This window comes from Hungatella sp. SL.1.14 (genome assembly GCF_024460495.1).
Taxonomy (GTDB): domain Bacteria; phylum Bacillota; class Clostridia; order Lachnospirales; family Lachnospiraceae; genus Hungatella; species Hungatella hathewayi.
On record NZ_JANFYJ010000015.1, the window covers coordinates 1 to 115,343 of the forward strand.

Annotated in this window: 96 protein-coding genes, 5 tRNA genes and 1 riboswitch (1 of these 102 running past the window's edge); of the genes, 21 read left to right on the forward strand and 80 right to left on the reverse strand. The window is 48.5% G+C overall.

Annotated features, from left to right (window positions below; genetic code table 11):
- Window positions 1–477: 477 nt before the first annotated feature.
- Together NE473_RS16395 and NE473_RS16400 are read right to left on the reverse strand one after the other, a co-directional pair.
- A complete protein-coding gene (locus NE473_RS16395) occupies window positions 478–1,428 on the reverse strand; it encodes a diguanylate cyclase domain-containing protein (protein ID WP_055652002.1) in 951 nt (316 codons plus the stop codon).
- Between the two features lie 280 nt (window positions 1,429–1,708).
- Complete coding sequence (locus NE473_RS16400; protein WP_256265344.1) at window positions 1,709–1,837, reverse strand: hypothetical protein; 129 nt, start codon at window positions 1,835–1,837, stop codon at window positions 1,709–1,711.
- Between the two features lie 489 nt (window positions 1,838–2,326).
- On the opposite strand from NE473_RS16400, the gene NE473_RS16405 reads away from it, so the two are divergent.
- From NE473_RS16405 to NE473_RS16415, 3 genes are all read left to right on the forward strand, one after another.
- The gene (locus NE473_RS16405; protein ID WP_055652001.1) at window positions 2,327–3,322 is read left to right on the forward strand and encodes a GGDEF domain-containing protein; all 996 of its coding nucleotides are present in this window, start codon (window positions 2,327–2,329) and stop codon (window positions 3,320–3,322) included.
- Between the two features lie 125 nt (window positions 3,323–3,447).
- Window positions 3,448–3,711: a helix-turn-helix domain-containing protein gene (locus NE473_RS16410; protein WP_022033444.1), complete on the forward strand. Its 264-nt coding sequence runs from the start codon at window positions 3,448–3,450 to the stop codon at window positions 3,709–3,711.
- A 66-nt stretch (window positions 3,712–3,777) separates the two neighbouring features.
- The gene (locus tag NE473_RS16415) at window positions 3,778–3,981 is read left to right on the forward strand and encodes a helix-turn-helix domain-containing protein (RefSeq protein WP_022033443.1); all 204 of its coding nucleotides are present in this window, start codon (window positions 3,778–3,780) and stop codon (window positions 3,979–3,981) included.
- An 86-nt stretch (window positions 3,982–4,067) separates the two neighbouring features.
- Here NE473_RS16415 and NE473_RS16420 read toward each other — a convergent pair whose 3' ends face one another.
- The 14 genes from NE473_RS16420 to NE473_RS16485 form a co-directional block, all read right to left on the reverse strand.
- Entirely contained in the window at window positions 4,068–6,596 is a 2,529-nt protein-coding gene (locus tag NE473_RS16420) for a carboxypeptidase regulatory-like domain-containing protein (RefSeq protein ID WP_055652000.1), read from the reverse strand.
- Window positions 6,597–7,393: 797 nt separating this feature from the next.
- Window positions 7,394–8,266: a protein NO VEIN domain-containing protein gene (locus tag NE473_RS16425; RefSeq protein ID WP_055651999.1), complete on the reverse strand. Its 873-nt coding sequence runs from the start codon at window positions 8,264–8,266 to the stop codon at window positions 7,394–7,396.
- A gap of 414 nt (window positions 8,267–8,680) precedes the next feature.
- A complete protein-coding gene (locus NE473_RS16430; protein WP_055651998.1) occupies window positions 8,681–9,106 on the reverse strand; it encodes a Hint domain-containing protein in 426 nt (141 codons plus the stop codon).
- A 58-nt stretch (window positions 9,107–9,164) separates the two neighbouring features.
- The gene (locus NE473_RS16435) at window positions 9,165–9,494 is read right to left on the reverse strand and encodes a hypothetical protein (protein ID WP_055651997.1); all 330 of its coding nucleotides are present in this window, start codon (window positions 9,492–9,494) and stop codon (window positions 9,165–9,167) included.
- A 32-nt stretch (window positions 9,495–9,526) separates the two neighbouring features.
- Window positions 9,527–10,474, reverse strand: coding sequence for an ADP-ribosylglycohydrolase family protein (locus NE473_RS16440; protein ID WP_055652007.1), 948 nt, complete (start codon window positions 10,472–10,474; stop codon window positions 9,527–9,529).
- A gap of 1,111 nt (window positions 10,475–11,585) precedes the next feature.
- Window positions 11,586–12,011: a hypothetical protein gene (locus tag NE473_RS16445; protein WP_256265345.1), complete on the reverse strand. Its 426-nt coding sequence runs from the start codon at window positions 12,009–12,011 to the stop codon at window positions 11,586–11,588.
- 655 nt (window positions 12,012–12,666) lie between these two features.
- Window positions 12,667–12,819: a hypothetical protein gene (locus tag NE473_RS32870; RefSeq protein ID WP_341465636.1), complete on the reverse strand. Its 153-nt coding sequence runs from the start codon at window positions 12,817–12,819 to the stop codon at window positions 12,667–12,669.
- Between the two features lie 396 nt (window positions 12,820–13,215).
- The gene (locus tag NE473_RS16455) at window positions 13,216–13,725 is read right to left on the reverse strand and encodes a hypothetical protein (RefSeq protein ID WP_242866247.1); all 510 of its coding nucleotides are present in this window, start codon (window positions 13,723–13,725) and stop codon (window positions 13,216–13,218) included.
- A 62-nt stretch (window positions 13,726–13,787) separates the two neighbouring features.
- Window positions 13,788–15,173 (reverse strand): MATE family efflux transporter, encoded by a 1,386-nt coding sequence (locus NE473_RS16460; protein ID WP_055651994.1) that lies wholly within the window; start codon window positions 15,171–15,173, stop codon window positions 13,788–13,790.
- A gap of 248 nt (window positions 15,174–15,421) precedes the next feature.
- Window positions 15,422–16,246 (reverse strand): response regulator transcription factor, encoded by an 825-nt coding sequence (locus NE473_RS16465; protein ID WP_022033438.1) that lies wholly within the window; start codon window positions 16,244–16,246, stop codon window positions 15,422–15,424.
- Window positions 16,247–16,322: 76 nt separating this feature from the next.
- A complete protein-coding gene (locus NE473_RS16470; RefSeq protein WP_022033437.1) occupies window positions 16,323–17,183 on the reverse strand; it encodes a carbohydrate ABC transporter permease in 861 nt (286 codons plus the stop codon).
- 13 nt (window positions 17,184–17,196) lie between these two features.
- The gene (locus NE473_RS16475) at window positions 17,197–18,084 is read right to left on the reverse strand and encodes a carbohydrate ABC transporter permease (RefSeq protein ID WP_006775841.1); all 888 of its coding nucleotides are present in this window, start codon (window positions 18,082–18,084) and stop codon (window positions 17,197–17,199) included.
- A gap of 74 nt (window positions 18,085–18,158) precedes the next feature.
- Window positions 18,159–19,565, reverse strand: a complete 1,407-nt coding sequence (locus NE473_RS16480; protein ID WP_006775842.1) for an ABC transporter substrate-binding protein — start codon at window positions 19,563–19,565, stop codon at window positions 18,159–18,161.
- 233 nt (window positions 19,566–19,798) lie between these two features.
- On the reverse strand, window positions 19,799–21,538 hold the full coding sequence (locus NE473_RS16485) for a sensor histidine kinase (RefSeq protein WP_055652005.1): 1,740 nt from the start codon (window positions 21,536–21,538) through the stop codon (window positions 19,799–19,801).
- 233 nt (window positions 21,539–21,771) lie between these two features.
- On the opposite strand from NE473_RS16485, the gene NE473_RS16490 reads away from it, so the two are divergent.
- Window positions 21,772–22,329: a hypothetical protein gene (locus NE473_RS16490; protein WP_055651993.1), complete on the forward strand. Its 558-nt coding sequence runs from the start codon at window positions 21,772–21,774 to the stop codon at window positions 22,327–22,329.
- A 260-nt stretch (window positions 22,330–22,589) separates the two neighbouring features.
- On the opposite strand, the gene NE473_RS16495 is transcribed toward NE473_RS16490, so the two are convergent.
- The 3 genes from NE473_RS16495 to NE473_RS16505 form a co-directional block, all read right to left on the reverse strand.
- Window positions 22,590–23,426, reverse strand: a complete 837-nt coding sequence (locus NE473_RS16495; protein WP_055651992.1) for a DUF6602 domain-containing protein — start codon at window positions 23,424–23,426, stop codon at window positions 22,590–22,592.
- Window positions 23,427–23,945: 519 nt separating this feature from the next.
- Window positions 23,946–24,533 carry a YHYH domain-containing protein gene (locus NE473_RS16500; protein WP_055651991.1) on the reverse strand — a complete coding sequence of 196 codons (588 nt, stop codon included), beginning with the start codon at window positions 24,531–24,533 and terminating at the stop codon, window positions 23,946–23,948.
- Between the two features lie 79 nt (window positions 24,534–24,612).
- On the reverse strand, window positions 24,613–26,073 hold the full coding sequence (locus NE473_RS16505; protein WP_006775077.1) for an SLC13 family permease: 1,461 nt from the start codon (window positions 26,071–26,073) through the stop codon (window positions 24,613–24,615).
- Window positions 26,074–26,234: 161 nt separating this feature from the next.
- On the opposite strand from NE473_RS16505, the gene NE473_RS16510 reads away from it, so the two are divergent.
- On the forward strand, window positions 26,235–26,906 hold the full coding sequence (locus NE473_RS16510) for a Crp/Fnr family transcriptional regulator (RefSeq protein WP_022033432.1): 672 nt from the start codon (window positions 26,235–26,237) through the stop codon (window positions 26,904–26,906).
- Between the two features lie 129 nt (window positions 26,907–27,035).
- On the opposite strand, the gene NE473_RS16515 is transcribed toward NE473_RS16510, so the two are convergent.
- Entirely contained in the window at window positions 27,036–28,511 is a 1,476-nt protein-coding gene (locus NE473_RS16515; RefSeq protein WP_006775079.1) for a phosphoglucomutase/phosphomannomutase family protein, read from the reverse strand.
- Window positions 28,508–30,916, reverse strand: a complete 2,409-nt coding sequence (locus NE473_RS16520; protein ID WP_256265346.1) for a glycoside hydrolase family 94 protein — start codon at window positions 30,914–30,916, stop codon at window positions 28,508–28,510. The genes NE473_RS16515 and NE473_RS16520 overlap by 4 nt, the downstream gene beginning before the upstream one ends.
- A 179-nt stretch (window positions 30,917–31,095) precedes the next feature.
- Between NE473_RS16520 and NE473_RS16525 the strand changes: the two genes are divergently transcribed.
- Window positions 31,096–32,328, forward strand: coding sequence for a 6-phosphofructokinase (locus NE473_RS16525; RefSeq protein ID WP_055651989.1), 1,233 nt, complete (start codon window positions 31,096–31,098; stop codon window positions 32,326–32,328).
- Between the two features lie 77 nt (window positions 32,329–32,405).
- On the opposite strand, the gene NE473_RS16530 is transcribed toward NE473_RS16525, so the two are convergent.
- From NE473_RS16530 to NE473_RS16540, 3 genes are all read right to left on the reverse strand, one after another.
- The gene (locus NE473_RS16530; protein ID WP_055651988.1) at window positions 32,406–32,846 is read right to left on the reverse strand and encodes an ORF6N domain-containing protein; all 441 of its coding nucleotides are present in this window, start codon (window positions 32,844–32,846) and stop codon (window positions 32,406–32,408) included.
- A 415-nt stretch (window positions 32,847–33,261) separates the two neighbouring features.
- On the reverse strand, window positions 33,262–34,188 hold the full coding sequence (locus NE473_RS16535) for a SufB/SufD family protein (protein WP_022033427.1): 927 nt from the start codon (window positions 34,186–34,188) through the stop codon (window positions 33,262–33,264).
- Window position 34,189: 1 nt separating this feature from the next.
- Window positions 34,190–34,933 (reverse strand): ABC transporter ATP-binding protein, encoded by a 744-nt coding sequence (locus NE473_RS16540; RefSeq protein ID WP_039892223.1) that lies wholly within the window; start codon window positions 34,931–34,933, stop codon window positions 34,190–34,192.
- Between the two features lie 174 nt (window positions 34,934–35,107).
- Between NE473_RS16540 and NE473_RS16545 the strand changes: the two genes are divergently transcribed.
- Window positions 35,108–36,766: a sensor domain-containing diguanylate cyclase gene (locus NE473_RS16545; protein ID WP_155560988.1), complete on the forward strand. Its 1,659-nt coding sequence runs from the start codon at window positions 35,108–35,110 to the stop codon at window positions 36,764–36,766.
- Window positions 36,767–36,845: 79 nt separating this feature from the next.
- Here the strand turns inward: NE473_RS16545 and NE473_RS16550 are convergent.
- The 8 genes from NE473_RS16550 to NE473_RS16585 all read right to left on the reverse strand — a co-directional run bounded on the left by NE473_RS16550 (window position 36,846) and on the right by NE473_RS16585 (window position 43,091).
- Window positions 36,846–36,929 (reverse strand) — tRNA-Leu (locus NE473_RS16550).
- Between the two features lie 117 nt (window positions 36,930–37,046).
- Window positions 37,047–38,357 carry a TRAP transporter large permease gene (locus tag NE473_RS16555; protein WP_006775087.1) on the reverse strand — a complete coding sequence of 437 codons (1,311 nt, stop codon included), beginning with the start codon at window positions 38,355–38,357 and terminating at the stop codon, window positions 37,047–37,049.
- Complete coding sequence (locus NE473_RS16560; RefSeq protein WP_006775088.1) at window positions 38,354–38,857, reverse strand: TRAP transporter small permease; 504 nt, start codon at window positions 38,855–38,857, stop codon at window positions 38,354–38,356. The genes NE473_RS16555 and NE473_RS16560 overlap by 4 nt, the downstream gene beginning before the upstream one ends.
- Before the next feature lie 2 nt (window positions 38,858–38,859).
- A complete protein-coding gene (locus NE473_RS16565) occupies window positions 38,860–39,873 on the reverse strand; it encodes a TRAP transporter substrate-binding protein (RefSeq protein ID WP_055651986.1) in 1,014 nt (337 codons plus the stop codon).
- Between the two features lie 308 nt (window positions 39,874–40,181).
- The gene (locus tag NE473_RS16570) at window positions 40,182–41,054 is read right to left on the reverse strand and encodes a response regulator transcription factor (RefSeq protein WP_055651985.1); all 873 of its coding nucleotides are present in this window, start codon (window positions 41,052–41,054) and stop codon (window positions 40,182–40,184) included.
- 64 nt (window positions 41,055–41,118) lie between these two features.
- A complete protein-coding gene (locus NE473_RS16575; protein WP_055652003.1) occupies window positions 41,119–42,591 on the reverse strand; it encodes a histidine kinase in 1,473 nt (490 codons plus the stop codon).
- A gap of 156 nt (window positions 42,592–42,747) precedes the next feature.
- Window positions 42,748–42,831: transfer RNA gene (locus NE473_RS16580), tRNA-Leu, on the reverse strand.
- A 176-nt stretch (window positions 42,832–43,007) separates the two neighbouring features.
- A tRNA-Leu gene (locus NE473_RS16585) sits at window positions 43,008–43,091 on the reverse strand.
- 158 nt (window positions 43,092–43,249) lie between these two features.
- Here NE473_RS16585 and NE473_RS16590 point away from each other — a divergent pair.
- Window positions 43,250–43,333, forward strand: a tRNA-Leu gene (locus NE473_RS16590).
- 81 nt (window positions 43,334–43,414) lie between these two features.
- Here NE473_RS16590 and NE473_RS16595 read toward each other — a convergent pair.
- From NE473_RS16595 to NE473_RS16620, 6 genes are all read right to left on the reverse strand, one after another.
- A complete protein-coding gene (locus tag NE473_RS16595) occupies window positions 43,415–45,343 on the reverse strand; it encodes a sialate O-acetylesterase (protein ID WP_242866246.1) in 1,929 nt (642 codons plus the stop codon).
- A gap of 5 nt (window positions 45,344–45,348) precedes the next feature.
- Window positions 45,349–46,233, reverse strand: a complete 885-nt coding sequence (locus tag NE473_RS16600; protein ID WP_006775095.1) for a carbohydrate ABC transporter permease — start codon at window positions 46,231–46,233, stop codon at window positions 45,349–45,351.
- Window positions 46,234–46,236: 3 nt separating this feature from the next.
- Window positions 46,237–47,109 (reverse strand): carbohydrate ABC transporter permease, encoded by an 873-nt coding sequence (locus NE473_RS16605; RefSeq protein WP_022033420.1) that lies wholly within the window; start codon window positions 47,107–47,109, stop codon window positions 46,237–46,239.
- Between the two features lie 79 nt (window positions 47,110–47,188).
- Complete coding sequence (locus NE473_RS16610) at window positions 47,189–48,583, reverse strand: ABC transporter substrate-binding protein (RefSeq protein WP_055651983.1); 1,395 nt, start codon at window positions 48,581–48,583, stop codon at window positions 47,189–47,191.
- Window positions 48,584–48,606: 23 nt separating this feature from the next.
- The gene (locus NE473_RS16615; protein ID WP_055651982.1) at window positions 48,607–50,571 is read right to left on the reverse strand and encodes a glycoside hydrolase family 20 zincin-like fold domain-containing protein; all 1,965 of its coding nucleotides are present in this window, start codon (window positions 50,569–50,571) and stop codon (window positions 48,607–48,609) included.
- On the reverse strand, window positions 50,559–51,713 hold the full coding sequence (locus NE473_RS16620) for a Gfo/Idh/MocA family protein (protein WP_055651981.1): 1,155 nt from the start codon (window positions 51,711–51,713) through the stop codon (window positions 50,559–50,561). The genes NE473_RS16615 and NE473_RS16620 overlap by 13 nt, the downstream gene beginning before the upstream one ends.
- A 256-nt stretch (window positions 51,714–51,969) precedes the next feature.
- Here NE473_RS16620 and NE473_RS16625 point away from each other — a divergent pair, with 256 nt between their 5' ends.
- The gene (locus tag NE473_RS16625) at window positions 51,970–52,809 is read left to right on the forward strand and encodes an AraC family transcriptional regulator (protein ID WP_055651980.1); all 840 of its coding nucleotides are present in this window, start codon (window positions 51,970–51,972) and stop codon (window positions 52,807–52,809) included.
- Window positions 52,806–53,732 (forward strand): NAD-dependent epimerase/dehydratase family protein, encoded by a 927-nt coding sequence (locus tag NE473_RS16630; RefSeq protein ID WP_022033416.1) that lies wholly within the window; start codon window positions 52,806–52,808, stop codon window positions 53,730–53,732. Before NE473_RS16625 ends, NE473_RS16630 begins: the two co-directional genes overlap by 4 nt.
- A 275-nt stretch (window positions 53,733–54,007) precedes the next feature.
- Here NE473_RS16630 and NE473_RS16635 read toward each other — a convergent pair whose 3' ends face one another.
- On the reverse strand, window positions 54,008–54,688 hold the full coding sequence (locus tag NE473_RS16635) for a potassium channel family protein (protein ID WP_006776843.1): 681 nt from the start codon (window positions 54,686–54,688) through the stop codon (window positions 54,008–54,010).
- A gap of 13 nt (window positions 54,689–54,701) precedes the next feature.
- The gene (locus tag NE473_RS16640; protein WP_022031449.1) at window positions 54,702–55,997 is read right to left on the reverse strand and encodes a TrkH family potassium uptake protein; all 1,296 of its coding nucleotides are present in this window, start codon (window positions 55,995–55,997) and stop codon (window positions 54,702–54,704) included.
- 174 nt (window positions 55,998–56,171) lie between these two features.
- Between NE473_RS16640 and NE473_RS16645 the strand changes: the two genes are divergently transcribed.
- Window positions 56,172–56,244: transfer RNA gene (locus tag NE473_RS16645), tRNA-Asn, on the forward strand.
- Between the two features lie 74 nt (window positions 56,245–56,318).
- Here the strand turns inward: NE473_RS16645 and NE473_RS16650 are convergent.
- The 3 genes from NE473_RS16650 to NE473_RS16660 form a co-directional block, all read right to left on the reverse strand.
- Window positions 56,319–57,656: a uracil-xanthine permease family protein gene (locus NE473_RS16650; protein WP_022031448.1), complete on the reverse strand. Its 1,338-nt coding sequence runs from the start codon at window positions 57,654–57,656 to the stop codon at window positions 56,319–56,321.
- Window positions 57,657–57,927: 271 nt separating this feature from the next.
- Window positions 57,928–58,028: riboswitch (purine riboswitch) on the reverse strand.
- Between the two features lie 198 nt (window positions 58,029–58,226).
- Complete coding sequence (locus tag NE473_RS16655; RefSeq protein WP_006776839.1) at window positions 58,227–58,439, reverse strand: helix-turn-helix domain-containing protein; 213 nt, start codon at window positions 58,437–58,439, stop codon at window positions 58,227–58,229.
- 11 nt (window positions 58,440–58,450) lie between these two features.
- Window positions 58,451–58,945 (reverse strand): hypothetical protein, encoded by a 495-nt coding sequence (locus NE473_RS16660; RefSeq protein ID WP_055651091.1) that lies wholly within the window; start codon window positions 58,943–58,945, stop codon window positions 58,451–58,453.
- A gap of 274 nt (window positions 58,946–59,219) precedes the next feature.
- Between NE473_RS16660 and NE473_RS16665 the strand changes: the two genes are divergently transcribed.
- A complete protein-coding gene (locus NE473_RS16665) occupies window positions 59,220–60,047 on the forward strand; it encodes a DUF4397 domain-containing protein (RefSeq protein WP_006776836.1) in 828 nt (275 codons plus the stop codon).
- Between the two features lie 66 nt (window positions 60,048–60,113).
- On the opposite strand, the gene rplT is transcribed toward NE473_RS16665, so the two are convergent.
- Genes rplT through infC form a run of 3 tightly spaced genes read right to left on the reverse strand, consistent with a single transcriptional unit; the run spans window position 60,114 to window position 61,219 of the window.
- Entirely contained in the window at window positions 60,114–60,470 is a 357-nt protein-coding gene (gene rplT / locus NE473_RS16670) for a 50S ribosomal protein L20 (RefSeq protein WP_022031446.1), read from the reverse strand.
- Window positions 60,471–60,499: 29 nt separating this feature from the next.
- Window positions 60,500–60,697 (reverse strand): 50S ribosomal protein L35, encoded by a 198-nt coding sequence (rpmI, locus tag NE473_RS16675; RefSeq protein WP_002603682.1) that lies wholly within the window; start codon window positions 60,695–60,697, stop codon window positions 60,500–60,502.
- A gap of 27 nt (window positions 60,698–60,724) precedes the next feature.
- Window positions 60,725–61,219 (reverse strand): translation initiation factor IF-3, encoded by a 495-nt coding sequence (gene infC / locus NE473_RS16680; RefSeq protein WP_006776835.1) that lies wholly within the window; start codon window positions 61,217–61,219, stop codon window positions 60,725–60,727.
- Between the two features lie 437 nt (window positions 61,220–61,656).
- Between infC and NE473_RS16685 the strand changes: the two genes are divergently transcribed.
- Window positions 61,657–62,550, forward strand: a complete 894-nt coding sequence (locus NE473_RS16685; protein ID WP_055651092.1) for a hypothetical protein — start codon at window positions 61,657–61,659, stop codon at window positions 62,548–62,550.
- Window positions 62,551–62,585: 35 nt separating this feature from the next.
- Here NE473_RS16685 and NE473_RS16690 read toward each other — a convergent pair whose 3' ends face one another.
- The 3 genes from NE473_RS16690 to NE473_RS16700 are packed head-to-tail and all read right to left on the reverse strand — an operon-like array spanning window position 62,586 to window position 68,019.
- Window positions 62,586–64,364 carry an NADH-dependent [FeFe] hydrogenase, group A6 gene (locus tag NE473_RS16690; RefSeq protein WP_055651093.1) on the reverse strand — a complete coding sequence of 593 codons (1,779 nt, stop codon included), beginning with the start codon at window positions 64,362–64,364 and terminating at the stop codon, window positions 62,586–62,588.
- Window positions 64,365–64,369: 5 nt separating this feature from the next.
- Window positions 64,370–67,447 (reverse strand): NADH-quinone oxidoreductase subunit NuoF, encoded by a 3,078-nt coding sequence (nuoF, locus tag NE473_RS16695; protein ID WP_432762482.1) that lies wholly within the window; start codon window positions 67,445–67,447, stop codon window positions 64,370–64,372.
- Window positions 67,448–67,491: 44 nt separating this feature from the next.
- Entirely contained in the window at window positions 67,492–68,019 is a 528-nt protein-coding gene (locus NE473_RS16700) for an NADH-quinone oxidoreductase subunit NuoE family protein (protein WP_055651146.1), read from the reverse strand.
- 414 nt (window positions 68,020–68,433) lie between these two features.
- Here NE473_RS16700 and NE473_RS16705 point away from each other — a divergent pair, with 414 nt between their 5' ends.
- Window positions 68,434–68,847, forward strand: a complete 414-nt coding sequence (locus NE473_RS16705) for an EamA family transporter (protein ID WP_055651147.1) — start codon at window positions 68,434–68,436, stop codon at window positions 68,845–68,847.
- Window positions 68,848–68,994: 147 nt separating this feature from the next.
- Here the strand turns inward: NE473_RS16705 and NE473_RS16710 are convergent, their stop codons facing one another.
- From NE473_RS16710 to NE473_RS16760, 11 genes are all read right to left on the reverse strand, one after another.
- A complete protein-coding gene (locus tag NE473_RS16710) occupies window positions 68,995–69,309 on the reverse strand; it encodes a DUF1540 domain-containing protein (RefSeq protein ID WP_006774784.1) in 315 nt (104 codons plus the stop codon).
- A gap of 73 nt (window positions 69,310–69,382) precedes the next feature.
- Window positions 69,383–71,332 carry a threonine--tRNA ligase gene (gene thrS, locus NE473_RS16715; RefSeq protein ID WP_039892072.1) on the reverse strand — a complete coding sequence of 650 codons (1,950 nt, stop codon included), beginning with the start codon at window positions 71,330–71,332 and terminating at the stop codon, window positions 69,383–69,385.
- 227 nt (window positions 71,333–71,559) lie between these two features.
- Entirely contained in the window at window positions 71,560–72,945 is a 1,386-nt protein-coding gene (locus NE473_RS16720; protein WP_022031438.1) for a sodium-dependent transporter, read from the reverse strand.
- 37 nt (window positions 72,946–72,982) lie between these two features.
- The gene (locus tag NE473_RS16725; RefSeq protein ID WP_022031437.1) at window positions 72,983–73,894 is read right to left on the reverse strand and encodes an AEC family transporter; all 912 of its coding nucleotides are present in this window, start codon (window positions 73,892–73,894) and stop codon (window positions 72,983–72,985) included.
- A gap of 264 nt (window positions 73,895–74,158) precedes the next feature.
- Entirely contained in the window at window positions 74,159–75,061 is a 903-nt protein-coding gene (locus NE473_RS16730) for an RpnC/YadD family protein (protein ID WP_055651095.1), read from the reverse strand.
- A gap of 404 nt (window positions 75,062–75,465) precedes the next feature.
- Window positions 75,466–76,491: a branched-chain amino acid aminotransferase gene (locus NE473_RS16735; protein WP_055651096.1), complete on the reverse strand. Its 1,026-nt coding sequence runs from the start codon at window positions 76,489–76,491 to the stop codon at window positions 75,466–75,468.
- Window positions 76,492–76,576: 85 nt separating this feature from the next.
- Complete coding sequence (locus NE473_RS16740; RefSeq protein WP_055651097.1) at window positions 76,577–77,488, reverse strand: acetamidase/formamidase family protein; 912 nt, start codon at window positions 77,486–77,488, stop codon at window positions 76,577–76,579.
- Window positions 77,489–77,529: 41 nt separating this feature from the next.
- The gene (locus NE473_RS16745; RefSeq protein WP_006774776.1) at window positions 77,530–78,906 is read right to left on the reverse strand and encodes an MATE family efflux transporter; all 1,377 of its coding nucleotides are present in this window, start codon (window positions 78,904–78,906) and stop codon (window positions 77,530–77,532) included.
- A gap of 98 nt (window positions 78,907–79,004) precedes the next feature.
- Window positions 79,005–79,424, reverse strand: a complete 420-nt coding sequence (locus NE473_RS16750; protein WP_022031431.1) for a VOC family protein — start codon at window positions 79,422–79,424, stop codon at window positions 79,005–79,007.
- Between the two features lie 59 nt (window positions 79,425–79,483).
- Window positions 79,484–79,699, reverse strand: coding sequence for a hypothetical protein (locus NE473_RS16755; RefSeq protein ID WP_055651098.1), 216 nt, complete (start codon window positions 79,697–79,699; stop codon window positions 79,484–79,486).
- Window positions 79,700–79,738: 39 nt separating this feature from the next.
- Window positions 79,739–80,755, reverse strand: a complete 1,017-nt coding sequence (locus NE473_RS16760) for a hypothetical protein (RefSeq protein ID WP_155521602.1) — start codon at window positions 80,753–80,755, stop codon at window positions 79,739–79,741.
- Window positions 80,756–80,901: 146 nt separating this feature from the next.
- Between NE473_RS16760 and NE473_RS16765 the strand changes: the two genes are divergently transcribed.
- The gene (locus NE473_RS16765; RefSeq protein WP_055651100.1) at window positions 80,902–82,191 is read left to right on the forward strand and encodes an alkyl/aryl-sulfatase; all 1,290 of its coding nucleotides are present in this window, start codon (window positions 80,902–80,904) and stop codon (window positions 82,189–82,191) included.
- A 119-nt stretch (window positions 82,192–82,310) separates the two neighbouring features.
- Here NE473_RS16765 and NE473_RS16770 read toward each other — a convergent pair whose 3' ends face one another.
- From NE473_RS16770 to NE473_RS16795, 6 genes are all read right to left on the reverse strand, one after another.
- The gene (locus NE473_RS16770; RefSeq protein ID WP_055651101.1) at window positions 82,311–83,108 is read right to left on the reverse strand and encodes a histidine phosphatase family protein; all 798 of its coding nucleotides are present in this window, start codon (window positions 83,106–83,108) and stop codon (window positions 82,311–82,313) included.
- Window positions 83,109–83,309: 201 nt separating this feature from the next.
- A complete protein-coding gene (gene uidA, locus NE473_RS16775; RefSeq protein WP_022031427.1) occupies window positions 83,310–85,127 on the reverse strand; it encodes a beta-glucuronidase in 1,818 nt (605 codons plus the stop codon).
- 109 nt (window positions 85,128–85,236) lie between these two features.
- Window positions 85,237–86,652 (reverse strand): carboxylesterase family protein, encoded by a 1,416-nt coding sequence (locus NE473_RS16780; protein WP_055651102.1) that lies wholly within the window; start codon window positions 86,650–86,652, stop codon window positions 85,237–85,239.
- Window positions 86,649–87,485 carry a creatininase family protein gene (locus NE473_RS16785; RefSeq protein ID WP_055651148.1) on the reverse strand — a complete coding sequence of 279 codons (837 nt, stop codon included), beginning with the start codon at window positions 87,483–87,485 and terminating at the stop codon, window positions 86,649–86,651. Before NE473_RS16785 ends, NE473_RS16780 begins: the two co-directional genes overlap by 4 nt.
- The gene (locus tag NE473_RS16790; RefSeq protein WP_055651149.1) at window positions 87,482–88,459 is read right to left on the reverse strand and encodes an amidohydrolase family protein; all 978 of its coding nucleotides are present in this window, start codon (window positions 88,457–88,459) and stop codon (window positions 87,482–87,484) included. Before NE473_RS16790 ends, NE473_RS16785 begins: the two co-directional genes overlap by 4 nt.
- Before the next feature lie 11 nt (window positions 88,460–88,470).
- Window positions 88,471–89,853 carry an MFS transporter gene (locus tag NE473_RS16795; protein ID WP_055651103.1) on the reverse strand — a complete coding sequence of 461 codons (1,383 nt, stop codon included), beginning with the start codon at window positions 89,851–89,853 and terminating at the stop codon, window positions 88,471–88,473.
- Window positions 89,854–90,051: 198 nt separating this feature from the next.
- Between NE473_RS16795 and NE473_RS16800 the strand changes: the two genes are divergently transcribed.
- Together NE473_RS16800 and NE473_RS16805 are read left to right on the forward strand one after the other, a co-directional pair.
- Window positions 90,052–90,915, forward strand: coding sequence for an AraC family transcriptional regulator (locus NE473_RS16800; RefSeq protein WP_055651104.1), 864 nt, complete (start codon window positions 90,052–90,054; stop codon window positions 90,913–90,915).
- 377 nt (window positions 90,916–91,292) lie between these two features.
- A complete protein-coding gene (locus NE473_RS16805) occupies window positions 91,293–92,183 on the forward strand; it encodes a hypothetical protein (protein WP_055651105.1) in 891 nt (296 codons plus the stop codon).
- A gap of 118 nt (window positions 92,184–92,301) precedes the next feature.
- Here NE473_RS16805 and fucO read toward each other — a convergent pair whose 3' ends face one another.
- Together fucO and NE473_RS16815 are read right to left on the reverse strand one after the other, a co-directional pair.
- On the reverse strand, window positions 92,302–93,450 hold the full coding sequence (fucO, locus tag NE473_RS16810) for a lactaldehyde reductase (RefSeq protein ID WP_055651106.1): 1,149 nt from the start codon (window positions 93,448–93,450) through the stop codon (window positions 92,302–92,304).
- Between the two features lie 209 nt (window positions 93,451–93,659).
- Window positions 93,660–94,229, reverse strand: coding sequence for a TetR/AcrR family transcriptional regulator C-terminal domain-containing protein (locus tag NE473_RS16815; protein ID WP_022031421.1), 570 nt, complete (start codon window positions 94,227–94,229; stop codon window positions 93,660–93,662).
- 227 nt (window positions 94,230–94,456) lie between these two features.
- Here NE473_RS16815 and NE473_RS16820 point away from each other — a divergent pair, with 227 nt between their 5' ends.
- Window positions 94,457–95,140, forward strand: a complete 684-nt coding sequence (locus NE473_RS16820) for a CatA-like O-acetyltransferase (RefSeq protein WP_055651107.1) — start codon at window positions 94,457–94,459, stop codon at window positions 95,138–95,140.
- Here NE473_RS16820 and NE473_RS16825 read toward each other — a convergent pair.
- Together NE473_RS16825 and NE473_RS16830 are read right to left on the reverse strand one after the other, a co-directional pair.
- Window positions 95,122–97,758, reverse strand: coding sequence for a cation-translocating P-type ATPase (locus NE473_RS16825; RefSeq protein WP_055651108.1), 2,637 nt, complete (start codon window positions 97,756–97,758; stop codon window positions 95,122–95,124). The genes NE473_RS16820 and NE473_RS16825 overlap by 19 nt on opposite strands.
- A 234-nt stretch (window positions 97,759–97,992) precedes the next feature.
- On the reverse strand, window positions 97,993–98,676 hold the full coding sequence (locus NE473_RS16830) for a YoaK family protein (RefSeq protein WP_055651109.1): 684 nt from the start codon (window positions 98,674–98,676) through the stop codon (window positions 97,993–97,995).
- Between the two features lie 177 nt (window positions 98,677–98,853).
- Between NE473_RS16830 and NE473_RS16835 the strand changes: the two genes are divergently transcribed.
- Both NE473_RS16835 and NE473_RS16840 read left to right on the forward strand, forming a co-directional pair.
- On the forward strand, window positions 98,854–100,302 hold the full coding sequence (locus NE473_RS16835) for an MATE family efflux transporter (RefSeq protein ID WP_055651110.1): 1,449 nt from the start codon (window positions 98,854–98,856) through the stop codon (window positions 100,300–100,302).
- A 94-nt stretch (window positions 100,303–100,396) separates the two neighbouring features.
- Window positions 100,397–101,293, forward strand: a complete 897-nt coding sequence (locus NE473_RS16840) for a DUF4261 domain-containing protein (protein WP_055651111.1) — start codon at window positions 100,397–100,399, stop codon at window positions 101,291–101,293.
- A 134-nt stretch (window positions 101,294–101,427) separates the two neighbouring features.
- Here NE473_RS16840 and dcd read toward each other — a convergent pair whose 3' ends face one another.
- The 8 genes from dcd to argS form a co-directional block, all read right to left on the reverse strand.
- Window positions 101,428–101,946: a dCTP deaminase gene (gene dcd / locus NE473_RS16845; protein WP_055651112.1), complete on the reverse strand. Its 519-nt coding sequence runs from the start codon at window positions 101,944–101,946 to the stop codon at window positions 101,428–101,430.
- Window positions 101,947–101,958: 12 nt separating this feature from the next.
- Window positions 101,959–102,192 carry a hypothetical protein gene (locus NE473_RS16850; RefSeq protein ID WP_002603638.1) on the reverse strand — a complete coding sequence of 78 codons (234 nt, stop codon included), beginning with the start codon at window positions 102,190–102,192 and terminating at the stop codon, window positions 101,959–101,961.
- Window positions 102,193–102,320: 128 nt separating this feature from the next.
- Window positions 102,321–103,028, reverse strand: a complete 708-nt coding sequence (locus NE473_RS16855) for a YkgJ family cysteine cluster protein (protein ID WP_055651113.1) — start codon at window positions 103,026–103,028, stop codon at window positions 102,321–102,323.
- A gap of 21 nt (window positions 103,029–103,049) precedes the next feature.
- Window positions 103,050–103,583, reverse strand: a complete 534-nt coding sequence (gene nrdG, locus NE473_RS16860; protein WP_055651114.1) for an anaerobic ribonucleoside-triphosphate reductase activating protein — start codon at window positions 103,581–103,583, stop codon at window positions 103,050–103,052.
- Between the two features lie 19 nt (window positions 103,584–103,602).
- A complete protein-coding gene (gene nrdD / locus NE473_RS16865) occupies window positions 103,603–105,732 on the reverse strand; it encodes an anaerobic ribonucleoside-triphosphate reductase (protein WP_022031412.1) in 2,130 nt (709 codons plus the stop codon).
- A 482-nt stretch (window positions 105,733–106,214) separates the two neighbouring features.
- Window positions 106,215–106,835 (reverse strand): flavodoxin family protein, encoded by a 621-nt coding sequence (locus NE473_RS16870; RefSeq protein WP_022031921.1) that lies wholly within the window; start codon window positions 106,833–106,835, stop codon window positions 106,215–106,217.
- A 51-nt stretch (window positions 106,836–106,886) separates the two neighbouring features.
- On the reverse strand, window positions 106,887–110,030 hold the full coding sequence (locus NE473_RS16875) for a DEAD/DEAH box helicase (protein ID WP_055651116.1): 3,144 nt from the start codon (window positions 110,028–110,030) through the stop codon (window positions 106,887–106,889).
- Window positions 110,031–110,054: 24 nt separating this feature from the next.
- Window positions 110,055–111,824, reverse strand: coding sequence for an arginine--tRNA ligase (gene argS / locus NE473_RS16880; protein ID WP_055651117.1), 1,770 nt, complete (start codon window positions 111,822–111,824; stop codon window positions 110,055–110,057).
- Between the two features lie 275 nt (window positions 111,825–112,099).
- On the opposite strand from argS, the gene NE473_RS16885 reads away from it, so the two are divergent.
- Window positions 112,100–112,936, forward strand: a complete 837-nt coding sequence (locus NE473_RS16885; protein ID WP_055651118.1) for a hypothetical protein — start codon at window positions 112,100–112,102, stop codon at window positions 112,934–112,936.
- Between the two features lie 288 nt (window positions 112,937–113,224).
- Here NE473_RS16885 and NE473_RS16890 read toward each other — a convergent pair whose 3' ends face one another.
- Together NE473_RS16890 and NE473_RS16895 are read right to left on the reverse strand one after the other, a co-directional pair.
- Window positions 113,225–113,710, reverse strand: coding sequence for a hypothetical protein (locus NE473_RS16890; RefSeq protein WP_006776705.1), 486 nt, complete (start codon window positions 113,708–113,710; stop codon window positions 113,225–113,227).
- A gap of 462 nt (window positions 113,711–114,172) precedes the next feature.
- Window positions 114,173–115,343, reverse strand: partial view of an IS110 family RNA-guided transposase gene (locus tag NE473_RS16895; protein ID WP_305148667.1) — the 3' portion only. Its footprint extends 41 nt past the window's final position; 1,171 of the gene's 1,212 nt are visible here — the last part of the coding sequence; its start codon lies beyond the right edge, outside the window; its stop codon occupies window positions 114,173–114,175.

Sequence of the window (115,343 nt, forward strand, 5' to 3'; positions counted from 1 at the left end):
GAAAAGAGTAGGTAATCCATAGTGCATATCGAACTTACGTTTCTTTTGAACCGTAGGTTTATTAAAGTTACCCTTTTCTTAGAAAATCTTTTTCATTTTCCTCTTGACATATTACCAAATTGCTTATATTTTCATTATATAGTTACATCTGCCCTCAACTTCCCTCCTTTCTCAAGATGAACGAATCTGTTCATATCCCCTTAAACGACGAAATGCGAACGGCCGAAGCCATTCGCAATTTCTGATTTTATTATATCAAGCCGCGGGGCGGTTGTCAAAATTAATTTTGGAAATGATCCTGAAGTAATAAAGAATAAGGTTGTATTTTCCAGATGGTATCCTACTATTTTACTTACTGACAGAAATTAGCCAATCATATATTTCATATTGCCCGGAATTCATACAGGAAGCTATCTACAATTAAAGGTGCTGATCAAATATCGCATCAGCACCTTCTTTTCTTTTAAACCAGATCCCCTAGAGAAGAAATTCCCAATGCACAAGCCCATCATTTTTATTTGTCTTTGCAAGATAAAGCGCCTGATCCGCCTTGTTCAATAGAACCCCGTAAGAATTATTTCCCTTTGAAGTAAACGTAACCCCCACACTAATGGAGACCGGTTCATGCATTTGCAGTAACTTTTGCCTTTCTCCCCAGTCTGTATTCAGCATTGTGAAGAAACCTTCCATCTCCCCTTTATGGTTCATACCAGGTAAAAACAGAGTAAATTCATCTCCGCCAACACGACCAGCTAAGGCATTCGGTGCAATTACCGACTTCAGGCTTTCTGAAAATGAAATCAACGTCTTATCTCCGGCAGGATGACCGTATTGATCATTAATATTTTTAAACATATCTATATCTATCATTAAAAATGCACCACTATCCCCAGCTGTCAGAAAGCGCTCACAGGTTTCTTTAAAATACAGCCGGTTTAATAATCCAGTCAGAGAATCGTGTCTCAGATTATACACAATTTGTGTATAGGTCTGTTCCACCATATGATGGGGAAAAAATTCATCACTCGCCTGATTTGGATCGGCTACAGACTGATGAATATGTACTATTTTCCAGCCACATTCCGCTTTTTCCAGCACAATTGTGAATCGAAAACACATATCATACAGGATCCCTTCATCGGCATCTTCTCTTACAGCCAGTTCTCCCATCACGAGAGAATGGGAATCAGAAAGTTCAGTTGTCTGATACCACTGATCCCGGATGATAAAACGCCCAGTCCATTCTTGACTCTCCTCTTCTATCTTAGCAATAAATTCCTGTAAATTTCTTTCAACTTCATGCGCACCCGTTCCTATAATGCTGATTTTATCGGAGATAAAATCGCTTATAAGATCATACCTGCGCTCCTCTAAATAACTTTTCCAAATAAAACGGCAAAAATCATTTGCACTTATATTCTTTTCCATGCTGCATTTACCTGTTCTTTCAAGTCTCAGATTAATCAAACATTTATACAATTATTACTGTCTTTACAAATTACAGTCCCTGTTCTCTTAACTATTACATTTTATATCATAATACCGCCTCGCCATTTCACAACAAACTGCATTTTCGACTGTAGTCATGTCAGCCTCGGAACACGAAAAAGATGTTTTGCACAGCATCAGCATTTTCATTATTTGAAATCCTCTGTTCCCGGTTTCTTTCATCACCTGTAATTCTTTATATGCTTCGCATAATTCAGAATCATTTTTCTGCTGCACGAATTCTTCCAGATTCATAGTATACCCCTTTCTCGCCCATCTCGCCTTTTATCTGCTTTATTCTTTCACCCGACATTATACAGACCCATTCACATGCCGCACCTTCGTCCAATAAAGCCTCCGCATAGCTATTATACCATACGCGGTGACCATTTTCACTATCATAAATATATTCATAAATACGCGCTGATATAAGAATGTGCATATCAAATGCCTGTATTATAGAAGGGACGGGTATCATTGCGATCATTGAGGGGGGTACTTAAAGAACTTATGCTATAACGAAGTTAGAGAGGTAAACCTTCTTTAGTAATGACAATACAAGCTATGCCCATCAAATTCTGCTTCATAATCAACATTCATCTGATCTACTTCCTCGTCCAATTTCTTACCTCCCTGCGCTTCCTCTAATAATTACTAAATTTAGATTAAATATAGCTTTATTATAATCCGAAGCATTAGGAAAAATAGCTGCCATCCTGATTATTTTTTTGCCGTTTATTCGTTTTAATTACCTTTTTAATTTATTTTTCGTCACATTCTTGACTTATCATGGGTTTTATGTGTATGATTAAAGCATAGAAACAGGAGGAATACATATATGAAACAGGATTTAGCAGCCTTAGAAGAGGAAAATAAAAAACTAAGTAAACTGGCCAACCACGACTGGTTAACCAGCATTTATAACCGTGGTGCTACAGAGACTAAGATCAATCAGCTGCTGTCCGAAAAAAAGACAGGTGTCCTTTTCGTACTGGACATGGATCACTTTAAACAGATCAACGACCGATATGGTCATATTGCCGGTGATTGTGTTCTCCAGGAGGTCGTCAGAATCCTGAACCTCATGACCTTCAAACAGGATATTTTAGGCCGGATAGGCGGAGATGAATTCGTGATCTATATGCCGCTCGAACAGAATCAGAATTTTATCGATGAGCGGTGCTATCAGATCCGAATCCGCCTTTTGGGTATCCAAATGACTAATCCGCTTATCAATGGTATCTCCGCCACTGTGTGTGGAAGTCTGTATCAGCCCGGGGATGATTATAAAAGTCTGTTTGACCGCGCTGATCAACTTCTTTTAGCGGAGAAACGGAAAAAAGACAGGAAACCGGTTGTGGCTGCGGCCGAGCAGCGCCGTTCTGCCGCCAGAAAAAGCATCGATATCGATATGGCACTGATTCGCTCCGAATTGTCAGAGCAGGAGCTTATTTCCGGCGCATACTGCCAGGATTATGAGACCTTCAAAAGAATCTACCGCTTTGTAGAACGCAGACTACGCCGAAGCAGTGAGAGCGTCTACATTATTCTCTTTACTTTGACTGATAAAAATGGTGACTTACCAAAGCTGCTAACCCGTGAGAAGCAGATAGATACCTTAAAATCTGTAATTCAGCATTCGCTTCGTCTCGGCGACGTTTTCACCCAGTACAGCAGCTGTCAATATCTCATTATGGTTTCTGACGTGAACAGTCAAAATGTGGAACTGATTGCCCAGAGAATCTACGAATCCTTTTTTTCAGCGATGACTGAGATTGAAGATAAACTTCTGCTGCATCACTGCTTCCCGCTGAAACCAGCAGGAACTTCTTAACGTCATAAAAAATAAAAACTCCGAAAACAAAGTTTAAAACCGTTTCCAGAGTTTTCTATTTCATTATTTATTTCTCGTTCCAATATAGCAATTTTAGAATGTCTATATAAGCAGGAGAAAATTGGATGAAAAACTATAATTTTGAACGGATCGTCGATTTGCGTAAAGACTGCAATTTAAATCAAAAAGAAATGGGAGAGATTCTTGGGGTGCCGCAAAGAACTTATGCTCATTACGAAGCTGGAGATGTTAATATTCCGATAGAAATTTTACACGAATTAGCAAAATTTCATAAAACATCGGTTGATTATCTAACCGGACTTACGGATACAAGAAAACCTTATCCTTTATCTCAAAAATATCATTTACTAACGAGTAAGAAATCTTAGATACCAAAAACACCTCCTAGAACAATGATCATTTTGCAAAGTATAGTAATTGTAAGAGGTACCAATATGATCAGTTACGAACCATTATGGAAAACTATGGATAAAAAGAATATTACAACCTACCAGATTATCAAGCAGGGCATTGATAAGAAGACGATTCATAATCTAAAAAATAATGCTAACATCACTATGCTCACTGCCGAAAAGCTATGTAAAATTCTTGATTGTCAAATAAATGAGATTGTTGAATTTGATAAAGTCACTCAATAAAGAGAAAGCTACAATACTTTTATTAATAGCAAAGATTGCAGCTTTCTCTTTATCGACCGTCAGCAGAAATGAATCAGTCATTTATATCATGTTATCAACAGTGACTTTCTTTGACTACCATCATATCCAGTATTGTCGTCCATCTTACCGGTTTCTTCATTATCCAAGACTTTCGGCGTTCCTTCTTCGTCTGAAAAATCCAAAGCAACCTCAAATTCTGCAATATCTGATGTCTCCTGTTCATCAAATACCACTCCATTTTCCTGAAGATCTGCCTTATCTATATTTATATCTGTTTTATCTTGCTGATTGTTGTTTGTATCAGCAGATTCTTGTTCATGCTGTGCATTACTTGGAGAGGCTGTCTGGCTATCATCCTTATTTTCTACATTATCAGGCTGATTATCAACATAATTTAGATGAGAATTAACCACCGCTTCTGACAATATCATACAAAAATCAAGACCTTTAATTTCTCCCATACCTATAGAAAATGCCTGCACAATCGTGATACAACCTGGAGCAGATATTTGAAAAATATATTCCCCCGAATTGAGTAATTTACTTTCATAATATCCATTTTCATCTGTATAAATAGTATCTACGATTGTCCCACCATGGACTATTTCAACTTTTGCCCGGTAAATTGGGATACTATCAACCATTCTTACTACATGCCCATAGAAGTTACAGCTTTCAAAATAAGTAGGTTTTAAACTAATGGACATGTTTGTTATCTGACCATCAATTATTTCAAACGTTGACTCATAGAGTTCGTATTCTTCAGACGACGCATAAATAGTATATTTGCCCGGTGGCAACTGTTTCCCCTTAAAAAATCCCATTTCATTTGTATAGACAGTTTCAACCAGAACATTATCCTGATCCACTATAGTAACAGTAATATTATTGATCGGATTCTGCGTAACTGAATCTATTATAGTTCCCTGATAAATGCGGTCTAAATGAGTTTCGCCACCTTGGCGGGTGCATTTTGGTACAATACCTGTTTCTTCAATATGTAAATTATCTATTAAAGCATTATCAACATTATAAATACTCTTCTCGTAATGATACAAGGGCAATATCTCGGGGCCGATATCTATAGATTCATCTAAAATCCAATAGTCCTTTCCGTCCATACACAAAGCCAATGGATCTCTACTTAAAATTTCCGCTTTTCCGACAAATCCAATTCCTGCTTTTGTTTCATTGGCAGCCAATCGAATTTTCAAAAAACTAACTTCCGGTGCCAACACTATACATGCACTCATAGACCCTTCTAATTTAACACTCGATATACCGCCTTCAAGTGAAAACACAGGAGTAAATCCATCAGATTTAGTGTAACTGCCTCCAGTTACATTATACATCTTAAATCCAATTTCAATATTGCCATCTGAATCAAATGTAAGAGATACTTTACCACTAACAATAAATCCGTAAGGCAATAAAACATTTATTTCGCCTAATGTTACTTCCAAATTCTTGCTCAGTGTTCCATTGTATTGTATAGTTCCGTCATAAGTATTATTGAAAACAAGACTAATCTCTTCGAGCCCTATACTTGTATCGTCTGTTACAATACGATAATCAACGCTTTCTGTTTTGAAAACACTTGACAGTGTTATACCTTCCCATTCTCCTTCAATTCTAAATGGCTCGAATAAATTTGTGGTTCCGCTGATAATTGATCTCGATCTATAGTTTTTAACAGGAGTTATAGTAACGCCTTCAGCTGGCGTAAACGAACCACTCACTGCTTGTGTTCCCTGGACATCAATAGATTTTATAACTTCTTCAAGTGCAGGTTCCTCATAATGAATGATTACGCCTTGCTCTGAATTTTCTATTGCTGTAACCCTTATAGCAATGTCATTTTCCGGGGAAGATTTATCCTTTAAGACATATACAGTTCCTTCTGTCCAGCCAGTAGTTAGGGCTGAATCAGATACAACTACCGTTTGGTTCTCCTCATCTAATACAAATTCTGTATTCTTTATTTCTAATCCTTCTATATATTCGATACCTTTATTTTCAGTTGATCCACTGGAACTTCCTCCTCCAGAGCTGCTTCCTCCTCCACTGCTATGGCTTCCTCCGCCACCGCCACCTCCGCCGGAACCACCTCCGCCTCTTGTTACGCCACCGGAAACTTTTCCACTCCCAGGCGTTGTGGCTGTTGTTATAATACCTTTCCCTTCAATAAATTGTACCACTCCATTTACTGTCCATCTTCCGTCTGCATTTACCTCATATCCGTCCGGAGTAATGCAATTTGCATACATTTTTCCATCTGCATCGAAGGAATAGCTGTAACCATCAATCCATGCCCATTGGTTGGATAATGCTCTTCCGTAATAGCCATCATGAGCAGTGTTTAAAAAGTACCATATTTGATTTTCGTGATACCATCCTGTTTGCAGCTTGCCATTTTCGTCAAAATGATACCGACCTGTTCCATCATTTATCCAGCCCGTCTGCTTTGTACCATTCTGCTCGTAGAACCAGTCTGAATTTTCCTGTTTCCAGCCTTCGGCATATGCAGTATTCTGCATTAACATAATAAAAATCAATATCCACGTCAATATGCCTTTGATTTTGCGCTTATTCACTGATTATCCCCCTCCTGAATCAATTAATTATTATATCTTATATTAAATATAGCAATATTAGATAATACAGTCAAACAAATTTTAGTAAATATTCCCAAAATTCTTGGGAATTATTTTTTGTGAAATCTATTGACTTTTTCTATAAAGTCGTTCTAATCATCATTTACTAATATGCTTTCAGCAAAATAAACCGATGTTCCCATACTATTATTAGATGGAACGTCGGTTTACCTTTATTTTCTCTGCTATAATCCCCTACACATTTACCGGAAATCCGCTAAGTTAAATGAAAAAGGGTTGAAATTAGAAACTGATTTAAAAACCATAAAAGAAGAACTTAAAGCAGCTTATAAGCAACAGATCAAATCCGAAAAAGCTACAGAAGCTAAGGCCCAAAAGAAGCCGCTATTGCTGCAAAAAAGCGCAAAAAAGTAAGGAAAAATTATTAAAAGCTATTGAATAATAAAAAACCGGGAGGCCTCTGTAATTACAAGAGACTCACCACAGCAGAGATAATACAATTGTTTTATTTTTCTAAGAATTCCATACACCATCGGTTCCAACAGTATAGAGAGTTTCAAGTTTTGTGTAAATAGGAAAACTGATATAAGATATGTCATTGGTTACTATGGGCTGAAGGCAGTTTTTTGGATACTCCCGAATTCAGAGAATTGGAAAAGACTTTTTCCTCCACGGAATTCCAAGCCGCATTAGCCGCAGCTAATATGTTACAAAATTATTATAATTCAAAAAAGAAGTAATTATAAAAAAGCAACCCAAAAGTTTCTTTTTATGTTCTAATTAATATAACATCTTGCCAATACTCTTTCTTCAATCACAAGATTATTCCCCTCTTCATCTAACCATTGTTGACGTTCATTAGAGAAAGAAAAAATACTTAGAAACGGTTTTGTACTGAGACATCGGCTTACAATACACAAGCGAAATAGTTCTCTATTGCTACGCATTTTTTCATATTCGTTTCTACTTAATTCAACAAAAATCTTATCTCCGTAAAGGCCTTTTACCTCAAGCTTGTAACAAACACTTTTGAACTTCGCTTCTAAATCCCACCCATAATTCTTATCTTCAACAGATGTTACTTGAAAACCTCTTCTTCGATATTCTCTAGCAACTAAATCTATAGCTTTTTTCTCTACTTCTTTTCTTTTTTCTATATCATAAGTACGTAATAACGCCTTTTTTTCTCTAATATTTTTTACACTTTTTTCATAATGAGTAATACACTCTATAACTTCATTTCTAAAAGATTCCATTAATGGAGAATCCGCATACCAAATACTTGATTCTCCCATACCGCCTTTGACTCCTCTAGGAATTTGTGGGAAAGTAAACCTCATATCTTCTGGTAACAAAACAGCGTTCTTATACCATCCTACAATATATGTTCCTCCGACTTTATGAGTCGCAGTGAATACCACCAGTACATCTTTTACATATTCGTCATCTCTATTCACTTCGCAATCAAGACGTTTTAGATTATTGGCACCCATCGCCTGAGCATATCCATACATTCTTCCATCAATTTCTTTAAAATTATAAATTTCCCAACCATATCCATTCTCTTTAACAAATGACCCACCCCCATATATCGGGCCACCTTGATAGTATTCCATCCAACCAGTGTTACAGAATATCATCTTTTGCATTTATCCGCCCCATCTCCATTCATCTGAAACATTTTTTAACTTAATGTCTTTTTATTTTAGTGATATAATCTATCGCATCCTTTAACTCTAATATCCCTTCCTTCTAACTCGTATTTACCTCATCTATTATATATCACTCTTTTTAGCGGGGTATTTCCTTTAATAGTAATCAGTCAGATTTATATTCCACTCATTAGCATATTTATAAATCCACTCTAAACTGTGATCACCATAAGCTTCGCCCCTACACAGTTACAATTATTCCCACCGCTCCAATTATCTTTTTCATTTTCTCCCTATTTATCCGGATCAACAAAATACAAAACCGGCCAATTCAATACATTTTCCATAAAAAAGGGCTAGTTCGCTTCGAGCATTTCTCAACATTATTGTACCTCTTAGGTTCTTACTTAATCAATTTAAACAGCTATTTTGCCTCTTAAAATCTCCTACAAGAATATTATTTGCAAAAATCCCATCGTTATCATATTCAAGTTCTAAATTATAAACTCTAACATCACCATCCACTGCTTCAATAGTGCATACTCTATAGATTCCATCAACACAACATAATTCATCACCAACTTTGACATCACCGGCACGCTTCCAAGCGTTCTTCGCTTTAATTGGATGTTCTTTAGTTAACTTAATTTCATTTCCACTATCTGTAACAATTCTTATAACCATATCTTGTCCACACCAAATATTGCTAACTCTATTGCAAGACTCTCCATCTGTACGTATTAATTCACCAATCTTAATTTCACATATACTTTTTTTACTTCCATCAAACATCAAAATCATTGTGTTTCCATCCATGCAGCCATTTATACATCTCATAATATTAATCCTCTACTTTCTCTTATTTTCACTATTTTTTCATTCCATGATTTGGAGTTCAACCTGATAAAGCCATAATAAAATCAGGTACACTCCCCGTAATTATAACATAAAGGAGTAAAATAACTACTAATATAACCATTATCAGCATATAAAATAAGATACCTAGAAAGATATATTTTACTCCCCTATATATCCAAGACTCCTTCTTATTAATGTTGTTTTTTATCTGAAAATCCACGTTTTCAGTTGTTTTTTTATCAGAAGGTTGTAATACTTCATCTAATACTTTTTCAGGAGATTTATCGATAAACTCTGCTGCCCCACAATAAGGGCATTCCGCTTTGTCATTTTCAATTTCTCGCCTGCAATATGTACATACCTTCATTGCAGCTACCTCTCTCCATATAGGATAATCTTTTATTGGAAATAACTTTCAAACTGATCACACAATTGTTTAATATATTTTCTCCTTGCAATAACCTGAATCCATTCAGCTGGTATAGTATCTACACCGTAATAAATTCCCGCCAGACCACCCGCTATAGCTCCAACTGTATCGGTGTCATAACCAAGATTTACAGCTTTCAATACACAAGATTTATACGAATTGGTGTTCATCAAACACCAAACTGCCGCTTCTAATGTGTCCACTACAAATCCACTACTTCTTATCTCATCATTTGAGAGTTTCATAAAAGCATAGAGATTCTTTAACCGACTATATTCACTAATATATTCAGCTCCCATACTTTCATAATAAGCGAACGCTTCTTGAATTCCAGCAGCAATGCATTCATTCAACGTTAAACTTGTAGATATCATTTTAATTGCAATTTTTACATATATTCCGCACCCAATCAGACTGATTGGGTGTCTGTGTGTTAAAGCTGATACATTATGAACCACTTCCATTTGGTACTTTTTTTCATCTTCTCTTAGATAACAAAGGTAATAAGCGACTGGTAAGATACGCATCAATGATCCATTGCCATTTTCATATTCCGATATTCCACCGCAATTCAAAGGACTCATTCCTCGACCATAATTCATTATTGCTCTACTGGTGGAATTTCCAACATCAAATACTTCTCCCGATGCCGTGTAGTCCCCATATAACAACCATGCTGAGAATTTGTCCATGATATCTTCATGATTTATTGTTTTACATTGTATTATGCTATCCAATAAGGCAAGTGTTAAACTGGTGTCATCTGACCAAGTGCCAATCGGTTGATTATGTGAGCCATATTCTTGCATTGATATCACAGGATTTTTTGCGATTTCCGATCTAGTTTTGAACTCTAGCGGAACGCCCAAAGCGTCCCCTATTGCCAGTCCAATTATACCATCATATAAATTCTTCATTAACATTCCACTTTCCCATTTTCTTCAATTGTTTTCCTGTTAATCACTGAATACTTATCGACATATATCTTCTATTTAAATGAGTTTCAGTCTAACAATACTTTAATTGGGTAGTCCCCGATATTATCCGTTTTTCCACCTTATACTCCTCATAAAATAGCACTTTAAACAAGTATACTCTTTTTTCTTTTCGTTTTTTTATTATTCCACCTGTAAATAATACTCTTTTTTCCTTCATCGTAAATAACAGAAAGCAGGAGCAGCTATTATATCCAGGTGACTGTTATAATCGTCATTAATATAGCATTCATTTTTCTGATCAGATAAATCATTCATACTAACGGGTTCTGAGTTCGAGGCATAGTCTGCAAAATCCCAATCATCGGGATCTTGTTGCCATAGTTAAAAGCTGACCCATGAAACTACAGAATCACTATGGCCGATTGTATGTGGTACGACTATAACCACCGGAGGAGCCTTTGAAAGAGTTTATAAATCCTCATCTTTAATTTCGATATTCCATCTGTACTTATTCATAGTCTACTACCTCGTTTTTCATATTATTCTATAAGTAAATGTCAATTTGCTCAAAATATCACTATAATGAAGTTAATTCTCTTGCTTGTTTTGTAAAACGCTTTAATAGCGGAATAAAATTAATCGCCATCGAATTTGGGGTTCTCTGCCCGTATTCATACCTGTACTCTGCAAAACCATCATTATTTACATATATTATATCTTATGAGAAGATTAATTTCCACAGAAACACAACTAAATTCACTTTCTATTTTAATAGTACCGAAAATCATTTGCTGAATTGAAATTTTAAATTCCGTATGCTAGAGTAAATTCCACCTTCCCTTTAAAAGTGTATACTATTTAAAGTTTTCGAGAGACAGATGCTGGATTTCGTGCTATAATTGGGACAAATTTCTGGGAAACTTTCTGTTTTTGGGTATGGTAAAAAGACCTCTGGAATTCTGGTGAGTAAAACTAAATTCCACAGTTCGGCTTGAAAAAAGATATTTACCGGCCTGGCGGTGGTCTCTTATGTGATTTTACTTTTTCAGCAGCTTGGGTGACAGTATCACTTCATCGGGGGCGATGAATTTTAGCTGCAAGGCCTCGAATCAAATACAAGCCGGACAGTGCCGGGAGTACAGCGGTTCATGAGATGTGCAAGAAGCAGCTCTGTATCGGGAAAATATAGGGTAAGGATACATTTAAGATAGTCTTTTGCGGATAATACCGTATCCATTTCAACAAATTCAGAGCGGGAAAGCCCTAACGCTGAGAAATCGGAATAGGCCCTTCCCAGAAAGATCTCCCGGTCTGTAATCCGTGTTTTATGGCTCTTACGCAGCTTGAATTTTGTTTTCCGCTTCAGGTCTACATTGCGTATGAGGAGATATCCCTGTTCAATGTAGTTATAGAGCGTCTTAACAGACATACCGAGTTCCGGATGATTGATGAAGATCATGTAGGGGGACTGTCCCTGTTTGATCAAAGGAGTGACAACCGCATCAATGCAGTGCATTTCGGATCTGGATTTATTAACACCAGCCTGGGAAGAGGAATGGAGTTCTTCGTAATGACGTTAGGCAGCATGAGCATTGTAATCATACTTTGTTGGTAAGGTGCACAGGTTTTTCTTTCTGGAACAGCCATTACAGACAAAGGGATCCCTGTCCAACCGTCGGCAGGATTCCTTCTCAAACCGGGAGCACACCATGTTACATTTATGGCAGGAACGGCACAAAGAATCACAGATGCTGATCTTCTCACATGCTTTTTTTAACAGCAGAACCTGTGGATACAAAAGTTATAAGGATTATTAAAGCTTCCCTTGTTCCATGTGTTCTGGATTCGATGTAGCTTGATCTCCTTGGAGACAGATATAGATGAAAAAATTAAAATATATGGTCTTAATGAAGAAGAATAAAAATTATTTTGTACGCGAAATAATTTCGACATCACAATAGCACGTCCAACAAATTATTATACTTTAGTTAAAGATAAGCCTCATTACTCCAAAGATTCTTTAAACGTCTCCTATGATATTCCTACTACTATAAGCCTATGCATTACAGAAAGAGATATTGACTTTTATGAGAGAAATAAAAATATTGAAGGGGCTGTGAAAAAATGGAGTTGATCTAATTCCATTTTTCCACACCCCCCATTTTTCACATCTATGCGCTCTGCTCTTCTACTGCCGTTACATTTGACTCCCGCATTTCTTTTAATTCTTCCATTCCGATTCCCTGTTCCGTGAGCAAACCACGAATAGACTTAAACTCTTCCAGTTCGAACTGAGACTGTAATTTTTTTTCCTTTTCCTTCAAAGTAACAAACAGCTTTCATACTGTCTGATACTCTCCTGCACCTCATTTAACTGTTTATGTAATTTCTCCATGGGTGATTTTCTTACGCCTCTTATCATAGATTATCTCCTTTATTGGTATTGTTGTAATTTATTTTCTCATAAATTATGTGACAGAAGAACTAATAATATACCTATAGCAGCTTTATACATTTTTATTTATGTTTTATCAAAATTCATCAATATTATTGAAGTCTCTTTCAATTTTGTTTCTTGGCAACACTTTTTAATACTTTTCATATATCGAAAAATGCGGAAAGCCTATAAACACTGGGGTTTTAGACTTTCCGCACTAAAAGGGGAGGATAAGTATTCACTCATCTTTGGTATACTCCTATTTTAAACAAAAAATGATTTTCTATACACTTCCCGAATCATTTATTTCCGTTTTTATTTTTTCATACCGTTTTTTATCCGTTTCTTCTAATTGTTTTAAAAGCCCCTCCAGGTAAATACGGTCAAGTTTGCGTTTTATCTTCCATTTCTGTCCATCCGGCTTCAGTGCCTTTTGCTCCAGTGCCGCCATCTCTTCCCGGCATTTAAAAATCCGGGCTTCCAGCCCCGTTATGCTCGGTCCTTTCATGATAGCCGGAAGGTCCAGCGTTCTCGTCAGAAATTCCTGCATGACGGTCTCCGCCATTTCATCGTCCTGGAAAATCCGCAGGAAAAATTCCCGGCTCCCGCGGTAAAAATCTTCCTGTTCCGACTCCCTCTCCCCTCCGCCAGTGACCAGAAAACCATGCTCAGAAGGAATCAGACACACAGCACCTTCCCTGACCGTCTCCAAGGAATAAGCCGACTCCCCTATTCCATGTTTTTCCATAATTTCGCGGACAAGATCGTATAAATACCATCTCAGTTCATCCAAATCGTTTCACCTCTGATTCAACCTTTATTCCTGTCCATGATTCTGTCTCATGGCCCAATTTCTTATGATTCCAATCCCTTATTCTTCCATTTACCAATCCTGTAGAATATTACAGTCAATACCGCGCCCAATACCCAGGAGATCAGAAGGGATACCCAGATACACTCGTATCTGCCTCCCGGAAGTTTCGGCGTCTTTGTAAAATAAGCGATGCCGTATGCCAGCGGAACACGGATAAATACAGTCGTTACAATGGAAATCCACATGGGTGTCATGGTGTCGCCCGCACCTCTCATCACACCGGAGAGACTCTGCGTCACCGCCATGGCGATATAGCCAACTGCCAGAATCTTCATCATATTGGCACTCAGCGCAACAAGCTCCGAGGTATTAGTAAAGATCCCCATCAGATACTTGCCAAAAATCAGAATCAGAGCTGTGATCACTGCTGACGTTCCAGCAGCTATCATGGTTCCCTGCTTAGCGCCTTTATGTACCCGTTCAATCTCCTTTGCACCCACATTCTGGCCGGAATATGTGGTCATTGCCGTGCCAAAGGAGAAATTGGGCATCATGGCAAATCCGTCTACACGCATAATAATAACATTGGCCGCAATCACCATTTCACCGAAGCTGTTGGTCAGCGATTGAACCACAACCATCGCCATGGAGAAAATGGCCTGTGTGATACCGGACGGAAGCCCCAGCCGCAGGATCGTCATGATATTTTCCATATCCGGCTTGAGATATTGGAACTTCAGATCAAAGACAGCCGTCATCCGTTTCAGTTTAAAGAAACAGAGGACCGCGGATACCATCTGTGCAATGACCGTAGCCAGAGCAACACCCGCCACCCCCATCTGCAGCCCCGCTACAAACCAGAGATCCAGAATGATGTTGATTACCGTTGCAATCAGCAGATAGATCAGAGCTGACAGTGAATCACCAAGACCTCTTAAGATACCGCAGAACATATTGTAATAGGCGACTCCCATGATTCCCACAATCAGAATCAGCAGATAGGAAGTACACCAGTCAATGATACTGGCCGGTGTGTTCAGCATTTTTAAAAGGGGCCGGATTGTCACCGAACCGAATACCATAATGATCAGCGAGGCCGCCGCAGTCAAGGTAATGGTGCTCCCGATCGTCTTCGACAGATGCTCCCTGTCCTTTGCTCCAAAAAACTGTGATACCATGATACTGGTTCCCATCGATATGCCAATAAAAAGCACCAGCAGCAGATTTAAAATCGGGCTGGCACTTCCAACCGCCGCAAGGGCATTATCTCCTACATACTTTCCGACCACGATACTGTCTACCGTGTTATAAAGCTGCTGTGCGATATTACCGATTAACATGGGAATCGTAAAAATAACGATCTGTTTCCATGGCTTCCCCACCGTCATATCTGTCTGCGCAAATAAAGCTTTTAACTTTCCACCCATACGTCCTACCAACTTCCTTCTCTTTCGAAATAAAAGCCTGATCCACACGACTCTGTTTTCAGGCGAATATCTTTATTATATCGAATAATAAAAGAAACTACAAGTAGTTTCCGGTTTTACAGTACAGCGGCCAAATAGTTTATACCTTTTTCACAATCACAAAACAGGCCGGCACAGAAAAATTCCCTTTCTGTACCGCCCTGTTTTCTCATACAATATTTTCATACTATAACCGGATGATCCTTCAGTTAAATTCTGCTGTTCCGATATTCGTTCGCCGATATCCCCTCCAGCTTCTTAAAAACCTTGGAAAAATGCGCCACATCCATGAATCCCACCTCTTCCGAGATATCGCCGATCCTCAGAGACGGGTCCTTTAACAGCTTCTTCGCCTCTTCGATCCGGATGTGGTTTAAAAGTTCGGAAAAGCTTTTCCCAGTATGGCCGTTCAGCAGCTTACTCAAATGCCATTGGCTGACATACGTCTTTTCCGCCACTTCAGCCAGAGTGATCTTCTGTGTATAATTCTCCTCCATGTATTTGAGCGCCGTCTTTACAATAAAGCTTCCGGCATTATGTTCTGATGAATCTTCATTACCACCGGCACCCGGCGCCGCATTCCCTTCCGGTTCTGCCGCCGTAGTACTTGAGACTTCCGCCGTGTTCTGCGTCTTTAAAGCATGTTCCTGTTCCTTTCGTTTGTTCAGCGTATCCGCCATGAACTGAAGCGCTTCCTTGATCTCATCCATATTGGATGGCTTCAGCAGGAAACGATTCACCCCCAGGCGTATGGCCTTCTGCGCATAATCAAAGTCTCGGTAACCGGTCAGGATGGCAATCATCATCTCCGGAAACTCCACACGGAGCGCCGCAATCATGGACAGCCCATCCATTCCTGGCATGGAAATATCCGTAAAGATAATATCCGGCCGCAGCTTTCGGATTATCTCCAGCCCCTCTAAGCCGCTGCAGGCGGTCGCTGTCACTTCACAGCCATAATCCGCCCACGGCACCACCTTGGAAATACCTTCTACTATAATCGGTTCATCGTCTATAATTACCACTCTATACATCTGCTTCCCACTCTTCCCCGAACGTCATTTTATAAACGCACTTTTGCTATCAGTATACCATACTTCCGAGTTTTTATCACCCCTTAACAGCTCCGGCCGTCATTCCCTTGATAATATACTTCTGAAGGAAGATATAGACAATCAGAATCGGAATAATAACCAGTGCCACGGAAGCGGCCATGAGGCCGAAGTTCGTTCCTTCATTGGAAGTCAGTTCGTTTAACAGACGCGTGATGGCACGGTGCTGCGGAAGACGCAGCAGGAACATCTGAGTAAACAGATCGTTATAACTCCAGAGGAATGAAAAGATCGCCACTGTCGCAAAGGATGGCTTTGCAAGAGGTACTACGATCTTATAAAAGATCTGGAAAGGATTGCAGCCTTCCAGGTAAGCCGACTCCTCAAGTTCTATGGGGAGACTGCGCACATAGCCTGTCAACACCACGATGGCGAAGGACATATTGCCTGCTACCTGCGGAAGAATCACGCTCGTTAAGGACAGAGCCAGACTCTCCGTATTGACCATATGAATGGAACTCAGCATGCGGTATACCGGGATGATTGTGGAGAATACCGGAAACATCATACCAGCTACTACCAGTGAATTAAGCGGTTTCCGAAGCTTGAAATCGTAGCGTACCAGACCGAATGATGCCATACCGGCCAGAACAATGACAATCACTGCCACCGAAGTAGAAATAATCATACTGTTGCGGTATGCACTGAAAATACTGAGGCGTTCAAATGCAGTCCGGTAGTTAGCCAGTGTAAACATCGCTCCTGTAGGAAGTGCAAAGGAATTCGAAAGGATCTCGCCCTTCGCCTTAAAGGAGTTGATGATGACCCAGAAAATCGGATAAATCGTGGTAAGTGCCCAGAAGCCCAGAACAATGTAGATGACTACACTTCCCAGCGATATTTTTTTCCCTCTGTTCATGATGAATCCCCTCCTAATAATCTTTTTCTTTGAAAATTGTGTTGACCACCTTCGCCGTCACAATTCCCAGAACTACGATCAGAACTGCTATGGCAGAACTGTAATCGACATTTTTGGTATTAAAGGTCTGGTAGTACATGTATGTGCCGGTCAGCCAGGTCTCACCCAGCGGAATTCCTTTCGGGAACATGGTCCATGGAAGGTCAAATACCTTTAATGCGCCGGTAACGCCAAGAACCACGCAGGTACACATAACATTGTGAAGCAGCGGAATGGAGACATATCTTACTTTCTGGAATCCCGTTGCCCCATCGATAGCGGCAGCCTCATAAAGTTCATCGGAAATATTATTGAGTCCCGTGATCAAAATCACAAAATAGAATCCCACATACTGCCACATAACAGGCAGCATCATCGTAATGAGCGCCAGTTTCTCCCCTTTCCAGTCGATGAGTTCGGTGACGCCGAAACTCTCTAACAGCTGATTCACCATGCCCTTGTCGTACAGGAAGATCAGATTGAACATCAGACCTAACGCAGTTGCCGAAATCACGATGGGGAAAAAGTAGACCGTCCGGAAGAATTTTGCTCCATGGCTGATATTGTCAACCAGAAGTGCCAGGACAATGGCGATTCCAACCTGGCCGACGATGGTGACCACCATCATGAGGATTGTGTTTCTGACTGCTACACGCATGTTTTCATCCTGGAACATGGTAACATAGTTGGTATACCATGGATCATTCCAGCCTTTGCTGGCGGCTCCCAGCTCCGTAATCTGCTTAAAACTGTTCAAGATGTTCTGTATAAATGGATAGTATAAGAAAATTGCCATAAAGGCGAACGCCGGAACCAGAAAAAGGAACAGCGGCTTTTTGTTTTTATAGATATTTGCTCCCATATTCTCACCCTATTTTCCGTAAAAAAGCCAGAGACGAAAGGCCATTACGTCTCCGGCTTTCAATTGACAGTTATTTAGTTTGCGTGGTAAATCTCCAGGCCTTCCTTCACAGCATCCTCTGCTGATACCTTGCCTGTTACGATCTGCGGCATGCCGTCGAATGTTGACGTTCTGCATTCGCCCTGGAAAATATCCTGAACAGCCGGTGTTAAGGATGTAACGCCGCTCATCATATCCATTGCCTTCACCTGCAGGGAGTTAAACTGGCTCTGGTCTACTTCCGGTGCTTCTTTCAGTGCGGAAGCCGTATGCTGTGCGAAGATCGGAACGATTTCGTTAGATGTCATGTATTCCACAAAGTTTACTGCTGCATCTCTCTTTTCCGGATCATCCCATGCCTTCTTCGTAATATAGTAGCCCATGGACAGACCGCCGATTAAATCGGTTGCTTTTCTGTCGCCCTGGCCAGGTACGTAGGTTACGGTAAATTTGTCAAGTTTCTCTTTATCCAGTGTAGCCGGATCATTCGGGTCTGACTGGCATGCGCCTGCGATTCCGCCAACCTTCCAGGAACCGTCGATTAAGAAAGCTGCCTTATCTTCTGTGAAAGCAAGGAACGTATCATCGTCAGTTGCTGATAATGTGTTCTTCGGGAAATACTCTTTTTCATATAAGTCTTTGATATCGTTGATACCTGCCACCCATGACTGTCCCTGTGCGTCATCAACCGTTTCCGGAATATCACAGTGGTTTGCCGGGGTGTTGTGATTGAAGATGGCGTATTCCCACCAGTAATGCGGAATGTTGCCGAGAGCTGCTGCGATCGGGCTGTAGCCTGCCGCTTTGATCTTCTCACAGTCTGCAAGGAACTGATCCCATGTGTAATCCGGTCCCGGTACTTCTACCCCTGCGGCGTCCAGAACAGTCGTATTGACAAACATCGCCTCCCAGAAACCATTTACCGGTACTGCGTATTTCTTTCCGTCGACGAGAGACGCGGCGATTAAATCATCGTTCATGTTGGACGCGTACTCCGGATACTCCTTCCGGATATCATCGATGGACATAACCTTACCGGCTTCGATAAAGGAGTTGGCGTCTGCGCCGTTAAACCAGAACAGTACGTCCGGCTCGGAGCCCATCTGAAAATCGCTTGCCACACGGGCCTTTACCGTCTCATCTGAAACTGCGGAAGAATCGTTTACGGTGTTGCCGGTAGATGCTTCCCAGTCCTTTACTGCCTTCTGGTAGTTCGGTGCATTTCCATCCTCACCGGCAAAGGTTGTCATTACGTTTAATGCCACTGCCTTTTTCGCTTCTGTCGGGGCCTCCGTCTTAGCTTCGCCCTCTGTCTTGGCCTCAGTTCCCGCCTCTGTCTTCGGAGCTGCTGTCGTATCAGCAGTGGACTGCTTGGAACAGCCGGTAAATACGGTTGTGGTCATGGCTCCTGCCAGTAATAATGCCATTGTTCTTTTCTTCATATCAATACCTCCTGTTTTTTATACACCCTTTGCATTCCTGCAATTTGTATACCTTATGTCATTATTATCGCTGATTCGGTTGCAAAAATGAATAACCAGTTATGCCATTTGTTGTATTTTCTTGTTCACTTATCACAGAACAAGTTCAGACAAATGAATTCCGGTCCGATTTTACACTCAGGGTGGGATCGGACCGGGTACCATTTATCTGAACCTGTTCGCCATTACGCCTGTTACCGTGCCGCAATGGTAAGACGCGCAATGACATGCTGTTCATCATCTTTTTCAATTGTAAGGCCGCAGGGTTCTCCATAAAGAATCCTCAGGCGCTGATTCACATTGGCAATGCCAAGATTACCGGACGGTTCCCGGCTGAAATCGTACTCCGGAGAAAGCAGACGGCATATCTTCTCTTCCTCCGCGGGTGTCAGGGTCCCGTCGTTTACAATTTCCAGGTAGAGATACCCCTCTTTCTCATAGCCGCGCAGGACAACGGTTCCCCGCCCGCTGGGCCTTACGCCGTGCTCGATGGCATTTTCAATCACAGGCTGCAGAATCAGCCTGGGCACCTCATACTGCATAATGGATTCATCCAGTTCCTTGACTACGGTCAGGCGCTTGCCGAATCGTTCGGAGTTAATGTACAAATAAGCATTTACATAGATCATCTCTTCTGACAACGGCACCAGGGTTCTCTTCTTCCGGTCCATGGCCGCGTCCATCAGCGTCGCAAGAGCCTCGATCATGCGGGATACCTTTTCATTTCCTCCCAAACGGGCTTCCCAGTTGATGATCTCCAGCGTGTTGTTCATAAAATGAGGGTTAATATGGGACTGGAGCGCCATGATTCTGGCATCACGCAGTGCAATCTCCTCCTCGTAAATATGGTCAAACTGGTACTTCAGCCGCTCGGACATCTGGTTAAAGGACTCCATCAGATACTTAAATTCCAGGTTTTCCGGTGCTTCTTTAATCTGGTATCCGAGGTTTCCCGTTTCGATCTGATCGGCTCCCTCCATCATCACCGTAATCGGTTTCGTAACATTCCGGTTGAACACACGCAGCAGAATCAAAAGCAGAGGCACCAGAAACAGAAGCATGCCTGCGATGACAAAGGGATATCCATAAAACGGAGCCTGGATAATACTCTTGTCCGCCTGCATCAGCACCGACAGAGTAAAGTACTCCTCCTTCTGCGTATCGTAAACGTACATATTTCCATTTCTGCGGCTGTAGCCTGTCTGAGATACATCACTGTCTTTTGGTATCTTTTCCTCCATGTTCTCCCCCTTTAACAGGATGGTCTGGCCGTCGAGCCGGACAAGAACATTTTCCCCCTGCGGAGAATCGATGAGAGGTCCAAAACAGTATGACGTGTTCAGGCGCATAATCAGCGCCCCGAACGGATAATACGTATTATCAAGCAGATTCCTGACCATATAAATCCGGCCGTCTATATTGATGTAGCCTAAAGCGGTATCCAGCGTGGACAGAAACTCTTTGATCCTTTCATGGTCCTCTCTCCAGTAGGTCTGCACCTGCTGATAGGTACCGCCGGCCGAATTATTATAGACGCTGCAGTTCATGCGTTCCGGTTCCTCGTAGCACCACAGGATGGTGGTGGAAAAGCATTGATTCTGGCGGTATTCTTTATTTAAGTAATCATTGCTCACAGTATACAGTCCGCCGTAGCTTCTAATGCCGCGGCTGTATTCCCGCCATGCTTTCTCCAGAGTCTGATCATACGTCGCCTTCCTGGACGCACTGATTCCGTAATTCAGCCGTTCCACACAGATCTGTCCGTCATAGACTACCTGGTCTACAATCCCCTGTGCCACAGTCCCGTAGCGGTTGCTCAAAATATAATAGCCCGCCACTCCAATAATCAGGCAGAACGGGAGGAACCAGCACATCAGCATGATCCCTATCATGCGCCATTTCATGGAAATTTCGTTTTTTTCTTTTTTACTCATATCTGACCCCTTCACCGCGTAAATGGCTTTTCCCATTTTTCAATGTCTCTACTATATCACAAAAAGGAGGGGGGCGGCAATATAGTAACTGGCCGACTCCGTCTTTCATACTCCCAAAAGAGTTTGGGAAACTTGACAGTGATGCAGGAAAGCGATATGATGCAGCGAGAAAGATTTGTTACATTTATTTGTATACAATAATTATTTGTACGAAAGGAACAGGAACTATAGGAATGGGACATTTAATCAGAAAGAAACGCATCGGCATAAGTTTGATTATTGCGGTCACACTTGCAGGAGGCATTATTTTCACAAGCGCATGTTCCGCAGCCGGCAAGACACCTCAGCAGCAAAGCAGTCGCTCAGATGAGGAAACTACGATGGAAACACTGGAATTGAAAGGAGTTACATATTATCTGGTTTTTGATGAGACTCAGTTAAGGGCAATTGGAAAAGATGGGTATGGACTTGATCGGAATTACCTCCAGCAGGCTGATATCGAATTATCATCGGATGAGTGGGTTCCTATCGGAACCGAAGATGAGCCTTTTAAAGGTTCCTATAACGGCAACGGCTTCGAAATCAAAGGGCTGACCATGACTGACCCAAAAGCTGAAATTGTCGGGTTATTTGGATATGCTGAAGATGCACAGCTCTATAATATCACCCTTCGGGACTACGATATTATGAGTGCCGGACGGGATATCAAAAAAAAATCGGTCTCCCCTGTTCTCGTATTCGGAATGGGTAAAACCCGCTCTTACGATAATACGGTATATCCAAAAAAATAAATGCCTGTAAGCGGCACATTTTTTATACAAATTTTATATTTCATACTTTTTTCATAGGTTGTCTAAAATTTATTTACATCTTTTACAAACTTACTTCATAATTGGTACGTATACTATAACCATAGAAAAGAAAATCACTTTTTTATAAAAGACTTTTTTTCATAACTCGCCGGTGAAATCCACATTTCACCGGCTCCTCCCTTTTTAAGGACTTTTTTATGTAATCATTTATAATATCTGTCACAAATAGTTTGATCACTTCATCTCTCCTGCAAATCAAGTTTTATATCACATCCAAAATAACGATAAGTTTCTTTTGTATGTTCAATAGGATAAAGGAACTCAAAATACTGTTCATCTAAAACTTGTGGAGATATTTGCCTGTAAACATACTCTAACAGATTTGAAATAAAATATCCGAAAGCAAGTCCTGGCCTGTCATTGCAGTTGGGACCAAATATTCTGTTCCATGATAAATCATAAAAACTAAAACAGGGGCGATTATCCGTCTCTCGGTCTCTTGGATTCCCCTGCTCCCAGTATCTACAAAATACATTGGAATTGAAACATATGTGATTTAAATAACCACAGCTTTCTAATAATTGTAAGCCAAGATTAGTATTGCGAGTTTCAGCGCTTATACATATGTTAGAATCATATCCCCAAATACCATTAAAAATTTGATTATTACCTATTATCCGACCATTAAGTTCACAGATTTCAATAACGCTTTTGGAATATTTACTTCTCCTCCTCGTCAGTATGTCTGATGAAGCAGTTGATTTTACTTCGATAATTCCTAATACACTATTCGGCATCAATACCACAAAGTCTCCCTTTTTGAATAAGTAAGGATGATTTTTTTTATAAATAATTAAATCTATTTGATTGGTCAATTCACCATTGGCATTTTTGATAAATCCAGTTCCTACTTCTACATTCGCTGGTAATATACCTTTCAGGAAATCTCCCAGAAGAATTTCTTTATATCTTCCATCTTCTCCCCAATGTGCATCATCAATAAAAAACCTTACTCTGTTCTTTTGAGCTTCAAATTCTGCAGCTATAGATTGTTGATAACGTACTAAACTTAACACTAAGCACTGCCTCCTTAAAAAAAATTTATTTTTACAAATTGCCAGAAGAACATTGAGTTATATTTATAATATATCATGTAAGTCATAAACACAACAAGTTTATTCAGTCTGTTGCTGCTCTTTACATCCTATAATTCCATACCTCATTTTCCTGTAACAAAAAAACCGGTGATATTTCACCGGCAAAATTATTGAGGCAAATACTGAGAGTTTTTTACAAATCAGCTCCTGTTAATCCCTGAGCCCAGCAATTGAATCACTTAATATTTAAGAAGTTTGAATTATATCGTTAATGGATAACACACACCATAAAAAGGGAGGAGCCGGTGGAATGTGGGTTCCACCGGCGAGTTATGAAAAAAAGTCTTTTTATTAAACAAGTTTTTCTTGTCTATGGTTATAGTATACGGAAGACTTATGAAGTAAGTTTGTAGAAGATGTAAATAAATTTTGTACAGCATGTGAAAAATGTGTGAAATATGAATTCACTTTACAGGAAGCATATCCGGTCCTATCCCATCAGTCATAATAATCGTCAACCAGAACCCCGTTCGTCTCGAAATAGTACAGAGTCCCGTCGATTTCCATATCTCCGGTCACCATGTGGCCGTCAGACGCCAGATAATACCAGTCGTCTCCCAGTATCAGCCAGCCTGTTTTCATATAGCCGTTGACGTCAAAGTAATACCACTTGCTGTCGAGCTCCTGCCAGCCGTCTTTATAATACTGGTTGTCCCCTTTGCAGTAGTACCAGCCGCTCGCATCCTGATGCCAGCCAATGGCAGTCGCCTGGGTCTCCGGCTGAGTCTCTGCTTTCGTTTCCGGCTGTACTGCCGGCTTCTGTTCCGTCTGTTGTGTGGTCTCTCCTGACTGATAAGGGCATACGCCGTTCGGGTGCAGATGCGCCGGATAGCCGCCGCAATGGTAATGGTAACTTCCCAGGCCGCTCTTATTCTGGTTGTCTTTGTGGCCTCCATTGGCATCCGTACGCCCGGAGTGCGCCTCCGCCTCGATGGAAAACGGGGTTCCGGGTATCACGGTAAAGGTGGACACCAGAAGGCTGCCGCTCATTAAATAAACCGCTAATTTTTTGCAATGCTTTTTCATACAGATCCCTCCTGCAAATTGTATTTCTTTCATTATACGATAAAGCGTCAGGGAAAGCTATAGCGCCCGCATCTTTTCTTTAATGAATCAGAGCATTGGCAAGGGGCAGCCCCACCAGAAGCGCCAGTACCAGTTCCAATACCACGTACATGATGTTATAGCGGTAAATATCTCCGGATTTTATCCAGTTCTTATTGCTGAACAGCATGGCCGCAAACGGAGATGCCGCCGGAGTCGCAATGGCACACGAGAGCACAAAGATTCCCATAATGGAAACCAGAGGGGCGGAATTAATCCCGGCCTGCAGGCAGTAGGTTGCCACCACCGGCTGAAGGATCATGCCGATCACCAGGGAATTGCAGACATTCGTCAGCACACAGCCGATGATCAGAAGCATGGCGCCGAAGACAAGCGGGCTCATACCGGTGAAAATCGGGGAAAGGATGGTATTTAAAAATGCGGTCACTCCCGTGCTTTCATTCGTCAGCACGCCTCCCAGCAGGATTGCGGAGGTCACCAGGAAAAAGGTTCCCCAGGCAAATACCCCGATATTCTCTTCAATCGTAATAGCCGGTGTTCCATCAATTTTCACTGCAAATAAGATCACCAGGAATAAAAGAGCCATCCCGAAGGAGTTGGCGCTGAGCCATGCCATGCCCGGAAGTGTGGGGAAAAGGCTTGGCAGAAGCATGCTTAACAGAAAACAGACGCAGATCAGCGCCACTGCCTTCTGTCTTTTGCTCAGCGGAGGCAGCGGATTTTTATTCAGCTGTTCCAGCGTCAGATTCTTTAACCTGCTCACGTCGGGATGCAGGACGTATTTGGTAAAGAGAATCACAGCTCCGCTGCATAAGAAGCCGTAAATCAACGCGACGAGCAGCCACTGTCCGTTGTTGATCACTACGGTTGTTCCCAGAAGGTTCTGAGACACGGTTGTGTAGTTGGAAATCAGTGCGAGACCGTTGCTCATGTATGGCGGAACCGGGAATCCGATGGCACAGGCCACAACAATCAGGATGAGCATAATGGTAGGATATGCCTCGAACGGCTTCATACCGATATCCTCAAAAATATCGTAAAGAATTGGCCAGAACAGGAATATCGGCGCAAAGCAGCCCACAAACGCGGCGATCAGCATGGATCCGATAAAGAGTATGGCAGTAAATGCCCACGGACGGCCGATAATAAATTTTCTCGTCAGGAAGAAACGGCCGATATAGGCGCTGATCCGGTTCGTCTGCAGACTGTTCATCAGGATCATCAGAAAGAACAGCTGAACAACCGTGGGATTGCCGAACGCAGTATTCAGCACGGCTCCCATCGGTGCATAACCGGAGGTGCCGATCATAAAGATACAGAGAATGCTGGACCAGACCGGATCGACTGTCGTCCACAGATAGAGCGTTCCGATGAAAATGCCGAAGATCTGTTTACCTACTGGTGTGATATTGGGCATGTGAATCGGCAGCAGGCGAAACAGGAGCATAATTGCGATGCCGATCATGCAGTGAAACGGATACATATTTTTCTTTTGTTTCATGGTATTTCCCCCTAATCTATTTTATTGTTACAATATTAACATACTGATATCACACATACCATAGCAGGTGCTAAGATACAAAATGCATTTTTCAGTGGATACCGGGGGAAAGGTGTGCTATAGTTATATCAGTAAAAAAAGATTTATACGGGAGGATGACCATGGAACCATATCAGATCAGAGAAGATTTTATTCGCTGCGGAATTCGCAGAGAGGCGAAAAAGAATCAATATCTGTTTGATCCATCGCGTGAGGGCTGCGATAATATCTGTTTTCTGGATGAGGGGATCGCGGCTCTGACACGGATCAATGATGATGGAGAGGAGCATGTTTACCTCTATTTTGGGGAAAAGCGGCTGGTTGGCTTTGCCAATGCACTGGTGAAACACTTTCCTTATGACTGGCAGCGCTATATCACCCCTTCCCCGTTCTGGATCACGGCAAAAACAAATTGTGTCTATTACAGCATGCGGGAAAAACAGTTTGAATCCATGATGGATTCTTCCCCGTATTTCACCCAGTGCGTGTTAGGCGCAACCACTTTGAATTATCTGGAACTGGTCAATAAAATCCAGTGGATGATGGACGGCGACAAAACCGCACAGTTCTGTAAGTGGCTCCTGACCTACAGCATTAAGAAACGCGGAAAATCCATGATTCCCAAGGCATTTTCTTTTGTTGAGGTCGCCAACTATCTGGGCATGCATCCGGTAACCGTAAGCCGCATTGCCAGGAAGCTGAGGGAGACGGGAATTATAGCCCGGGAAGACGGCTGTCTGGTTATCCAGGATGAAGAAAAATTGAGAGCGATGACGCTGCTGCAGAACGGATGAGGCAAACCGCTGTCAGTCAAAGAACGGAGGGCAAACTGAACCATTCAGTTCTGCCCTCCGTTATCCGATTACCAGTCAATTGCTGCTGCCGGAGCCCAAACGCCGGCCTGGGCTCCGGAATCAAATGATTTAGTTTCTGTTTCCTTTAATATTCAAAAACTCTTCAAAACACTCGCACATCCTGATCGCATCCTTCGGATCTCCCATCTCACAGAAAATCCTCAAAAGCGGTTCTGTTCCGGAAAATCTTGCGATAATCCAGCCGCCGTTCTTAAAGTACACCTTGCAGCCATCCAGATAGGATATCTTGTCGATCTCCAGATCCATCTCAGGAAGCTGTTTCTGGATTAAAAGGGTGTCATAGATCTGATCCTTCTTCTCCTGGCTGAACTTGTAATCCCGCTCCTCCATATGGATTGCGCCGTACTCGTCCTCAATATCCCTGGCAATCTGGGACAGCTTCTTGCCGGTAACGGCGATCATCTCCACCAGAAGCGTGGAGGCGTAAATGCCATCTTTGCCGTTGATATGGCCGCGAACCGTCAGTCCGCCTGAGGACTCGCCGCCGATGATGGCATTCGTCTCATTCATCTTCGCAGAGATATATTTGAAGCCAACCGGCACTTCGTAGCACTTCTCTCCAAAGCCTTCCGCAACCTTGTCAAGCATGTGGGTAGTCGCCACGTTGCGGACTACCGCGCCTTTCCAGCCTTTGTACTTGACGAGATAGTAATAAAGCATTACCAGAATGTCGTTGGGATGGAGGAATTTGCCCGTATCGTCGATCACGCCCACACGGTCGGCGTCTCCGTCGGTAGCGATACCGATGTCGCACTTGCGGTCCACCACGTAATTCTGGAGACTTCTTAAGGTAAAGGCTGACGGCGCCGGCAGTTTTCCGCCGAACAGTGTGTCGTGTTCTTCATGGATCACCTGAACGTCACAGCGGGCAGTCGCCAAAATGGTCCGAAGCGATGTATTGCTGACCCCGTACATGGGATCAATGGCAATCCTCAAACCGCGGTCCCGGATCGCCTGCATATTGACGGCACTGATAATATTATCCAGATATTCATTTAAAGGATTGATCTCCTCGATGATTCCGGTCTCGATGCCTTTCTCATACTCCATCACGCGAACCGCCGGCTCCTCCGAATCAGAACCCCGGGTTACGCAGGCCGCTTTAAGCACTTCCTCCTCGATTCCATGAATATACCGTTCAATCTCCTGTGTCTGAAGTTCATCCGCGTCGCGGCCTCCCTTTGTAAACACCTTGATTCCGTTATAGACCGCGGGATTATGGCTGGCTGTAATCATCATGCCGTAAGGCATCTCATGGCGCATGACAAAGAACATGATGAGCGGAGTGGGGGCGGAACCAAGAATGAACTTCACTGGAACACCCTCTGCCGCAAACACTTCACTTGCCCAGATCGCGGCTTCCTTTGATAAGAATCTCCTGTCATAGCCGATAGCGATCCCCTGCTCCGCTACCCCCTCATCCTTCATTTTATTGACGAGAGCCCTGGACAGCTTCTGGATATTCTCCCTCGTAAACTCATCGCCGATGACGGCTCTCCAGCCGCCGGTGCCAAATTTAATCATGATTCTCCTCCTTTATCTCCCATGACAACAGTAACTTCATGACTGCTTCCTGCTTCTGACACAGGTATCTTACTTACCTTCCTGCCATCCAGTATCAGTTCCTTAACGCCCTTCATTACGCCTTCCGGATTCTTCACGGAGATACGGTACTCTGCGCCGCGCCATACGCGAGTTACAGAGAACTCCTTCCAGTCCGCCGGAATGCACGGATCAATCTCCAGGCTGTCAAACTGCGGGCGAATCCCCAGCATGTAGCGGGTGGCTGAAAAATACGCCCAGCCGCCGCTTCCAGTCATAAACGGGTGGCGTGCCCGGCCGTAAGCCGTATGGTCCTTTCCCATAATAAACTGACAGTAGGAATACGGCTCCGCCTCCCTGATCTCTATTATATCATTCTGATAGTAAGGACACAATGCATGGTAGAATTTCATGGCCCGGTCGCCTCTTCCCAGTCTGCATTCCGCAGCCCACGCCCATGGATTGGGATGGCTGAAAATGGATCCGTTTTCTTTGACGCCCGGATAAACTCTGGTGACAAAGCCAATATCATCATCCGGAACCGTATAGGAAGGGCCGTTCAGCATAATGCCGTAGGGGGTGTACAGATATTCGTCCACGGCATCCATGGCTTTTATCCCCTTTTCATAATCTGCAGCGCCGGACAGCACCGCCCAGCTGTTGGACTCCAGATGCAGCCTGCCCTCGCGGTCCTGGTGAGTGCCGATCTTTCTTCCATTTTTTGTGATGCCGCGGATATACCAGCCGTCATCCCACAGTTCTCTGTCGCAGGTCTCTTTCACCGTGCGGAGCATGTTGGTATAAACCTTCACATCCTCCTCTCTTCCCAGCCACGATGCCGCTTCCAGGAAATTATCGATCGCCCAGTAGTGGAGGAAGGATACGAGTGCGCTCTCTCCGCCTCCCAGATTCAGACAGTCGTTCCAGTCTGCCCGGAGCCCCTTGCAGACGCCGTGCGCTCCGATCTGTTTTGCGGAGAAATCCAGGATCTTCTTCATATGTTCATACACCGTACCGCTTCCGCCGTCGGCATACGTAATGATTTCATCAAAGAATCCGTATTCCCCGGTCTCCTTCACATACTCCACGATGGAGGCGATCAGCCACAGAGCGTCGTCAGAGCAGGTATCCTCCAGACCGTGGATCATATCAGAAACTTTCGGAGTCGGCACAACCGTAGGTGACTTGAAAGGCTTCACCTCCGTATCCGGGTCAAACCATTCCGGCTGAAACAGATGGAGACCGTATCCGGCCGATACGAGACCGCGAAGCAGTTCTACCAGCCTCTGGCGGCATTTTTCCGGATTAGAGTGAGGAACCGTCATGGCATCCTGCGCCGTATCCCGGTATCCCAGACCGGTCCGGCCGCCGACCTCGATAAAGGAGGCAAACCGGGAGAACATGACGTTGATCTCCGCCTGGTACAGTGTCCACGTATTGATCAGTGTGTTCATGCCTTCATCCGGGGTTTGGATCTGAAGGCGGCTGCATTTATCGTCCCAGAACGCCTTTAAATCGCTGTACGCCCGGTCGACCGCTCCGTGATCCGAGTACTTCGCCCGCATAGCGCGTCCTGCTTCCCGTTTCCCCTCGCCAAGCAGGAATATAAGCCTCGTCTCCTCTTCCGGCTCCAGCTCCAGACGTCTCATCAATGCGCCGCAGTGATTTCCGCCTTTCTCAGAGCTTCCGCTCATCTCCCCCCGTTCCACCGCCACGGGATTATCCTCTGTGTGGTAGAGGCCGATGAATTTGTCCCGGAGGCAATCGAAGCCGTCCGGTTTAAAATCTGATGTAAAGTACTGGTATCCAAACTCCTCATAGAATAAATCGTGCTCAATAATGCCGTCTTCAAAGGAAGAACCGGCGGCATACAGACTCATCTGAAAGTTTTTATTATCCATTTCTATATGGTGGAAGGAAAGCTCACAGTAAGAATACACGCTTAATTTCCGTTTTCTCCCGCTCTCATTTTTCAGCTTCACATCCCACAGTTCTACAGGATCGTCAATCGGAATGAACAGCGTCTGCTCCGCTTCGATTCCCTGGTAATCACAGCTGTATGTCGTGTAGGACAGGCCATGGCGGCAGGTGTATTTTGCCTGATCGAGAGGTTTTCCCACCGGCTGCCACGATATACTCCAGAATTCCCCCGTCTCATCATCTCTCACATAGACGTAATGGCCCGGCCGGTCCATCGGGACGGCATTCCCCCGAAACTTCGTAATTCTGTGGTATTCCGGGGATTTGTAGAAGAGATATCCGCCTGCCGTGTGGTTCACAACGGCGCACATATCCTTTACTCCCAGGTAATTGGTCCACGACGTGGGCAGATCTACCCGGTCGATCACATACTCCCTTTTTTCATTATCAAAATGTCCGTACTGCATCCCATCATCCTCCTCTAGTCGCTTACGTTCTATCTCAATTATAGAATTTTCACAAAAAATAGGTATGGCTGAGAGTGTGAAAATTTGTCTAACCTTGCGCGATCCACGAAAAGCAGGGGTTGCAAAGCCTGCGTTTCTATTATAGAATAGGGGGAGCGTCAAAAAAGGAGAATATACACATGAAGAAAAATGCAATCGTTGGCCAGTCCGGCGGCCCAACCGCCGTCATCAACGCGAGCCTCTACGGCGTCATAAAGGAAGGGATAAACCAGGAAGCCATTGATCACGTCTACGGCATGATTAACGGAATTGAAGGTTATATGTCCGGTACCTGTATGGATTTAACCGCGAATTTAACTTCAGATGAATTAGAGCTTTTAAAATTAACACCGGCGGCCTATTTAGGTTCCTGCCGTTATAAACTGCCGGAAGACTTATCCTCACCATTCTATCCGGCTCTGTTTGAGAAGTTTCGGAAGATGAACATCGGATACTTCTTCTATATCGGAGGCAACGATTCCATGGACACCGTCAGCAAGCTGTCCCGCTACGCCTCCCACCACCACAGCGAGATCCGGTTCATCGGTGTTCCGAAAACCATAGATAACGACCTCGTTCTCACCGACCATACCCCCGGCTACGGAAGCGCTGCAAAATATGTAGCCGATACGGTCCGGGAAATCGTTCTGGACTCCTCCGTCTATCAGCAGAAATCCGTCACCATCGTAGAGCTGATGGGCCGCCACGCCGGCTGGGTAACGGCTGCCAGTGCTCTCGCCCGTAAATACAAGGGGGACAACCCGGTACTCATCTATCTGCCGGAGACCCATTTCGATTTTGAACAGTTCACAGAGGATGTGACTGCCGCCCTGTCGAAGAACAGCACCGTCGTCATCTGTATCTCAGAAGGCATCTCGGATGCCAGAGGCAAATTTATCTGTGAATATGCGGATGCTGCCCGTCTCGATACCTTCGGCCACAAGATGCTGACCGGCAGCGGTAAGATGCTGGAAAACTTCATACGCGATAAATTCGGCGTCAAGGTCCGTTCCATCGAATTAAATGTCAATCAGCGTTGCTCCGGTATGATGGCTTCCGCCACGGATATTGAAGAATCCGTTCTTGCAGGCCGTGAAGGCGTAAAGGCCGCTGTCTCCGGGCTGACCGGGCGCATGATCTCTTTCCTGCGAAACGAAAACGGATCGTACCATTTAGAATGCGGTACGGTTGATGTAAATGAGGTCTGCAACAGGGAAAAACTCTTCCCCTCTGAGTGGATGAATTCCCGCGGCACCGATGTGACACAGGCCTTCCTCGATTATGCGCTTCCTCTGATTCAGGGAGAGGTGCAGAGGAAGACGGAATCGGGACGGCCGGTTTATCTTTATCGTAAGAGCCCGGTTCAAAAATAAAGGCAAATGCGCGTCAATCCCATTAAACAAAAGGGATTGACGCGCATTCTATTCTTATAATTTCTGCTTAAATGTGTCTAACAGTTCTTCCCCTGCTCTAATCTCCGCAAAATATCTTTTGTCATCCCAACGTCCTCCAAACGGCTGACCGCAAAACACCTTTTGCCTGCATCCTTTAAAGAGGCCCCTATATGATAAGACCTATTATCAATCAAAACAATCGATGCATCTGCGCTCCCGTTTGAGGTAACAATCTGTGACCTCAAACACATATACTCTTCATATGTAAGCTGAAAACGGAACGCTTCAGGGAATCGTGCTATATTTCGTTTAACTGCCTGATTAAAGACCTTCGTCTCCACCTGATAAAGATCCGCCAGATCACTATCCATCATAACCTGCCGGCCGCGTATCACGTATATTAAATTCCGTATTTGTATATCCTGCATGAAAATTCCAGGCAACTGTTTTTTCTTCTGTTCCAAAGTCTCCTCTATATTCCGCTGTTCTTTTTCCATAATGCCTCCTCATACATACCACATATACAATATCATTTTGGGCAGTCACAAAAGTCAGTTTAGAATTCAATCATATAACAAATACATGGGGATCATTGTGAATATCCCTTCTTCCTATCAGGAATTTTCCAAGAATGCCGTTTATTCACCAGCTGCTGGAATGAGAAACAATCAGAATAGAGAATTTAATGAAGAAAGAATCCCGCAAAGGGGAGTTTCCGCCTGCGATAAGTCGCTTTAGCGTCATGAAGCCTTGCAGATAAACCTGCAACCATAATTATCATATCATGAAGCCTGAATGAACACAATATCAAACTTTTTATATTATTTTTCCTTATGAATAAAAATCAGGATAAGCTGAAGAAACTCCTTAACTCATCAGAGTTTCTCCAATTTATCCTGATTATACCGCAGACTATTTCAAAAACCCATTCACAATCTGCGCTTCCGCTTCCGCCTCGCTGAGTCCCAGCGTCATCAGCTTGATAATCTGGTCTCCCGCTATTTTTCCGATGGCCGCCTCATGAATCAGGGCTGCATCCGTGTTGTTTGCCGTGATCTTCGGAATTGCGCTGATATTGGCGTGATCCATGATGATCGCATCACATTCAGAGTGGCCCGCACATCTGGAATTGCCGTTGATCTCCGCAAGAAACGTCTGTCTCGAATCATCTCTCGCCACCGCACGGGAAATCACGTTGGCGCTGGAGTCATCACCGTTTAAATTCACCACAAATCCGCTCACCGCCTCCTGAGCGCCGTGTGTCATCAGTCTCTCCTGGATAACCAGCTTCGCACCGGCTGAAAGCTCGGCCTTCGTGTTCCGGTTGGTGGAATCCACGCCCTTGATCTGAACCATCTCCATCTCCATGTAGCTGTTTTCCTCCAGATACACTTCGGTGCCCGGATTCATGATTCTCTTACCGTTTCCATCTCCCTCGCCGTAGTGTTTCTCCACGTATTTCACTTTGGAATTCTTTCCTAAGTAAAAACGGTGGATTCCGTCGTGCCGGGAATCCTGCTGCCCGCAGTTACTGATGCCGCAGCCCGCGACGATCACCACATCTGCGTCGTCTCCAATATAAAAATCGTTATAAACCACCTCGGTTAAGCCGCTCTCGCTTAACACAACCGGGATATGAACGCTCTCATGCTTCGTACCCGGCTTAATATGAATATCGATGCCGGTGCCGTCGTCCTTCGATGTGATATCGATGTTGGCCGTCGTATTCCGGCCCGCTGTCTGGCCGTTGGCGCGGAGATTATATGCGCCTTCCGGCACGTCATGTAAATCAGCGACTTCCTCTAACAGCCGCTTCTGAATCTCATCCATCTTTGCCATGTCATGCCTCCTCCTTGTTGTAGAACTTCGTACAGGCATCCACTGCGGAAGCTGTCCCCAGAAGATGAGGAAGGATATCATCCTTCGGGCCCTGCATGCTGATCTGACCGTTTGCAATGACCACGATCTCGTCTGCAATATCCAGAATTCTCTCCTGATGAGAGATGATTAATATCGAACCGTTTTTGATGTTGTGGCGCATACGCTCGAATACCGCAATCAGATTCTGGAAGCTCCATAAATCGATTCCGGCCTCCGGCTCGTCAAATATAGAAAGCTTTGTGCCGCGCGCCAGCACGGTAGCGATCTCGATCCGCTTCAGTTCGCCGCCCGATAAGCTGTCATTGACTTCGCGTTTGATATAATCCTTGGCACATAAACCTACTTCGGATAAATACTGGCATGCATCCGTAATGGTAAGCTGCTTTCCCGACGCAAGGCGCAGCAGATCGAATACTTCAATCCCTTTAAAACGGACCGGCTGCTGGAATGCATAGCTGATTCCGCTCTGAGCGCGCTCCGTAATGTTTTTCTCTGTAATATCCACCCCGTCCAGCTGAATTCTCCCGCCGGTCGGCTTCTCAATTCCCGCAATCAGCTTCGCCAGAGTCGATTTTCCGCCCCCGTTGGGGCCGGTGACGACGACAAATTTATTGCTCTCTATGGTCAGGTTTAAATTCCTGATAATCTCTTTCTGGCTCTTCTCATCCTGTACGCCAAAAGATAGGTTTTCTAATGTAAGCATATGTCTCCTCCTGTATCTCTTACTCAAACACCCGCACATGCTAGTATACACCATTTTTCCAATCTTTACTATATTTTTTTTCATATCGGTTCTTTTTCCCGCCTCCTCTTCATACAATTATAACAATATCCGTTTTACCATTCATAAGAAAACACACATAAGGGAGAAATGTATATGAAATCCGATATGATACTTGACAACATACCCTGCGGTATCGTAAAGCTGAAGGCCGTAAGCGGCTTTCCTGTCCTCTATGCCAACGATGAATTTAAGCAGCTGCACGGAGCCGCAAAACGCCTGGAAGACATCGTGGAACCGCCGGATTATCAGGAACTGGAACAGGATATTCTGGGGCATCTGGGTGATGCGCCGGCACGTTTTGAGTTTGAGTTTCGAAGTCCAACAGAGGGAGGAGACTTCTGCTGGTACCTCATCCGCATCAATTACGTCCCCGGAGGCGGGGAAGAAGTGCTGTACGGCATCCTGATTGATATAAACGACAGAAAGAAACGGCAGGAAGAGTTACTCATCCGAGAAGAGCAATACCGCCTCGCCAGCCGGCACTCCGGATGCAACATCAGTATCTACGACATTCCTTCGAAAACGCTCTGTCAGCCGCACGATTCCGCATTTTCCTTTCCCAGTCCCATTTCATGTCCGCCAACCCCTGATTTCATTATCGATAACGGTATCATTCACCGGGAGAGCGTCCAGGATTTTCTGGACTTTTATGATTCTATGGAAAGGGGCGTCCCGGAAGGGAAATCGATCATCCGCATGAAGATGAAAAGCGGAGAATACCACTGGTTCTCCGCCTGCTACTCTCTTATCCGCGGACAGAACCGGGAACCGTTGAGAAGCATCATCTCCTATCAGGATATTACCGGACAGTATGAAAAAGAACTTGCCTATCAAAAATGGATGGAGTACATGAACGAGCAAAAAAAAGACTGTATCGGCTATTACGAATACAATCTCAAATACGATCTGTTTGAGGAGATCATGGGAGAGCTCACCTCCACCCTTCCGGAATACGCCCGGAACACCTTCTCAGACATCATCAATTACATCGCGGAACACTTCATATATGAAGAGGACCGCGAAAACTACCTAAAGGTATTTAACCGCAACCAGCTCCTCTACCATTATTACCACGGCAACCGCTCCCTTCAGACGGAACACAGAAGACTCCGCCCCGACGGCACCACCTACTGGTGCCTGGGACTGATCCAGATCGTCCCCGACCCGTATACCGACACCATCAAGGCGTTTATCCTCATCAAGGACATCGACGAAGAGAAAAAGGAGGCTTTGACGCTTCAGGAAATGTCGGAACAGGATTCCTTAACCGGCCTGTTAAACCGCGGTACCTCGGTCCGCGCCATCCGCCATATTTTAAAGAACAGCCAGGATCACCATATTCTGATTATGCTGGACATCGACCGGTTTAAACAGATCAACGACCGGTACGGCCACCAGTTTGGAGACAAAGCGCTCCGCACTGCGGCCGCGCGCTTAAAATCAGCGCTCCGCCGTGATGACATCTTCGGCCGCCTGGGCGGAGACGAATTCATCATACTGCTGAAAGACGTCTCCTACTCCATGGACCTATATGCCCGGCTGGAGAATCTCTGCAGCCTGATCGGCAGCGCCCTGGAGCCGGAGGCACATATATCCGGAAGCATCGGCACCGCGGCCTTCCCGGAGGACGGGACTACCTTCGAGGCGCTCTATGAGAAGGCCGATATCGCACTGTATCACGCCAAGCTGCACGGGCGCAACCAGTACGCCGTGTATGAACCCGGTATGAGCATGTCGAAGGATATGGAGTGACAGACTCCCTCAAAGAAACAGAGAACAGGAGCGGCGGTATCCTTCGTGATACCGCCGCTCCTGTTCTCTGTTTCTTTCGTGCAGAAGAAGGGACTTGAACCCTCACGGTATTGCTACCACACGGACCTGAACCGTGCGCGTCTGCCAATTCCGCCACTTCTGCATTGCCATACAGCATATAATTGTACGAATTGGTTGTCCAATTCATACAATTATATTACTATATTTATCCAAATTAATCAAGTACTTTTTTCAATTTTTCAAAAATAATTTATTTTCCTTATACATACCCCAGTAATCCCGGCAGCCACAGCGACAGGATCGGTACGTAGCTGACCAGCAGGAGGACGATAAAAATAGCCGTAAAGTAAAGGAGAAGCGGCTTGATGACATTTTCAATTTTCGTCTTACCTACCTTTACACCTACAAACAGCGTCGTGCCTACCGGAGGCGTGATGGTTCCGATACACAGGTTAAAGATCATCATGATGCCGAAGTGGACGGTATTCATTCCCAGCTTCTGGCAGATGGGCAGGAAGATCGGCGTAAAGATCAGACACGCCGGCGTCATGTCCATGAATGTACCGATGACCAGAAGAAGAATATTGATGATAAAGAGAATAACATAACGGTTATTGCTGATGCTCAGCATGGCTTCCGATACTGCAGACGGAATACCGGTAAAGGCCATAACCCAGCTCATAATGCTGGAAACGCCAATCAGGAAAATAATAATTCCCGTCATCTCCGCACTGTCCAGGAAAATCTTCGGCAGTTCCGTAAGCTTAATCGACCGGTAGAAGAACAGGGACAGAATCAGGCTGTATACAACTGCCACCACGCTCCCCTCCGTCGCCGTAAAGATCCCGGAGATGATTCCTCCGATTACGATAATAATCATCAGCAGACAGGGAATCGCCTGGAAAAACACCTTCACCTTTTCGCTGGCGGAATACCGCTTCGTACTGCGGTAGCCGCGCTTTTTCGCAAAAAAGAAGATCACCAGCATACAGGCAAGTCCCCAGAGGATTCCGGGAATATAACCCGCCATAAAGAGCGCCGCAACAGAGGTTCCTCCGCTGACTAAGGAGAAGGTAATCATCACGTTGCTCGGAGGGATCAAAAGTCCGGTTGGCGCCGTCGCAATATTGGCCGCCGCTGAGAAATCACGGTCGTATCCCTCTTCCTCCTCGATCGGCCCGATGATGGAACCCATGGCGGAGGCCGCCGCAGTACCGGAGCCGGATATCGCTCCAAACAGCATGTTGGCTACCGCGTTGGTGTGAGCCAGTGCTCCCGGAATTCTTCCGGTAAACAGTTTTGCAAAATTAATGAGACGGATGGCGATACCGCCTTTGTTCATAATGTTTCCGGCCAGGATAAAAAACGGAATGGCAAGAAGGCTGAACACCGAAATTCCCGAAAAAATACGCTGTGCTCCTGTAAGGACTGCCGCTCCCGTATTTAAAATAGGCAGTATGGCACAGATGGAAGAAACCGCCAGGGCGACCGCGATCGGCACGCCTGCAAGGAGCATAATCACCAGAAGGACCAGAATAATCAGTCCGCACGCTATCGCTATTGTATTCATACTCTCGCCTCTCCCTTCTCACTGAAATCTCCGTGCAGCATGTCCATACCATTCGTAAAGCTGAAATACATAATCAAAATTCCCGTTACCGGTACGATTAAGTAAACGTATCCCATGGGAATCTGAAGGGAAGCCGTCGTCTGAATCATGGTCAGCTTTACGATGGAGATTCCTCCATACACCATCACCACCGCCGCAAAGGCAAAGGTCAGGAAATCGATCGCCACCTCCAGAATTTTTCTGGCCGTTCCCGTTATCTTATCAGCCAGGAAGCCCATCCTCATATGGTCGCGTTTTCCAAATACGTAAGCGGATGCCAGAAGCGCCATCCAGGTAAAGGTATAGGTCAGCAGCTCCTCCGATATGGTACTCGGCCTGTTGAAAAAGTATCTCGTAACAATCTGATACGTTCCGATGACCGTCATCATGGCAAACAGGAAAATAATGAACAGTCCCAGAATCTTCATCAGGACTTCTCTGATTTTATGCAGTGTTTCCATTCTTATTCCTCCCCCTTCGCCTGTTCATTGACTGTCTGAATATATTCGTAAAAGCTGCGGATTTTCGGATTGTCATTCAGCATCTTCTCATGCAGCGGGAGCACTTTTTCCTTGAAGGCATCCACGTCCACATCGATGAATTCCACTCCCATGTCCTCTGAGGCAATCTTTTTCGCCTCCTCGATGCTCTTGTCCCATTCCTTCATCTCCACTTCCGTAGAAAGCGCGGCCGCATCCTTAAAGACCTGATATTCTTCCGGACTCAGTCCCTCCAAAAACTTTAAGTTGGCAACCAGCATGTCAGGCACCATCTGATGCTTGTTGTAGCTGTAATACTTCGCAACCTCACCATGCTTGTTGTTCGTTAATGCCAGCTCGTTGTTCTCCGCGCCGTCAATCACGCCCTGCTGAATCGCGGTATAAACTTCACCGAAGCCCATGGGGGCCGCCGCCGCGCCAAAAGAGTTCACCATGGAAACACTGGCCGGGCTCTGCTGGACTCTGATTTTTTTACCTTTCAAGTCTTCCGGCGTACGGATCGGTGTCTTTGCATAGAAATTTCTCGTTCCCGCGTTATACCAGGTCACGACCCGGAAACCCGCTTCATCGGTGGACTCGTATACCTGTTCCATATAGTCGGAGTCTTCCATCACCGTTTTATAAACATCCTCCGAATCAAACAGATACGGCATACTGAAAATCTCATAGACATCCGCAAACGTCTCTAAATTGGCAGTTCCCGCCACAACGAAATCAATTGCTCCCGTCTGTGTCAGTTCAATCGCTTTCTGAGCGGAACCGAGGATTTCATTAGGAAATATCTGTACCTCGTACTTATCCCCCAGACGTTCTTCCACATATTCCTTAAATGCCAGAAGCCCCAAATGTTCCGGATGAGTTTCCGACTGGGCATGGGAAATACGGATAATCCGTTTTCCGTCAGTGAGGGAACCACAAGCGGTCAGCGAAACCGCCATGGCCGCGGCCAGCAATACAGCGGCTGCTCTTTTCATCATTTTTTTCAACGCTCTCCATTCCTTTCATACATTACATAGACTCACATACTATTTATCCCCGTTCCAGGGTATGTATATACTTCCAAACGGCCGGAATACTTCCCGGCAGCAAAAACAGCCTGTAAGATCCGGTTTCTGCGCAGAACAAAAAATCCCCATGGCTGTTTTTGTGTTACGATATCGTTAAGATCTTGGCGCCTTCTTAACAGTAACATCATTATAAAGCCATGGAGATGAAATGTGTACAGTAAAATATTGACATTCAGGAGGGTAATATTACCCACTTTTCCAGCATCAGGAATTTCGTGTTATTTTGCCGGCGGCAGGCCATCCCGGTATTCCGACGGCAGCTGACCTGTAATCCGTTTGAAAATTTTGGAGAAATATTTGGAATCGCTGTAACCCACGCTTCTGCTCACGTCCTTAATATTAGCCCGCGGGTCCTCCAGCAGTTTTTTTGCCTCTTTCACCCTCAAGCGGGTGAGATATGCGGTAAAATTCTGATCGAAGCACTGCTTAAACAGACGGCAGAAATATACCTCTGAATAGTTCATGGCCCGCGCTGCATCCTGCATGGAAATATCACGGCTGTAATTCTCCCTGACATAGGCGCGAATGGCTGCGGCAACTCTGGAATATCCGTTCTCCGCCGCCTCTTCAGGGTCAGTATCCCTTTCCCGGCCGGTTCCGGCGCCACGCTCTCCCGCCTGGCCAGGCGCTCCTTCTGTCCCGTTTTCACTTCTGCCGCCGTCCCCGCTTCTGCTGCCGCTTTGCCCTGCCGCCTGAAAGGCTCTCCTTCCCCTGCACAGGTCCACCTGACGCATGGCTTCCTCCATTACCGGAATCAGCTCCTCATCGTCACAGGGCTTTAAGAGATATTCCAGCGCATGGAGGGAAACCGCACGTTTTGCATAGGAAAAATCGTCGTATGCTGTTAAAAATATGATAACGCAGTCCGGATGGCTTTTTCTGATCCATTCCGCCGCCTCCACACCGTTCATCCCAGGCATTCCGATGTCCATAATTACGATGGGCGTGTCGTTTTTATCCACCGACAGAATCGCCTGCATGCCGTTTTCCGCCTGGAAGACCTCGCAGCTCTCTCCAAAGTACTTTTTAAGTTTCCGGCTGAAGGACAGCCTCTCAATCTCTTCATCATCTGCAATTAAGACCCGGTACATGATTCGCTCCCCGCTTTCCCCTCTGTTTTCTGGTCTGTATCTCTGTATGTTCCATATTCCCTCATCAGAATATCTCCGAAGCGGTAAAGGCCATGCGGACAACGGTTCCCCGCCCCTCTCTGCTGTCGATCACCAGCTCCCCGTCGGGATACATGGTCTTAAGCCGCCTGCTGATATTGCTGACTCCGATTCCCAGTTTCTGGCTCTCACCACGCTTCAGTTCTTCCCTGATTTCCTCAAGCCGCTCCGGCGCAATCCCGGCTCCCGTGTCGGACACGGAAATAAAAATCCGATGTTCTTTTATCCATGACCGGATATGGAGCCGTCCGCCTTCCGGCTTTACTGCGAGCCCGTGGACAATGGCGTTCTCCACCAGCGGCTGTAAGGCAAATACCGGAATCATGACATCCATAGTATCCTGGCTGCATTCCGAGGTATACCGGATCCGGCTGCCGAACCGCATCTTCTGAAGGTAGATATAATCCTCCACCACCTTCTTCTCCCGCTCAAAAGGCATCACCGAGGCCGTAGATTTCAGGTTATAGCGGAACAGTCTGCTCATGGCCTGTATCATCTTCTCCGTTGTCTCCGCCTCCTCCATCTCTGCGGCTCCTGCGATGGTATTTAACGTATTAAACAGGAAATGGGGATTGATCTGATTCTTCAGCATCTGAAGCCGCACTGCCTCCAGCTGCTTCTCTGCCTCGTGCTTCTCCTTCAGCGCCTCAATGTAACCCTGTGTGGAAAGCTTCATCCTGCAGAATGCTCGGACGAGATCCGCAATCTCATCCTCCCCTTCCGGCAAAACGGAAGGGCCGCTGTAGTCATTTTCCGCAATCCGCCTGGAATCCTCAGCCAGCGCCTGCACCGGTTTGACAATGTATCTTCCGACCGACCGGTTCAGCCAAACGACCGTGGCCAGTGCCAGCGCTCCCCAGAGAATCGTCAGTGCCGGAATCAGGAGAAACAGCGGAATCTGCTTTTCATATCTGCGGACTCCCGCAGCCACATTCATCTCCTGAAGGCTCCCGGCATAGCTTTTGATATAATTCTGTATCTGGTAGATCTCATACAGCTTATGAACGAATTCAGGATCATCCTCATCCATCGAAAGCAGTACCGCCTTCCTCTTCTCGTACGTATCATAGCTGTTTCTCACGGACCACGTCTTTGCGAAACGTTCCGGCCCTGTCTCATCGTAATCATACGGCAGAGCTTCCAGAGCCTTTCGCGCCGCATTGCATGCTGCTTCGTACGCGGCCCTGTTCTCCTCCGAGCGGTTCCGGATCATCGTCTTAAAGGTCCGGCTCTCTGTTTCCATCGCCGCATGAAAGGAAGCGCTTCGGGAGTTGTCCTCCAGAATCTGCCGGAACCCGTTCATACCAAATCCGGCGGTCACAAGGTTCATCAGAATCGAACAGGACACAGCAAAGGCGGCAAGTACGGTAATGGTACCTGCCTTTTTGCGCAGAGGCAGCGAAATCCATGTCCTGCGTATCCGGTCTCTGAATGATCCGTTTTTCTTCCCCTTGTCCATATTGCTGTCCTTTCTCTGCGGCAGGCAGACGCTGCTGTTCACAGCCTTCAGCAAACAAACGGCTTTACCGTCTGCAATACCGGTAAATCGAAAAAAGGATTTCATAAAAGGTCTTCACCTTTCACAAAATCCTCATCCGGAGCTTTCGCCCATTCATGCGGGAGATGGGACTTGAACCCACACGAGCATACACCCACAAGATCCTTAGTCTTGCCTGTCTGCCAATTCCAGCACTCCCGCACAGCTAGATTATAATACCAATAAATGGAGAAAATGTCAATATGTTTTATCATTTTTATTTTAATTTTTAGCCGCCGCAGGACGCTCCTGTCCGAACAGCTTTTTGACATCGGAGGAACATCGTCCCCGCATCATAGAAAAAGCCCTGCAGACAAATTATCTGCAGGGGCTCCTGATGCAGAAGAAGGGACTTGAACCCTCACGGTATTGCTACCACACGGACCTGAACCGTGCGCGTCTGCCAATTCCGCCACTTCTGCATGTCTCTGCAATCTCTCGCAGCAACAGTAATTATTATATTATAAAAGGGGCGTCCTGTCAATCACATTTTTACAAATTTTAGAAAATATTTTTTTGTGTATATTTTTGAAAAAATATTGACAATTCTCTATAAAAATGGTATCATAATCTTCGTTGTGCGGGAGTGCTGGAATTGGCAGACAGGCAAGACTAAGGATCTTGTGGGTGTATGCTCGTGTGGGTTCAAGTCCCATCTCCCGCATTATTTTTTTTGAAAGGCCATCGCGGCGGTGACTGATGTAAACCGTCCGATGGCCTTTTTCTGTTAAAACTTCCGGCCCTCTCAGCCCTTCTCTTTTATCAGGTACCGAAACGGCGACGCAGGCAGCTTTTGGGAATTACATAAATTCCCCTCCGGTTGATTGGACCATGCGTACAGCAGGACATCCGGTCTCCGCCCGCCAGACTCCGGCAGCGCCGCTCTCACCCGGTTGCCTTCCAGCGCGGCTTCCGCCGGTATTCTGCGGCAGATCACGCCGGAGCATTCCGGACTCTCCCCGCAAAACCCGTATTCAAAGCCGCACAGCATCTCTCCGTCAACAGTCTCCAGACCATCGTCTGCATGTTCAAAATGCAGCACAATCCCACTCTCCTCTGTCTCACCAAATGAAAACACCGGGCTCAGCCACGTCCCGCATTCCCCGTACGCCAGTTGAAACGCCGCCATGGCCAGCCGCTCTCCAACCGGTTTTTTACTCACCGGATGCAGATCATTCACTTCCCCGCAGTCTGTTGTGACGACCATGGCCGTATCGGGAATCGCGGTCAGGCCGCGCTGCATTTCCCGGAATTCCACCCAGTGTCCGGCATCGTACAGATCATAGCACGGCAGCTGCACAAAGAGCACCGGTAGACGGGAATTTTTCCATTTTTCCCTCCAGTCCGCCGTAAGCCACGAAAAATATCCCGGATAGGCTCCGGGCTCATCTGCATTCATTTCACCCTGATACCAGCAGATTCCCCTGACCGGGAAATCATGGAGCGGAGCGGTCATCGCCTGATACATCCCCAGGGGCATACGTTCGAAAAACGTCTGTTCCTCCAGGGGCTCCATCACCGCGCCCCGGCGGTATTCCCATCCGCCTGATATATCACTTCCCCTCCCATCCTCCCAGATAATCCGGTGTTTCTTCCCACGGGTGAAACCGCCCTGTCCGTGCACCGCCGCTACCCGCAGCACAAGTAAATTATCTCCCGCATTCAGACCCGGAAGCTCATACTCTCTCGGCGGATACCGGTAGGAGACGGATCCGGACATAATACCATTTACATAGAAAACATCGGCATCCGTAACCGTTCCCAGAGAGATGCGCACCGGTTTCCCCGCCCGGCTGTGCGGGATATTCACATGCTTCCGAAGCCAGACGGTTCCGGCGCCGCTCAGCTCGTCGTTTCCCTCCCAGCTGTCGGTAAGATTCGTTTTCTTCCACAAAGCATTTCCGGAACCTTCATCACCTCCGGCGGCCCAGTTTTCCAAAATACCCGGGTCCTTTTTATCGAGAAGCCTCCACCACGCGGCAATCCTTTCTTCATCCGCTCTCTGTACCCGCTTCACAAGGCCGGGGGCTCTTAACGCCTCCGCCTTCTCCAGTTCATCCGGGAACTCCCGGAGCGCCTCACGGCTCATCCATGCCTGAACCGGCGTCCCTCCCACAGCGGTCAGAACGAGACCGACAGGAACGTTGTACCGTTCATACAGCTTTTTTGCAAAGAAAAAGCCGACGGCGGAAAATACCGGAGTATATTCCGCTGCGGCCGTCTTCCACTCTCCGCCGGACAATTCGGCCTGGGCGGAGTCAAAATTCCAGCAGATCGGGACTGCAAACTGACGGATCAGAGGCGATGCCCCCTCGCGGTATTCCTCCGGGTACCGGTATTTTACCCGCTCCATTGGAAGCTGCATATTGGACTGGCCAGCCAGAAGCCAGACATCTCCGATAAAGATATCCGTAAATTCCAGAGCCTCGCCGCCGGACTTCACCCGCAGCTCATACGGCCCTCCGGCCGGAAGCGGCGGAAATACCAGGCGCCAGGTTCCGCCGTCTCCAGCCACCCCCCGGCGTTCCAGCCGCTTCTTTGCCGGTCCCTTAAGCTCTGCAAAAATCTCACACCCTGAGCGGCCTCTGCCGCGCACCACGATTTCTTCGTCTCTCTGGAGCACCGCGTGATTTGAAAGAAAAGGCGTCACAGAGAGCTGCATCTCACCTTCCATACACATCATCCTTTCACGCCGGTCGAAGTCACGCCCTCCACAAAATATTTCTGCGCGGAGAAGAACAGGATCAGAGCCGGAAGCAGAGCCAGGAATGACATGGCAAGGATCTGATTCCATTCCACGATACCGCTGCTCTGGTCGATGGACATTTTAAGAGCCAGCGCCACCGGATACTTTTCCAGGCTGGTCACATAAATGAGCGGCCCCAGGAAGTCATTAAAGCTCCATACAAACTGAAAGATCGTACAGCTGATCAGCGCCGGTTTCAGCGACGGCAGAAGAACCTTCATCAGTATCTGGAAGGAATTACAGCCGTCAATGGTGGCGGCCTCATCGAGATACGTGGGAATCGACCGCATAAACTGGATCAGCATGAACACGAAAAATGGTTCATTGGCAAAGATTGTCGGGGCAATCAACGGCACATACGTATTCAAAAGCCCCATCTGCTTCCACAAAATATAGAGCGGAATTCTCGTCACAACGGCCGGCAGAAACATGGTCGCCATCAGAAGGGAAAAGCAGATCTTTTTAAATGGAAATTCAAATCTTGCAAATCCATACGCCACAAGCGTACTGGAGACGAGACAGAAAACGATTTTCGGAATTACAAACTTGAAGGTATTTAAGAAAAATGTGGTGAAGGTATACTTCGTCCTCGTCTTCCAGCCTTCTATGTAGGGGGTAAAATCGATCCGTTTCGGAATAAAACTGATCGAAGTAAAAATCTCATTGTTGCTCTTAAAGGTGGCGCCCACCAGCCATATAATCGGATAGATCATGACCAGCGCCACGACAATCAGAACGATATAGCGGACTGCGGCACTGACCATTAAGCGCCTGCGCCTCCGGATTTCCACTTCGCTGTATCCACGCGTATTCTCCATCTTCTAATTACCTCCGTCCGAATAATAGACCCACTTGTCCTGTGTTGCAAAGAGAATCAGGGTCACAGCCACGATGATGAGGAACAGAATCCAGCTGGCCGCACTGGCGTATCCCATGTTGAAATACTTAAACGCGTTGTCATAAATATACATGGAAGTCAGATAGGTGGCATTCAGAGGACCCTTTCCCGTAACGAGGTACGGTCCGTTAAACTCCTGGAACGCATTGACCAGCTGCATGACCAGATTGAAGAAAATAGTTGGTGTGATTAACGGCATGGTAATATGAATAAACGAGTGCAGCTTCGTGGAGCCATCTACGCTGGCCGCTTCGTAGAGGTCCTGTGGAACATCCTTTAACGCTGCCAGAAAGATCAGCATGGCTGAACCGAACTGCCAGACCTTTAAGATGATGATAACGCTCATGGCGCCGCCCGGCGACGAGAGCCATGCCACCGGCTGGATTCCCACAACGCCGATGATACGGTTGATCAGTCCATCCTGCTGGAACAAAAATCTCCACAGCACCGCAACTGCCACATTTCCACCCAGCAGGGACGGAATATAGTAGGCCGTCCGGAAAAAATTGATGCCCTTCAGCTTAAAATTCAGAATATATGCAATAAACAGGGCAAACGCCAGCTGCAGCGGCACCGTAATGACGGTGTATTTCAGCGTCGCTGTGAGCGTGCCCAAAAAATCTTCATCCTTGAATAACTTCGTATAGTTGGCCAGTCCGATAAAATTAGGATCCCTAACCAGATTATAATCCGTAAAACTGATAATTAATGCATTGATAAACGGATATAATGTGAGAAAGACCATACCGATCAGCCATGGAAGGATATATACGAGTCCCATTTTACTCTTCTTCAACGAATTTCCTCCTTCTTTCTAACGGTTCCGGCAAAAGAGCGGTACTCTTCTGCCGGATAAGCCAGTCACATGGAATTTCTTACTTTCCGTAATCCTGTTTCAGTTTTGCAACCTGTTCGCTGGTAGCGTCGAAGATGGCCTGTGCGGCTTCCTCCGCCGTACTCTTTCCAAACTCAAATTTCTCGTAATTGCTTTCATAGGAATTGGTAAATACTGCGTTTTCAAAAATCGGGGAATTGTTAATGACCTTTGCTTCGTCGGTGAAATCGTACGCCTGCTTTACGGCCCCTTCAATCTGTCCGTCTGCCTCTAAGGAAGCCTTTGCCGCCCTGGAAGCCACCATACCGCGTGTCGATCCCATCAGCTTCGTCCCTTCCGGGTCATTTAAGATGTACTGTAAAAATTCAGCCGCCTCTTTCGGATTCTTTGTGTCCTTTGAGATTGCGAAGAGCAGTGACGGTTTTGCCATGGTTCCCTCGAATGCCGCGCCTTCGATGACAGGAAGCGGAGCCACTACCAGCTCATCGCCCTTGTCTTCCAGGGTCTTCGCGTTGGAGGCGATTCCGCCGGTCCATTCCAGGACTCCCACGTATCCGCCGTTAATGTACTTTGCATTCTGTGCAATCGATACCGGCTCATTGCCGACATTCTCAATGTAGTCTTTTCTGGAACAGAATACATGGGCATCCGCCAGATCTTTATACCAGAGAAGTGCTTCCTTATAGTCATCAACCGTGTAATTCATGCTTAAATCTTCCGCAAATTCTCCTTTTCCGGTCTTCTGCTGCAGATAGTAAACCGCAGCAAAGCGGAAGGTCGGGCTGACGATCATGTAAGTATTCGGATCCTGCTGTGTAAAGATTTTGGCAGCCTCCTTATACTCCTCAAACGTCTTTGGCAGTTCTGTAATACCGGCTCTGTCAAAGGCGGATTTGTTGACGTATAAGCCCAGCGTGTTCTGACCGTACGGAACCGCCTGCATCTTGCCTCCGGTCTTGCCGAATTCTAAGAATCCCTCGTCATACTGACTGAAGTCGAAGATATCCTTTACCTGGTCGAGATCGTAAAATCCCTCCCCATTGGGGCTGTACTGGATGACCCACGGATAGTTTACGGTCATGACATCCGCCGCGGTTCCCCCTGCATAACGGGTTGCGAAGGTCTCCTCCAGATTACCGAAGCCGGAGGGTTCACCGGTCACCTCAATCACTCCCGCATGAGCCGCGTTAAAGGCGTCGATGGCGTTCTGTGTCGCCTGATGGCGGTCGTCATTGCCCCACCAGGAAAAGCTTAATTTCGCTGTCTCTCCGGAAGCCTTTGCCGCTTCCGTCGGCTCTCCTTCGGCTTTCTTCTCTGTCTCCACAGCACCCGTGTTCTCTGTTTTCGCGGTGTTTCCCCCGCCGCATGCGGTTACTGCCATGCCTGCTGCCAGAATCGCTGCACATACCATAGCTGCTTTACTCCATTTTTTCATAACGATACCTCTTTCCTTTTGTTTTATTGATATATTCTTCTTCCCTTCTCATCGGGTATCCCCGATTTACGGTAAAAATACGTGTTCACCTGGTCACGCCAGTTCACGGCATTTTCATACTGCCATGCGAGGCGTTCCTTCACATTGAAGTAGCTCTCCTCATCCAGGGAGTCCTTTAAGCTGTCCCATAGCGCCTGATACTCAAGGACCTTCTCCACCCCCCGGAAATGGGTGTCATAGATATGCTGAATCACTGTTTTTCCCGACTGCAGCACATGGGTGTAGGGCACGTGGTGGAAAAAGAGCAGAAGCTCATCGGGACACGTCGAAAGGTCTTCATATTCCGCAAATCGCGGGTCGGAGTACTGTCTTGTATACGCGGTTCCCGTCTTCACGGTTCTGTCTCTTCCCACGCCGTCCCGGTCGGCATAGTGGTACGTTCCCCATCTGTCATACTCATATCCATCCACATCGACGCCGTAATGAATCTTTGGCCTGCACATAAACCCGACTGCCAGCGGACAGGTGTAATCTTCATAGACCTCTCTGGAGGTACACAGAAGCGCCGTCACCCGTTCTTCCTCTTCTGCCGTCAGACAGAAGCTCTGGCGAACCCATTCCCCGGCAATCTCCTCCGGTGATAAACCGTTATCCCACGAGAGTCTGCCGAAGCCGTAGAGATTGGCCTGCGCCAGCTTATTTCCCGTCCAGTTGGAATCCATGCCCACATTGCCTACGCCCGCAATCCCCGATCTGCTTCTGATCTGCGAATGGTTTCGCACCGCATCGTTCACGGTGAGCCCATCCCCATACTTCGTATCAAAATCCAGCGTCTCCTTCCACATCGGTACCAGGTAGCAGACATCCTTCTGATGTCCGGTGTATTCCTGCGTTATCTGAAATTCCAGGATCTGGTTTGTCTTTTCCAACGCCCCGAAGAGCGGTGATACCGGTTCCCGGATCTGGAAGTCAATCGGTCCGTTTTTAATCTGAAGAATCACATTGTCCTCAAAGTGTCCGTCCAGCTTTTTGAAAATATCGTAGGCAGCCCTGGCCCGGTCCGCCTTCCGGTTCCACCAGTCCTGGGCACAGTCGTATACGAAACAGCGCCAGATAATCAGCCCGCCGTATGGCCGGACCGCCCGGGCCAGCATGTTGGCGCCCTCATCGTGATCTCTCCCGTAGGTAAACGGGCCGGGCTCCCCTTCCGAATCCGCCTTCACCACGAAACCGGCAAAATCAGGAATTTCTTCGTAGATATGTCTCACCGTCTCTTCCCACCAGGCTGCGACCTCCGGATTAAGCGGGTCGGCATTCGTTAATCCGCCCACCGTCATGGGCGCCGCATAGTTTATGGAGAGGAATGTTTTAATCCCGTATGCAGCCAGAACATCCGCGATCTTTCTGATCTCTGCAGGCGCATCTCCCTGTACAAAAAATGTTTCCAGCTTATGTACATTGACATTGTTAATCGAAACTGCGTTGATCCCTGCCGAGGCCAGCAGCCTGGCATACTGGCGGATCAGTTCCATATCGCCCCGAAATGTGTTGTTGTCGAAAAATATGGATTCTCCCGCGTATCCACGCTCGATGGAGCCGTCAAAATTATCCCAGTGGTTGATCATGCGGATACTCTGGTCCGGTACTGATTCATATGGGAATTCTCCGGCGCGGTCCGTAATCAAAAGCCGGTACAGCCCGTACATGCCGTAGAGGGCGCCCGAAGCGGCCGCGCTCGCCACCACATAACCGTTTTCCGTCTCTTCGATCCGGTATCCCTCCTGTCCCAGCTTCTCGTCAGCCGTTCTCGAAAAGACGATGGCGGCCTCCGGCCGTTCGCAGCGCCGTACTTCCCCGAACAGCAGCGGCATCTCTCTCTCAATCGTCTCCGCAATCGCCGTATTTTCCATATCTTCCATATAATAAGTAAAAATCTTTCTGTTTTGCACTTGTTTTGCCAGCCAGCAGAAGTCTCTCAGTTCGTGCATGTTTTTTCGTCCTCCACAGCGCCTTCACTCGACTGCGCCTCTTTCTTTTCATAAAAATGCTTTACATTTGCCAAAAATCCTTTTTTCGTGTAAAAGGGGGAATCGGACAATATGGGAAGTTGGGCCGCCCTCCCGGTAAATCCAGCCTGGTAAACCGCGGTGATCACCTCCAGTGCCAGACGTCCGTCCATACTGTTCTCCGGCGGCGTCTCCCCGCCTTCTAAAAAGCGCAGAACCGTATCAATCTGTCCGGCATGTTCCGTGTAGGGAAGCGGCGGCTGTTCCTCCCGGATTTTCAGAAGCCTGTCTTCGGTCTCCCGGTTCTCAGCCGGAAAGCCGGTACGGTCCGAACGGCTGCTCTTCACCTGCCACGGAGACGAAAGCCCCGCCCTCTCGCACTGAAACACCAGCCTCTGCCCCTCCCCGTGCGTCACGAGGGAGGCCGTCACTGTGACGACCGCACCGCTGTTATAGGTGAGAACCGCCGCAGACACATCTTCCACCTCGGCGTTATCGTGGGCAGTATTACTTAACACCGCCGTAACGGTTTTGGGGCTTCCCATGATCCAGTTCAGCAGATCGATCTGATGCACCGCATGATTTAACGTGCAGCCGCCGCCTTCCTTCTCCCACGTTCCCCTCCACCATAAGTTGTAATACTCCCGGCCTCTGAACCAGAGGGACTCCACCTGCCCAAACAGAACCCGTCCCACGGCTCCGGAGGCGATCATATTCTTTAAATTCCGGTTATCCTGCAGATAGCGGTTCTGAGAGATGACACCCAGATAACAGCCCGTCTCCTTCTGCGCTCTGATCATCTCGTCACATTCCTCCAGAGAGGAGGCCATGGGCTTTTCCACCAGGACATGTTTTCCCGCCCTCATACAGGATACAGCGCTCTCCGCATGTGTAAACGGCGGCGTGCAGATGCTGACCAGATGAATATCCGGCCGTTTTACCATTTCCCTGAAGCTGCTGTAAATCTCCGTATCCTCCAAATGGTATTTTTCCTTTATGCGCTCCGCCTTCTCAGGCATGAGATCACATAATGCCACAATCCGGCACCGGCCGTGAAAGGCTGCGTATGCTTCTATATGGCGTTCTGAAATCACTCCTGTACCGATTATTGCGACACCGGTCATCGTCTCCCCTCCCTTTTGTACTTTTTACAACTGCACATTTCCGTTTTCCTATGCAAAATGTTTTTTAATATTGTTTATTTACAAATGCATTATAACAAGTTGCACAACAAAAATGAATGAAGGAATCAAAGGCCATTTGTAATTATTAAAGATTAAATTCTGTTTAAAATCTCCGTTGCGCATTTGTTTTGCCTATTCTATAATGAAACTGAACCGACAACCCCGATCCTGCGTTTCAGGAAGATAAGGAGCTTATATGAATCTGGACTTTAACAATATGATTCCTGAACTTCATTATTACATTCACAGGAAGTGCACGCCAAACTGGAAGATTGAACCCCATGTGATCCCCTTTATCGACATCACCTATGTCATCGACGGAAAAGCGGAATATAACATCGGCGGCCGCACCTACATTGTAAAAAAGGGGGATTTGATCTGCATTCCCCAGAACACCTTCCGCTCGGCCGTCAATATACCGGAAGATTTAATGGAATGCTACTCCACGAATATCTTCCTGCGCAATCAGTTCGGCCAGGAGGCATACTTACCCGTTCCCATCATCAGCCACATCGGGATCATACCGCGGCTGATCTCACGCTTCCACGAAATTCACGAGGAATGGGTGCAGAAGGATTTTGGATATATGCTGAAAATACGCGGAATCCTGTGTCTTATCCTGTATCAGATATCGAATCTGATCTTAAATGAGAATCACTTAAGCCAGGAAGACCCCCGGATCAAGAGCAGCATCCGCTATATGAGCCTGCACTATGCGGAAACGCTGACCATCGACAGGATGGCAGAACAGTTTCATCTCCATCCCGTCTATTATGGAAGCCTCTTTCGGGAGGCCATGGGGATGACATTCAAACAGTATCTCATCTCTCTCCGTTTAAATTACGCAGAAAACATGCTGAAAAGCGGTGAGTACAGCGTCAGCGAAGTAGCTCTCCAATGCGGATTTTCCGACATTTTCTACTTCAGCAAGCTGTTTAAGGAAAAGAAAGGAATCCCGCCCTCCGGCATGTTTCCGCCGGAAAGAAGGAAGAAAAAAGAAGAAATTACATCATTATCAGGAGGAAAAGTGGAATGAAAGCACTGATTATCGGAGGAAGCGGCGGCTTAAGCGGCGCGCTGGCTTCCATGGCAAAGGAATCGTATGAGGTATGGGCCCTTACAAGGGGAAAACGCCCTCTGGGAGAAGGGATCATACCGCTCCGCGCGGACCGGGACAACGAGGAGGAATTCCGCAGCGCGGTTTTGGGAGCCGGCGTCACATGGGATGTGGTTTTTGACTGCATCTGCATGAATGAACGCCACGCAGAGCAGGATTTAGAAGTGCTGTCCAAAGTAAGCGGACGGCTTGTTGTCATCTCAACCGATTCTGTCTACGATCCCGCCCGCAAGCGGACGCCGCAGACAGAGGAGGGCTTCTTCGTGGAGGAGACAGGCACGCCCGGGGAGTGCAGCTATGCAGGAAACAAGAGAAAAATGGAGGAAGTCTTTCTGCGCTGTTTTTCCGGCGAAGAACGCTGCAGTCTGAATGTCACACTGTTTCGCCCGGGTCACATCTATGGCCCCGGCTTTCTGATCGGCTGTTATCCGGAGCACAGCCGCCAGAAGGAACTGCCGGATCTCATTCTCGCCGGTCAGCCGCTCTCTCTTGTAGCCAGCGGCATCTATGTGACCCAGCCCATCTTCGTCCGTGATCTGGCGCGCGTGATGCTGGAGTGTGTGGATAAACCCGGCACATTTCAGCAGATTTTCTGTATCGGCGGGCCAGAGGCGGTGGAAAACCGCATCTACTATGAGATTCTCGGAAAGCTTCTGGGTGTGGAGACTGTTATCCGCGAGCTGCCGCTCACGGGGTACCTGGATGCCCACCCCGACTATTCCGGCCACTTATGCCACAGAATTTACGATTTATCCAAACTAAAGGCCGCAGGCGTTGAACTGCCCGCCACACCCCTTGAGGAAGGCTTAAAGCTGCATCTGGAGTCTCTTGGATATCTATAAACCGCCGGGGCGGTTCCGATTGGTATAAACAAAAGAAAGTGTCTGGAAAACCAATTTTTTTCTCGCCTTTGGAGGCGGAGCGGTCTGATATCCCAGTGTGCCGACATCTGAATACGAGTCATAGAAAATGGCCGGGATTGGCGAACACATGCATTTTGTGTACGACAATCCCGGCCATTTTCTATGGGGAGTAGGAAGCAAGGCGGACACGGGATATCAGACCGCTCCGCCCCCAAAGGCGAGAAAAAAATTGATTTTCCGGACACTCTTTTCATCTATCTCTGTTCTTCTGAGAGATACCGTTCAAACTTATTTATATGATCGCGCTTTCCGATTACCACGATCACGTCTTCCTTCCGGAAGCGGTACGTTGGCTGAATATCGATCGTCGTATCCCGTTCCCTCTCCATCGCCACGATGTTTAAGCCGAACCGGTTGCGGATTCCGGCTTCCATCACACTCCTGCCCTCCAGTACACTTGTCAGCCTGATTTCCGATACCGCAATATCGTCGTTTAGACTGATAAAATCCAGCGCATGCGGGGATACGAGGCGTCTCGCTAAGCGGATGGCAATATCCTTCTCCGGATATACCACCTCAGCGCCGATCTTCTCCAGAACACAGCCGTGTTCCGCACTGGTGGCCTTCGAGATTACGCGTGGCACTCCCATGGAGATTACAGTCAGTGTAGCCAGTATACTGGTATCAATCTTCTCTCCAATACACACAATCACCGTCTCGCAGTTCTGGATTCCGGCACTCTCAAAGGAGTCACGGTCAATCCCCTCCACGACAAAGGCCTCCGAAACGAGGTCACGGATCTGTTTCACCTTGCTCTCCGTATTGTCAACCACCATCACTTCTTTTCCGGCCTCCGAAAGGGCCGTGGCCAATGCGGTCCCGAATCTTCCCAGGCCAATAATTCCATATTCTATCGTATCATTTCGACGTTTCATCTCGTTCTCTCCTCTACCCTATTGTAATTGATTCTTCCGAATACCAGGCCGCCGCCTTCGGTTTGAAGCTCCACACGGTCGCCATGGTAAGCGGTCCCAGCCTTCCGATAAACATGGTGGTGATCAGAATCAGCTTCGCGCCCGCGTTTAAATCCGGCGTGATCCCGGTGGACAGCCCGACGGTACCGAAGGCGCTGACTGTTTCAAACAGTAATTTCATAAAATCCAGTTCCGGTTCAGCGATGCACATGAGAAAGGTCTGCACACAGACCACCGCAAGCGCCAGTATGGCAATGAGAAACGCCTGGGACACCACCTCCGTGGGAATCCGGCGTTTAAACGCACTGCAGTGTCTGTTCGTCGCGGCGCTGAACATGCTCTTCATCAGCACGAAGGTGGTCGTCGTTTTGATACCGCCTCCGGTGGAGCCCGGAGATGCTCCCAGGAACATAAGAACCGCCAGGACAAACAGCCCCGCGTTCGAGAATGCTCCGATCGGATAGGTGGAAAATCCGGCCGTTCTCGCGGAGGTGCTCTGGAAGAGGGCTCCCAGCCAGGTGATGTCCTCCGTCATTTTTAAAAGCACGGTACCGGCGGCCAGAAGCGCGATGGTCGTTGCAATTACCACTTTTGTGTGAAGGCTGAATTTCCGCCAGGAATGTTTTTCCCATATTTCCCGAATCACGAGGAATCCAAGTCCGCCGAATATGATCAGTCCGCAGGTCGTCAGATTTAAGAGTACATTGGACTGGTACGGGATCAGGTTCTTTAGTCCGCCCAAAATGTCAAAACCGGAGTTGTTAAACGCCGCCACGGAATGGAACACGCTGATCCCCAGCGCGTCAAGCGGCGGATAGTCTTTCGAAAACACCAGGAAACTTAAGAGCGCGCCTGCGCCCTCAAAGAGCAGCGTCATGAAAAGGATCGCCTCTACCAGCCTGACCACACCCTTTACAGTCGTTAAATTCATAGAATCACGGATCAGCACGCGGCCGTGGATGCCTATTTTCTTTCCGGCCAGCAGAATGACGCCGACGCCGACGCACGTAACGCCCAGGCCGCCGACCTGAATTAAGAGCGCCACTACCGTCCTTCCGAATACATTAAACGTATCCGCCGTATCCACCGCGATCAGTCCAGTCACACAGACCGCGCTGGTGGAGGTAAACAGGGCGTCTATGTAGGATACGTCCACTCCCTCATTGGCCGAAATGGGAAGCCACAGAATCAGGCTCCCCGTTAAGATTACAAAGGCAAAGCCCAGAACGACAATCCGGCCGGGGCTCAATTTACGTAAATGTTCTGTCATCATACACCTCTCTTTTTATGATATGGCTAAATTAGCACAATCATGAGCAGGATTCAATCCTTTATCAGAATACTTAACACATCTTTAACTTTGTGATCGTTTGATGATTTTTTATAATTTTTTTACAAAACCCTCTTGACATTTTATTTCCTTTGAGTATAATAGTGTCTATATTCCTCGATAGCTCAGTCGGTAGAGCACGCGGCTGTTAACCGCGCTGTCGTAGGTTCAAGTCCTACTCGGGGAGTTTTTACCAGACGGTAACAAAAAAAGATCAGATATCTTCTGCGATATCTGATCTTTTTTATTTCATAAAACCTATTATTCCTGTGCCTCCACAGCCTTCTCAATATCCATATTTTCCGGCAGAATCAGATTTAAGAGAATTGCAAGCACAAATACGACGGCTACGCAGTTTTCTGCAAATACGTCCTGAATAATGGACGGGAAAATCTGAAAGATTTCAGGGAGCAGGGTAAAGCCGATTCCGACGCTTAAGGAAAGGGAACCGATAATCGTATTTCTCTGGCTGAAACCGGCACGGGCCAGCATCTGCACACCGCTGATGATGATGGAACCGAACATCATGATCGTACAGCCCCCCAGCACCGCATCCGGCAGAGAGGCGAAAAAGGCGCCGATCGGCGGGAAAAGTCCGGAGAGAATCATACAGAAAGCCCCTGTCATAATGGTAAAGCGGTTGACGACCTTCGTCATGGCGATCAGTCCCACGTTCTGGCTGAAGGAAGTAACCGGAAGACATCCGAACAGGGAGGATATGCTGCTGGCAAATCCGTCACAGGCCAGAGAGCCTGAAATCTCTTTCTCCGTGATATCACGATCGAGACCGGATGCCACCATTGCAGTAGTATCTCCGATAGTCTCAGTTGCCGATACGAGAAAGATCACAACCACAGACAGGATTGCGCCCGCATGAAACTCCGGCATAAACGGTAAAATACGGGGAAGTGATAAGATCCCGCCGTCGAGCAGTCCCGACAGATCCACTACGCCCAGGAATATCGAGAGTACATAGCCGACAACCAGTCCAAACAGAACAGACAGCTGCTTCCAGAAGGATTTTGCAAATACGTTAAACAGAATACAGCTCAAAAGCGTTACGGTACCGATCAGAAGATTCGTTGCCGAGCCAAACGAATCGGAATATCCGCCGCCGAACGACCTCGCTCCCACCGTCAGAAGGGAAAAACCGATGGAGGTTACGACGCACGCCGATACGATCGGGGAAATCAGCTTCCTCCAGTACTTTGCGAAGAGGCCCAGAGTTCCTTCCACCAGGCCGCCGATCAGAATTGCACCCAGGATTGCCGGATAGCCGTATTTCGCTCCTACGGAACTTAATATTGTTACGAATGTAAAACTGACCCCCATCACGATTGGAAGCTTTGCACCGATGCGCCAGACCGGATACAACTGAATCAGCGTGGCAACTCCCGCAATGAACATTGCGTTCTGAATCAGAGCCGCCGTCTGGCTCGTCTCTAAGCCAGCCGCCGCAGTCACGATGACTATCGGCGTTAAGTTTGCCACAAACATCGCCAGCACATGCTGTAAGCCGAAGGGAATCGCTTTTCCCAGAGGAACGCGCCCGTCCAGCCTGTAAATGTTGTTAATGCTGATTTCTGCATTGCTTTTCATGATATTCTCCTTTATCATTCTCTTTATTTCAATGTTTTTGCCGTCTTCCGCCAAACTGTCCGCGTTCTGCTCCCTCCCGCAGGTCAGAGAACCCCCGTCTGCAGTTTCCTTCATCTACGGCGCATTTTCAGTCGTCGTTCACCCCCTTATTACCATAAGAATCGGAATCTGCCGTATTGCGTGTCATTCCGGACCGCCAGGCCCGCCTTTTTTGACGGACCGCATCATCGTGCGGCTGATCAAAAAAGACTTCCCGGCTGCCGGAGACAGGCAGCATAAAAGCTGCTCCTGTAGCCCTGACATTTAGGAAGTCGGATAGAAACGTCCAGGCCATTATCCCGGACATATACAAGATGCATACGGTTATTTCTATTCATTTTTCACAAAAACATTGATTTGATAAGATTAATTATAAGCAGTTTTCTTATTAAAGTCAATATATTTTTTAGGTGCTCTTAAATTATTTTAGATATCATGCATAATAAAACAATTTTTTCTTTCCTTCATTTTTTAGAGATTTCATTGTGGATTCTGAGCATTCCCCTGACGATTCTGAATGGTATTCGTTTTTCAGTCCGCATCTCCTGTATATTCCAGGATATCCCCGGGCTGACAGTTCAGTTCTCTGCAAATGGCATCTAACGTCGAGAAACGGATTGCCTTTACCTTCCCCGTTTTTAAATTGGAAAGATTCACGGTGGATATTCCAACCTTTTTAGAAAGATCGTTTAAGGAAATCTTTCTGTCTGCCATAACACGGTCCAATCGCAAAATAATAGCCATCTTCCGCCCTCCTACAGGATCTCATCCATTTCCTTCTGCATGGAAAACCCTTCCATAATGATATTCCCTAAAATAACGAACAGTAATCCGGGAATAAAGATGGCCGCATCAATCAGTACAAAACTCCCCCGAGACAGGAATTCATAACCGGAAGACTGATACCCCTCCAGTCTCGGTATCACGAACGATGCAGTCAGCAGCAGAATGCCAATCATGCGAATGCTCCACGTCAGCGTCCTGGAAAATGGCTGTTCGTCTGCAGCGATCTTAACTAAGGAAACGAAAACCAGAATCATCACGGCGGTCAAAACCATATTCCATACAAAATCGGCCAGGCCCATTTGCAGCCAGATCCTGTTTTTGATTCCCCAGGCGCTCATCATCAGTCCCAGAAGCGACAGAACGCCGGTCAAAAACAAAGCCGCAGTAAACACTATACGAATTTTCTTTAAAAAAACTTTTTTCTCCCGTACGGTGGTATCCAGATTAAAATCGTTCTCTTTCATTTTGTCTCCTCCTCTGTGAGATTGACTGCTTTTTCTTTTACTATACCACCTGTTCTTTTGTTTATCAAGTATTTTTAATGATTATCATTAAATTTTATATGTTTTTCGTTGTGCATTTTAAAAAGCAAGTACTTTCTTCTCTCCCTTTCTCCTCTCATTTCAGGACCATTTCTGTTAATGCCGCCAAAGTTTTTTACGTAAAATCATCAAATTAGGGGCACTCCTTAAAAAAACAGCAATATACTAATTATAAAGTGATAATAAGGAAGTTCTTATGACTCAATTTGAAACGCTCCCACTTTCTGCCGCACAGGCAGACGACGAACCTGTTGATCCGGGATTTTTGGTGCCGGACTACAACACAGTGATTCCTCCGTTCGACGAGGATATAGATCCGGATTTTTCAGTTATGCCTCCCATCTACCCGGACCGCCCCTATCCTCCTGACCGTCCCTTCCCGGACCGCCCCATTTATCCGCCTTTCATTCCGACGCCAATGCCATGCCTGTTCTGTAATAACAATCAATGGGCACGCGGAAGCATCCGGTTTCTGAATGCTGCAACCGGATATAATGCATTCACGATCTACATTGACAACCGGCCGGTTTACTCCAATCTTGAGTTCCCGGAGCTTACCAGATACCAGCAGATCACGCAGGGATATCACAGATTCTCGATCGTTGCCAACGGCTATACTTATCTCCAGAAATCCCTTTACGTCGGAGACGGCATGGCAACCATCGCAATCATCAATTCAGACACCGGTCTGGACCTGACATCCATCGCCGACACTACATGTCCTACGCCCAATGCAAATGCATGCTTCAGAGTATGCAATCTGGCTTATTACAGCGGCCCCGTAAATGCTGTCATTGGCAATGTCTACTTTAACTCCGTTAACTTTAAACAGGCAGCCAGCTTCAGCTCCATGATGAGCGGAACCTATACGGTTAACGTGGCCCGTTCTGCACGGCCGCAGGTGCCTCTCGTCACCACCACAATCACCATGCGGCCCGGAAGGATCTACACGCTCTATGTGTTAAACTGGAATACTTCCCCGGATACCATCCAGACCCTGCTGGTAGAGGACCGGAGATACTGATCCCACAGATCGTCAAAATGCAAAAATCCCCTGTAAACACAATGTTTACAGGGGATTTATTTATCATTAAGCTACTTTGGATTTAGCCAGTTCTGCTAATTTAGCGAAGCCTTCTGCATCATTAACAGCCATGTCAGCCAGGACTTTTCTGTTTAAATCAACACCAGCCAGCTTTAATCCATGCATAAATACGCTGTAGGATAAGCCATTGATTCTTGCTGCCGCATTGATACGTGCAATCCATAACTGTCTGAACTGTCTCTTTCTTTCTTTTCTTCCCGCGTAGGAGCTTGTTAATGCTCTCATTACGGACTGCTTTGCTACTCTATACTGTTTGGAACGAGCGCCTCTGTAGCCTTTAGCCATCTTTAACACTCTGTTATGTCTCTTCTTAGCGTTCATACCGCCTTTAATTCTTGCCATCGGTTTTTCCTCCTTCTTAACTTAAGATCCTATAAATATGGTAAAATCTTCTTCATTACTTTTGCGTTGGTTGCATCTGTAACGATATCTTTTCTAAGATTTCTTTTTCTCTTTGTAGACTTCTTAGTTAAGATGTGAGATTTGTAAGCTTTGTTTCTTACAAGCTTTCCTGTACCGGTCTTTTTGAAACGCTTTGCAGCTGCTCTGCTTGTTTTTAATTTAGGCATTGTATTTTCCTCCTTGATAATGTTCTATTAACGTTTTGGTGTTAAAAACATAACCATGCTTCTTCCTTCCACTTTGGACGGCTTGTCAATCACCGCTATATCGGCTAATTCCTTTGCGAAATCTTCAAGAATATATCTTGACTTTGACATATGCGCCATCTCACGACCTCTGAAACGTAAGGTTACCTTAACTTTATCTCCTTTTTCGAGGAACTTCCTTGCGGCGCCCATCTTTGTGTTTAAGTCATTTGTGTCAATGTTGGGAGATAAACGAACTTCCTTTACTTCGATTACCTTCTGTTTCTTCTTAGCTTCTTTTTCTTTTCTTGCCAGTTCGTATCTGTACTTACCGTAATCGATAATCTTACAAACCGGTGGCTTTGCGGTCGGAGCAATCTTTACAAGGTCCAGCTCTGCTTCTTTCGCCATCTGTAAGGCATCTCTCGCAGGCATAACCCCTAACTGTTCTCCATCTTCACCAATCAACCGAACTTCCTTATCTCTGATTTGTTCGTTAATCATTAAATCGCTAATTGTCGTGCACCTCCTATAGTGTGTTTGGTCGGAATTCACATTACTGCCCGTCAGGGCACAAAAAAAGTAGATAGACAAACGCTACCCACCATCAAAGTCTCTACACAGAATACCTATGTAAATAAGGCTATGAACCAGGGTCACTTACTCGTGCCGTGGTGAGGCGGATACCTACTTTCCTGACTGTTGTTTCCACAACTTGTTATAGTCTACAATAAACGGAGAGAAATGTCAAGGATTTTGCAGATTTATTTTTAATAATTTCAGACTGTTTTCACATCCGTCCTCCGCCATATCCCCTTCTGCCTTTGAATCTTACGGAATTTGCAAGGAATAAGTAAAGAACCAAAAGTAAGATTGTGGTATTGTAAACATATAAAATGATGATACCATAGATGCAGTATAAAAAACAGGAGGAACTCACCTTGAATAAGAAAATAATTCTGTTTTCCGCCCTTCTGCTCACTGCCGCCCTCAGCGCCTGTTCCAGCCGGCAGGCCAGTCCGGTACCGGCTGATGATCCGGCAGCGACCGTGGAAGGCGTGACCGAGGAACCCATGGCAGAGGAACCCATGGCAGCAAGCCAAAATACCGGAACGGAAATCCCTTCCGACGTCTCCGAGTGCACCGGCAGATTTTTAAAATCCACGGGCGGGGACGGCATCCTCGTGATTGACGATTACGGCCCTGTCTGCTTTTCGTACGCTTCCGATGACAGAAGTGTCTTAAATACCCTGGAGGACGGCGATGCCGTATCGATGAAAACAGGGCTGATTATGGAGACATGGCCCGGACAGACCACGGTATATGGGTGCGAACTGCTCAGAAAAGGGAGCCGCGCTTCCATTGATCCCCATACTCTTGCTTCCTTAATGGAGATGGGGCAGATCGAAAAAGCTCCGCTTTCTCCCATGTTTTATGCCAGAGATACCCTGTTTATCAGTACGGACAGAGCCGCACACCCCACCTGCGGAACCGAGGACGGCAGTTTTTCTTCCATCATTGACCCTTTAATCGTCCCCTCGGAGAACGGTCAGGCCAACTTCGGAGGAAAGGGTGACGGATACATCTCTCTCTGGGACGGCGCCATGGCGGTCCGGACCGGGGATTCTTACACCCTGTTTCTGTCAGACGGTACCGTGGAATATGAGGGACATTTTTTTCAGGAATCAGACTTAAGTGAGGATACCCTTGAATGGCTGGAATTCTACAACGGCCTCCCGGAAGAAGATCGGTTGTCTATTTCCTACGTTCCTCATGAGCTTCTGCCCAAAGGCGATCCAGGTACAGCAAAGGAGACGGATTCCCCTGTTTCATGAGGAAACCGTCTCTTTCTTCATTTCTTATACCGGTTTTATACCAGCTCGTTGTATTTCCCGCGTTTCACATAATGGGTATGCAGAAGCTTATGGGCCAGATGACCTCCCGGCTCTCCCAGGAAATCCTCATAAAGCTTCATCAGATCCGGATTCTCGTGAGACTTGCGCAGAGGTTTGTGCTCATCCTCGCTGTAGAGAGCCGCCGCACGCTTCCTGCGGAAATCCTCGTCCTTCGGGCGCGGCTGGCCGCCGCCTGCGATACAGCCTCCCGGGCATCCCATGACTTCAATGAAATGGTACGGCGAAGTACCGTCCGCCACCTCTCTCATCAGCATGGAGGCTCCTTCCAGTCCGCTGGTGACCGCTATCTTCAATTCCACACCCTCCAGATGCTTATACTCCGGAAGCGTATCTTCTATGACGAAGCTCGCAGTCTTAATCTGTTCCAGCCCCACAATTGGCGTCACATGGAGCCCCTCAAAAGGCAGTTCCCTTCCCGTTACCAGCTCGTATACGGTCCGCAGTGCAGCCTCCATAACACCTCCGGTTACGCCGAAGATATCGGCAGCTCCCGTGGAGAGTCCCAGCGGTGCGTCAAAGCTTCCTTCCGGCAGATTTACGAAATCGATTCCTGCCGACTTGATCATCCGCGCCAGCTCCCTGGTGGTAATAACCGCATCCACGTCGCGGTTTCCGTCTACCTCCATCTCCTCCCGCTGGATTTCATACTTTTTCGCCGTACACGGCATTACAGAGACAACGTATAAATCCTTCGGATCCATGGAAAGGCGGTCCGCATAGAACGATTTTACCACCGCTCCCATCATGGTATGCGGACTCTTACAGGTGGATAAGTGGTTAAGCTCCTCCGGGAACTGATGCTCAATATGCTTGATCCAGCCCGGGGAACAGCTGGTGATCATCGGGAGAACCGCATCTCCTCCTGTGAGCACGGCCTGAAGCCGCTGAAGAAGCTCTGTTCCTTCCTCAATGATGGTTAAATCCGCTGAGAACAGAGTGTCAAACACATCGTCAAAGCCCAGTTCATGGAGAGCGGAAGCCATTTTCCCGGTTACGGGTGTTCCGCAGGGAAGTCCGAATTCTTCGCCAAGAGCCGCCCGGACAGCGGGTGCCACTGAGACAGCCACGCGTTTGCCCGGATCAGCCAGAGCCTTCCACACCCGGCTCAGTCCATCGGTCTCCTGCAGCGCTCCGGTGGGACAGACTACCGTACACTGGCCGCACATCGCACAGGCCGTGGAATTAAGCGGAAGCCCCATGGCCGGACTGATCACCGTATCAAAGCCGCGGTTCTGCGCCTGTATGGCTCCCACATGCTGAATCTCGTTGCACACGGTCACACAGCGGCGGCAGAGTATGCATTTGCTGGTATCCCTGGTGATGGAAGGGGAAATATCCACGCTACACTGCGAACGTTCTCCCTCCAGCCTGCTCTCCGTGACCCCCAGTTCATAACCCAGCTCCTGAAGTTCGCAGTTCTGGTTTCTGCCGCAGCTTAAGCAGTCCTTCGGATGGTCGGAAAGCAGCAGTTCGTACAGGACCTTCCTGGCCGCGCGCACCTTTGGAGAGTTCGTATGCACCACCATGCCTTCGCGCGCCTTAACGATACAGGAAGCCTGGAGATTTTTCATTCCCTCTACCTCCACAACGCAGATCCGGCAGGAACCGTAGGTATGAACGCCTTTTAAGTGACAGAGGCTCGGGATTTTGATGCCGGCTCCGGCGGCTGCCTCCATGATCGTCGCTCCCTCTTCTATTTCTATTGCTTTTCCGTTGATTGTCAGCTTTATCATCTCTCTTACCTCCTGTCACAGTGCAGGCACCGGAAGGCCTCACCGATTGCGTCTAATTTGTGGAAGCCGCACGCCACTTCCTTAAAGTTGTCGATCCTCTCATCTACAGGAAGCGTTCTGACCGGGAATCTCATATGCGGCTCGGTCACCTCCATATCCGGAATCACCGGAATCTCCATCCACTCACCCATATTCAGTTCTCCGCTGCCGCCTAAGTACTTGTCGATATTGACGGCTGCCTTCTTTCCGTCGGCGATGGCATTGACGGCTACGTTGGCTCCCCACGGGCTCGTATCGCCGCCTGCAAACACGCCTTCCTCCGAAGTACGGCTGGTAAACTGATGAACGTCGATCCTGCCCTTTCCGTCGAAATCAAGCTGGGTTGTCTGATGGAATTTGTGATCTACATCCTGGTTGATCGCCGTTATGATGCCGTCACACTCCAGTACAAACTCAGAGCCCTCGATATGCGCACTTCTGCGCCGTCCATCTGAGCCGTAGTCCGTAAGCTGCCGTTTTACCAGTTCGATGCCGCAGACTGCGCCGCCTCGTTCCATAATTCTCACCGGAGAAGCCAGGGTGATGATACGGATTCCCTCTTCTCTCGCTTCCTGAATCTCCTCGGCTCCCGCCGGCATCTCCCTCTCTGTTCTGCGGTAAACCACCGTCACTTCCTTCGAGCCAAGACGAACCGCCGTGCGCGCCACGTCCATGGCCGTGCTTCCGCCGCCTATGACGACAAGGCGTTCCGGAACCGTGAAATTCTGCTTTAAACCGATCCGTTTTAAGAAAATCAGGCCGTTTTCCACTCCCGGTAAATCCTCTCCCGGTATGCCCAGTGTTCTCGACTGCTGTGTCCCGATCGCCACATAGACGGCGTCGCTCTGGCTTTTCAGCGCTTCGAAGGAAATCGTCTCTCCCACTCTCACATTGCAGTGGATGCTGACGCCGCTCTGTTCGATGGCCTTCACCTCTTTTGCCAGCACATCCTTGGGAAGGCGGTACTCCGGAATTCCCCAGTAGAGGACTCCGCCGGCGACATTTTCCGCCTCATAGACATGAACCTCATGACCTAAATTAGCCAGATAGTAAGCGCAGGTTAAACCGGAGGGGCCGCCGCCTACGACAGAAATCCGCTTTCCTGTGGACGGCTTTGCCTCCACCTTCGGAATCTCATACCCATCCTGAAGCACGTAGTCCCCGATGAAACGCTTGAGCGAGCAGATGGAAACGGCTTCATCTACCTGAGCCCGGCGGCAGCGGTCCTCGCACGGATGCGTACAGATACGGCCGCAGACAGACGGGAACGGGTTATCCTGACGGATCAGCCTGTACGCGTCCTCAAACCGTCCGGCGGAGAGAAGGCTGATATAGCCCGGTACAAATACATTGGCCGGACAGGCGTTGCGGCACGGCGAAGTCTGCAGTTCGGAGCAGACTCCTGCACGGCAGTGTTTCTCATAAATATGTTCTTCGTACTCATTTCTAAAATACCGGAGTGTGGAAAGCACCGGATTGGGAGCTGTCTGGCCCAGGCCGCACATGGCTGTCTGCCTGATCGTCTCAGCCAGCTCCTCCAAAAGCTCTAAGTCACCTTCTTCTCCCCTGCCCTCCGTAATCCGTTCCAGAATCTCCAGCATGCGCTTCGTACCGTTCCTGCAGGGCAGGCACTTGCCGCAGGACTCATCGCGGATAAAGTCCATAAAATATCTGGCGGTATCGACCATACATGTGTTTTCACTCATGACCACCAGACCGCCGGATCCCATGATGGCCCCCAGCTTTGCCAGGGATTCATAATCCACCGCCGTGTTTAAGTGTTCCCCGGTGAGACAGCCGCCGGAAGGACCGCCGGACTGGATCGCCTTAAACTTCCGGCCTCCGGTGATGCCTCCGCCGATTTTATAGATAATGTCTCCCAGACGTATTCCCATAGGAACCTCAATGATTCCCGCGTTGATAATGTCCCCTGCAAGGGCAAACACCTTGGTGCCCGCACTTTTTTCCGTGCCGAACTGACGGTACCACGCGGCTCCGTTCAGGATAATCGGCGCTGCGTTTGCCAGAGTCTCCACGTTGTTGATAATGGTCGGCTTATCGAATAAGCCCCGTTCAAACGGAAACGGCGGCTTCTGTCTCGGCTCCCCGCGTTTTCCCTCGATGGAGGCCAGAAGAGAAGTCTCCTCACCACAGACAAACGCGCCCGCGCCAATCCGAATCTCCAGATCGAACTGAAATCCGCTTCCCAGAATATCGGTTCCCAGCAGTCCTCTCTCTCGCGCCTGCCCGATCGCGTCGGAAAGGCGTTCAACCGCGATGGGATATTCCGCCCTGACGTAGACATATCCTTTGTCCGCACCGATGGCGTAGGCGCCCAGCATCATGCCCTCGATGATGCTGTGGGGATCGCCCTCCAGAATACTGCGGTCCATGAACGCGCCGGGATCCCCCTCATCGGCGTTGCAGACCATGTATTTCTGTCCGTCCTCCGACACGGCTTTCATGCCTGATTCCCATTTGATTCCCGTGGGGAATCCTGCGCCGCCCCGGCCGCGAAGTCCGGAGGCTTTCACGATCTCAACCACCTCTTCCCTGCTTAAGTGATCCAGTGCCTTTGCGGCGGCTGCGTAACCGTCTCTCGCTATATAAGCTTCTATAGAGGCAAATTCCATGCGTCCGCAGTTGCGCAGTGCGATGCGGACCTGCTCCTTGAAGAAAGGAATGTCGTCCAGCTTCGGAATGTAACGCTCCTCCTCGGTGTCGTAGAACGTATATTCTTCACAGACTTCCCCGTGTACCAGATGGCGTTCCACGAGATCCGCTACCTTCTGCGGATTCATGGCCGTGTAGAAAATCCCATCCGGTTCCACCAGAAGAACGGGCCCCGCGGCACAGGTTCCCATACAGCCGGTCACCAGAATCTCTACCTCCGACTCCAGCTGATGGTCTGCGAGAGACTTCTTAAGCGCCTCCTGAACCTCTCCGCAGTGAGAGGAGATGCAGCCCGCTCCGCCGCAGACCAGAACCTGACGTTTGAAGGATTTTCTTTTTTCTATGTAATCCTGTTTTATTTCTGCAAGCATGGCAGAATTTTTGATTTTTCTTTCCATCCCATTATTCCTCCCCATTATGAGCACTCAGCATTCTCATCATAATATCTCGCAAGAATCTGCTCCAGTTTATCCGGATTCACCTGTTTATAAACCTGGCCGTCAATAGACATCGCCGGCGCCAGACCGCAGGCCCCGATACACCGCGCCACTTCCAGTGTGAACTTCCGATCCTCTGTCGTATCGCCGATCTTCACGTTTAAAAGTTCCTGAAGCCGCTCCGATATCTTCTTTCCTCCCCGCACGTAGCATGCCGTTCCGAGACAGACACGGATGGTGTGTTCTCCTCTCGGCTGAGTGGAGAAGAAGGAATAAAAGGTCACCACCCCCGATACCTCGGACAGCGGAAGATCCAGCGCATCCGCAACCGTTTTTTGTACCTCCAGCGGCAGATATCCATAGATTCCCTGTGCCATATGAAGCACCGATATCAGCGATCCTTCCTTTCCCCTGTACTCCGAAGCCAGTTCCCCAATCCGTCCAAGCAGAGTTTCAGGACTGCTGTCACACCCTTCGCAGCAGCAATGTTCCGTGTTTTCTTTCATCATGATTCCTACCTCCTCATTATATTGTGAAAAATTATACAAAGTTAAAAAGAGAGCAGCCTGATCAGCTGCTCTCTCTCTTACACCCTGTATAATTGAAACACCAAAATCTCTTACGCTCAAAACAGTATCCCGGCATTGTCATTCCTCACTATTCCAAATTCTAAAAAAATTTTAGGTAATCTAACTTTTTTATAGTTTCATACTACCATGTGGTGACAACTCCTGTCAAGCCATTGTTTTTTTTCTAACACAATCCGCGGAGTTACAGTTACTGCTCCGAACTTTTACAGGCTGATTTAATTGAATTTCATCGAAAAATATATTACAATCATTTTATCCGTCCCAGCGCTTACGGCAGGCAGAAAAATAGCCGGAGGCGCACGGAACTATATGAAAGGTGGAATCTCAGCCATGTGGTTTCTATTCGCTCTCCTCTCATCGGTTTTCGCCGCCCTGACGTCCATACTCGCCAAAGTAGGGATTGAAGGCGTCAACTCCAACCTGGCTACCGCGGTCAGAACCGTCGTGGTAGTGATTATGGCCTGGGCCGTCGTGTTCATAACCAACACGCAGAGCGGTCTCCCTGATATCGGCAGGAAAAGCTGGATTTTCCTGATCCTTTCCGGTCTTGCCACCGGCGCCTCCTGGATCTGCTACTACAAGGCGCTCCAGATGGGAGAGGCTTCCAGGGTGGTACCGGTAGACAAGTTCAGTATCGTGCTCACCGTCATTCTGGCCTTTCTCTTCCTGCATGAGCAGATCACCATCAAAAAACTGGTGGGAATCCTGCTCATTACGGCCGGAACCTTTTTTATGATTCTGTAGCAGGCACGAAAGGGTGCCGCAAAATCATCAAAACAGATGATTGGGCGGCACCCTCTTTTCTGTTTTTTTGACGCAGAAAAGGAGCTGCTGCTCCAGCAGATTATTTATCTGCTTTTGCAACAGCCCCATCGTTCTATTGCGCTTCTTCTATCTTTCCCTGAAGGATGCGCATTCTGTATGACTGGCCTCTCTCGCACCGTCTCCTGCGATTCCGATATGATCCGCCGAACAGTGGCGGCCTTCGTTGTACACACAGTTCACTGCTTCACAGTCTACCTCCAGCCTGTTTTCCGGTGTTTTGAACAGGTTATGGTAAGCGCCGTCCTTATTCTCGTCAAAGCTGCCGCAGCACGTATCACACGTATCTTTTGCCTGCTCGCCTTCTACGATAATTGCAGCCTTACAGCAGCAGTTTTCCGCATTGTGAAGGCAGTTTGTCACGTTACAGTCTAATCTCGTCATGGAATATCCCTCCTTGAGAATTCTAAAATTCTATCGCTTCTGCAGGAGTTATTATGCACAGACGGGACAGGAACTATTCGACATTAATTGTCTTAATTTCCTTTGTACGGATTTCGCGGCTGATGGCGTCGATGAAATCGGAAAGGGACTTCTGTCCTTCGTCTCCGTTAAAACGGCTGCGGACAGACACAAGGCCGTCCTCCTCTTCCTTCTGTCCGACTACCAGCATGTACGGAAGCTTCGCCAGACGCGCCTCCCTGATCTTGTATCCAATCTTCTCCGCGCGCTCATCCACAGTTGCCAGAATGCCGTTTGACTTAAGCTCGCTCTCCACCTTTTCCGCATAATCATGATACTTTTCGGAAATCGGAAGCACTCTCACCTGTTCCGGGCACAGCCATGTCGGGAACGCGCCCTCATACTTCTCAATCAGCCATGCCAGGGTTCTCTCATAGCACCCCATAGAGGTACGATGGATAATATACGGACGTTTCTTTGTGCCATCCTTATCCACGAAGCTCATGTCGAACCGCTCAGCCAGGAACATATCCAGCTGAATGGTGATCATGGTGTCTTCCTTGCCGTAGACATTTTTCGCCTGAATATCCAGCTTCGGACCATAGAAAGCAGCTTCGCCCACTTCTTCCGTATATTCGATTCCGATATCGTCGAGGATCTTTCTCATGGCAGCCTCAACCTCATCCCACATCTCGGCATTTCCCAGATAATGGTCGGCTTTCTCCGGATCCCATTTGGACATGCGGTAGGTCACGTCTTCTTCCAGTCCCAGCGTCGTCAGGCAGTATTTCGCCAGATCCACACAGCCCTTGAACTCCTCCTCCAGCTGATCCGGTCTCACCACAAGATGGCCCTCTGAAATGGTAAACTGGCGCACACGGGTCAGGCCGTGCATCTCGCCTGAATCCTCGTTGCGGAAAAGAGTGGAGGTCTCGCCGTATCTGCACGGCAGATCACGGTAAGACTTGGGGCTCTGTTTGTATACATAATACTGGAATGGACAGGTCATGGGACGCAGTGCGAACACCTCATCGTCCTTCTCCTCGTCGCCCAGCACAAACATTCCTTCTTTGTAGTGATCCCAGTGATCGGAAATCACATATAAATCCTTTTTCGCCATCAGAGGAGTCTTTGTCCTCATATAGCCGCGTTTCTCCTCCTCATCCTCGATCCATCTCTGAAGCGTCTGGATGATCTTTGCCCCCTTCGGCATCAGTAACGGAAGTCCCTGGCCGATAACATCCACGGTAGCGAACAGCTCCAGTTCACGTCCCAGTTTATTATGGTCGCGGTTCTTGATATTGGCTAAATACTCCAGGTACTCGTTCAGTTCTTCCTTCTTTGCAAATGAGGTTCCATAGACACGGGTCAGCATGGCGTTCTTCTCACTGCCCCTCCAGTATGCTCCTGACGAAGAGGTCAGCTTAAAGGCCTTGATCGGCTTCGTACTCATTAAATGAGGTCCGGCACACAAATCCGTAAAGTCGCCCTGGCGGTAGAAGGAAATCTCCGCATCTTCCGGTAAGTCCCGGATCAGCTCCACTTTATACGGTTCTCCCTTTTCCTCCATAAATTTGACGGCTTCCGCGCGGGGAAGCGTAAAACGTTCCAGCTTCTCACCCGCTTTGATGATCTTTTTCATCTCAGCCTCAATCTTGTCTAAATCCTCCCTCGAAAAGGACGGTGTCTCAAAATCATAGTAAAAACCGTTCTCGATGGACGGCCCAATAGCCAGCTTAGCCTCCGGATAGAGATGCTTCACCGCCTGTGCCAGCACATGGCTTGTCGTATGACGGTAAGCCGCCAGACCGGCCGGATCATGAACTGTCAGAATATTCAGACAGCAGTCACGATCCACCATGGTTCTCAAATCCACAACCCTGCCGTCTACTTCACCTGCACAGGCATTTCTCGCAAGGCCTTCGCTGATATCCGCCGCAATATCATATACGGACACCGCCTGATCATATTCTTTTACTGAACCGTCTTTTAATGTTATTTTCATCTCACGTTCTCCTTTTCTATCAGTTTCCCCATTCTCAGAGGCAACATACTTTTCAGTCTCCCAAATACTTATTCTGCTTTCCTTTGATTCAGAATCCTTTGACACTGCAAAAATACCATCTTTCATCTTAAACCGACTTACGCTGTTTGTAAAGGAATTTTAACCATTTTTTGCCGTTTTCGGCAGCAGTTCAGCCCTTGCTTCCGGCAGCCGCGTCCGTTTTTCATTCAGGAAAGCCCTTCACCGCGTCCCAGCGTAAAGTACAGGATCACCGCAATGACCAGAGGGGCGAGAAATCTAATGATAAAGCTCCAGCTTCTCCTCATCACCATCGGATATCTTCCCTCCGATTCGATTTCCTCCACCGCATGCTTCGTTCCCCATACCCAGCCAACAAACAGACAGAAAGCAAGCGCGCCCAGAGGAATCATCAGGTTATCCGTAAATTTTTCCATCACTGCATTCATCGGCAGCATGGTAAGCCCCTGCGAGAAGTCGAACCAGGGAAGCCTGATGCCTCTCGCATCAGACTGCGACAGAGAGTATCCGGCGCTCAAAACCGTCATCGGAACCGACAAGACTATGGTAGACTTCAGACGGCTGAAATGAAACTCTTCGCTGATAAACGCCACACAGCTCTCCAGAATACTGATGGCACTGGTCAGGGCCGCAAAGAACAGGAGGATGAAGAATACCAGTCCGAACAGCCTGCCGCCCGGAAAACCGGCGAATACTTCCGGCAGCGCCATAAAGGCAAATCCGCCTCCCATGCCCAGGCCTTCCGCTCCCAGCGTGGCAAACACGACCGGGATAATCGCAAAGGCCGCCAGGATGGCCACCATGGTATCCAGCGCGCAGATGCTGACCGCACTCTTCACCAGATGGTCGTCCTTCGGAACGTAGGAACCGTACGTCACCATAATCCCCATGCCCACAGAAAGGGAAAAGAATGCCTGTCCCAATGCTCCCACCAGTGTATTGCCGTTCAATGTTTCCGGCCGGATCGTCAGCATAAATGAGAGCCCTTCTTTTGCGCCAGGAAGAGTGACCGACCGGATTACGCAGGCCAGAAGGAGCAGAAACAGCGCAGGCATCAGAACCTTGCTGACCCGCTCAATTCCGGATGATACCCCTTTAACCACCACATAGATACACAGGAGAAGAAAGGCGGCTCCCCAGAGCAGCGGTTCCGCCGGCTTCGCTATAAATTCCGTAAAATACGTCTGATACGGATTCAGCCCGGTCCCAAAATGCGCACCGCTCACATAGACCCAGATATACTTCAACACCCAGCCGCCCACAATGCTGTAGTAAGACATAATTACAAAGAGCGTCAGAACGCCGATTCCCCCCACAAACGAAAACCGCTTATCCAACTGCCGGAACGCTCCGATCACATTTTTCTGCGTCTTCCTTCCAATTGATAATTCGGCCAGCATTACCGGAAACCCAATCAGAGCGACGATAATCATGTAGCAGAGAATAAACGCGCCTCCGCCGTAAGCCCCCACCTTTCCCGGAAACTTCCATATATTACCCAGGCCGACGGCAGAGCCTGCCGCCGCCAGTATGAATCCCACATTGCTTGCCCACTGGCTTCTTTTCTGATGCATTATTTTCTGTACTCCTCTTATTTCTTAGTTTTAACTTTTAAAGCAAAAGAATCAGTGCCGCCGTAATCGCAGCAATACTAATGATGATGGATAGGGAATTAACCGCGCTCGCCATCTCGACATCTCCATTTAAAGCCCCTGTAAATGCCGGAGCGATGGAAGCCACCGGTCCCAGGGACACAATTGCCAGAGTCTGGCGCACTTCCAGTCCGAAGGGTGCAAGGAAGTAAAAGCCCACAGCCATCAGTACCGCGATACCGTAACGCATCACAAGAATCTGTACGATCTGTGCGATTTTCTCCCGGTCCATGTGGACTTCGAATCCGATTCCGAGCATCAGAAGCGCCAGAAATGCATTGGCGCCGCCTGCTGTATCCGCAAAGCTGATCATTACCGCCGGAAGCTGCAGTTTTAATATGCTGAGAATTGTCATGACGATATATGCGTCAAATGGAATCGATGAAAAAAGCTTCTTCGTCATTCCTGAGAAAGACGGCTTTTCATCCTCTCCCACCACCATTCCCGCCAGCGTAAACGTCATCCCCGTACACATGATGGAGTTTCCCGCATCAAACAGACTGGTGGCAGCAAATCCCACGGGACTTAAAAAGCTCTGTACAAACGGCATGGTGAAGTTGCCGATATTGTAGCCCGACATATTGAGCATGGCAAAGGCCCGCGTCTCCTTCGACTTTCTTATGTTAATTCCATATCCGGCAGCGATCGTCACAAAATTACAGAGAAGCCCGATTACACACATGGCAAGCAGTGAATAATCCATGGTTATCTTGCTGAAATTCGATACAATAGCCGCAGGCAGTGTTATTTTAATCACGATATTGGAAATCAGGTAAAAATCCTTTGCATGAAAAAATCCAACCCGCTTCAAAATATAGCCCATGGCAATGATCGCAACAAACGCAAATGCTTTTGTCAGTACTGCTGTCATATCCCGTCCCCTCCCGGCCATTTCCCCGGCCGTCTTTTGCCTTTTAAAATTTGCACACAATTTCTATCCTAACCTGTTATGAACATTTTGTAAAGAGAAAATTACCGATTCTGTTTTAATTTCATTCATGGCAGCAATCGCCGCCTGTATCGCTGTAAGTTACCTATGATGTGCCACGTTTCCCATCCGGCTTCTCTCCTCATGCTAAAAGGAGCCGCCCACTGAATATCCAGTGAGGCAAGCCCCATTTTGACCCAATTTGTTTCATCTGCATTCTTTTGCGGCCTTACACTCCCGATGCCACTCCTTGACCCTGCAAATATCTTCTCCGCAGATCGAGGCCGCATCCTCCACAGTGAATCCTTTTTTAATCAGGTTAGCCGCCACCTCTTTTGCCTTTTCCAGTATTCCTTCCGTTCTGCCTTCCATATGTCCTTCTCTGCGGCTTATCTCCTTTTCACTGGCGATATGCCTCTGCTCATCATATTCCGTCAACAGCACCTCGAACACCTCCGCTCTGTGTACAGACAAAAACTCCGCCAGTATTCCATCACGGATGCAGGAATCCATCACGTTCATAGCCGCCTCTTCCAGAGCCGTCCCATCTTCCGTTTCATCCCGGATCCGTGCCACGAACTCCGCATACTCTCTGAGAGTCGTACACTGCCTCATCAGTTCTTCATTATGGCCGCGATTGATGTTTAACATAACCGCCTTAAACTCCATACACGGTTCCACCTCTGAGTGGACGCGGGAAAATGCATCTGAAAGCTTCAGTTCGATGTAATCCGGCTCCTCCCTCAATCCATTATAAAACACATAAAATTGGGGGACTGGAAGCGTAATCCTGCTGCTTCCATAGAGGTTCAGCCCGTTCTGATCAATGTATTTCCTGTACTCTTCCACGATATAAAAGGTACCCCGTACCGGCATGTTTGGATTCCAGGTCGACTGATGCTCCCAGAGATTAAGAACGTCATCAATCAAAAATGCAAGATCGTTCTTCATTTTCATATAAATGACATCATCCAGCGTGTTAATCTCAAGATCGTCGGGATTGGTGTACTCCGAATGACTCACGGCATTATAAAGGGAAAGCAGCTCCTCTTTCCGGTTGAATACCATTCGAAATAATCTGTCTTTGTATTTCTTATTCACTTTTACCATGTTTCCTACCTCCATTATACTGAAACCAGTTGTATTTTTCAACAGATTTTTGACCATTACCGCCGCGGCTTTTTAAAAACCGGTACTCTGATAAAGCCTGCTTACAATAATGGCAGACAGATCACTCCCTCTCTTTTTTCAATTATCAATTCTTTGAGAATCCTTTGGCAGAACTGCCCTGATGCCGGATCATGGCATTAGATTTCCAGATATCAATGGAAATTAGTAAAGCAAGTATAGCATATAAAAAAACAAAAGGCAATAAACAAATCCCGCCTCCGCTGGTGAACCTTCCTGACGTGTGTAACAGTTCCCGGGCTGTGAGGTTCCGGACTGGTTAGAAACAGCACTCCTGACACAGTACAGGCGCAGCACATCACGTGCCGCGCCTGTTCTTTATCCCTTTATTCAATCACATGAATCCATCCCTCAGGAGCCTCAATCCGTCCCATCTGGATTCCGGTCAGCGTGTCGTACAGCTTCTTCGTCACTTCGCCCATCTCGCTCATGCCGCTCGGCATGCAGATCGCTTTCCCGTGATCCACAATGCATCCCACAGGGGAGATAACCGCCGCGGTACCACACAATCCACATTCTGCGAAGTCCTTCACCTCTTCCAAAAGTACTTCCCGCTCTTCCACTTCCAGCCCCAGATACTCCTTGGCAACCACCATCAGGGAACGGCGTGTAATCGACGGCAGGATGCTTTCAGACTTCGGAATAACCACCTTCTTATCTTTTGTCACAAATAGGAAGTTGGCTCCGCCAGTCTCCTCCACCTTCGTCCTGGTCGCCGGGTCCAAATACATATTCTCGTCAAATCCGGCGCGGTGGGCTTCCATAATTGCGTGCAGGCTCATGGCGTAGTTTAAACCGGCCTTGATATGGCCTGTACCATGAGGCGCCGCGCGGTCGAAGTCGCTGACACAGATGGTAAGCGGCTTCACCCCACCCTTAAAGTACGGTCCTACCGGTGTAGTGAAAATCCGGAACTGGTACTCATCCGCCGGTTTCACTCCGATTACCGGATTGCTTCCAAACATATACGGTCTGACGTAGAGAGTCGCCCCGCTGCCGAACGGAGGCACATACGCTGCGTTGGCAGCCACCGTCTTCGTAACGGCGTCAACGAAACGCTCCTTCGGGAACACCGGCATCTCAAGCCTTCTGGCAGAATTCTCCATACGCTCTGCATTTAAGTCCGGGCGGAAGGTCACGATACGTCCATCCTCGGTGGTGTAAGCCTTTAACCCTTCAAAAATGGTCTGTGCATACTGCAGAACACCCGCGCATTCATTTAACACAATATTCGGGTCCCCGGTCAGAGTTCCCTCATCCCAGGCTCCGCCCTTAAAATTGGATACATACCTTTTATCCGTCTGTACGTATCCAAAGCCTAAATTTCCCCAGTCGATGTTCTTCTTTTCCATACGTATCTTCCTCTTTCCCTAGATGATGTGTTTCTTAATTTTTTTCATTATTATACTTTTCCATATAAAAGTCAAGACATTTTCCTCATGAGCCAAAGATCGAATAAAAGCCATAACCTTTAGTTATATAACGAGGCAATTCCATTCTGACAGTTTTCATCGGATTCACGGTCTGACAGATGATCAGGCTGCCTGTCATCGTCAAAAGCATCCCAGCGTCCGAAACACTCATCCCAATCTTTTCTCTCATAAAATCAAACATCTGTCTCGTCGCGGCCCTCCATGCACCTTCCACGTCCTCCGCCGACGCGATGGTAACCAGACGGTCCTCCGTCTCAATCATGGGGTAAGGCACACAGTATTGATTCCGCACTACGTCAACGTGTACCGTGGCCCGGCCTTCGATCTCCAGACCGCAGTCCTCCACTTCTCCGTCTCCCATGATGGCGTGAAAGTCTCCCATCGATAAAAGGCCTCCTTCCACAAAGACAGGAAGATACAGCACAGCGCCTTTTTTGATCTGGGTGCAGTCCATATTACCGCCATGATCCATGGGAGTTATGGTGGAAACGCCTTCCGCCGCAGGGGCCACTCCGATCACGCCGATCATCGGTTCTACCGGTATCTCCACTTTGCCGTCGTAGTATGCCTTTCCGTCTTTGACAGGAACACGTTTCAGTATCTTTTCCGGAAATTCCGTTCTCTCACTTCCGCTGCCCGGCCCCAGCATCACAATGCCGACAGGCCCCAGTTCGATGTCCAGAATCTCAATTCTGAGCATGTCCCCCGGCATCGCTCCCTCAATGTACAGAGGCCCGGTCGCCGGATTCCCCGGTTTTCTCACCACATTTTCAAACGTGGCCTCCTCCGGCAGAAACTGGTTGGTAAAACAGTCATACGTCTCAAATACCACAGTCTCTCCCGATCTGACGGAAGCACAGGCTGCATTGTCCTTCGAGAGCACATTCGTTATAAAATCTTTCGTTATCACTTTCATTTCGATTCTCCTGATCCTGTTTAGTTTCGCAGCTGAATTTTTCACGTTTTGGATTTTTCACGTTTCTTTCCGCTAAGTTCCGGCCATACTGTAATCAGCATCGTGATAAAGCAGGCTGCACCGCCGATGAAGTTGGACACCGGTTCCGCCATAAGGACGCCGTCCGTTCCCAGTCCAAACATCAGAGGAAGGAGCAGCATCAGCGGGATTACAATGATTACTTTCCTGAATATCGAGAAAAATACCGCATTCTTCGCTTTTCCCAGAGCCACAAACACAGATTGGCCGGCAAACTGAAGCGACATCATAAAAAAGCCGAAGTAGTAGATCCGCATGGCCGGAATTCCCTCCCTGACCAGATCTGCATCCTGATTGAAGATACGGATAAAAAATTCCGGAAAGCCATGGACAAACAGCCACATAACCGTCGTGTAGGCAATGGAGACCACTGAAATAAAAACAATGGCCCGTTTCACCCGTTTATACTCCCCTGCCCCGTAATTGAACCCCATCACCGGCTGTGCGCTGTTGGTCAGACCGTTGACCGGCATGGAGATGATTTCCCGGATAGAGTTGATCACGGTCATGATTCCCACATACAGATCACCGCCGTAGTGCTGCAGCGACGCATTGTACATAATCTGCACCGAGCTGTTGGTAATCGCCATGGTAAACCCCGACATGCCAAGGGCCACGATATCTTTTACACGCTGCTTCTTCAGCCGGAACGCCGAGGTTCTCAGTCTTAAGATCGCCTTGCTGCCCGTTAAAAACTTTACGATCCAGACGGCCGAAAGCAGCTGGGAAAGAATCGTGGCAAGCGCCGCTCCCTGCACTCCCATGTGTAAGGTGAAGATAAAGATGGGATCCAGAATAATATTGGCAATCGCGCCGAGCAGCACGGTCATCATACCGATCGTACCGAAGCCCTGCGAATTGATGAAGCTGTTCATCCCCAGACCGATCATCACGAAAATACTGCCAAGAAGATAGATGCTTATGTACTGATCCGCATACGGATACGTGTTGTCACTGGCCCCGAACAGATAGAGCATGGGCTTTTTGAGAGCCAGTCCCACCACGGTCAGGCCGATTCCAAACAGAACCATCAAAACAAAGGAATTACCCATGATCAATTCCGCTTCCTTCTTATTCCCGCGCCCGCGTTCGATGGAGCACAACGGTGCCCCACCCATGCCAAAGAGATTGGCGAACGCGATGACCATGGAAATAATGGGCAGACAGAGCCCGAGTCCGGTTAACGCCAGCGTGGCATTTTCCGGAATCCGTCCGATATAGATCCTGTCAATAATATTATAAAGTACATTGATTAACTGGGCCAGCGTCATGGGAACTGCCAGCTTCATAATATTCGCTACGATACTGCCTTTTGAAAAATCATTTGCCGTGTCTGACATTGTGTTTCAATCCTTTTACCTGTAACATTTCTATCTATCATATCACTAACCGCCGCATTTGCAAAGCGCTTTATCGCCTGCTGCAAAAGGCCGCACGGTCACTGTCCTCTCAGGACATTCATCTGCCATCCGATGCCGTAGCGGTCCGTCACCATACCATAGCAGCTGCTCCAGGCCGTCTCGGAAAGCTCCATCTCGACCTTTCCGCCTTCCTTCAAATGTCCGAAAATCCTCCTGGCCGTCTCCTCATCCTCAGGCGCCACCGCGATCGTAATATGGTTTCCCTGCTCATACGGCATACCCGGAAACGTGTCGGAAAACATCAGCTTCCGTCCTTCCACAACGATCTCCGCATGCATAATCAGTTTCTTCGCCTCCTCCGGCATCGGCCACGCAGGGTTCTCCCCGCTCTCACCGAACGTCAGAACCTTCGGCTGCTCCGCCCCGAACGCCTTCGCATAAAATTCCACCGCCTCCCGGCAGCTTCCGTTAAAACGGATATAGGGTGTAAATTCCATCCTGTGTTCCTCCTTGGATTCTAAGATGGAATTATTATAACCAGATATCCATTTCTTTATCATTTTTCCAGCTTTGCCTCCGGCGAATGGGCCACGCTTCGAAAAAATGCCTCTGCCCACTCATCCTCTCTGTGCTCACAGGAAGCCGTAATCAGTGCAATCTGGTAACCGCCGGCCACCTCACCGACATACTGGCTGTACGCCTCCTCTGTCTCCGGTTCCACCGTCCCGGCGAATGCAAACCGGTACTTTAGACAGCCGTTCTCACCATCCACCGGCTCGCCATCCGCCCCGCTAAAGATCCGTTCCGTGATCTACGGACTCTCCTCCCTGCTTTTTAACGCCGTAATCCGAACCGCATGCCAGCCCTCTTCCAGATCGTCGTACCACGAATGAGAATTGCCGTCCTCATCGTATTCATAGAGATAGGATCCCGGAATGACAAAGGTCATACTGCCGATCTTCTCCCGCACGTTCCCCCGTCTGTAACCGATGGGATAATCCGCTTCATACATCGGCACGTCCGCCACAGACTCCGGCTCCCTTTCATTTAACCGGCAGAGCGTTATGTATTCCTCCGCAGGAAACGGAAGGCTCCTGTCCAGGAGAAGGGAGCGTTCCAGATCATCGATGATCCGGTCGTTGATCCGCCTGTCCCGGCCGCTCCTGCTGCCCGGCATAAAATAACACTCTTCCCACATCAGGCTGAGGGCCGTGTTTCTGTAATATCCGGCATCCCGGCCCGGTTCATTCCAGATAAAAAACTCCTTTGCAAAGGGCTCAATTCCCTCCTGCTCCACCCAGCCGACTATTTTCTGGATTGAGAACCGGCCGAAGGGGGTGAACACGGTTCCCGGAACCTCCTCCGGCGTATACTGGTCCAGATCCCAGCAGAGACCGAATGAAACGGCCTCCGGCCACTGTTCCTCCCGCTCCCGGCATACAGAAACCAGATTCTTCAGCCAGCCATAAAAATGCTCCTCTCTCATCCGGTCAAAATCATGGTCATCTCCATAACCGGTCTCATCGCTGAGGATTATTTCCATCTCCGTCTCTCTGGCCAGTTCCTCCACAAAACGGACCGCCGCCGCATGAAATCCCGCTCCCGCCAGGCTTGAGGTGCATTCCCCATAGACCATCTGCGTCGGAATTTCCCCGTCCAGCCCGGAACCGAACTGAAAGAACAGATCTCCCAGCCGGCAGAATCCCACGCGCATATAGTCCTCTTCCTGCCGCACCTCATACCGTTTCTCCTCTCCCAGCATCCGGATCATCTGCTTAACAAATCGTTTATCCTTCACCACTGCCTGGCATGTAAAACCTACACTCATACTTTTTTCCTTTCCCACATATCGCTCACCCGGCGCTGCAGTTTCCTGTCCCGCCTGTGCTTCTTTCATTATACTCAGGGAACCATTCATTTGTAAAGTATCCGAAACTATGATAAACTTAAGAAAAAGTACAGGGAGGGATCTGTTTGTTAAGCAATGACGCTGAAACAAGATTAAGAGAATTTAACGATACCGCGTTTCCAAAGGAACTAATCACAATCACCGACCGTGTCAGAATCGCAGTCGGCTGGGGGCACAGCAACTGTATCATCGTGGAAGGGGATACGTCCCTGATACTGATCGATACCCTGGACTCCGATGCCAGAGCCGCGCGCCTGAGGGATGAGCTGTCCCGTCTCACGGATAAACCGGTTAAAACAATCATCTATACCCATGGTCACCCGGATCACCGGGGCGGCGGCGGCGCGTTCCGGGACACGGTGGAGGAGATCATCGCCTTTGCCCCGAAAAAGGCCGTATTAAAAGGCACCGACCGGATCAATCCAATCCTGAACAAAAGAACTTTCCGCCAGTTCGGCTACGGTCTGACCGACGAAGAGCTCATTACCCAGGGACTGGGAATCCGGGAAGGCCACGCCATCGGCGACGGCGTCTATTCGTTTCTTCCGCCTGCCACGCTCTATACCGAAGATTCCGTCATACGCACCATCGATGGAGTCACCTTCGAGATGGTATCCGCGGTCGGAGAGACGGATGATCAGATCTTTCTGTGGCTTCCCGGGGAGCGGATCATGTGCTGCGGTGACAACTACTACGGATGCTGGCCCAATCTCTACGCCATACGCGGCGGACAGTACCGCGATATCGCCGCCTGGGTGGACAGTCTGGAACGCATCAGGAGTTATCCTGCCGATGCCCTGCTTCCCGGCCACATGCTGCCGGTACTGGGACGCGAACGGATCAGCGAGGTGCTCGGTAATTATCAGGAGGCCATCCGCTATGTCTTAGATGAGACGCTCTCCTGCATCAGCCAGGGACTCTCCCAGGATGAAACTGCCGCCAGGGTGGTCCTTCCGGAGCGGTACCGAAATCTGCCGTACCTTCAGGAGTATTACGGCACCGTGCAATGGTCCGTGCGCGCCATCTATCAGGGATATGTAGGATGGTTTGACGGCAACCCGTCCAATTTAAACCGCACGGCACCGGAGGAATATTCCCGCAGACTGGTAGAACTGGCAGGCGGCGAACAGGCCGTTTCCGACGCTGTCAAAAAAGCACTGACGGAATCGGAATTCCAGTGGGCCGCTGAACTCTGCGACCTTCTTCTCGGCGCCGGAGACGCGGTGTCGAAGGACGCAGGTGACAATGCCCGCCGTTTAAAGGCCGGGAGCTTAAGAGAACTCGCCCGGCTGGAAACCAGTGCTAATGGACGCCACTACTATCTCAGCTGCGCCAAAGAGCTGGATACCGAATAACAAACCCCGCGGAAATAACTTCCACAGGAACCACACAGAGGGGAGAACCGGACAGGAACGACGGATTTCATCCGTATCTTCCCTATCCGATTCTCCCCTCTGACTGAGTTTCTGATACTCTATTCTTCGATATAGCTCATATCGTTCACTGATTCCACGGTAAATGTCCTGCCGTCACAGATCAGTTTTGTAATGGAAGCATTGCCCAGTTCCCCTGCCTCTGCCTCCGGATCAATCGCAGCAACCGCGGCGGATATGGCCATCCCGTGCGAGACCACCAGCACCTGATTCTGTCCCTTCCGGGCCGCCTCATCCGCGATCTCACGGAGACCTTCCATAACCCGCTTCTGCGCGGTCTCCCATGTCTCTGCCGTTTTGCTCTCGTCGGTTTTTGCCATGGCTGACACGGCTTCATTGATCGTCATCGCGCCGCTCATCACCGCTCCCATCATGGTATCCACACTGTCATAGCCCAGTGCCTTTGCTGCCGGTGCGTATGCCTCCGCCGGCATGGCTCCTTCGTAAATGCCGTAGCACACTTCGCGTATCCTGGGATTTTTCTGCACAGCCAAATCCTGCTGTCCATTGTTCTTAAGAACCAGCTCCGCCGTCTCAATTGCCCGTCCGCTGTCACTTGTGTAAACCGCGTCAAACGTAATTCCGGCTTTTTTTAATCCAGCCCCCAGTTTTTCGGCCACCGCCGCCCCCTCTTCCGTCAGTGGGGAATCGCACCACCCCTGCATACGCCCCGTAGTATTCAGCATGGTCTTTCCGTGTCTCGTCAGATACAGGGTAACCGGCATCTGCTCCTTAGCCGTCTCCTGTGCCTGTACCTGAGCCTTTGCGCAGCCTGCCAGAATCGCAGAAATGCATAACAGCCCCGCCGCCATCATAACCATCTGTCTTTTTTGTCTCATTTTCTCTCCTCCGTTATTTTCCATATTTCTGACTGAACAGTTTTATTGTAATCATTTTTCCGGGCGTTATCTACGCATATCTTAACCAAATCATACACGTTAATTGACCCTTTTTCCCGGTCGGAGGACGCAGGCAGATACAGACAGACGGTGCAAAAACAGCCGCATCCCGCTGCAAAACGGGATACGGCCGTCAGACTCTTACTCTTTATACCCGAATTCCGGTATTTTCGTCCATCTGTCACGGAGATAGTGGGCGACCAGCTTGGGCTTTCTGTCTCTTGTAAAGATTCCTTTTTTATTTCCCTGCACCCTGAGAAGGCTCTGGCTGGTAGCAAAATCGGCGAAATTCCACACCTGCTCGCCTACGAAGTTTTCCAGGGAATCGGTGATCTCGTGGTTTACCTTATAGTACTCCACCTGATACTCCTCCGTGTACATGACCGGAGTCGTGTCGTGGAAGCCGCTTACCGTGTCGGCGCCATATTCCGTATACATGAACGGCTTTCCAAGGGAATTCCAGAAGGTCAGTTCTTCCCTGCACAGTTCTTTCGCCATATCCAGATCGCCGCCGCAGGCATACCAGCCGTAATAGCGGTTTAAGCAGAAGACGTCGCTCAGCTCAATCGTGCAGTCTTCTTTGTAATTAGGCATCTGGACACTTACGATGGTACAGGGGCGTTTCTGGGGATCAGTCTCCCTTGCCAGATCATACAGCGGTTTAAAATAGGCGTAGGCACCGGGTCCGCCGGAATCAGACTCGTTGGCAATACTCCACATGACGACACAGGCGTGATTCTTGTCGCGCAGAATCATGTCGCGGACTACGTCCATATGGTGGCTGTGTGTCCGGATTCCGCCCTCTTCCGGCGGATCGAAGGTATTGACCCGTTTTCCGTCTTTAAAGTTTGCACCGCCTCCGAAATTCAAATGGACTCCAACTGCCGGTGTCTCGTCGATCACCACGATTCCCTCCTCGTCGCACAGACGCATCATCTCCTCGCTGTAGGGATAATGGCTTGTACGGAAGCTGTTGGCTCCCTGCCACTTCATCAGAGAAATATCCTTCGTATTCATCGGAAGGTTAAGCCCGCGGCCGGCCGGGAAGGTATCCTCGTGTTTGCCGTAGCCCTTGAAATAGAACGGGCGGCCGTTGATCAGAAATTTACCGCCTTCGGTCTTAACCGTACGGACTCCATAAGGAAGGGTATAGACATCCTCCCCGTAAGTCACTCTCACATCATATAAATAAGCACAGAGCGGCTGCCACAGGATGACATCGGAGATCTCCAGAGTACCGTCGGTTCCCTCCGCCTCCGCCGCCAGTCTGCCGTCTTTCGTATAGACCGCGATTTTCGCAGTGGCCTCTCCCACAGTCTCAAGATGGTACGTGATGCGCGCGGTCGTATTTTCCACCTCGGCGTTTAAGAAGATATCCTGTATATAGGAGGCAGGTGTCGTATACAGCTTGACCGGACGGGTAATTCCGCAGTAATTAAAGAAATCGAAGTTGGGATTATTTCTCTTTCTGGATGTCTTTCCGCCTCCCATCCCCATCAGATCTCCCATTCCGCCGCCCGCTTCGCTGCCGACCGGAAGGGTGGTATGATCGATCCGGTTGTCCACCGCCACAGTCAGGAGATTCTCTCCTTCTTTCAGATACTCGTTAATCTGCACCTCGAACGGAAGAAAGCCTCCCTTGTGCTCTGCAATTAAGACTCCGTTTAAATAAACCCTGGCAATGTGGGTCACTGCGGCAAACCGCAGAACCAGACGCTGCTCCCTCATATAGGACGGCACAGCCAGCGTTCTCTGGTAAAAGCACCAGCCGTAATGATCCCGGAAGGCTTCCCCTTCTTTCAGATCGTTGTAGGACGCCGGAACAGGCATGGTCATGGCTGCCTCCAGAGGCCTCTCATACCATTTTTCTTCAAAGCCGCGGCCATCGTCCAGTTTAAAAGCCCAGACGCCGCTTAAATCCATCAGTCCTCTCGACTGTGTTAAAATCGGATATAACATGTCCCATACACTCTCCTTCTATTATTCTGTTATTATTATAACAGATTTCCCGCCAATACTGCTAGGACAGTTTTGACGGGAATCCGGACAATTTTTAGGTATTGTAACTTTATTCTCCTACCGAAGGTTTCGTTCGCATCGTATGGTTCAGCCTGGCAACGGACACGCCTCCCATGGCCACCGCATGATCACCGAAACGCATCACCCGGTTCTGGCCCTTTTCCATGGGAAGCCACCGGGGAAGACCGCCGCCGTTCGGGTTTCCCGTGCGGATAAAATCAGAAAAATACCGCACCATAATATCCGACAGTTCACGGTCCCATGCACCAAATGGACGCCAGCTGTTTTCCAGCGTGCCGAATGCATACCACAAATCCGCGGAATGCCACGCGCCGCAGTCATCTCCCGGCAGCTGTCTGTCGAAGAAAAAGGCGTAGGATGGGCATCTTCCCATATCAGACTGAAGCCGGGCCCAGCCCTTGGCCATCTTATGTACAATCGGAGGAACGATATCCTCGCTGGTGGAACCCATGAGATAAGGGATCTCGTGAGCACCGCCGTCTGAGACGATCTCCATGGGCGGCTCCGGCAGAAATATGCCGTCTATGATCGGTCCGCATGCCATGGCTGCCTTCGGCCGTTCCTTCGTCAGTGTGTGAAACTCTTTAAAGATTACAGACGGTTCCGCTTTCCTCATTCCCACTCCGCACGCCTTCACCACCCGGCGGTCCAGCTCACGCCAGAAGGGTTCCGCATCGTTTAAGGCTGCTGTGGGAGAAAAGCCTTTCATGACACCGCCTCCGCTCATCATAACAGCCCCGCAGAAGCTGCCCCTCGTCAGCGGAGAGAGGCAGTGCTGCTGTACGCTCATGGCGCCGGCCGACTGCCCCATCAGGGTGATCCGGTCCGGGTCTCCGCCAAATGCGGCGATATTGCGCCGGATCCATGACAGAGCCGCCATCTGGTCATACATGGCGTAGTTGCCGGTACGTCCCTTCTCGTCCTTCCATTCCTCCATACAGGCAAATCCCAGAGGGCCCAGACGGTAATTGATCGTCACTGTCAGGATTCCCTGACGGCAGTAGGCGGCGCCGTCAAAATGCTTCTCATGGCCGCATCCGCCCTTAAAGCCGCCGCCGTGAATGTAAAACAGTACAGGCGCACGCTCCGCATTCAGCGGAGTCCAGATGTTTAAAAACAGGCAGTCTTCACTGTAGGTATAGGACTCTCCCTCCCGGAACTCATGGTAATAAAACGCCTTCTCAGGCACCTTTGACTCGTCATAGAACGCCCTGGGCTGGTAAGAACAGTTTCCGAACCGGTCTGCCTCATAAACACCGTCCCAGTGTGTCACCTCCGTCGGATAACAGAAGCGTTCCGCCTCTGCGTAGCGGATTCCTTTAAAGACAACGCAGTCTCCCTTCGCCGAAACCGCTCCTCTTACGGTTCCGCATGGCGTTTTTATCAGCCGCGCGGAACCGCCGGCGACCGGCCCGGACTCTGTTTTCATGATTTCTTCTCTCATCGCTGCAGCCCGCCTGAGGCCGGAATCCAGGGATACCGCTTCATGACATCCTGCTCGAAGGCTTCCAGGGACCTCATCTCCTCTGTAATTGTTTTCATATCCAGACGCTTTACGATCTCATTGATCAGCACTTCCCCTTCATCTGCCAGTTCTTTTCTTCTGGCGGCATCCGGAATCGCCGGTGTACTCATATGATCCTTCGCATCACCGAAGCAGTAGCCGATGCTGCCGCTCTGGTAAGCCAGGCTGAACAGATGGTCAAACGGTTTCGTCGTCTGAGGTTCCTTATGACAGTATCCCGTGGTAAACGGAACCTCCTCCAGCCGACCCATCATCTGATAGGCGCCGACCGTAATGGAATGAAAGCTGTCCAGGGACTTGAATAAATCCTTAGCGCTCTGGATCATCTGCATTGTCAGATCCATATACAGGATCGGCACTCCTGTCACATCGAAGAAATCTCTTACCATCGGGCAGCAGGTCATGTGAGCCGGGCCGTGAAAGCTGACGTAAATCTGGCGCTTAAAGCCCTGGCGAAGAAGGCTTCTCGCAATGGCTCCCAGATAGTCGATGCCTTCCCGCACGCTGACCTGAGTCGTTCCGCGTCCAATGGCTGTGGCTCCGGCGTAGAAGTACGGCAGACCCGTCAGTACCAGTCCGTCGGCCGCCTCCGCCATCCGAAGGGCAAACGCCTCGCTGATTACCGTCTCGCTGTCGAGGGGCAGTCCCCCGTGGAGTTCCACCGTTCCCACAGGAACAATGATGACATCACCTCGTGTCAGATACGCTTCCACCTCGTCATTCAGCATACGGGGCAGAATTCTCGTTCTCATTTCCTCCATCCTTGATCTCCTTTCATCGTCTTCTCTTCTATTATCTTCCCCGACGGTTCTTCCGCCTCTGCCGCTGCAGACCTTCCTTCCGACTCCCGGTCCCGGTTTCCGCACAGCCGGAAAATCCGTTCTGCATTTCCGCTCACAACAGCCTGATATGCGGCCGGAGAGAGGGCTCCCTCCGCCGCTTTTTGATCCAGCCAGCTGCCCAGCGGGAATTCCATGTCAACATTCACCATGTCGGTTCCAAACATCAGGCGGTCCTTCCAGGTCTCCAGAAACGCGAGACCAAACGCCTCATCCCGCATCACGGCACAGCCCCCGCTGTTGGCCGACAAATCACCATACAAATTCGGGTATGCTTCAAATAACTGCCCCAGCCGCCCGCCAGGCGTCACCGGGCCTTTTCCCCATTCATACCGGTCTTCCCGGGAAGCTCCGGCGTCGCCTGATATCTCATGCCAGAACGGCTGACTGTGACCGATCAAAATCAGGTCCGGATACTTCTGCAAAGTCCGTTCCAGAAGAGGCAGCCCCGGCTCATCCACCACGCCGTACTGAAAGCCTTCCTCCGGGCTCATGTGAAACAGCACCGGAAGGCCCAGCGCCTCCGCGGCCTGAAACACCGCCTCTAAAAACGGATGATCCAGCCTGTGGTTGACAGTCAGCTCCCCGACGCCGACAGCGCCTTCGCTGCGGTACTTCTTTAATCTCTCGTATACGGTCTCCGGCTCCGTCTCGTCCAGCATACACATCCAGGCGTACCGGTCCGGGTATTGCTCCGCAATTTTTCTGCATGAAGCATTGGAACCGAACACCGCCTGCTTCTCGCCCGACGACATGACGATTCCCATCCCGATTCCGAGGGCATCCAGATGCGGCAGCATTTCCGCTCCGCTGGAAATTTTCATTCCAAGCCCTTCCGGAATCACCCGTTCACTCAAATGAAGATGAATATCTATCTTTTTATCCATACGTCTTCCCATCATTCCTGTGCCTGTTCCTCTTCTCTCCGTTTCTTTAACACCGCGTACATCTCCGTCGTCTTCTGATTGGTCAGGTTGTATACGAGTCCGATGCCCAGAAGCTCCAGCACGCAGGTTGCTACCGGAATAAAGGTGCAGAGGGAACGGATATGACCGGCGACAACGGCTGTCTGTGCTTCAATACCGGAGATATAACCGATCGCTCCCAGTGAGAAGGAGGCGATGGTGGATGCCAGCGTGGAACCGATCTTTCTGGAGAATGTATAAATGGAATACAGGCTTCCGTCGCTGCGCTCTCCGGTCTGATACTCATGGTAATCGATGCAGTCTGTGACAAATGCCCAGATCAGCATGGTAAACGCCGTCTGTCCGCTGGTTGCCAGTGTATTGACCACCAGGAATAAGTACACATTCTCAATGGGTACCATAAACAGAATGAGGGAAATCACAAGATTATAACCGGAACACACTAAAATGACGTTGCGCTTTCCATATTTCTGACTCAGCTTCGGAATCAGCGGGAAAAATACAAGCATAATCGGAATACTGATTAAGGATACCAGCGTCAGTACCTGCGGCGCATGGTAGAACTCCTTGTAGAGATAGCTTCCCAGCTGGCTGTTGCCGGTGATAAACAGAAGGCTGCCCACCGTCGCCAGCATCACGCCCAGCATCGGACGGTTCTTAAATACGCTCTTTAATACCTTGCCGTAATGAAACTTCTGTCCCTCTGTCTTTGGCTGACGGACACGCTCTGTCGTGAAATGCAGCAGCAGACAGTAGCAGATGATGGATAAGATTCCGAATACCACCGCTACCTTGAAGAAGCCGCCGGCTACCACGTCGCCCAATTTGTTAAATACGAACTGGGGAACCAGGGAAATGGCTCCGATTCCGACGATGGTTCCGCCGATGGAACGGGCTCTGGAAAGCTTTGTTCTCTCGACCGGATCGTTGGTAACTACAGATGCCATGGAACCAAAGGGCATGGAAGTTCCGGTATAGCTCATGCCGTATACGATGTAAGCGAATACGACCCAGACATGCTTCGCCAGAGAGCCCCAGCTGCTGACGTCGGCAAAGCACAGCAGGCCGGAAACAGCCAGCGGAATCATCGCAATCTTAATATACGGTTTAAATTTGTCTCCGCTTTTGCCAATCTGCCATCTGTCCGGAAACGAACCGATCATCGGATCGTTAAACGCATCCCACAGCCTTGCAAACAGGAACATGCTTCCCATCCACGCCGCCTTGATTCCCAACACATACGTACAGAATGTGAGGAAAAATGCATCGACGTACAGGTTTACAAAGCTGCCTGCCATGTCTCCGCATACATACCCGATCTGGTCTCTGATTCCAAACTTTCGTGTCTCTTTCATAAAACCTCTCCTTTTCTTCCCATAAGACTTGAAATTCTTATGTTCATTTGTTATAGTTCTATTATATTGTGTAATTTTCGCAATTTAAATTGCGCTTCTTGCATTATATATTGTAATTCTTGCAATCAGATTATGTGGTTTTATTTATTTTTCATAATATTCTTGCATTTTTTTATACATTTTAACCATGGAGGCCTTATGATTAATTACTGGAAAGAAATACAGATGCAGGATTCCTGTACGGAAATCCGCATTCAGACAAATACAGACAATACCGGCCATGTCTTTCTGCACAGCCACACCTTTTATGAGATCCTGCTCTGCAAAAGCGGCAATATCCACTATCTTTTAGGAGATAAAAGATTCCGCGTCCAGCAGGGAGATATTCTGCTGATTCCGCCCGGGGTCAGCCATCAGCCGCTCTTTCCGGAGCCGCTAAGAGAGCCGTATTCCCGATATGTCATCTGGATTAACGCTGCCTACTGGCATCAGCAGTGTGAGGAATTCCCGGATTTGAATTTTGCCTTCGAGCAGTGTCAGAAACGGGGAAGCTATCTTCTGCGTTCCACCCGTGCGACCTGGTCTGGGCTCTTTTCCGCTGCAGCCGCAGCTCTCAAGGAGACGGAGGAACAGAAGCCGGGCTGGGGATACTGTGCCCGGACCGCAGTCATCAGCCTGATGGCTCACATAAGCCGCACCTATTACTATCAGGATCTGCAGATGCCGGCCGCGGAAAAAAGCGTTCTGGTGGATGATCTCTTCCGCTATATTGATGAACACCTGATGGAAAAGATTACGCTGGAAGGGACAGCGAAGCATTTCCTGGTAAGCCCCTCCACCATTTCCCACACCTTTCAGAAAAACATGCAGGTATCCTTTCATCACTGTGTGATCCAGCGCCGTCTGATCGCGGCCAAAAACGGAATCCTGTCCGGAGTTCCCCTCCAGGAAATATGGGAAAGCTGCGGATTCCCCGACTACTCTTCCTTCTATCGCTCCTTTAAGAAGGAGTACGGTATATCGCCGCGGGAATTTAAGAATTTCCATCGCCATGATGCGTAGAAGCATTTTTGTGAAGGGTGGTACACGGACGCTGTAAGGGGAGGCGAGGCGGGCTGAAACTGTGTACTTGCCGGATCCGGGAAACCAGTTTTTTCATATGCTGCGGTAAACTCTTATGTGCAGTATAAGCAAAATTACCATTTATTTCAGTAAATAATACTTGACTTTTCCATACATCTGTCATACGATTATCCTATCCATTTCCGCGTTCTGCCGGAAGATGGTAATGTTCTGAATATCTCAGGCAATCTCAGAAAAATATCCCTGAACTCATGAAAAAATGGACTAAAGGCAGGTGACGCGATTTGATTATTTAAGGACGGAACTCTTGAAACTGTCCGGTTATTTACGTATAATAAAAGGAGAAAGAATAAGAAATGGAAGAAATCGCATATCAGAACAAGGATATTACCTCCAAGCTGATGGCGGAGACATTAAAAGGGAAGAGCCTCGCCGCTTTCGGGCTTCCGGAGCTAAAGATTGTGGATATCCTGCCTACGAACCTGCCTGTCATCGAAAGCAATGAATTGAGGCTGGACAATTTATTCCTGTTGAACGACGGTTCTTTAGCCATCATCGACTATGAATCCTCCTTCAGCAGGGAAAACTTCGTAAAATATCTCAATTACATTGCCAGAGTTATCCGCCGTTTTGCGGTTCGCAGGGAGCTGAAAGATTTAAAGCAGCTCAAAATGGTTGTCATCTATACGGCCGATGTGGAGCGCGCGGAAGAACGATACGATTTAGGCGGCCTGATCCTGATCGTGGAATCCGCCTACTTAATTCATTTAGACGGCAGTCAGATCTACGACCGCCTGAAACACAAAATCGACGCCGGAGAAAAGCTGGCGGAAGAAGAATTGATGGAACTGATGATTCTGCCGCTGACCGTAAAAGGAAAAAAGCGCAAGCAGGAAACGATTGAAAAAGCCGTAACTCTCGGTAAACGACTGCCTGACAGGGAGGGCCAGCTGAAGGTAATAGCCGGAATCCTGACTTTTACAGACAAAGTCATTGACCGGGCGTACGCTAAAAAATTGGAGGAGGAGATGCAGATGACATTAGTCGGACAGATGTTAATGGATGAAGGATATCAACGGGGTATGGAAAAGGGAATGGAAAAAGGCATCCAAGTCTTTATTCAGGACAATGTTTCCGAAAACGTCCCGGAACAGCGTATTATCCAAAAGCTGCAGGCCAATTTTTCGTTAATGGAAAAAGATGCCATAAACTATTACACCCGTTTTTCAAAGCAGACACCAAACTAACGCATAATCCATAAAAAGACGCCGTTTCATCGATTTCTCTCCATCAATGAAACAGCGTCTTTATTCTTTTTATCTGCTTCTATATTACAGCCTGTCCGAACTCCCGTTCTTCGTTTCCTTACATCAGGCTCTTATATAACGCAATTATGTCTTCCAGGCCTGCTTCCTTGGGATTACCCGGTGCGCACGCGTCTGCAACGGCAGACTCAGCCAGGAACTGAACATCCTCTTCCTTTACGATGGCCGTTAAGTCAGCCGGAATCCCCACATCCTGGGACAGCTTCTTCACTGCATCAACTGCCGCTTTCCGGTATTCTTCCACCGTCATGGTCTCGGTTCCCTCTACGCCCATGGCCTTTGCGATATCGCGGAATTTATCGCCTGTGGCATCTGCGTTGTATTCCATGATCGTCGGAAGCAGAATCGCATTGGCGACACCGTGGGGCGTGTCATATACGGCGCCCAGAGCGTGAGCCATGGAATGAACGATGCCAAGTCCGCAGTTGGAGAAGCCCATACCGGTTAAGTACTGTCCCAGAGCCATGCCTTCACGGCCTTCCGGCTTATTTTCAACCGCATCTCTTAAGCTGGAGGCGATCTTTTCGATTGCCTTCAAGTTAAACATATCCGTAATCTCGTTGGCTCCCTTTGTCGTATATCCCTCGATCGCATGGGTCAGCGCATCCATACCTGTGGAAGCGGTTAAGCCCTTCGGCATGCTGGACATCATCTCCGGATCAACGAAAGCAACAACCGGGATATCATGTGTATCAACACAGACGAATTTACGTTTCTTCTCAACGTCGGTAATAACGTAGTTGATGGTAACCTCTGCCGCCGTACCCGCTGTTGTCGGAACAGCCAGAATCGGAACACACGGATTCTTCGTCGGAGCCACGCCCTCTAAACTTCTGACATCGGCAAACTCAGGGTTAGTGATGATGATGCCTACGGCTTTGGAGGTATCCATGGAGGAACCGCCGCCGATAGCGATAATGTAGTCTGCGCCGGATTTCTTAAAGGCCTCGACACCGGTCTGTACGTTTTCGATGGTTGGGTTTGGTTTGATGTTGGAATAAACCTCGTAGTCCATTCCGTTCTCTTCCAGAATCTTTGTTACCTTCGCTGTGACGCCGAATTTTACCAGATCTGGATCGGATGCAATAAATGCCTTGTGAAATCCTCTCTTTGTTACCTCTCCCGGAATTTCATTGATTGCACCTGCTCCGTGATACGATGTTTCATTCAGAACGATTCTGTTTGCCATGATAATCTCTCCTTTTCCTATCTTTTATGGGTCCAATGGACACCATTTACTTTCTGTTATTATTTTAACAAAACCGGTTTAAAAAATAAAGTTACAATCCCCTTTGTTTGTAACAAATGTTACAAATCCCGCAAACTGTAACTTTATTTCTATACAATATCAATACAGACCGGCCGTACCAGCAGCCAGGTACCGCTCCCAGATCCGCGTTATACGAGCCCGGCCTCCTGAAACACAGCCGAAAGCCGCGGCGGCATGGCCTCCACCAGGCTGGCCGCCATCTCCCCCGGGGTCTGCTTCATTCCGCTCAGGACCCATTTCACAGTCATATAGACGGATCCGCGGCAGTACATCTCCAGCAAAAACTGAATATCCTCCTCCAGAGGCTTATGGGTCCTGCGTGTGATCAGCTCCTGATAGAACCCCATAATCAGTTCAAAATCGTGTTCCTTCAGGGAGTTGTAATCATCCGAGCGGAAGGCCTCGGTAAAGAACACCTTCTCCTTCTTGATAAATTCAAACTTCTCCTCCAGGCTCTGGCAGACCGTCTTCTCCACGCCGATCCGGGCAAAGGATTCCAGCACCAGCTTGTCGAAATACCAGTTGATTAAATCATACTTGTCCTTAAAATTCCGGTAAAAGGTCTGGCGCGTCATATCACAGCCGTCCACGATATTCTGAACCGTGATTTTGTCCACTGGCGTCGTCATCATGCACTGCTTGACGGAGTCTGCCAGCCGGTATTTTGTTTTTTCATTTTTACTTACATAAGCCGTCATTCTAAGCTCCTGTATCGTTTATTCACACGAAGGCAACAGGCCACGCGGGCATATCCAATTGGCGGCTGCCGTGAATGTCTCACTTCTTTTGTGTGCAGGTTTTTCTTCATCCTACCATAAAATACTATTTTTTTCAAATGGAACAGAGCTGAGCTGTTACGCAGTCTACGGAGCGTTGATTGTATTTTTATTGAAAATTCCTATAATAGAAAAAAGGAGGTGTCACAATGGATCAAACTGTTAAATTTACGCCGCTCGACATGCAGACATGGCCGAGGGCACAGATGTTTTACTATTTCTCAAAAATGGCTCCGACCGGATATTCCCTGACCGTCGATCTCGACATTACAGCGATGAGAACAGCTCTCAAGCATGCCGGTATCAAGTTCTTCCCAGCCTACTTATGGCTCGTGACCAAAACGCTTCAAATGCAGACGGAATTCAAAACCGCCGAAGTGGAGGGGCAGGTTGGCTACTTTGACACACTCACACCGCTTTACGCGGCCTTTCATGAGGACGATAATACCTTTTCCCTTATGTGGACGGAGTACGCAGATAATTTCATGGTGTTTTATCAGTCCTGTCTGGACAACCAGAGGAGGTACGGCGGCAGTCACGGCGTTCTGGCTCAGGCCGGGCAGACACCTCCCGCGAATGCCTATACCATTTCCTGTATTCCCTGGGTGTCATTTAAACATTTTTCGGTTCACTCCTATGAGAACAAGCCGTACTATCTTCCGTCCGTTGAGGCAGGCAGATTCTATGAAAACGACGGCAGAATTATGATGCCGCTCTCAATTACCTGCCATCATGCGACGACTGACGGATATCATATCAATCGATTTCTGGAAAACCTGCAGTGTGAAGCGGAGGCATTTGCAGAGAACGTTCCTCATTTCCGCCTTCGCTGAAGCCATTTCATCCCTTCCACAAACGGAACAATGCAGAAGGCCAGTCCGATTGCCACCGCATACTCGGTCAGGGAAATATGTTCAAATTCAAATGCATCGGACAGGAACGGGACGTAGATGACCACGGTCGTGCACAGAAAGGAAGCCGCCATGGACAGCCACAGCCACGGATTATGGTGTTTTAAGGTAAATACCGACTGATTCAGAGACCGCATATTGAAGGAATGGAAGATCTCCGTCATGGACAGGGTCAGAAACGCCATGGTCATGCCATCCGCACTGTTCGTAATCTCCCACACGCCCGCCTCCAGATAATGGCCGATCAGATACGAAGCCAGGGTGATTACGGTCACCGCAATCCCCTGAACCGCCACATGAAATCCGACCCCGCCCGCGAAAATCCCTTCCTTCGGGCTGCGGGGCGGCCGGTTCATAACGTCCTTTTCCGGCTCCTCCATCCCCAGCGCCAGCGCCGGAAAGCAGTCGGTAATCAGATTGATCCAGAGGAGATGGACCGGCTTCAGAATGACAAAGCCGAGAAGCGTCGCAAAAAAGATGGACAGCACCTCTGATAAGTTGGAGGACAGGAGAAACTGTATGGACTTTCGAATGTTGTCATAGATTCTCCGTCCCTCCCCCACCGCCGAGACAATCGTGGCAAAATTATCGTCCGCCAGCACCATATCCGCTGCATTCTTCGTCACATCGGTACCGGTAATTCCCATTCCCACACCGATATCGGCATTCTTGATGGAAGGCGCGTCGTTGACTCCGTCTCCCGTCATGGCGGTAATACAGCCTTTCGCTCTCCACCCGTTTACGATTCTAACCTTGTGCTCCGGCTGAACCCTGGCGTAAACGGAATACTTCCCGATCTCATCGCCGAAGTCCTCATCGGATATCTCGTCCAGACCAGCGCCTGTGATGGCCTGCTCCGGGGAGGTGATAATTCCAAGCTGCATGGCGATAGCCACCGCCGTGTCTTTATGATCGCCGGTAATCATAATGGGACGGATTCCGGCTCTGCGGCACTCTTTCATGGCAGGCAGTACCTCGGGGCGCACCGGGTCGATCATTCCGGTGAGACCGAGGAAACAGAGCTTCTGCTCCAGATCTTCGGCCTCCCAGCCGGAGGGACGGGCCGCGTACTCTCTCGCTGCCGCCGCAAGGACACGGAGAGCCCGGCCGGCCAGCGATTTATTGGTGAGGAGAATTTTTTCCCGGTCCTCCTCACACAGCGGAACGGCCCTTCCCTCCGATAATATGTGGGTACAGCGTTTCAGGACCTCATCCGGAGCTCCTTTCGTGAACTGGATCACGGTTCCATCCGCCTTTTCGTGTACGGTCGACATCATCTTCCGCATAGAATCGAAGGGCGCCTCACCAATCCGTACATACTCCCGTTTCAGGCTGTTCTGGTCAAGTCCTGCGGACCATGCGTAGGCTACAAGAGCAGCCTCGGTGGGCTCTCCCTCCGCCTCATTCTTATCGTTTAAATGTGCATCGTTACAGAGTGCCATGGCCGCTGCCAGCGCCTTCTCATCGGTTCCGGTGTGTTCCACGACGGTCATCCGGTTCTGCGTCAGCGTTCCCGTTTTGTCGGAACAGATAATCTGAGTGCACCCAAGAGTCTCAACGGCCGTCAGCTTCCGGATAATAGCGTTTTTCCTGGACATGTTGGTGACGCCGATGGAGAGCACGATGGTGACAACGGCCGCCAGGCCTTCCGGTATGGCTGCCACTGCCAGGCTCACGGCAATCATAAACGTATCTATGACCGTGTACCCGGAAATGTCCGGATACGCACGCAGTAAGCTGACTGCAAATATAATAACGCAGATTCCGAGCACCAGCACGCTGAGAATCCGGCTCAGCTGAGAAAGCTTTCCCTGAAGCGGCGTCTCATGATCCTTTGCCTGAGTCAGGGCATCTGCGATCTTCCCCATCTCCGTCTCCATGCCGGTGCCTGTCACGACCGCAGCTCCGCGACCATATACGACCGTGCTTCCCATGTAAACCATGTTCTTCCTGTCGCCCAGGGGGATGTCCTTCATCCCCCCCTCCAGGGAAAGAACGCGTTCCGTCTTGAGAACCGGCACTGACTCTCCGGTCAGGGCAGCTTCCTCCACCTTCATGCTGGCGCACTCCAGAATCCTGCCATCTGCCGGCACCGCATCTCCCGCCTCCAGGACGATGATATCGCCGCGCACAAGGTCCTCGCTCCGAATCGTCTGCTGCTTACCGTCCCGCATCACCCTGGAAGTGGCCGCCGCGATCTCCTGCAGGGCGGCTATGGCTTTCTCAGCCTTGCTCTCCTGCGCCACCCCCAGCACCGCATTGATAAGAACGACAATCATGATAATGATCACATCCGCAAACGACTCCCCCGCATAGACCGCCGTCATTCCAGAGACCACCGCTGCCGCAATCAGAATCACGATCATCGGATCGGCCAGCTGACTCAAAAAGCGCCTCCAGAGCGGAACCGGCTTCGTCCCCTTCAGTTTATTCTTTCCATCTGCCATAAGTCTTCCGGCCGCTTCCTCTGCACTCAGGCCTGTCCGTTTCGTATTCAGTTTTTCCAGAACTACCTCTGAAGTATCCAAATATCCCTTCATCACCGCACCTCCTGCCTTTTATCCGGCTGTAAGATGGAATCTTTTCCGCCCGCTGTAAAAAGAAAAGACTCATATACAGCGTGTATACTGTATATGAGTCTCATTCTTTATAGATAAACCAGGCCGCCGCAGAGCTGCCATGCTGTTGATTTATCTCGCCTTTGTCTTATGCGGAATTACTCCCTCAAATATCCTGTTAACTTAATGTAACTGTATCACAAACCCGCTCCGCTGTCAATCCAGCCCGCGCTCGCCCTCGATGTCTTCCTTCATAAACATAATACAGAAACAGACAAACAGAAAACCGCAGGATATCCAGATCGTCCGCTCCTTAAACAGGGAAGTCATGAGGCTTCCAAGCGCTGCGCCGATACCAAAGACGAGAATCACGCCGTAATACCGGAGGCATTTTTCCAGGCAGCCCTTTTCCTTTGTATGGCGGTAACGGTACAGCATCTCCGTCGCACTGCGCAGATTGCCGATGCACATCGTGCTGGCATAAGCGCTTCCCTTCATCTTTCGGAACGCCTCCACCTGCATGGCACAGACAAAGGAGACTAAAATATTGGCTGCCATGTTCATGGACCGCGGAAGAAATCCCACCACAAACAGGAGCAGAATTTCCAGCGCCACCACGATCTGGCGCCAGTGCAGCTTCCCGTATTCCCGGTAGATACCGCGTATGACTTCCGATATGTAGATTCCTCCCGCAAAAGCCAGCACCGGCGCCAGATACCGGAAGGCATCCGTAAAGTCTCCGTTCATCGCGTTGTGTCCCAGTAAAATGATATTCCCCGTCTGGGCGTTGGCAAAAACCTTCCCGCGGGTATAATACGTATAAGCATCCTGAAATCCACCGGACAGCGTCAGAAAAATACCTGTCGGCATTGCTTCCGACATTTGACCATGTCGTCTCATCCAGCCATCACCATCCCTTCGGCCTATACTATAGCACAAAGCAACCGTTTATGTCAAAAAAACTGTACTATCCTCATGATTGGTCATGAAATTCGTAGATTTCCAACGCTTCTGACTATATGCTTATATACAGATTCATCGAAAACTATGGCATTTACATCAAAGGAGGAACCATTCATGTCCAGGCAGTTGTTGCCCAAAGCGGTGCTCTCCGCAAAAGACCAGCATTTCCGGGAGTTTGCCCTCCACGACAACATGTGGAAGGTTATTCTCTACGTCGGAACGCCGCTGGCCCTGTATCAGAGTTTAAATCAGCTCTTTAAAATCTTTGACTCCATGATGGCGGCTCATATCAGCGCCGGCTCCGTGTCCGCCGTGGCCTATTTATCACAAATCAGCCTGATGCTGTCAGCCCTGGGTGGCGGCCTCGCCATCGGGTCCAGTCTGAAAATAAGCGAAGCCTACGGTGCAGGTGATTTCGACCTGGTGAAGAAACGGGTCAGCACGCTGTTTGCCATGTGCTCGGTCCTAAGCGCCGTCATTCTGGCTTTGTTAGTTCCCTTCACACCGTGGTTTCTCCGGCTTGCCAGGACGCCGGAGGCCTTCATCTCGGAAGGCACTCTGTACTTCCGGCTGGAGCTCTTCGGTATGGTCATCAGCTTCTTTAACAACATTTATATTGCCATTGAACGGGCCCGTGGAAATTCCGGCAGGATTCTCCGCCTGAATATGGCGATTATCGCTGTCAAGATGGCCTTTACCGCCCTGTTCGTCTACGGATTGCAGTGCGGGATCAGCATGATTTCCACGGCTACGATCCTTTCCCAGCTGTTTTTACTGGCCGCGGCTGTCCGAAACATGAATCAGAAGGACAACGTGTTCGGCTTTTCCATGAGAGCGGTCTCCTTTCAGCGGGACACCACAGTTCCCATGATCAGCCTCTCCATTCCGGTCATTGCAGAGAAGATGGCCTTTTCCTTTGGCAAGGTCATCATCAATTCCATGAGTACGGTCTACAGCGCGCTGACCGTGGGAGCGCTGGGAATCTCCAACAACATCGGCGGCATCACCACCATGCCGCAGAACGGCTTCCAGGAAGGCGGATCGGCCATCATCAGTCAGAGTGTGGGAGCCGGAAAGCCCCGCCGCGCGCTGAAGGCCTTCGGATGTGTTCTCACGGTCAACCTGGCTGTCGGGATCGTGCTCATGGCCTGCTCGCTGTATTTCCTGGAGGAACTCAGCCGTCTCTTTGCCGGCAATGATCCGGCGTTTCAGAAGATGATTATCTCCATCTACCGCTTCGAGGCGCTGGGGGCCATTCCGCTGGGCATCACTGCGTCCGTCATGGCCCTGTTGTACGGCTTCGGAAAGACAAAACTGACACTGGCCATCAACTTCTGCCGCGTCTTCGTTTTCCGTGTCCCCGTACTCTGGTTTCTGCAGAGTTATACCTCCATGGGAAGCTTAAGCGTCGGGGTTGTCATGGCCGTCAGCAACATTGCCACCGGCGTCTTCGCCCTGATCATCGGTGCTTATGAGATTGTGCGCATCTGCCGCCGTTACGAAATCCCGCTGTCCGCCCCATTTCATTTCTCCGTTTTTCAGAAAGCCTGGGGGAAATCTTAAGCAAATTGTAATGGCCTTTTTTCCAAAATACGGTATACTGGAGGTAACGGCGGAGGAATCCGCCTCCTACAGACAGATACAAAGGAGAACGCATATGGGATTATTTTCAAAGAAAAAAGGACCGAAAGAAGAGCTGAAACAGAATCTTGAGGAAAAAGCAGAATTTCAGAACCTCTATCAAATCTACCTTCTGTTTGAAGAAAAACCGGTCAAACCGGAGGCCGGGATCATACGCACGGCTCTGGAAGAAACCTTCGGGGCGATCGACATCGTGTCCCCTTCGCCGGCTCTGACCTCTTTTGCCGTAAAAAAATATCTGGCACAGTTTAAAGACGGCGCCCTGCCGCCCCAGGTCGTCATGGGGGATGTGCAGGAATTCAGGCAGGACTCCATCGATGCCTTTTCCAGAAGCCAGCTCTGGGATGTAGCCGACGGAGACGCCCTTTTGGAGCGGTGCCGGTATGAGATTTTCCTGTTTGACATGATGGCCGCCGTGCTGGAATACAAGGAACGCTGTGAGATGATGATGGACTGGATGGAGACAGCAGTCAGACTGTTTCCTGACTGCACTGCGGTCTGGGTCAAACCGGCCGGAAAGCTGTTTACCGCGGAGCAGATCAGGGAACACCGGATACCGCGGGAAGACCGTTTTGTATACTTTGGCGTCAACGCCCGCCTTTTCAACATCTCCGGCAGCGACGACAAGGTAGTGGACACCCTGGGGCTCTATGCAATCGGACTCCCCGACGTCCAGTACCATTTCCGGGGACTGGAGCCGCAGGCCGTCGTAAACCATGCATACAATGTTGCCTCTTATCTCTATGATGCCGATGCACCGGTCAAGTCCGGCGAGACCATCGACGGGATCGCAGACGGCCAGTTGAGCCGGGAGGTCCAGTGGAAATGTCAGTACGAGGATGCCTTAATCCAGCCTGTCCGAGTCGTTATGGACATCTGCCCTGGAGAATACGCAGCGGGACACAGGGAATAGCGGGTGCGACCATAAAAGAGGAAGATACCGCTTCAGGGACTCCTGAATCTGCATCTTCCTCTTTTTAGTATCCGGCTCTCTTCTATCATCTCTTACATCATCTTTTATACCGTTCTCTTATCCGCAGACCATTCTCACTTAAAGTCCTTATACATGAGACTGGCCTGAATCCCGCTGTTATTCTGATACTTTCCGCTGCTGTACAGATCGTATTCCCCGTCAATGTCGTGGTAATAAATCTGGCATATCTCCACATTCGGATAGATTCTGACCGGCTGTACACAGAAAATCTCCAATGTCCAGTACCCGGCGAAACCGATATCACCAAAGCCCGCGGTCACATGGATAAAAAGCCCCAGCCTGCCCGTGGAAGAACGGCCCTCCAGCATGGGAACATACCGATCCGTCTTCGTAAACTCGTTAGTCCTTCCCAGATACAGCCTGTTTGGTTCCAGAAGAAGCCCTTCCTCCGGAATCACGATCCGCTTAGTCGGATTGGGCTTTTTCATATCCAGCGCTTCCTTCTCGTAAACCAGAAGTTCATCCGCCAGAGACAGATTATAACTGTTAGGATTAATTCTCTTTTCATCAAACGGAGTAATGATAATCTCTTTCCCCATATGCTTTAGTATTTCTTTTCCCGAAAGAATCATGATTCATTCCCCTTATCCCAGATAGTCGCCCAGCTCCGCCTCGTTCTTCTTCCCGTAATGCTTCATCAGATCCCGCTTTTCTGCGGAACTCAAGCTGTTCCAGAGTTTCTGAACCCTCGGATCCTTAAAACCGATGTAGGGAACGCCGTTTTTCTCACACTCATATGATGACAAATAATGATTCAGCGCACTCCACTCTACAAAGAAACTGTTAATTTTTGTGCTAAACCTCTTTACCTTCGCCATAAAGGTATTCCTCCCCTTCGAACAACCGTCCTGATACTTTACACCTGTTTATGCCTTGCTTCCATTGCTTTTAGTATATCACAGAGACCGCCGGCAGGCAAACAGGGATTTGGGAACCTTAAGTATTTTTACAGAAAATTAATAAATTCCTCCCGCGCAGCCGCCATGCGCGCCTCAAACTGCTGATAGAAATCCAACTCTTTCTGATATGGAATCAGATAGAAAACCTTAAGCACTCCCATGGCAGCCCGCTTCCTCGCATCTTCCCCACCGGACTGTTCTGATCCCTCTTCCGGTTTTTGCTCCCGTTTCTTCTCCAGCCTTTCCTCCAGTTCCTTCAGGAAGTAATGCCACTCCACAATAAAGTTCTCATAACGGCCCAGATCCGGGGTATCCATCCACTTACGGATCTTGACCTTCGTCTTCTGCGCCTTCCGGCATTCGTGTATCTGGTTAAAATACCGGAAGCCATGGTCCTCATAGATCCGGCCAAGCGGAAACATCCGACAGATCCCCGGTCTGCAGGGATGAATCCGGCAGCGCCCCTCCTCGTTTAAAAAGGTGCAGGCCTCTCCCTCGCCGGACATCTTCAGGTTCGGCAGAATCATGCCATCCACCAGATTCAGTTCCACCGCCTCCGCCAGCAGCTCCTCAAAGGACAGGCCCAGGCCCGTCTCCAGACGAAAGATATCGTATGGATCCAAAACAATAGAACTTCCCATGCCGCGGCAGCAGGCAGAACAGCCGCGGCAGTCATCACAGCCCACCTTCACCATGTCGCCGCTGCCATACAGCTTCCCATCTGATATCTCTTCCAGGCTGATCTCCCGCTTCATCGGTCCGATTCCCCCTTTTCCTTATTGTGTACTCTCATCCTTTTCTGCAAACAGCTCCGGACAGCCCGGCTCGTGAATCTGCAGCACACGCTGGTTGCTGCTGCCCCGGAATTTCAGTTTGAGATCGTAACACTCCTGGTCAAATTCCCCATCCACCAGGATATCGATGCATGCAAGAATTTCTGGCGTCACCTCGCAGTGCGCCCTTCCCTCCGGCGACAGCAGATCCGCCTCATACGTATAACCGGTGTAGCACCAGATTGTCTTCTCCGGATACAACTCCTTAAACCGGAGGACCAGAGGCAGAAGCGCCCGCTGGTTCTGCGGCTCCATCGGCTCTCCGCCCAGCAGAGACAGGCCGGATATATAGCTTTTTCCACAGGAATCGAGGATCTCCTGTACTGCCTCGTCCGTGAATTCCTTTCCATAATTAAAATCCCATGCGATCTCATTAAAACAGCCCCGGCACCGGTGAGTGCAGCCGGACACAAAAAGGCTCGTCCGCACTCCGGTGCCGTTGGCAACGTCGCAATGTTTGATATCGGCGTATTTCATGATATTATCGCTCCTCAGACTACAGATGAAGCACTCTCGCCTTGATTTCCTTCGTCTTTCCGGCGTTCCAGAAATTCTCCCCCAGGTAACCGCAGGTTCTTCTGGTTACGTTCATCTTGTCCTTATCCTTATTATGACACTGCGGGCATTCCCACTCCATGTCGTCATTGATGATGATCTCACCGTCGAAGCCGCATTCCTGGCAGTAGTCAGATTTCGTATTGAACTCCGCGTACTGGATATTGTCATAGATGAATTTAACCACTTCTTCCATGGCCTCTAAATTCTTCGCCATGTTCGGCACTTCCACATAAGAGATAGCGCCGCCGGAAGAAATCTTCTGGAACTGGCTCTCAAAGGTAAACTTGCTGAATGCGTCGATCTTCTCCCTCACATCCACGTGATAGGAATTCGTGTAGTACCCCTTGTCCGTTACATCTTCAATCAGGCCGAAGCGCTCCCGGTCAATCCTGGCAAACCGGTAGCAGAGAGACTCAGCCGGAGTCCCGTAAAGGCCGAAACCGAGCCCGGTCTCTTCTTTCCAGCACTCGACTGCCTCTTTCATGCGGTTCATCACGCGGAGGGCAAATTCCTCTCCCGCCGGATCCGTGTGGCTGACCCCTTTCATCAGCTTCGTCATCTCATAGATGCCGATATATCCCAGGGAGATCGTGGAGTATCCGTCATGAAGCAGCGGATCAATCTTCGCCCCCTTCGGGAGTCTGGCAATGGCTCCGTACTGCCAGTGAATCGGACTCACATCAGATAAGGTGCCTTCCAGCGCCTTATGCCTGCACATAAGCGCCTCAAAACAGATGGTGAGACGCTCGTCCAAAAGCTTCCAGAATACTTCCTCGTCGCCCTTTGCCAGAATTCCAATCTGCGGAAGGTTCAGGCTCACCACGCCCTGATTGAACCGTCCCTCAAACTTATAGTCCCCGTTCTCGTCCTTCCACGGAGACAGGAAGCTGCGGCAGCCCATACAGCTGAATACATTGCCCTCATAATTCTCCTTCATCTTCTTCGCGGAGATATAATCGGGATACATGCGCTTCGAAGAGCACCGCACCGCAAGCCTCGTGATGTAATCGTATTTACCGCCCTTTAAACAGTTATTCTCGTCCAGTACATAGATGAGCTTCGGAAATGCCGGCGTCACATAGACGCCCGCTTCATTCTTGATTCCTTCCAGTCTCTGACGCAGAATCTCTTCCACGATCAGCGCATTTTCATTGATATACTCATCCTCGTCGTCCAGTCGAAGGAACAGCGTCACAAACGGCGCCTGGCCATTGGTTGTCATCAATGTGTTGATCTGGTACTGGATCGTCTGAACGCCTGACTTCAGTTCATCTCTCAGACGAATCCGAGCCATCTTCTCCACGGACTCCTCATCCAGGCTGTCGCCAAACTCTTCCCGGATCTGTCTGTGGAACTTATTGCTGCTCTTCCTTAAATACTTTCCAAGATGTCTCATATCCACAGACTGGCCGCCGTACTGATTGCTGGCCACCGCCGCGATGATCTGGGTCATAACCGTACAGGCCACCTGAAAGCTCTTTGGGCTCTCAATCATCTTCTCGTTCATCACGGTCCCGTTATCCAGCATGTCCGCGATATTGATGAGACAGCAGTTGAAAATCGGCTGAACAAAGTAATCCGCGTCATGAAAATGAATCGCGCCCTGTTCATGGGCCATGGAAATGCGTTCCGGCAGAAGCATACGCTTCGTCAAATCCCTGGACACCTCTCCGGCAATATAATCCCTCTGTGTAGATGCCAGAATCGTATTCTTATTGGAATTTTCCTCAGCCAGCTCTTTATTTTCATTCCGGATCAGCTTCAGAATCGATTCATCCGTCGTGTTCGCTTTTCTTAAAAGCGCTCTCTGATACCGGTAAATCATATATTTTTTCGAGAGAGTATACTTGTTCTGCTTAACCAGGCGGCTCTCGATCATATCCTGAATGCTCTCTACATGGACAACATCCTCGCATTCTCTCTCCACATCATCCAGAATTCCGTCAATCAATGCCTCCCCGGCGCGTTCCGCCGCATCCACTTCTGCATTCGCCTTCTGAATCGCCCTCACAATCTTCTCTCTGTCATAATTCACAATTCTGCCGTCACGTTTCTGTACCTTAATCATCGCTGTCTCCTTATTTCCTTTAATCCATATTCTACTTTATCATACTGCTAAAAAATAACACAGCAGCTGTCAATTTGCCGTGAAATCTTCTACATTTTGCGTATGTAATTATTTCTTCACCATATATAGTGCTTTTCCATTATACAACAGATATGGCAAAAGTAAAGGCCTTTTTCTCTTTTTCTTCTCTCTCCCTAACAGTTCAGCCCTCAATCCTGTCCCCCATCTTTTTACCAGCATAGCCAATACACAGCCGAAGAAGCGGCGGGCGGCGGCAGGACGGATCCCGGGGGCATGGATATTCCAGTGTGCCGGCATCTGGATACGAGTCATAAGAAAGTCCGTTCCTGGCGATCACGCCCGCGGTTGGCGTGTTCGACAGGAACGGACTTTCTTATGGCGAGTAGGAAGCAAGACGGACACGGAATATCCATGCCCCCGGGACCCGTCCTGCCGCCGCTTCTTCGGCGTCCCTCCCAAATTCAGCGTATAAAATTAGTCCTGAGCCTCTGCTCCGGTTCCGGCGTTGTAATACCCGCCGCCTTACCGGCCTCAATGCAGTGAAGCAGCCACGCCATATTCTTCCCGACCGTGCGCATGACCTGCAGCCCCTCCAAATCCTGCTCCACTTCCTCCGGCGAGTTGCCGTGAACCATGTTCCAGTACTGGGATGATACAACCGGCATCTGGGAAATCGTAAAGTATTTGTTCAGGGAATCGAGCGTCGCCGTCGTCCCCGCACGCCGGGCCGATGCCACTGCTGCGGCCGGCTTAAAGGCAAAACAGCTTCCGGCGTAAAACAGACGGTCCAGGAAGGAATACAGCGAGCCGTTTGCCGATGCATAGTAGACCGGAGAGCCGACAACCAGACCGTCTGCATGCTCCATTTTATCCAAAAATGCATTGACCGGATCTCCTTTAAAGACACAGCGTCCGGCGGCGGCACATTTGCCGCATCCGATACAGCCATGAATGGCCTGATTGCCGATATGGACGATCTCCGTCTCAATTCCCTCATTCGTCAGGGCCCCCGCCACTTCCGTGAGCGCCCTGTATGTACAGCCCTTCTCATGAGGGCTTCCGTTTAAAAGCAGTACTTTCATCTCTTAACCATCCTTTCTTTTCTTCACATAAACCAGCTGTCCCGTCACGCTCTAATCCAGCAGGCCGATTAAGTCTTCCTTCGTCAGGCTGCCGAACGAGACGGTTCCCTCGGTGATGATCTGCTCCGCCAGATTCTTCTTTGATTCCTGAAGTTTTAAAATATTTTCTTCGATAGTCCCTTTTGTGATCAGTTTAAACACAGTAACCTGTTTCTCCTGGCCGATGCGGTGCGTCCGGTCCGTGGCCTGATTCTGCGCCGCCACATTCCACCACGGATCGTAATGAATCACCACATCCGCAGCTGTCAGATTTAAGCCCGTTCCCCCGGCTTTCAGGGAAATCAGGAATACCGGCACTCCGTCATCCTTAAAGGAGCTTACCATATGGAGCCGCTCTTCCTTGGGCGTCGCACCCGTCAGAATATAATACGCCATCCCCTCTTTCTTCAGCCGTTTTTCAATGATTTCCAGCATCGACGTAAACTGGGAAAAGAGCAGAATCTTATGGCCGCCCTCCACGCCGTTGCGGATCAGATCGATACACGTCTCAAGCTTGGCAGAACTGCCGTTATAGTTGCTGTAACAGAGATGCGGATCACAGCAGATCTGGCGCAGCCTCGTCAGCTGAGCCAGAATCTGTATTCTGTCAGAGCCGCCGTCTCCCGCCAGCTCCAGCTGCTGCTTCACCTGCCACGCATTGGCGGTATACAGCTCCTTCTGTTCCTTCTCAAAACCTGAATAGATCACATTTTCCAGCTTATCGGGCAGTTCCTTCAGCACATCCTTTTTGAGCCGGCGCAGAATAAACGGACCGATCATACGATGCAGCCCTTTTAAGCAGTTCTCATCCTGATCCCGCACGATGGGAAGCTCATACTCCTTCTTGAACCTCTGATACGAAAACAGAAAGCCGGGCATGAGGAAATCGAAAATACTCCACAGCTCGCTGAGCCTGTTTTCTATCGGAGTTCCCGTCAGTGCAAATCTTGTTCGGGCGTTCACTGACTTAACCGCCTTCGCACTCTGGGTCGAGGCGTTCTTGATATACTGCGCCTCGTCGACGATCTGAAAACGGAATTCCCTCTCCTCGTAAAAGGCAATATCCCTCTTCAGCAGATCGTAGGACGTAATTAAGATCTCTCCGGCCGAAGCCGCCTTCAAAAGCTCCTCCCGCTCCTGTGCGGTACCGCTTATTGTGCGGACTTTCAGGGTTGGCGCAAAATGATGGATTTCATTTTCCCAGTTATACACAAGGGATGCCGGACAGACAATCAGCGCCGAAGAATCCGGCTCGCGGTTACTCTCGTCCAGCAGCAGTGCGATAACCTGAATCGTCTTACCAAGTCCCATATCGTCTGCCAGAATCCCTCCAAATCCGTAGGAATCCAGGGTCTTAAGCCACCGGAATCCCGTTTTCTGGTATTCTCTCAGCACGGAACGAAGTGTCAGAGGAATCTCATAATCGCTGTCTTCCACAGATTTCATGCCGCGGACCACAGCCTTAAACAGCGCGTCACGATACAGAGTGATTCCAGAGCCCTCCTTTAGAATTCCGTCCAGATAGAGTGCCCGGTACCTGGGAAGCCGGAATTTCTGGCTCTGCAAATCCGTTTTGTTCACCGCAAGACCTTCCACCAGCTTCGCCACCGTCATCAGACCGTTGTCATCTAACGCCAGAAACTCGCCGTTCTTCATCCGGTAAAACCGCTTTTTCTGACTGTATTCTGACAGCAGCTTCGTAAGTTCGGCTCCCGACATTCCTTCCGTATCCACCGTAAGCTCCAGCCAGCTTCCGCTGCTCTTGACGCCGATGGAAATCTTCGGCGGCGGAAGAACCTTCAGTTTTTTGAAGGCTTCTGATAAATATACCTCTCCCTGGGCCATGAACTCGCTCATGCCTTCCGTGAGGAGACGGTAGACAGCCTCCTCATCGTCACGGATCGCCGGATACTCGGTATCGTGTTCCTTATATTTAAAATACTTTGTAATCAGCTGACTGACCCGGAATTCTCCCGGCACATCCCTGCACACGGTTCTTGGAAGCTTCTCATCCTCCACCGGCTGAAAGGAATAATCCCCGTAAGACAGAATCGGCTTTAAGACCAGGTCGTTGGGTCCCTGGCTGTCAAACTCGAATCTCGCCTTCAGTTCCTCCGGCTTATAGGCTTCCAGTTCCACGTCGCCCGCGTCGATGATACTGTAGGATGCTATCTTTTTCAGAACACGCTCATAGAACAGCGGCATGTCCTTATCGTTTACCTCAGCCTCACAGTTTGAGCCGAAGCTCTTAATCATCTGTTCCAGAAAGACGTGCAGCGTCGAACTGCAGGCTTCGTCGCAGCGATAGATCCGTTCCTTGTCTACCACATAAAGATGGCGTTCTCCCTCAAAGATGAGAAGCCCCTTATCAATGGATACCAGGATGCCATCCCGTCCCTTCTTTCTGATTTTGACCGCCAGATCGGGATTATGGTCCGTCAGCGTCACCATTCGCTTGTGGGCGCGGTAATCCTCCAGTTCCAGTGTTTCCCCCATCATCAGCCTGAAAAAGCGGTCCCGGTTGCTCCGGCTTAGATTTAAGCTTCTCAGAGCCGGCATGGCAGAAAACGAGCTCTTCTGAAACTGTTCGTAGTGCTCACAGTAGCTGCCCACCAGCTCCATGATAAATTCCACCAGCGGCCTGCTCTCTTTTGTAAATACGGAGAGATTGTGATGAAATGCCAAATTCTTTCCATATTCCACAAAGGAGCCGCTCTCTATCGCCCTGGTAAAGGCCACAAGGTCCTTAAGCACATAGAAGCGCTCCCGTCCCAGACGGAATTCCAGCTTCACATCACTCCGGTCCGCGATGATGCGGACAGCCAGCTGAACCTGCTTTTCTTCCCCTTCGATCATGATCTGGGCCACTTCTCGGTTGGTATACTCCCGGATCATCGTCCTGGCCTGCTGGGAGGTGGTGACGGGACGCCCCGAATTTTCAGCCGCTTTCTCCCGGTATTCCCTGTAGAGTTCCTGACAGTGAGGGCACATTCCCTTATAGGAATTTCCCTGCACACAGGAACAAGAGTAGTCATAAACCTGACTACCCTTGATATATAAATTAGCTTTATACTGTTTTCCCTGGTCTTCAACCAGGCCTTTTACGCCCGATTCGCCTTTCCAGAAGGCGCTTGTTGTCATCTGTGATACTTTCATAAGTTTTTCACATCCGTTCACACATTACATACGTTCCGGAGCCTCAATTCCAAGCAGATCGATACAGGCGGTAAGGACATCCTTCGCCAGACTGATCAGACTGAGCCAGGAAGCACGCTGTTTTTCGTTTTCCTCGGCAATGATCTTCGTGTCATGATAGAACCTGTTGAACGCGTTAGCCAGTTCATACACGTACTGGCAGATCTTATGGGGAGCCAGCTCCATAAAACTGGTCTCGATCACCTCATTATATTTTGAAAGCTGCAGCATCAGGTCTTTCTCCGCTCCGGAAGCGGCCGGAAGAATGTCTCCCGTGCACACACCCTGCACTTCCAGATCGGAAGCCTTTGCCAGGATGGACTTGATACGCACAATCGTATACAGAATATAAGGACCTGTGTTTCCTTCAAAGGAAACGAAACGATCCATGTCAAAAATGTAGTCCTTGGAAGCCTGATTGGATAAATCTCCGTACTTGAGCGCGGCCATGCCGACGATCTTCGAGGTCTTTAACGCCTCTTCCTCCGACACGGTGCGGTTTTCCATAATCTTCTCGTATGCCGCAGCGTCAATATCGGAAATCAGGGTCTCCAGACGCATAACGCCGCCGTCCCTCGTCTTAAACGGCTTTCCGTCCTTTCCATTCATGGTGCCGAAGCCCAGATGGGACATCTTCCGTTCTTCCGGCACGAAGCCGGCCTTCTTGGCCACACGGAACACCTGTGTAAAATGGAGTTCCTGACGTTTATCTGTAATATAAATATACCAGTCCGGGCAGAATTCTTTCTCACGCTCGAGAATCGTTCCCAAATCAGAGGTGGAGTAGAGTGCCGCACCGTCGGATTTGCGGATGATACAGGGCGGGAGTTCCTTGGAATCACCGGGCTCGGCGATATCGACCACCAGTGCGCCCTGGCTCTCATAAGCGAGTTTTTTCTCTTCCAGTTCCTGAATCAGCCCCGGAATATAGGCCTGAGCATCACTCTCTCCTTTCCATAAATCAAAGGATACATTCAAGTTGCCGTAATTCTTCTTTAAATCTGTTACGGAAACATCGATGATATGATTCCAGATCGCGCGGTAAGGTGCGTATCCGTTCTGCAGCTTCAGCGTCGCCTCGTGGGCTCTTGCGCTGAATTCCTCGTCCGTCTTAGACTTCGCGCTGGCCGCCGGGTAGATCTCCTCCAGTTCACCGATGGTAAACGGAGCCTCCTTCGGATATTCTCCGGTATAGGTCTCATCAAAATAGGCCAGTTCCGGCTTTCTGTCACGAAGTTCCTCAATGATCAGTCCCATCTGAAGTCCCCAGTCTCCCAGATGAACGTCACCGATCACCTTATGCCCCAGGAAACGTCCCATCCGCTTGATACTCTCGCCAATGATGGCGGAACGGAGATGTCCCACATGCAGCGGCTTTGCCACGTTGGCTCCGCCGTAATCCACGATGATCGTGAGCGGCGTTTTCGCCTTTTCACAGCCGCACTGGTCTTCTTCTCTCATGTTGTTCATGTAGGTCGCCAGATATCCGGCCTCCAGTTTTATATTAATGAAACCCGGCATCACCGCGTTCACTTCTGAAAATATATCGCCGCCAGACAGCTTCTCCACAACTTCATTTGCAATGTCGATCGGTTTCTTTTTGTATGCCTTTGCGGCTGCCATGGCACCATTACACTGGTACTCACAGAGGTCCGGCCGGTTGGACAGCGTAACCTTCGCAAAGCTCTCATCGTAACCACAGGCTGCGAATGCCTCTTTTACCTCTGATGTGATTAAATCAAGAATCTTTTTCATCGGTTCCTGTTCTCCTTTTTGAATATTCTTCCTGTTTCTCTTTTTCCTATGCATTCCCGTTTTACTAATTTCAAAATACTTCCAGGCTAAAAGCTAATTATATTACAATCAGGTTGAAAAATCAACAATTTTTCCGGATCTCCTGAAATCCGAAAACACACGGCTGCAGTTCACAGCAGAAAACGAATACAGAAAGTTTTTTTGAAAAAGCTAAACATTTTCACCCGCCTGTACGATAAGGATAGTAACGGACATCAAAGATCGGAGGAAATGGAATGAGAGTAAATCTGAATTTCAGCCTGCATAAGAATACGCTTATCAATACCGCACGGGTAAATGCATCATTCGCCAAATACCAGTCAGGGCAGGATAAAAAGAGCGGGGGCATACTGGGAAACCGTCCGAAAAACGACCGTTTCACCCTCTCCCCTCAGGGTAAATTAATAAACATGATTGAGAGTCTGACCAAGCAAAAACAGGCGCTTGTGGATCAAAGAAACAGTCTGGTGGAAACGACATTAGGCGACGGCGGAAAGCTGGAGGACATCAAGGATCAGCTCAAATCGTACAAGAAGCAGATCGATGCCATTGATAAACAGATTTCTAACGCCTACACCCAGCAGGCCAGGCAGTGCATAGAGCCGGAAGATAAAAAAAGTTCTGACAAAACAGGCAAGAACAAAACCGACGATCAGCTGACAACTGAACACCTTACGACTCTGGCCGCTGTCTCCCAGGATCTCCGCCATGCGGAAAAGCTTTCCGCAGTCCAGAGCCACATAGAGAGTGAAGCCAGAATCAAAGAATCGGAAATTGATCTTGGAGCGGCTCACGTCGACACCTTAGTGAGCAAGGGACTCGGCGGCGACACGGTAGGCGCCCTCATAGAAAATGAGATGGACTCCATCGGACGTTCCGATCAGGAAGCCGGACAGCTGCATGACAAAGCATCGGAGCTGGCGCTCCGTCAGGGAGAACAACTCCGGAAATCCCGGGAGGAATTAGAGCAGTCGAATGGCGCCCAAACGAAAATGGCAACGGCACAGGAAGGAACGGAAGGGCCGATGGTTGATCAGAGGAAAGATGGGAATGACGATAGGGATGGGGAGTAGAACTTCAGCCTGCATCTGTATATGGCACTATGACAGAAACGGCCGATAAAAATTATTTTATGGCCGTTTTTGTCATGCTGTTTCGTTTATAAGTAAAATGTACCATCAAACAGATATTACGCCTTGTTGGGCCGATTCGGGAACGGGTTTTCCAGTTGAAATTTACTAAAATAGCAGGGTCGAAAAGTGTGCAGGTTAAAGAGGTTATGCTGGAAAGCGCATAACCTCTGGGGACATTGCCCGGCAAAGCCGGGCGAACAATCATAGTTAAAATTATTATTACATTAACTACTGCTCATAAACCGTAATAGTCAACCCCAGCTCTCCCATTATTTCGTTCCCAGTTTCTACTATAATTTTTTTGTGCGGAAACAATTCTTTCAATCTTTGTTGCCAATTATAAACTAAGATGTCACAAAACTGCATTATCAACGAATTATTTTGATAAGATTCGTCTGTACAATTTATGAATAAATCTCCGATACTCCAGCTATTAACCCATTGCTCTATAAGTTTTTTATTCTTACCAAATCGTTCTTCTAATTTCTCTACTTTTTTTATAGCCTCCTCACCTTCTTCTTCGAAAAAAACAGAAACAAAAATATATTCTCCTATCTGAATAAAATCAGGGCAAAACAAATATGAAATCGCAATAATATCTTCTAATGAATTACAATTACATGCATGTTCAAATAAATTTAATCCTTTAGGCTTTCTAAACTTTTTCATTATTCCTTGTTTTACAATGCTATTGCAATATCTTATTTCATACATTTTATCACCATCCAAAAAGATCTAAAATAAACTGTGGTACCGGGTTATCTAATTTATAAGGACTTAAAAACTTTTTACCTGCAGGGTTAGTATTAATTTTAAATCCTTTTACTCTACTTGAGCTTATATCATAAATCAAATCCCCATTATCATCATATACAAATACATGCTCTCCATTCTCCGTTCTGAGAAAGCTGTTCGGATCATTTGTAGGAGGTCTATCTGAACCAGCTTGATTGACTTTAACAGTTCCTTTGTCTGTTAAATTGTCAAAATCAGAACTATTTAGTTCGCTCGTATCCTTTAAATTTCTTTCCCAAGAATCAGAATCCCCCTTGGCATTGACACATCCGCCTCATATCTTTTACGCCTTTTTCTCTAATCCTTTAGAAAAGGCGGCAAACCAATCACTGTGTTTCTTCTAGTTCTATCTTAGCACAAACTGTTCATATCTGACAGCCCTTATTGCCCCGGCTCCCGGTATTCCATATGGTTTTTCAGCATCCCATACACGATATTCACTAAACGTCTCGCAATACAGATCAGTGCCTGCTGTTTATTCTTCCCGTCTTCCAATTTTCGCAGAAAATACTCCCGGAAGACCGGATTTCTCGGTGTTCCGTTTATGGATACCTGTATCATCTGGATTGCCAGAAAGTAAAAGATGGCCTGTAACCGCCTGTTTCCCTGCTTCGGGCACACATCTTTCCCTTTTCCTGCCGATGAAAAGTTCACTGGCGCTATCCCGGCGAATTTCGCCAGTTTGGCGGAGTTTGGAAAACGGCTGATATTTCCAATCTCTGACAGCATGTTTGCTGCTGTTATCAATTCGATTCCCGGCATGGTCATCAAGGTGCAGTCAAATTCTGGCATGAGCATTTCTATCGCCTGGTTTACTTCTTCCAGTTGGACACGGTAATGCTCCAGATCGCTGACCAGGCTACGGGTAATGGTATCCCGGCTCTCCTGATGGTCTCTTTTGGTATCTCCATCCGCCCGCACCAGGGACAGTATCTTCTCCGCTCGTTTCACCGAACAGTTATTGTGGCTCACCGGGCGCAGTTCCTCCGCCAGTTCTTCTGCTGTCTTTCCTTGCAAATGCTCTGGCGATGGATATTCCATAAAAAAATATAGTGCCGTTGCTCGGCTGATATCGCTAAAGAATTGCTTATAGCTGGGGTACGCTATGCAGAGCTGCTCATGAAGCTGGTTTTTTAGGCGGTGCAGGTGGGTACAGATATTGTCCCTGCGGTTCACCAACTGGCTCAGCGTCCAATACTTATCATCTGGTATGGCATCCGGCAGTTTATCCAGCATATTGATCAGCACCAATGCCACAGCTTCCGCATCATAGCTGTCGCTTTTCTGGTACATCGGCACGCTTTTCCTCTGGGCATAAGATAAGGCCGTATTCACGTCTTTCACCGCAACCCCTTTTTCAATCAGCCATACAGCAAGCGCGCGGCCATAACCGTAAGCATTCTCCAAACCGTAGACAGGTTCCTTTTCTTCCGTCACAAACCGGCTGACTTTCCTCGTCAGCTTACTGAATTCCGATGGCTTGTTCTCAAACGTGATTTCTCCAAGCTTCTGGTTCCAGCAGTCCAGCATGACTGCCGTGTGTGTTTCCTTA

Bases quoted from the DNA above. Each gene is read 5' to 3' on its own strand.
- NE473_RS16485 (WP_055652005.1), bottom strand. From the start codon at position 21,538: ATGAGTAAAAAAGAAAAAAACGAAATTTCCATGAAATGGCGCATGATA.
- NE473_RS16465 (WP_022033438.1), bottom strand. From the start codon at position 16,246: ATGTATAGAGTGGTAATTATAGACGATGAACCGATTATAGTAGAAGGT.
- NE473_RS16875 (WP_055651116.1), bottom strand. From the start codon at position 110,030: ATGAAAGTATCACAGATGACAACAAGCGCCTTCTGGAAAGGCGAATCG.
- NE473_RS16460 (WP_055651994.1), bottom strand. From the start codon at position 15,173: ATGGGTGGAAAGTTAAAAGCTTTATTTGCGCAGACAGATATGACGGTG.
- uidA (WP_022031427.1), bottom strand. From the start codon at position 85,127: ATGTTATATCCGATTTTAACACAGTCGAGAGGACTGATGGATTTAAGC.
- NE473_RS16735 (WP_055651096.1), bottom strand. From the start codon at position 76,491: ATGGAAAAGAAGAACATCGACTGGGGAAATTTAGGCTTTGGATACGTA.
- NE473_RS16555 (WP_006775087.1), bottom strand. From the start codon at position 38,357: ATGAATACAATAGCGATAGCGTGCGGACTGATTATTCTGGTCCTTCTG.
- NE473_RS16830 (WP_055651109.1), bottom strand. From the start codon at position 98,676: ATGAGACGACATGGTCAAATGTCGGAAGCAATGCCGACAGGTATTTTT.
- NE473_RS16410 (WP_022033444.1), top strand. From the start codon at position 3,448: ATGAAAAACTATAATTTTGAACGGATCGTCGATTTGCGTAAAGACTGC.
- nuoF (WP_432762482.1), bottom strand. From the start codon at position 67,447: ATGCTTGCAGAAATAAAACAGGATTACATAGAAAAAAGAAAATCCTTC.
- NE473_RS16565 (WP_055651986.1), bottom strand. From the start codon at position 39,873: ATGATGAAAAGAGCAGCCGCTGTATTGCTGGCCGCGGCCATGGCGGTT.
- NE473_RS16815 (WP_022031421.1), bottom strand. From the start codon at position 94,229: ATGACGGCTTATGTAAGTAAAAATGAAAAAACAAAATACCGGCTGGCA.
- NE473_RS16655 (WP_006776839.1), bottom strand. From the start codon at position 58,439: ATGGCTATTATTTTGCGATTGGACCGTGTTATGGCAGACAGAAAGATT.
- NE473_RS16750 (WP_022031431.1), bottom strand. From the start codon at position 79,424: ATGGAATTTACACCCTATATCCGTTTTAACGGAAGCTGCCGGGAGGCG.
- NE473_RS16725 (WP_022031437.1), bottom strand. From the start codon at position 73,894: ATGACAGCAGTACTGACAAAAGCATTTGCGTTTGTTGCGATCATTGCC.
- NE473_RS16740 (WP_055651097.1), bottom strand. From the start codon at position 77,488: ATGAAAGTGATAACGAAAGATTTTATAACGAATGTGCTCTCGAAGGAC.
- thrS (WP_039892072.1), bottom strand. From the start codon at position 71,332: ATGAAAATAACATTAAAAGACGGTTCAGTAAAAGAATATGATCAGGCG.
- NE473_RS16560 (WP_006775088.1), bottom strand. From the start codon at position 38,857: ATGGAAACACTGCATAAAATCAGAGAAGTCCTGATGAAGATTCTGGGA.
- NE473_RS16705 (WP_055651147.1), top strand. From the start codon at position 68,434: ATGTGGTTTCTATTCGCTCTCCTCTCATCGGTTTTCGCCGCCCTGACG.
- NE473_RS16570 (WP_055651985.1), bottom strand. From the start codon at position 41,054: ATGTACCGGGTCTTAATTGCAGATGATGAAGAGATTGAGAGGCTGTCC.
- NE473_RS16700 (WP_055651146.1), bottom strand. From the start codon at position 68,019: ATGAAAGAAAACACGGAACATTGCTGCTGCGAAGGGTGTGACAGCAGT.
- dcd (WP_055651112.1), bottom strand. From the start codon at position 101,946: ATGATTCTTTCGGGAAAAGAAATACTAAAGCATATGGGGAAAGAGATT.
- NE473_RS16760 (WP_155521602.1), bottom strand. From the start codon at position 80,755: ATGAGTGTAGGTTTTACATGCCAGGCAGTGGTGAAGGATAAACGATTT.
- NE473_RS16530 (WP_055651988.1), bottom strand. From the start codon at position 32,846: ATGGAAAAAGAACAGCGGAATATAGAGGAGACTTTGGAACAGAAGAAA.
- NE473_RS16440 (WP_055652007.1), bottom strand. From the start codon at position 10,474: ATGAAGAATTTATATGATGGTATAATTGGACTGGCAATAGGGGACGCT.
- NE473_RS16780 (WP_055651102.1), bottom strand. From the start codon at position 86,652: ATGAGAGAAGAAATCATGAAAACAGAGTCCGGGCCGGTCGCCGGCGGT.
- NE473_RS16430 (WP_055651998.1), bottom strand. From the start codon at position 9,106: ATGAGATGTATAAATGGCTGCATGGATGGAAACACAATGATTTTGATG.
- nrdD (WP_022031412.1), bottom strand. From the start codon at position 105,732: ATGATTAAGGTACAGAAACGTGACGGCAGAATTGTGAATTATGACAGA.
- NE473_RS16795 (WP_055651103.1), bottom strand. From the start codon at position 89,853: ATGAAAGAGACACGAAAGTTTGGAATCAGAGACCAGATCGGGTATGTA.
- NE473_RS16650 (WP_022031448.1), bottom strand. From the start codon at position 57,656: ATGAAAAGCAATGCAGAAATCAGCATTAACAACATTTACAGGCTGGAC.
- NE473_RS16870 (WP_022031921.1), bottom strand. From the start codon at position 106,835: ATGAAAGTACTGCTTTTAAACGGAAGCCCTCATGAGAAGGGCTGTACA.
- NE473_RS16505 (WP_006775077.1), bottom strand. From the start codon at position 26,073: ATGAAACAAAAGAAAAATATGTATCCGTTTCACTGCATGATCGGCATC.
- NE473_RS16535 (WP_022033427.1), bottom strand. From the start codon at position 34,188: ATGGCAAAGATGGATGAGATTCAGAAGCGGCTGTTAGAGGAAGTCGCT.
- NE473_RS16500 (WP_055651991.1), bottom strand. From the start codon at position 24,533: ATGAAAAAGCATTGCAAAAAATTAGCGGTTTATTTAATGAGCGGCAGC.
- NE473_RS16770 (WP_055651101.1), bottom strand. From the start codon at position 83,108: ATGAGACAAAAAAGACAGATGGTTATGATGGCGGCGGGGCTGTTATGC.
- NE473_RS16820 (WP_055651107.1), top strand. From the start codon at position 94,457: ATGGATCAAACTGTTAAATTTACGCCGCTCGACATGCAGACATGGCCG.
- NE473_RS16595 (WP_242866246.1), bottom strand. From the start codon at position 45,343: ATGGAAGGTGAGATGCAGCTCTCTGTGACGCCTTTTCTTTCAAATCAC.
- NE473_RS16640 (WP_022031449.1), bottom strand. From the start codon at position 55,997: ATGACAGAACATTTACGTAAATTGAGCCCCGGCCGGATTGTCGTTCTG.
- NE473_RS16480 (WP_006775842.1), bottom strand. From the start codon at position 19,565: ATGAAGAAAAGAACAATGGCATTATTACTGGCAGGAGCCATGACCACA.
- NE473_RS16415 (WP_022033443.1), top strand. From the start codon at position 3,778: ATGATCAGTTACGAACCATTATGGAAAACTATGGATAAAAAGAATATT.
- NE473_RS16660 (WP_055651091.1), bottom strand. From the start codon at position 58,945: ATGAAAGAGAACGATTTTAATCTGGATACCACCGTACGGGAGAAAAAA.
- NE473_RS16730 (WP_055651095.1), bottom strand. From the start codon at position 75,061: ATGGTAAAAGTGAATAAGAAATACAAAGACAGATTATTTCGAATGGTA.
- fucO (WP_055651106.1), bottom strand. From the start codon at position 93,450: ATGGCAAACAGAATCGTTCTGAATGAAACATCGTATCACGGAGCAGGT.
- NE473_RS16525 (WP_055651989.1), top strand. From the start codon at position 31,096: ATGAAGAAAAATGCAATCGTTGGCCAGTCCGGCGGCCCAACCGCCGTC.
- NE473_RS16425 (WP_055651999.1), bottom strand. From the start codon at position 8,266: ATGCAAAAGATGATATTCTGTAACACTGGTTGGATGGAATACTATCAA.
- NE473_RS16520 (WP_256265346.1), bottom strand. From the start codon at position 30,916: ATGCAGTACGGACATTTTGATAATGAAAAAAGGGAGTATGTGATCGAC.
- NE473_RS16850 (WP_002603638.1), bottom strand. From the start codon at position 102,192: ATGGCGAAGGTAAAGAGGTTTAGCACAAAAATTAACAGTTTCTTTGTA.
- NE473_RS16395 (WP_055652002.1), bottom strand. From the start codon at position 1,428: ATGGAAAAGAATATAAGTGCAAATGATTTTTGCCGTTTTATTTGGAAA.
- NE473_RS16615 (WP_055651982.1), bottom strand. From the start codon at position 50,571: ATGCACGAACTGAGAGACTTCTGCTGGCTGGCAAAACAAGTGCAAAAC.
- NE473_RS16720 (WP_022031438.1), bottom strand. From the start codon at position 72,945: ATGCATCAGAAAAGAAGCCAGTGGGCAAGCAATGTGGGATTCATACTG.
- NE473_RS16610 (WP_055651983.1), bottom strand. From the start codon at position 48,583: ATGAAAAAATGGAGTAAAGCAGCTATGGTATGTGCAGCGATTCTGGCA.
- NE473_RS16785 (WP_055651148.1), bottom strand. From the start codon at position 87,485: ATGAGAACGAGAATTCTGCCCCGTATGCTGAATGACGAGGTGGAAGCG.
- NE473_RS16625 (WP_055651980.1), top strand. From the start codon at position 51,970: ATGAATCTGGACTTTAACAATATGATTCCTGAACTTCATTATTACATT.
- NE473_RS16635 (WP_006776843.1), bottom strand. From the start codon at position 54,688: ATGAAACGTCGAAATGATACGATAGAATATGGAATTATTGGCCTGGGA.
- NE473_RS16690 (WP_055651093.1), bottom strand. From the start codon at position 64,364: ATGATAAAGCTGACAATCAACGGAAAAGCAATAGAAATAGAAGAGGGA.
- NE473_RS16470 (WP_022033437.1), bottom strand. From the start codon at position 17,183: ATGAACAGAGGGAAAAAAATATCGCTGGGAAGTGTAGTCATCTACATT.
- NE473_RS16855 (WP_055651113.1), bottom strand. From the start codon at position 103,028: ATGAAGCGGGAGATCAGCCTGGAAGAGATATCAGATGGGAAGCTGTAT.
- rpmI (WP_002603682.1), bottom strand. From the start codon at position 60,697: ATGCCTAAATTAAAAACAAGCAGAGCAGCTGCAAAGCGTTTCAAAAAG.
- NE473_RS16405 (WP_055652001.1), top strand. From the start codon at position 2,327: ATGAAACAGGATTTAGCAGCCTTAGAAGAGGAAAATAAAAAACTAAGT.
- NE473_RS16575 (WP_055652003.1), bottom strand. From the start codon at position 42,591: ATGGACAAGGGGAAGAAAAACGGATCATTCAGAGACCGGATACGCAGG.
- NE473_RS16835 (WP_055651110.1), top strand. From the start codon at position 98,854: ATGTCCAGGCAGTTGTTGCCCAAAGCGGTGCTCTCCGCAAAAGACCAG.
- nrdG (WP_055651114.1), bottom strand. From the start codon at position 103,583: ATGAAATACGCCGATATCAAACATTGCGACGTTGCCAACGGCACCGGA.
- NE473_RS16475 (WP_006775841.1), bottom strand. From the start codon at position 18,084: ATGGGAGCAAATATCTATAAAAACAAAAAGCCGCTGTTCCTTTTTCTG.
- NE473_RS16745 (WP_006774776.1), bottom strand. From the start codon at position 78,906: ATGTCAGACACGGCAAATGATTTTTCAAAAGGCAGTATCGTAGCGAAT.
- NE473_RS16620 (WP_055651981.1), bottom strand. From the start codon at position 51,713: ATGACCGGTGTCGCAATAATCGGTACAGGAGTGATTTCAGAACGCCAT.
- NE473_RS16435 (WP_055651997.1), bottom strand. From the start codon at position 9,494: ATGAAGGTATGTACATATTGCAGGCGAGAAATTGAAAATGACAAAGCG.
- NE473_RS16840 (WP_055651111.1), top strand. From the start codon at position 100,397: ATGGGATTATTTTCAAAGAAAAAAGGACCGAAAGAAGAGCTGAAACAG.
- NE473_RS16540 (WP_039892223.1), bottom strand. From the start codon at position 34,933: ATGCTTACATTAGAAAACCTATCTTTTGGCGTACAGGATGAGAAGAGC.
- NE473_RS16710 (WP_006774784.1), bottom strand. From the start codon at position 69,309: ATGACGAGATTAGACTGTAACGTGACAAACTGCCTTCACAATGCGGAA.
- NE473_RS16825 (WP_055651108.1), bottom strand. From the start codon at position 97,758: ATGAAGGGATATTTGGATACTTCAGAGGTAGTTCTGGAAAAACTGAAT.
- infC (WP_006776835.1), bottom strand. From the start codon at position 61,219: ATGATTAACGAACAAATCAGAGATAAGGAAGTTCGGTTGATTGGTGAA.
- NE473_RS16885 (WP_055651118.1), top strand. From the start codon at position 112,100: ATGAGAGTAAATCTGAATTTCAGCCTGCATAAGAATACGCTTATCAAT.
- NE473_RS16805 (WP_055651105.1), top strand. From the start codon at position 91,293: ATGGAAGAAATCGCATATCAGAACAAGGATATTACCTCCAAGCTGATG.
- NE473_RS16545 (WP_155560988.1), top strand. From the start codon at position 35,108: ATGAAATCCGATATGATACTTGACAACATACCCTGCGGTATCGTAAAG.
- NE473_RS16600 (WP_006775095.1), bottom strand. From the start codon at position 46,233: ATGGAGAATACGCGTGGATACAGCGAAGTGGAAATCCGGAGGCGCAGG.
- NE473_RS16445 (WP_256265345.1), bottom strand. From the start codon at position 12,011: ATGCACTGCATTGATGCGGTTGTCACTCCTTTGATCAAACAGGGACAG.
- NE473_RS16790 (WP_055651149.1), bottom strand. From the start codon at position 88,459: ATGGATAAAAAGATAGATATTCATCTTCATTTGAGTGAACGGGTGATT.
- NE473_RS16665 (WP_006776836.1), top strand. From the start codon at position 59,220: ATGACTCAATTTGAAACGCTCCCACTTTCTGCCGCACAGGCAGACGAC.
- argS (WP_055651117.1), bottom strand. From the start codon at position 111,824: ATGAAAAAGATTCTTGATTTAATCACATCAGAGGTAAAAGAGGCATTC.
- NE473_RS16630 (WP_022033416.1), top strand. From the start codon at position 52,806: ATGAAAGCACTGATTATCGGAGGAAGCGGCGGCTTAAGCGGCGCGCTG.
- NE473_RS16800 (WP_055651104.1), top strand. From the start codon at position 90,052: ATGATTAATTACTGGAAAGAAATACAGATGCAGGATTCCTGTACGGAA.
- NE473_RS16490 (WP_055651993.1), top strand. From the start codon at position 21,772: ATGGGACATTTAATCAGAAAGAAACGCATCGGCATAAGTTTGATTATT.
- NE473_RS16890 (WP_006776705.1), bottom strand. From the start codon at position 113,710: ATGTATGAAATAAGATATTGCAATAGCATTGTAAAACAAGGAATAATG.
- NE473_RS16510 (WP_022033432.1), top strand. From the start codon at position 26,235: ATGGAACCATATCAGATCAGAGAAGATTTTATTCGCTGCGGAATTCGC.
- NE473_RS16515 (WP_006775079.1), bottom strand. From the start codon at position 28,511: ATGATTAAATTTGGCACCGGCGGCTGGAGAGCCGTCATCGGCGATGAG.
- rplT (WP_022031446.1), bottom strand. From the start codon at position 60,470: ATGGCAAGAATTAAAGGCGGTATGAACGCTAAGAAGAGACATAACAGA.